The sequence below is a fragment of the Actinomycetospora sp. 2LY8.5 genome, from assembly GCF_057180585.1.
This window is the reverse complement of record NZ_JBXUHE010000001.1, coordinates 113,089-226,468: the sequence shown is the minus strand read 5'-3', so window position 1 is coordinate 226,468 and position 113,380 is coordinate 113,089. Positions and strand designations below refer to the sequence as shown.

The following is a 113,380-nucleotide window of genomic DNA, read 5'->3' as shown; positions in this document are numbered from 1 at the left end:
GGTCGCGCGATGAGCCTCGACGCCGCAACCGTCGGTCTGTTGCGCGAGACGTTGCACGAGGCGCTCGCGGGCGACACCACCGGCGATCTGCTCACCGTTCTCGACCGACTCGGGTGGGACGAGGTCCTCGCCGTCGACGAACCGACAGCCACCTCGATGCTCTTCACCGAACAGGGCACCACGCTCACGGCATCGGCGGCGCTCGACTCCGTGCTCCTGCGTGCCGCCGGCTTGCCCCACCCGCGGCGGACCGCGTACTCCGATCGCCCTGGCCCGTGGATCATCGCGGATCGGTCCGATCACTGGGGCGGGGCGATCCTGCTCAGCCGCCCTCGGCCGTCCGAAGCGGTGCTCGCTCCACTCATGCTCCCGACGGGGCCGGCACTGGTCGTGGCGGAAGTCGGAGAGAGCTGGAGCCCGCTCGAGGGGATCGATTCCGACGCCGGGTGGGTACGGGTCCACGGTCCCGTCGACGTCAGCGAGGTGCTGGTCGAGGGAGACCGAGCCGAACGGCTCCTCACGCGAGGGATCAGCGCGGCACGTCGCGCCCTCGCCGTCGAGATCACCGCGGTCTCCCGCCTCGCCATCGACACGGCCATCCGGCACGTCGGCGAGCGCGAGCAGTTCGGTAGGCCCATCGGTGCCTTCCCGGCGGTGCGGCATCGCCTCGCCGAGTCGTACGCCTGCCTCTGCGCGACCGAGGCCCTGATCGCCGAGACCTGGATGTCTGACCTCCCGGACCGGGACACCGTCGCCGCCACGGCCAAGGCGTCGGCCGGTCGCACCCATCGCACCGTCGTCGGCCACGCCATGCAGGTCTGCGGTGCTATGGGCCTGACCTGGGAGTACGTCCTGCACCGATGCGCACGGCACGGCTTCGCCCTGGACGCGCTGCTCGGTAGCACCGACGAGCTCGTCACGGCCGGCGGTCGCGATCTGCTGGCAGGTCACGAACCACCCCGCGCGCCCCTGCGCCGGGATCGACACGGAGGGAGCGGGGATCGATGAGGATGTCCCGGCGCGGAGTCGGACGCACGGCGGCGATCGCCGTCGCGGCCTTGCTCTGCCTCACGGCGTGCAGCGGGCGGGAGGACGCCCCGGCGGCGGCGCCGGCCGACCCCGCCACGGACGGTCTCTATGCGGCGGCCCAGGGGGAACCACCGCTGACCCTCTACAGCTCGCAGAACCCTGAGCTGGTTCAGGCCACCGTCGACGCCTTCACCGCGACGTATCCGGAGGCGGAGGTCGAACCCGTTCGTCTCGCGTCGGGCGCGCTGGCGACTCGGTACGCGGCCGAGCGGTCCGCGGGCGTGTGTACCGCGGGCGCGCTGATCGTGGCCGACGCGGACCTCCTGGCCGAGGGCACGGGCCGCGGCTGGTTCACGCGCCTCGACCCGGCACAGCTCCCCGAGCTCGCCCGCTGGCCCGCCCAGCACATCGCCCAGGGCACCGCAGCGCGGATCAGCATCATCCCGGCCGCCATCGCCACCAACACGAACGTGCTCTCCGGAACGCCCGCGCCCGCGGACCCGCAGGCCTTGCTCGACCCTGCTCTGCGGGACCGGATCGTGCTCACCGATCCCCGGAGCACCCCCGGCTGGATGGCCCTCATGAACCTCCTCCGCCAGCAGTACGGCGACGGCTACCTCAGCGCCCTCGCGGCGCAACGTCCGCGGATCGCAGACAGCTCGGTGCCTGCGACACAACAGGCCGCCGCTGGCGAGCGCGCGGTCGCCTTCCCGACGATCAGCTCGGTCGTCGACCCGCTGGTGGAGCAGGGCGCCCCGCTCACGACCCAGGTGGTCACCCAGGGACCGACGACGGGCGTCGAGCAGTTCGTCGCCGTCTCCGAGTGCGGCGAGAGCCGACGCACCGCCGCGCTGTTCGCGAACTTCCTGCTGACCCAGGCTGGACAGACCGCGGTCAACGGCCGCGTGGCGGCTTCCCCTCGGCCCGATGTGACCGGCACCGTTCCCCTGCCGGCGGGTTATCGCGACCCGGCCCAGGAAGCACCGGACCCGGCCACCGAACGACGCATCCTCGACCTGCTGGGGCTCTCGTGACCGGCCGGCTCGCCCCGGCACCGGCCGCATCGGCCCGAGTGGTCGCCGACCGTCACGCCGGGGACGGGGCGGGCGTCGTCGTGCGGGGTCTGCGCAAGACGTTCACCAGGAGAGGCGGCGGCGCCGTGCCTGCCGTCGACGGGCTGGATCTCGAGGTGCGTCGGGGCGAGTTCCTCGTGCTGCTCGGGCCGAGTGGCTGCGGGAAGACCACCCTGCTGAGGTGCATCGCGGGACTCGAGACCCCGTCGGCTGGCGAGATCACCATCGCAGGCCGCACCGTCTATGCGGCGGGCGACGCCGGACGAACGGTGGATATGCCGCCGGAAGCACGTCCGATCAGCATGATGTTCCAGTCCTACGCCCTCTGGCCGCACATGACCGGGCGCGGCAACGTCGGCTATCCGCTGGAGAACCGGCGTCGGTCGAAGGCCGAGGTCCGCGACGTCGTCGACGAGGTCATGGCGCTCGTCGGGGTCGGCGAGCTCACCGAGCAGTACCCGGGGCAGATGAGCGGCGGACAGCAGCAGCGCGTCGCCCTCGCGAGAGCTCTCGCCGCGGGCGAAGGCGTGGTGCTGTTCGACGAGCCGCTCTCCAACGTGGACGCGAAGGTCCGGGACGCGCTGCGCTTCGAGCTGCTGGCCATGCAGCGACGACTCGGCTTCACCGCCGTGTACGTGACTCACGACCAGCACGAGGCGATGAGCCTCGCCACCCGCATCGCTGTGCTGCGCGAGGGCCGCATCGAGCAGCTCGGCACGCCGGAAGAGATCTACGCTCGGCCGAGCACCGCCTATGTCGCGCGATTCGTCGGCGCCTCCGACGAGCTGGCGGGGCACGCGATCGACGAGACGAGGGTGCGTACCGCGCTGGGCGACCTCGACGCGACCGTGCCCGCGGGGCTCGTCGGTGCCGACGTCCTCGTCTCGATCCGTCCTGAGCGCTGGCACTTCGGCCCGGCCGGCGACTCCGCGTCGAGCCGCAACGCTTTCGCCGCGGAGGTCGAGCTCGCTCTGTACGTGGGTCCGCGTCACGAGTACGTCGTCCGCGTCGGCGACGAGCGGCTGACCGTCTGGGACTCGGCCCCCGGTCGCCACGACGTCGGGGCCCGTCTCAGCATCACGGTGGACGCCGCCGACGTCCGCGTCCTGGCCCGCGAGGACAGGCAGGGATCGCCATGAGCGTGGTGCTGACGCGGCCCGATCCCGGGGACGGATCTGCGCGGCCGACCTCCGACACGTCGACGCGGGCTGTCCGGTCCGGCCGGGACCGGCTGCTCGCCCTCGGATCGGGTCTGCTCGTGACGACCGTCGTCCTGCTGGTCGTCTACCCCCCGGCCGCGATGCTGCTCGGTTTGTGGACCGACGAGGACGCCGCCGGTTGGGGAGCGGTCGCCGAGGCGCTGGCCCTCCCCGGTCTGGGCGGCATCCTGGCGACCACGGCGATCGCGCTGAGCGTGAGCACCGCTCTCGCCGTGATCGTCGGGTCGACGTTCGCGTGGCTCGACGAGCGCACCGACGCCCGGATGGGATGGGTCAGCGGCGTGATGCCGATCGTGCCGCTGCTCGTGCCCCCGATCGCGGGCGCCATCGGGTGGGCCCTGCTGGCTTCGCCCAACGCGGGGTTTCTCAACGGCGCGATCCGGGCGGTGCTCGGGGCGGTGGGCCTCGAACTCGAGACCGGCCCGGTGGACGTGTTCAGCTGGCCCGGGCTGGTGTTCGTCTACACGCTGTATCTCGTTCCGCACGTCTACCTCACCGTGGCGGCGGCCCTGCGCAACGTCGACCCGGCCCTCGAGGAGGCGGCCCGCACGGCCGGGGCGCGCCCGATGCGGGTGCTGTGGACGGTCACGCTTCCCGCCGTCCGTCCCGCCATCATCGGTGGAGCACTGCTCGCGGCGGTCTTCGGGCTCGCGCTCTACTCGGTACCGGTGATCCTGGGGACGCAGGCTCGTCTCGAGGTCCTCGCCGTCACCGTCGTCCGTCTCCTGACCGCCGAGTTCCCGCCGCGCACCGAGGTCGCGGTCGTCCTCGGCCTCGTCCTGTTCGTCGTCGTCCTGGTGCTCTATCTGCTCCAGATCGCCGTTCTGCGACGTGCGCGGTTCGCCACGATCTCCGGGCGGGCCGCGGGGGGCGTCCGCCTGCCGCTCGGCCGGTGGCGCGGCCCGTGGCGAGCGGTGATGATCGGCTACCTGCTCCTGGCCGGCGTGTTGCCGTTCCTGGGCCTCCTGATCGTCTCACTGCAGAGCTTCTGGTCGGCGGCGATCGACGTGACGACCTTCGACCTCGACGCCTACCTCGATGTGCTCGTCGAGCGTCGCCTGACGCAGAGCGCGCTGGTCAACAGCCTGTTGCTCGGCGTCGCCGGTGCGACCATCGGCCTTCTCGCCGCCGCGGTCGTCGCCCACACGGCCCGTGACCGCCTCCGCGGGTGGTCACGCTCGCTGGTCGGCGGGATCACGAAGCTCCCCGGGACGATGTCGCACATCGTGGTGGGCCTCGCGTTCGTCGCCGCCTTGGCCGGGCCACCGTTCGAGCTGTCGGGGACCGTGCTGATCCTCTTCCTCGCCTACCTCGTGCTCTACCTGCCCCAGGCATCGGTGTCGGCGGAGTCCGCGCTGGCCCAGGTCGGCGACCCGCTCGTCGAGGCGTCCCGGGTCCTCGGCGCCTCGGCAAGCCGCACCTTGCGCCGGATCGTGCTCCCGCTGATGACGCCAGGGCTCGCGGCGGGGTGGGCGCTCGTCTTCGTGCTCGTCTCCGGTGACATCACCGCCTCGGTGATGCTCGCCGGTACCGACAACCCGGTGGTCGGCTCCGTGACCCTCGACCTCTGGACGAACGGCACCTACCCGCAGCTGGCCGCTCTGGCGGTCGTCGTCACGGTCGTGTCGAGCGCCGTGGTCCTCACATCGATGCGGCTCTCCCGGAGGGCCGTCCAGCACTTCGGAGCGCGTAGATGATCACACCCCTCGACGGCGTCCGCGTGGTCGACCTGACCCGCGTGCTCGCCGGACCGCTCTGTACCCAGGTCCTGGGCGACCTGGGTGCCGACGTGATCAAAGTGGAGGAACCCGGGCAGGGCGACGAGGTGCGAACGTTCGCGCCGTTCTACCCCGGCGAGCAGAGCCACTACTTCCTCTCCCTCAACCGGAACAAGCGCAGCATCGCGATCGATCTGAAGTCCGACGCCGGACGCCGGATCGTCCTCGATCTCGTGGCGAGTGCCGACGTTGTGATCGAGAATTTCCGCCCCGGCGTGCTCGATCGCCTGGGGCTCGGTTTCGACGCACTCAGGATGGCGAAGCCCGATGTGATCCTGTGCTCGATCAGCGGATTCGGCACGTCGGGGCCACTGCGCGACGCACCGGCGTTCGATCTGGTCGCGCAGGCCCGCAGCGGTGTCATGAGCGTGACCGGCGAGCCGGGCGATCCCCCCTCGAAGACGAGCCTGCCGCTCGGGGATCTCGGTGGCGGACTCTGGGCGGTCATCGCGGTCCAGGCGGCGCTCCGTCGTCGCGACACCGCGACGGCGTCTCCCGCCGAGCCCCAGCACGTGGAGGTCGGCCTGCTCGACGGTCTCGTCGCTCTCCAGGGCTACCTCAACCAGCTCGCTCTGCTGACGGGTCAGGCTCCACCGCAGATCGGCAGCGACCACCACCACGTCGTGCCTTACGGCCGTTTCGAGGCGAAGGACGGTCACCTCGTCCTGGCTGTTCTCGTCGAGGGCTTCTGGGCTCGACTCTGCACGGCCATCGGGCGCGACGAGCTCGTCGACGACCCGCGCTTCGCGACGAACGCGCGGCGCCGTGAGCATCGCGCCGAGCTCACGGCGATCCTCACCCGGGTCCTGAGGGAGCGGACGCGAGCGGAGTGGGAGCAGATCCTGACCGAAGCGGGTGTGCCGCACGGGCCCGTGCTCGACATCGCCGAGGCCCTCGACCACGAGCAGATCGCGGGTGGCGACCTCCTCGGGCACTACGACCATCCCGCGGCGGGACGGGTGACCGTCGTCGGATCCCCGCTGCGCTTCGACGGGACCCGCCCGACCGCGGTCATGCGAGCCGCGCCCGTGCTCGGCGAGCACACCCGTGAGGTCCTGACCGACGTCCTCGGCCGCGACGCGACGGAGGTCGACGCCCTTCTGGCCCAGGGCGCGGTGGCCTCGGACGGGCGTGCCCGGTGACCGGCCGGCGGGGGACGATCGCGTCCATGTCTCCCGACGCGCACATCACCGCGGACGACGCGACGAACGACGAGGGAGGCGAGCGGCGAGCGACCGGTATCGGACGAGTTCGCGTGCGTCGCGGTTCGGACATCCTCGCCGACGAGCTCCGCGACCGGATCCTGACGGGGACGATCCCACCAGGCTCGCTCCTTCCCGCCGAACGTGAGCTCGCCGACGACTCCGGGCTGTCACGGGCGTCCGTCCGTGACGCCCTCGGCGTCCTGGCGGTCGAAGGCCTCGTCCACGCCAAACTCGGCCGCGGCGGCGGTTACGTCGTCCAGGAGCCACCCCGCGAGGCGGTGGTGCGCTTCATGGACGTCTTCATCCGGGGCCGCCGTCTCCATCCGACATCCCTGCTCGAGGTCCGCGACCTGATGGAGCCACACTGTGCGGTCCTGGCGGCCGATCGACGGACCGACGAGCAGATCGACGACCTGCGAGCCCTCACCACCGAGATGAGCGGGATGGTCGACGACGTCCCCGCCTTCCTCGATCGCAACGTCGCATGGCACGTGGCGATCGCCGAGGCCAGCGGCAACGAGATCCTCGCCGCGATGATGAGCGCTATCGCGCCGAACATCCGTGCCGCCATCGGCGTCGAGGCCTACAGCTCCGCCGAATCGCTGCGCGCAGCCCACCGTCTCCACGAACGCATCGTCCGCGCGATCACCGACCGTGACCCCGACGAGGCGGGCCGGCTCATGCAACGCCACATTCACGCGGCCACTTCGGCCCTCCACCGCACGGAACCACCGGACGCCGGGTGGTCCCCTTGAGCCGCACGAGGAGCGCACCGGTGCACACCGACGAGGACAAGGACCTCTACACCCTCCCCGAAGACCTCCGCATGCTGCGCGACACCGTGCGCGACTTCGTCGACCGCGAGGTCCTCCCAGCGGAGTACGGCCTCGACCCCGACTCCTACGCGCTGCCCCCGGAGCGTCTCGCTCCGCTGCAGGAACGCGCCCGGCGAGCCGGGCTCTGGTGCCTCGGGTCTCCCGAGGCGCATGGCGGCGCCGGGATGTCCCTCCTCGCCCAGTGCGTCGTCGCCGAGGAGGCCTCCCGGTGCCGCATGGGGCTGGAGAACCCCGCCGCCGGAGCGTTCGGCCACGACCCGCCCTCGGTCGTTTTCGCAGGGACCGACGACCAGATCCGTCGATTCGCCCGTCCTGCGATCGAACACGGCCAGAACACCTTCGTGGCACTCAGCGAGCCCGGTGGCGGCTCCGACCCGGCGCGCAGCATCACCACGACCGCGGTGCGCGATGGCGACGACTGGATCGTCAACGGCACCAAGATGTGGATCTCGGGTCCCGACACCGCCGACTGGGGCATCGTGTTCGCGCGGACCGACCCCTCCCGTGGTCGCGACGGGATCAGCTGCTTCCTGGTCGACACTCGACGCCCGGGGCTTCGGACCAGCCCGATCCCCGTCATCCGCTCGTGGGCGCCCTGCGAGCTGACCTTCACCGACTACCGTGTTCCGGCTGCGGACCTCCTGGGCGAGGAAGGCAAGGGATTCGCGCTGGCTCAGCGCTGGCTGGGACATGGGCGCGTCCGGTACGCCGCCATCGTGCTGGGTGTCGCGCGGGAGGCCATCGCCCTGGCCACCCGCTACGCCAAGCAACGGGAGACCTTCGGCAGCCCGCTCGCGGAGAAGCAGGCTGTGCTCTGGCCGCTCGCCGATTCCGAGATCGAGCTACGCGCCGCACGGCTGCTCGTGCACCAGGCTGCCGCCATGGGCGATCGCGGAGAGCCCTTCACCGTCGAGGCGTCCACCGCGAAGGTCTACGCCACAGAGGCTGCCGGCCGGATCGTCGATCGCTGTATCCAGATCTTCGGAGCCATGGGCGTCGCCCGAGAGCTCCCCCTCGAGCGGTGGTATCGCGAGCTACGGGTCAAGCGCATCGGCGAGGGTCCAAGCGAGGTCCATCGGATGATCGTGGCCCGCCACCTTCTTCGCGCCACGAAGGGCTGACCGGTGAGCATCGATACGGCCCTCGACGACGAGGGAATCCTGCTGCTCACCCTGAACCGACCGGAGCGGCTGAACGCTCTCGACCACACGGCCTACGAGGCACTCTCGGCAGCATGGTCCCGCGTCCGCGACGACGACGCCGTGCGCGGCGTCGTCGTCACCGGTGCCGGCGATCGTGCGTTCTGCGCCGGCGCGGACATCAAGAGCTACCTGACCGCACCGGACGACCTCTCAGCGTTGTCGAACAGCCAGTCCGGGCAGCTGCTCAACAGTGGACTCGAAGTCTGGAAACCCGTGGTCGCCGCGGTGAACGGGCACTGCCTGGGCGGCGGGATGACGCTGCTCCTGGCCACGGACGTGCGGGTCGCCGCCGAGCACGCGACCTTCGCGGTCACCGAGGTCAAGCGTGGCCTCGTCCCGGGCAACGGTGGGACCCAGCGGATGCTGCACCAGCTGCCCTACCCGGTCGCCATGCAGATGCTGCTCTCCGGAGACGCGATTGACGCACCGACCGCGCTGCGGCACGGCCTCCTCAACGAGGTCGTGCCAGCCGGTGACCTTCTCGACCGGGCCTACGACCACCTGCGCCGCATCCTCGCCAACGCCCCGCTCGCGGTCGCCGCCGCCAAGGAGCTCGCCGTCCGGTCCCAGCACATGGATCTGCCCACCGGACTGCGGATGGAGAAGGTGATGAACAGGCTCCTGCAGTTCTCGAACGACGCCACTGAGGGCCCTGCCGCGTTCGCCGAAGGCCGCCTCCCGAGCTTCGAGGGGCGGTGAGCCCGGTGCCTGATCACCCGCCCGCCGACGGCCGAGACGTCGGCGCCGCGCTCCGCGCCCGCGCTCAAGGCCGCCGTAGCGACGACCTTCAAGAGAGCCTGCGGTCCCTCGACCCCGGCGTGGCGCAGTGGGCCGACACTTTCGTGTTCGGCGAGGTCTGGGCTCGACCCGGTCTCGCGTTCGACCAGCGGATGCTCGTCGCCATCACCGCACTGGCCGTCGGCGGGCACCACGGGCAGCTCCGGAACTATCTCTTCGGCGCGGTGCAGGACGGCATCCCCGCACGCGCCGTGCAGGAGGCTCTGTCGATGCTCGTCGTCTATTCCGGCTTCCCTACGGCGCTGCAGGCCCTCGACGTGTGGCGCGGGGTCCGCGACGCCTGTGCCCGAGCCGGGATCGGGATCGAGACTTCCGACGAGGACGGTGAGTCGTGAGCCCGTCAGTGGACGACCGGCCACAACGGCCGGAGCTCCTCACCGATGACGGTCACGGTCCGAGACGCGCTGCGCGATGCCGGCGTCTGGTCCGAGGTCGGAGCGCTGTACTGCGGGCACGTGTACGCAGGAACCGGCGCCGGACATCGCGTTGCCGAGCGTCGTGGGCGCACCGGGCTCACTGTGATCAACGTCGAGAACGCGTGCTCCTCAGGCGGTCGAACAGCGCCCGGCCGTCGTCGGTGGCCTCGTCGTCCACGTCCTTGCCACAGCCGGTCACCGAACGACTCTGGGCGACGCGAGCTGATCCGGGCGGCCCGTCCCCGGAGGTCGTGGGGCGTCGGTCAGGCGCGTGACGGTCCCCGCGAGGCCGTCGACGCGGACGCGGTCGCCGGTGGCGAGGGTTGAGGTGGCTCGGCCGCAGCCGACCACGGCGGGGATCCCGAGCTCGCGGGCGACGATGGCGGCGTGGGAGAGCGCGGCGCCCACGTCGGTGACCACGGCGGCGGCGCGGGGGAACAGCGGTGTCCAGCCGATGTTCGTCACCGTGGTCACGAGGATCTCTCCCGGTCGGAGGACGGCCCCCTCCTCGACGGACGTGAGCAGGCGGACGGAGCCTTCGACCACCCCGGCGGCGCCGGGGGACCCGGTGATGACGCGGTCGTCCGCGCTGTCGGCGGTGCTGGGCCGGTGCGCCGCGTGACCGTCGTACCGGTCGGTGCGCCGGTTCGGGTCGTCGGCCCACCGAACCGGGTCGAACGCGCCGCGGATCAGCACCGGGTAGGGCCCGAGCGCCCGGTAGTGCTCGAGGGTCCGGCGGCGCACGCCGACGTGGTCGAGCGCGGTGGGGTCGCCGGCGAGCACGGCGAGGATCTCGGCGGCGGTCAGGAAGAACAGGTCATCGCCATGACCGGTGAGCTCGCCGGCGCGCAGCACGAACGCCCGGAGCACGCCGAACGCGCGGACGACCTCCGAGCGTGCCTGTTCGCGTGCCCGGGACGCGCCCGCGGCCCGGCCGAGCGCTCGGCGGACACCGCGGACCCGGCGGGGGTGCCGCGCGGTCAACCGACGCCAGGCGGCGTCGCGGGTCTCGGTCTGGCGCTGCAGGAGCTCCTGGGGGTCGCGGTCGGCGGGCAGGGGCGCGGCGAGCAGGGCGTCCAACCACCCCGGGTCCTCCGCTGGGCGGGGAACGGAGATCTCGAACTCGTCCGGACAGCGGTGCCCCCAGGTGCGCGCGTAGGTGTCGCGGTCCATCTCGCCGCGTCGGACGGCGGCGAGGCCGAGCAGGGGACCGAGGCTGGCCAGCCCGTCGCCGTCCGCGTGGAGCCCGCTCATCAACGCGGTGACGTCGGCGTCGTGACCCGGCCCGAGCAGTCGCTCGAGCCGAGGCCGAATGCGGACCAGGCCGGCGCCGTCGGCGCGGGCTCCGGCGGCGAGCATCCGGCTGGTGTCCCGCAGCAGCGGGTCGACCTCGGGCTCCCAGAGGGCTCGTAACGCGGCGGGGGTGTCGGCGGCGGCGACACCGGTACGTAGCGCGTCGGCCCGCCGCCGCGCCTCGTCGAGCCGCGCGGGGAGATTCCGCTGGTACCGCACGACCCGGCGCAGGAACGGCAGCGCCGACCGGAGCGCCTCCCGGACGACCGACATCCGCGTCAGCGGCAGGGGCGGGACGTCGAGGTCGTCGGGCAGCCGGCCGAACGCCTGCTCGATGCCGGAGCGGGCCAGGCGCCCCATCCCGAGCGCGGAGGCCACGCCGGTGGCGATGCTGAGGTTCAGGTAGAAGCGTCCGCCGATGTTCCCGCAGAGCCGGTAGCCCCCGATCCCGGGCAGCGGCATCGCCTCGGAGATGAAGGTGCGTACCAGTGACCACGTCACCGGGGTCATCACGCTCGGGATCGCCTCTCCGAGGTTGGCGCAGGTCCAGAGGAAGTCGCCGGCGAGGCTGTCGTTCCAGGTCTCCGTGTCGGGCTCGCGCAGGTGGGTGATCGGGCGGGCCTGCAGGACGTGGCACGCCCCGTCGTGCACGGCCCATTCGACGTCGGTCGGGGCGCCCTGGAGGCGCTCGATCGTCTCGCCGAGGGCGGCGAGCTCGAGGACCTGGGCGTCGGTGAGCGCGGGCGTGTCGCGCTGTGCGGCGGGCACCTGGTCCTGGTGGGTGCCTCCCGCCGTGCGGACGGTCATGACCGTCTTGTCCGCGATCTCGCGACGGACGATCCGCCGGTAGGAGCGGGCGACCACGAACGTGTCGGGGCTGACCTGGCCGCCGACGACGGCCTCGCCGAGGCCCCACGCGGCGTTCACCAGTATCTCGTCGCGGGCCCCGGTGGTGGGGTTGGCGGTGAACAGGACGCCGGCGGCGTCGGCGGGCACGAGCCGCTGGACGACGACGGCGAGCGCGACGTCGTCGCGCCCGATGCCGACGCGTCTCCGGTAGTCGATCGCGCGTGCGTTCCACAGTGACGCCCAGCAGTGCCGAACGGCCTCGATGACCGCGTCGGCGCCGACGCGGTTCAGGAAACTCTCCTGTTGGCCGGCGAACGACGAGTCGGGCAGGTCCTCGGCGGTCGCGGACGACCGGACGGCCACCGCCACGTGCGGGCCGAGGTCGGCGTAGGCGGTGCGCACGGCGGCGTCGAGGCCCTCCGGGACCGCCGCGCCGAGGATCAGCGGCTGGATCGTCCGAGCCGCCTGCTCCGGGTCGCCGTCGGCGAGCGCCGCGGCGATCGGGCCGGCGAGGCCGTTCGCGGAGACCAGAGCGCGGTAGGCCGCGGTGGTGACGTGGAAGCCGGGCGGTACCGGCAGCCGGGCCGCGGCCAGCCGCGAGAGCGAGGCGCCTTTGCCCCCCACCGTGGCAAGGTCCGCGGCCGGGTCGTCGAACGTCATCACCAGGCGGGTCATGGTGCCTCCGTGCGTCGGATCGGTAACGACCGAACCCTGAGCCCCACCGGTCGGCGAAGACATCCGCGAGGTGGCCGATGTCCGTCACCGGCGTCGGGTGGTTGCGTGGCCGCATGGAAGTGTCGATCGTCTTCGATCAGGTCTCGCCGCCGGCCGGGACGGTGCTCCCGTGCTCGGGCGACGACCTCGACCGGGGATCTGCGGTGCCGGTGCCGTTCGCGGGCTGGCTCGGCCTGCTCGCCGCGCTCGAGGAATTGATCATCCCCGAGGAGCGATGAGCTGGTCGTGAGCCATCGGTACCGTACGACCATGTCGGGAGGCGGGAGGTTGGGGCCGCGGTTGCGGGGCCGCGACGACGAGCTCCGGATCCTGCGGGCCGCGCTCGATCGGGTCGTGGGCGGGGCCATGGCGACGGTGGTCGTCGAGGGCGAGGCGGGGATCGGGAAGAGCGCCCTGCTCGCCGCGGTGCTCGGAGAGGCCCGTGACCGCGGGGTCAGGGTCTGGTCCGGGCAGGCCCAGGAGCTGGAGGGCGCCCGGCCGTTCGGGCCCTGGAGCGCGGCCCTGCAGTGCGCGCCGACCTCCGACGACCCGGCTCGATCCCGTATCGCCGCGCTCCTGGCTCCGCCGGCGCGGCCCGGTCCGGGGCTCACCGTGACCAGCGACCCCGGCCTGCGGTTCCAGGTGGTCGACGCCGTGGTCGATCTTGTCGAGGACCTCGCGCACGAGCGACCGGTCGCGATCGGCCTGGACGATCTGCAGTGGGCCGACCCGTCGAGCCTGCTGACCCTCACCTCCCTCGTCCGCCGCCTCGCGCACACGCCGGTGCTGGTGGTGGTCGCGGCGCGGCCGCCGCCCCCGGACGGGGATCTGGCACGGGTGATCGCGACCGTCGAGCGGGCCGGCGGCCGGGTCGTGCACCTCGGGCCGCTCGCCGACCAACCGGTGGCGGCCCTGGTCGCCGATGTTCTGGGGGCCGAGCCCGGCCCGGGGCTGCTGGACAGGGTGCGCGGCGCGGGTGGGAACCCGCTCTACATCACGGAGCTGCTCTCCGCGGTCCGCCGTGAAGGTGGCCTGTGCACGGCCGAGGGCAGCGCGGAGCTGGCGGACGGCGCCCGGCCTCCGAGCCTCGCGCTCACGATCGTGGGGCACCTCAGCTTCCTGTCCGAGCAGGCCCTGGACGTCCTGCGCCCGGCCTCTGTGCTGGGTTCGGGCTTCGCGGTGTCCCAGCTGGCGACCGTGACGGGCCGGGCTGTCGGCGACCTGGCTACGGGGTTGGCGGAGGCCGTCACCGCGGGCGTGCTCGCCGAGGACGGCGACCGGTTGCGGTTCCGTCACGACCTCATCCGCGACGCGGTCTACGACGACCTGCCGCGCAGCGTGCGGCAGGCGTGGCACCAGGAGGCCGGCCGGCGGTTGGCCGCGGCCGGCGCCTCCGCGCTGACGGTGGCCGAGCACCTGCTGCGCGGGCCTGCAGTCGATGGCGCGGCACTGGGGTGGGTGCGCGAGGCCGCTCGCGACATCGCGCCCGGGTCGCCCGCCACGGCCGCGGCCTTGCTCGGTCGGGGCGTCTCGGCACTGGAGCCCGGCGACCCCCGCCGGACCGACCTGCAGGCCGAGCAGGCGGGCGACCTCCTGTGGGCCGGCCGCATCCGGGACGCCGAGACCCTCTTCCGGCAGCTGCTGGAGCGCGGCATCCCGCGCGAGATCGACGGCGCGCTGCGTCGAGGGCTGGCCCGGGCCCTGCTCGTCGAGGGGCGAGTGGCCGAGGGGTTGGAGGAGTTCGCGCGGATCGAGGGTGCGCTGCCGGCCTCATCCGACGACGCCGAGGTACGCGCCTGGCTGAGCATGGCCCGCGCCACCGTGGGTGATCTCGACGGCGCCTCGGCGACCGCCACGACGGTCCTGTCATCCCTGACGGCCGCCGAGGACGACTTCGCCGCCGCCATGGCGCTGGGGGCGCTCGCTCTCACCGCGGAGATGCGCGGCGCGCTGCACGACGCGCTGGACCTGATCGACCGTGCGGTGCTGCGTGCCGCCGGCGCCGACGCGACCCACCGCTATCCGGCACAGGTGACCCGAGCCCACATCCTCATCGAGCTCGACCGCGTCGAGGAGGCGCGCGTCGCGCTGAGCGGTCAGATCGGGGACGGCCCCACGGCCGCGGGCCCGGAGTCCCGCGATGCCGGCGGCCATCCGGATTGGCACGCAGCACGGATCATCGCGGGTTTCGGACAGTTCGTGATCGGCGACTGGGACGAGGCCGCGACCACCCTCGAGACGGCGTTGGCCTTGATCGAGGACACCGGGCAGGCCAGCAGCGCGATCTTCGGTCGGAGCGTGCTGACCCTCCTGGCCCTGCACCGCGGCGACCGGGACGCCGCGACCCGACTGTCCGACCGCGCGGCCGAACAGGTACGGGCGGACGGACCGTGCTTCCGCAGCGAGTGGGCCGCATGGGCTCGCGCCCGGGTCCTCGAGGTCGCCGGTAGGCCGGAGCAGGCCCTCGCCGTGCTCGCGGACAGCTGGGACCGCTGCGCCCGGCAGGGTTCCCGCGTCGAGTTCCCCGTGCTCGGCCCCGACGTGCTGCGCCTCGCCCTGGCCGCGGGCGACCGCGACCGCGCCGGCGACGTGGCCGACGCGCTCGACGACCTCGCCGCGACCCACTCCGTCCCGTCCTTCACCGCGGCCGCCTTGCGGTGTCGCGGCCGCCTCGACGACGACCCGGAGCCGCTGCTCGCCGCGGTGGAGGCCGCCGCGGCCGCGGGTCGTCCGCTGGCGCTCGCGCTGACCGCCGAAGACGCAGCCGAGGTGCTCACGCACCGCGGGGCCGACGCCGAGGCGCGGACCCAGCTCGGGCGTGCGGTGACCGTGCTCGAGCAGCTCGACGCCGCCCACGACGTCGCCCGGGTGGAGGCCCGGCTCCGGGCGCTCGGGGTTCACCGGGGCCGGCGCGGATCCCGGGCGCGCCCGCGCACCGGGTGGGCGAGCCTGACCCCGACCGAGCAGCGGGTCGTCGATCTCGTGGCCGACGGCCTGTCCAACCCGCAGGTGGGGGAGCGGCTGTACCTGTCGCGGCGCACCGTGCAGACCCACCTCACGCACGTCTTCGCCAAGCTCGATATCACCTCACGGGCCCAGCTCGCCGCCGAGGCCGCCCGGCGAGCGCGCACCTGAACGCGGGTCCTGCCGCCGCAGCCGGCGGAGCCGAGCCAACAGCCCGAGGGCCGCCACCAGCGACACCAGCCCGAGGGCGTAGGAGTCGGCCGACCGGCCGCCGAGCGGCAGGTCGATGAGGTGGTTCACCGTATGCAGGGTGTTGGTGACCGTGAAACCGGCCAGCACCACGGCGATCACGTCCCGCCACCACAGGCTGCTCAGCAGGGTCAGCCCGATGCCGATCTGGAAGGCGCCCGCGTCGTGCAGGAAGTGCCGGTGCGGCGCCCAGTTCGTGGCCGCGGCGAACGATGGCGGGTCGACCCACGCCCACACCCCGGGTCCCAGCATGGCCAGGCTCGCCACGACGGTGGCCACGACGACCAGAAGGTGCCCGGCACCGTCCGGCGGTGCGGGCCGGTCCGCGAGCTTCGTGGGCGGTGACGTGCGCCCGGTGCTGCGCGCCATGGTGTGCCTCCGGACCTCGGGACCGGCGTCGGCCGGTCTCGCTCTCGAGCGGTCGGAGCGGCGTCGTGTCGCTCCCCGACCCACCGTCGGGCGAGGCGGCCGGCCGAGACATCGGCGAGCTGGCCGATGTTCGGGTCGCGGGGCCTCGGGAGCTCGGGGCGCCCCAGGAGGGCTTCCCGGCAACGGAAGGACACCGGTGATCGACATGGGCGACACCGTTCAGCGCGCCGTCGCGGCGCAGCTCTCGGAAGCGGAGCGTCACTCGGACGTGGAGGTGATCCGCGCGATCGTGGCCGACATCGAGCGGGGGTTGAACACCACGATCCGGTACCTCGAGATCGACGATGCGGGCGCCCTCCCGCGGAGGGTCGTGTCGGGTTCGTCGAGGACCTCGACCCCGGCCTGCAGGCCACCCGACGGCAGGCCCAACGGGGCGCTCGACGTCGTCGGTGCGGTGATCTGCGCGCCGGACCCGGCATCCGTCCGCGCCCGCCACACGAGCAACCTCGGTGATCCCCGCGGCGCGGGCGTGGTCGTCGTCGGCCCCTCCGAGCTGGGCCGGCTGCTCCCGGGCGAGCGCGTACCGTTCTCACCGACAGCGCCGAGTGACGCACCCCGACCGCCGAGCCGGAGCCGCGCCGGCGCCGGTACGGCCGTGGCGTGCGGCGGTCCGTTCACCGACGGTGCGGCTCCTCCCTGCGGGCGGCGTAGCGCTCGGCGAGGAAGTCCTCCCACGTGCGGGTGCCTCGCTGCGCCTCGTCGCCGGCCAGGTTCTCCCCGGCGCGGTAGACGCGCGCGGCCGAGCCCGGCATGCGGATCGGGATCGTCGGCCGGCGCCGGTCCCGGACCCGGAGGTAGGCCCGGCTGAGGTCCTCGAAGGTGCGGACCTCCGGCCCCGCGAGGTCCGGCACGAACCCGGCCGGCTCACCGAGTGTCAGCTCCACGAGCCGCGGCGCCACATCCCGGACGTCGACGGGCTCGGCCCGCACCCCGCTCATGACCGGGACCGCCGGCGACCGGGCCAGGGTCCCCACCACGGCGAGGACCAGATCGTGGAACTGGGCGGCCCGCAGCGTCGTCCACGGCACTCCCGAGTCGCTCACGGCCTGCTCAGCGGCGAGCTTCGTGCGGAAGTAGTTCAGCGGGACACGGTCGGCCGCGACCACGGAGATGAACACCAGGTGCTCCACCCCGGCGTTCGCCGCCGCTCGCGTCAGGTGCCGGGCCGCAACCTCGTCGCCCTTGGGCCCACCGGCCAGATGCAGGACGGTGCGGGCCCCGTCGACGGCGGCGGCGACTCCGTCGTCGGTGCGCAGGTCGCCGGTGACGTACCGGACGCCGTCGCGGGGTTCGTGCGGCTTCCGGCTGAGCACTCGCAGCGAGGCGCCCGTCTCGCGCAGCAGTGGGACGACGTGGCGCCCGAGAGTGCCGGTGCCACCGGTGATCAGGATGGTCGAGGTCATCGCTTCTCCGAGTCGGGTCGTGCCGGCGACGGTTCGCCGACACGACCACCCTCGACTCACCGCGCCGCGGGGACATCCGCCGACCCGCGCACAGTGCGCGCGACGGTCGGCGTCACGGGGTGGGGGTGACCGTGTCTCTTCTCGCCCTCGCCACGTCTGGGCCCGCCGGGCTTCCAGGACACGACGTACGCGCTCTGGAACGGTCCATACGGTGGACGAACGTCCCTCGCGGAGGCTCGGCGCGGGCGTCGAGCCGTTCCGGACCGGAGACGGCGAGCGGCCCCAGCGAGGCGGGGACGGCCGCCGCGGTGCCCGCCGGCACGGGTCGGCGCGCGCAGATGGTCGACGCCGTGTGGGGCCAGCTGCACGGCCTGGTCGCGCTCGAAGTCCAGGGTCACCTCGGCTGGACGGGCACCGACCGGCGGATGTCGTCGAGGCGCCGCCGACCGGCTCGCCGACCGTGTCGAGGAGGAGGTTCGCCCCGGGCTCGGCGGAGTCGGGTAGCTGGGATTCTGGTCGCGTGATCCTGAGGGTGGGTCCGTGGGCAGGCGTGGTTGTCCGCCGGAGTTCCGGCGCGAGGTCATGGACTTGGTCGAGTCGGGTCGGCCCGTTGTCGACGTCGCACGGCCCTCCCGCGCCGGTCACGATCGGTGGGGCGCTGCTCGACTGGTCGTGATGCCGGGGATGCCGCGTAGTTCGGCGGTCAGGGCGGCGGTGACGCGGACGAAATGGCGGTCGAGGGCCCAGTGGCTGATCGAGCCCTGGTGGCCCAGTAGCTCGAGCCGGACTGGGGTGGGGCCGGGGTGGGCCTCGAGTGTTCGGCCGAGCTCGGTGATCGTGTCGCGGTTGAGACGGGTGGCGTCGGCGCGGAGGTGGAGCGGTTCGTCGTCGGTGGTGAGCTCGATGGCCGTGATCGCTCCCGCGACGATGGACATGCGCTCTTCTCGCCGGTTCACGCGGCCTGCGACGACGACGCCGATGTCGTCGGTGAGCTCGGCGTGGACCCCGGCGTAGGTGCGGGGGAATACGAGGACCTCGGTCGCTGCGTCGAGGTCCTCGACGGCGAGGATCGCCCAGGGCTCGCCCTTCTTGTTCACGCGACGCTCGATACCGGTGATCAGGCCGGCGAGGGTGATCTCGACGCCTTGTCGGGGGTTCGAGGCGAGGAGGGAGCCGATGGTGGTGGGTGCGTGGCGGCGCAGGCTGGCCTCGGTCCCGTCGAGCGGATGGCCCGAGACATAGAGGCCGAGCATCTCGCGTTCGCAGGCGAGTAGGTCAAGGCGGGGGTACTCGTCGCCGCTGATGGTCAGGTGTGCCAAGAGTGAGACTCCGGGTCGGGTGGGATCGTCTCCGTCATGGACATCCGGGTGGTTGCCGTCGTCGTCACGATGATCGTCGAATAGGTCGTACTGGCCGCGGTCGCGTTGACGTCGAAGGGTGGCTACGGCGTCGACGGCCGCTTCGTGGATGTCGTGGAGTCCGCGGCGGGTGTGGCCCATGGCGTCGAAGGCGCCGGCATGGATCAGTGAGGCGATCACGCGGCGCTGGCACACAACGGGCTCGGACTTCTCGAGGAACTCGGGGAACGAGGTGGCTTTCCCGAGCCGGGAGCGGGTGTCCAGGATGGAGTCGACGACGGGCCCGCCGATGTTGCGGATCGCGCCGAGCCCGAACCGGATGTCGTCACCGACCGCGGCGAAGCGCGCGGCGGACTCGTTGACGTCGGGCGGGAGCACGGTAACCCCACGACGGCGGCACTCGGCGAGGTAGATGGTCGACTTGTCCTGTTTGTCCCCGACCGAGGTGAGCAGGGCGGCCATGTACTCGGCGGGGTAGTTGGCCTTGAGGTGCGCGGTCCAGTAGGAAACGAGGCCGTAGGCGGCGGCGTGGCTCTTGTTGTAGGCGTAGCCGGCGAACGGCAGCACGGTGTCCCACAGGGCACGGACGGCATGGTCGGAATATCCGTTCGCGGTCATCCCGGCGTGAAAGCCTTCGTACTCCTTCTCGAGGACCGATTTCTTCTTCTTGCCCATGGCGCGACGCAGGACGTCGGCGCGGCCCATCGAGTATCCCGCGACGGCGCGAGCGATGTGCATGATGTGTTCCTGGTAGACGATCAGCCCGTAGGTGTCGGCGAGGATCTCGGCCAGCGGTGCAGCGAGCTCGGGGTGGATCGGCACGACGTCCTGGCGACCGTTCTTGCGGTCGGCGTAGTCGTTGTGCGCGTTCATCGCCATCGGACCGGGCCGATAGAGGGCGCTGACGGCGACGATGTCGTCGAAGCAGGTCGGGCGCATGCGCCGCAGCAGGTCGCGCATCGCACCGCCGTCGAGCTGGAAGACGCCGAGCGTGTCGCCGCGGGCGAGCAGCTCGTAGGTGGCCGGATCGTCCATCGTCAGGGTGTCGAGGTCGACGTGGTGGCCGCGGTTGGTGTGGATGTTGTCGATGGCGTCGCCGATGACGGTGAGGTTGCGAAGCCCGAGGAAGTCCATCTTGAGCAGCCCGACCGACTCGCAGGAGGGGTAGTCCCAGCCGGTGATGAGCGCGCCGTCGTCGCGGGCCCACAGCGGGACGGTGTCGATGAGGGGGTCCTTGGACATGATGACCGCGCAGGCGTGGACGCCGGCGTTGCGTACCAGACCCTCGAGTCCGCGCGCGGTGTCGAACACGGTCCGAGCCTGCGGGTCGGCGGCGAGCCGAGCGCGGACCTCCGCGGCCTCGGGGTAGCGCTCGTGGGTGGGGTCGACGATCCCGGCCAACGGGATGTCGACCGCAGCGACCGGCGCGGGCAGGGCCTTGGTGATCTCATCGGCGAGGGCGAAGCCGGATTGGCCGAAGTGCACGCGGGCGGCGTCCTTGAGCGCGGCCTTCGTCTTGATCGTGCCGAAAGTGATGACCTGGGCGACGCGGTCGGCGCCGTAGGCCTCGGTGGCGTAGCGGATCATCTCCCCGCGACGGCGGTCGTCGAAGTCGATGTCGATATCGGGCATCGAGGCGCGCTCGGGGTTGAGGAACCGCTCGAAGAGCAGCTTCTGCGGGATCGGGTCGATGTTGGTGATGCCCAGTGCGTAGGCCACCAGCGAACCGGCGGCCGAGCCCCGCCCTGGCCCGACGCGGATGCCGACCTCGCGGGCGTGGTCGATGAGGTCGGCGACGATGAGGAAGTAGGCGGGGAAGCCCTTGTCGATGATGACAGCGAGCTCGGTCTCGAGGCGTTCGCGGTACCCGGCGGGGGTGGCGTCGCGGAAGCGCCACATCAGGCCTTGCTCGACCCGGTGGCGCAGCCAGCTGGCCTCGTCGTAGCCCTCGGGCACCCCGAAGACCGGCATCCGGTCGCGGTGGGCGAACACCTCGGCGTAGGCGTCGGCGCCGACCCGCTCGGCGACCAACAGGGTGCTGTCCGCGGCGCCGGGGACCTCGCGGTCCCAGTAGTCGCGCATCTCGGCCGCCGAGCGCAGGTGATAGCCCGAGCCGTCGAACCGGAACCGGGACGGATCGGAGAGAGTCTTGCCCGACTGCACGCACAGCAGGGCGGCGTGGGCGTCGGCCTGCTCGGCGGTGACGTAGTGCGCGTCGTTGGTAGCCAGCGGGGCCAACCCCAGGTCGCGCCCGATCTCCAGGAGACCGTCGCGCACGCTGCGCTCGATGGGCAACCCGTGGTCCATCAGCTCGAGGAACACATTCGCCCGCCCGAACACCTCGACCAGCGCCCCGGCCGCGGCGCGGGCCTCGCGCTGGTGGCCCAGCCGCAGGCGGGTCTGCACCTCACCCGACGGGCAACCGGTGGTGACCACGATCCCCTCGTGGTGCTCGGACAGGAGCTCGTGGTCCATCCGCGGCTTGCGATAGAACCCCTCGAGGCTGGCCACGGACGAGAGCCGGAACAGGTTGCGCAGCCCGGTCGCGTCGACGGCGAGCATCGTGAGGTGGGTGTAGGCGCCGGCACCGGAGACATCGTCGCCGCGCTGCTCGGGGCGCCCCCAGAACATCGGCTTCTTCACGTGCCGGGACTCGGGCGCCACGTAGGCCTCGATCCCCAGGATCGGGGCCACCCCGCCGGCCACCGAGGCGCGGTAGAACGCGTCCGCCCCGTAGAGGTTGCCGTGATCGGTCATCGCCACTGCAGGCATCTCGTGGCGCGCAGCCTCCGCCACCAGCGCGTCGACCTTCGCCGCCCCGTCGAGCATCGAGAACTCGGTGTGGACATGCAGATGGACGAACGACTCCACTCGCACTCCCCGTCAACGACCCACAGCTCGACCGACGTCGCGAGCATCGCGTTCCTGGGATCGCGACGTCCAACAGCCGACACGACTCCGAGAACAACCATCGGTTGTGGAATAATCTTGTCTCGTGGACCTCGATATCGGTGCCGTCCGGGCCTTCGTTGCCGTCGTCGATCGTGCACATTTCGGTGACGCGGCATTCGACCTCGGTATCACTCAACAGGCCATCTCGAAGCGGATCGGGAAGCTGGAGTCGCTCCTCGGTGCGCGACTGCTCGAGCGCGGGGCCGGTGGTGCGGTGCCCACCGCCGCGGGACGAATCTTCTTGAGCGAGGCCCGGATCGTCCTGACCGCTGTGGATCGGGCCTCGTCCTGTCTGCGGTCGCGCCGACCGCTGCGTGTCGACGTACTCCGCACTCGCCTGGCCCCGTCCGGCATGCTTCAGGAGTTCCACCAGCAGAACCCCGACGTAGATATCGAGGTCGTCACCTCCGACGGACTGCGCAGCGCCGTTCCGGCCCTCCGCGAGAACCGGATCGACGCCGCCTTCGCCCGCCCCGGCGCCTCCCTCCCCGACACCGTCCGGGTGATTCCCGCCTACCTCGACCGACTCACCCTCGCGGTGGGCGAACACCACGAACTCGCCCACCGCGCTCAGATCACCCCAGCTGAACTCTCCGGGCGCACAGCATGGATGCCGGGTAACGCATACGGCAGTGAATGGGCCGGCTTCTACGACGCTCTCGCGCAGCAATTCGACCTCACCATCGATACACGAGGCCCAAACTTCGGCATCGAGTACCTGCTCGGCGAACTAGCTCGTAGTCGCGAGCGAATGAGTTTCCTCGGGCCGAGCATCAAGGTCCCGACTCGTGGAGATGTCATACAGGTGCCGATTTCTGACCCTGCCCTCGTCTACCCGTTCGCATTACTGTGGGACGAGATGTTCGAGCATCGATCGCTTCCCCGACTCCGCACCTGGGCTAGCGAGATGTTTGTCGCGAGCAAGCCCGAGAACTTCTGGGTTCCGGCGTGGGACCGTCGTTGGCTGGCGACGACGCGGTCGAGGGCGAGCTCCAGGTAGGCGGTGTTCCTGCAGATGATCGCGTCGACCACCAGCGACAGGCACATCGCCTGACCGGTCTGGGCCTCGCGGTGAACGTGGCGTCCTCCTCGCGCAGTCTCCCACCGCCCGGTGTCGATCACGTGGGTGGCCGGCTCCCACCGGGTGGTGTCGCTGGTGGGTCACGGTGGCCACCGACACCGCGTCGATCGGGTCGGACTTCCGGGCGTGACCGGTGTTGAGCAGCCGCGCTCGAGCGGCGAGCTTGGCCGGCACGTCGAGCACCGGCTCGCCGGCGGCGGCCACGCCCTGGGCGACGCCCCGCCCGCCGAGGTTGTGCCCTACCTGCTGCCGGCCGGTACGGAAGCGAAGCACTTCTCGCGCCTGGGCATCGAGTGCTTCGAGTCCGCGCCACTCCGCCTCCCGCGCGGCTTCGACTCCCCGGCGGTTCCACGGCGTGGACGAGCGCGTGCCCGTCGACGCCGTGCGGTTCGGCACCGACGTGCGCGACACCTTCTTCGACCTGTGCTGATCCCCGCCGCCGTCGCCGACCGTCTCGACCACGAGGTGTTCCATGCTGCGAACGTCGCCTGCCGATGGAGGACACACGAGCCGGGGCGGCCTCGGAATCCCGCGACGTCGCCGGCGCGAGGTCGATGGAAAGCCCGGCGCGACGACAACTCGGTGCGGCTGGTGCTCGCCGACCACAACATCCGGCTCCGCGAGGGCATCGCCCGGATGTGCCGGCAGGAGCCGGACCTGCAGGTGGACGGTCAGGTCGACCCCGGCGAGCTCGGGGGCACCAAACCGGTGCCGGACCGCCGCGGCGACGGCGGCAGCCCTGCCAGCCGGGGCCGCTGATCCTGCTCGACGCTCACACCCGGAACGCCAGAACTCACCCGGGACAACGCCGGCCGGGAAACCCCAGTTCAGGCCCCCACACCACAGGTCACAGAGCGGTAACGATCCCGACCGCGGGCTGATCGCCTCTGCGGCGAGCGCGTGGCGTTACGGACACTGAACGTCTGCGACGCCACGCCGCTGACACTCGCCGACCCCGGAGCCGGCGAGCGCGTGACATGACGGACGCCCACCGTCGGCGCCCGCCCACCGCGGACAGCGCGGACGACGCGCCCGTCACGCCTCCGTCGGGGTGATCGCGACGGCGAGCGCGAGGTCGTCGGAGCGGGCCGCGGAGTCACCGTTCACGGCGCCCTCGGTCATCGACACCGCCAGGACCTCCTCGGCGATCGTGCCGGCGTGCGCCCGCACCGCGTCGGCGACGTCGGCGCGCTCGGCGGCCCAGGTCAGGGCGATGCGGTCGGACACCTCGAGGCCCCGGGTCTTGCGGGCCTCCTGCACCACGCGCACCACGTCGCGGGCGAGCCCGGCGGCGCGCAGCTCGTCGGTGAGCTCGGTGTCGAGGCCGACCGACAGGCCGCCCTCGCTGCGCACCGCCCAGCCCTCGCGCGGGGTCTCCTCGACGAGGATCTCGTCACCGGAGAGCGTGATCTCCTCGCCGTCCACGACCACCGTCAGCGTCCCGTCGACCGGCGCCGCGGTGGACGCCTTCACCGCCTCCGCGACCACCGGGGTCTGCTTGGCGAAGCGCTTGCCCAGCGCGCGGAAGTTCGGCTTCACGGTGACCTCGACGAGATCGGAGCCGGCGGCCTCGACCCGGCCGACGTTGAGTTCCTCGGCGATCTCGGCGAGCAGGCTCGCGTCCAGCTCGGCGAACCCCGGCGCGGCGACGACCGCGCGGGACAGCGGCTGGCGCGTGCGCACCCCGCTGGCCGCCCGCGTCGAGCGGCCCAGCTCGACGATGCGCTGGACGAGCGCCATCCGCTCCGCGAGCCCCGGGTCGACGGCGGCCTCGTCGGGCACCGGCCAGTCGGCGAGATGCACCGAGTCCGGCGTGTCGTCGACGGCTCCCTCGGCGACAGGGCCCTGGAGCAGGGTCCACAGGTAGTCGGTGGCGAACGGCGTGAACGGCGCCATGAGCCGCGAGAGCGTCTCGACGCAGTGGTGCAGCGTCGCCAGGGCCGCCGGCTCGCCCGCCCAGAAGCGGCGACGCGAGCGGCGCACGTACCAGTTCGACAGCTCGTCGACGAACGCCGAGATCGCGCGCCCGGCGCTCGAGGAGTCGAAGTCGTCGAGCGCGCGGGTGACCTCCCCGACGCAGGTGGCCAGCTCCCCGAGGACCCAGCGGTCCATGGGGTGGTCACGGGGGACCGGCTCGCCCGAGGGCTTCCAGCCCGACGCGTTCGCGTACGTGACGAGGAACGACGCGGTGTTCCAGTAGGTCAGCAGGATCTTGCGGACGATCTCGCGCAGCGCCTCGTGGCCGACGCGCCGGTCGACCCACGGCGAGCCCTGGGCGAGCATCAGCCAGCGCACCGCGTCGGCGCCGTGGGAGTCGAACAGCTCGAACGGGTCGAGCACGTTGCCCAGGTGCTTCGACATCTTGCGGCCCTGCTCGTCGAGCAGCAGACCCAGGCAGACGACGTTCTCGTAGGACGACCGGTCGAACACGAGCGTGCCGACGGCCATCAGCGAGTAGAACCAGCCGCGGGTCTGATCGATCGCCTCGCAGATGTACTGCGCGGGGTAGGCCGCCTCGAAGTCGGCCTCGTGGTGGTGCGGCGCGCCCCACTGGGCGAACGGCATCGCGCCCGAGTCGTACCAGACGTCGATGACGTCGGTGACGCGGCGCATCGTGCCGGTCCCCGACGGCGCGGGGAACGTGATGTCGTCGACGAACGGGCGGTGCGGGTCGAGCTCGCCGAGGTCCTCGCCGGCCCAGCTCGAGAGCTCCGCCAGCGACCCGACGCACACCATCTCCGACGGATCGGCGTCGTTGCGCCAGATCGGCAGCGGCGTGCCCCAGTACCGGTTGCGCGAGAGCGCCCAGTCGACGTTGTTCTCGAGCCACCCGCCGTAGCGGCCGTGCTTGATGTGCGGCGGGTACCAGTTCGTCCGCTCGTTCTCCTCGACCAGCCGGTCGCGGATCGCGGTGGTGCGGATGAACCACGAGGGCAGCGCGTAGTAGATCAGCGGCGTGTGGCAGCGCCAGCAGTGCGGATACGAGTGCTCGTAGGACTCGGAGCGCCACAGCACGCCCCGGCTGCGCAGTTCCTCGACCAGGGTCGGGTCGGCGGCCTTGAAGAACATCCCCCCGATGAGCGGGACGTCGGCGTGGAAATGCCCGTCCGGCCCGATCGGATTGACCATCTCGAGGCCCTCGGCCTTGGCCACGAGGTGGTCCTCGGCGCCGAAGGCCGGCGCCATGTGCACCAGACCGGTGCCGGCGTCGGTGGTGACGTGGTCGCCGTGGACGACGCGATGCGCCCTGCCGTCGGAGCCGAAGCGCTCGCCGGAGATCAGGTCCAGCGGACGGCGGTAGTGGCTGCCCAGGAGGTTCGCGCCGGTGGTGCGGTCGGTGACCTGCGTGCCCTCGCCGAGCACCGGGAGCAGCTCCTCGGCGACGACGAGGTCGTCACCGTCGGCGGTGGTCGCGCGCACGTAGGCGATGTCGCGGGCCACGGCGACGGCGGTGTTCGAGGGCAACGTCCACGGCGTCGTCGTCCAGATCAGCAGGTCGGCGCCCGCCCACGGGCCGTCGGTCAGCGGGAAGCGGACGTACACCGAGGGGTCGACGTCGTCCTCGTAGCCGAGCGCGACCTCGTGGTCGGACAGCGGCGTCTCGTCGCGCGGGCAGTAGGGGGTGACGCGATGGTCCTCGACGAGCAGACCGTCGTCGAAGATCTTCTTGAGCGACCACCACACGCTCTCGACGTAACGCGGGGCCATGGTCAGGTAGGCCTCGTCGAGGTCGACCCAGTAGCCCATGCGCTCGGTCATGGCGGCGAACGCCGACACGTTGCGCAGCGCCGACTCCTTGCACGCCGCGTTGAACTCGGCGATGCCGTAGGTCTCGATGTCGGCCTTGCCGGTGAAGCCGAGCTCCTTCTCGACGGCGAGCTCGACGGGCAGGCCGTGGCAGTCCCAGCCGGCGCGGCGCGGCACGTGGTAGCCGCGCATCGTCTTGAACCGGGGGAAGAGGTCCTTGAACGCGCGGGCCTCGACGTGATGGGTGCCGGGTTGGCCGTTGGCCGTCGGCGGACCCTCGTAGAAGATCCACGGCTCGCCGTCGGCGGTGCGCTCGAGGGTGCGACGGAACACGTCGCGGTCGGCCCAGCGGGCCAGGACCTCGCGCTCGATCGCGGGCAGGTCCACGCTCGCGGGCAGGGGTGCGAACGCGGGCTTGCCCGCGGATCCGGGGGACGGCTGAGAGCTCACGTCTCGATCTTCCTGGTCGTGCGGTAGCCCAACTCAGCCAGGCTACCGGGGACCACATCGCGGTTCTGAGCAGCGGGCCCGGGGCCGCTCCGGGGGGTGTCGAACCGGGGCGCGGGCATGTCCTAGACTGGTGGCGTCATCGGGCAGGACGCGCCGCGTCACGCTCGGTGATCGTCTTGGGGTATGGTGTAATTGGCAACACGGCTGATTCTGGTTCAGTTGTTCTAGGTTCGAGTCCTGGTACCCCAGCTGCGATCGGTGGCGGGCAGCGATCTAGAGTCTCCACCGTTCTCCTAGGGCCCCGTCGTCTAGCGGCCTAGGACGCCGCCCTCTCAAGGCGGTAGCGGGGGTTCGAATCCCCTCGGGGCTACATCACGAACGCGGCGTACCGGTCTGGCGGTGCGCCGCGTTCGTCGTTTCGGGAACCTCCTCGACGTGGCGCGCAGCCAGCCCGTACGGTCCGCCCGTGATCTGAGCACTCCTCGCCCGACGCCGGCCCGTCCACGAAGGAGTGCTCCCTTGCCCTCGATCACCTACGTCCTCGTCCACGGCGCGTTCGCCAACGCCTCGCACTGGGGCCCGGTCGCCCGTGGTCTCGTACTGCGGGGCCACCGGGCGGTCGCGGTCGACCTGCCCGGTCACGGGCTGGACGCGCGCCCCACCGGCATGGCCGGCATCTCCACCGCCGACGACGTCGCGGCCGTGGTGGCCATCGTGCGCGCGGCGCGGGAGCACGGGCCGGTGGTGCTCGTCGGCCACAGCCGGGGCGGGATGACGGTCACCGCGGTCGCGAACGCCGTGCCCGAGCTGCTCGAGCACGTCGTCTACGTCTCGGCGTGGTGCTGCGTCGACGCGGGGCCGTCGACGTACCTCGCGGAGACCGGGCCGTCGGCGCTGGACCTGCTCGCGCCGAGCCTGATCACGGCCGACCCCGCCGAGGTCGGCGAGCTCCGGGTCGACCTCCACACGACCGACCCGGCGGCGCTCGACGCCCTCCAGGACGCCCTGCTCGCCGACGGCTCGCGCGCCGAACTGCTGGCGGTGCTCGCGGCGATGGACGTGCGTGAGGCGCTCGCGATCGACGAGGACGCCGTGCGCGTGGACCCGGCGGCGTGGGGCCTGCTGCCGCACACCTACGTGCGGCTCTCGGCGGACCGGGCGATGCTGCCGGCGCTGCAGGACCGGTTCGTCGCCGAGGCCGACGTCGCCGTGGCGCAGCCGTTCACGGTGGTCGACGTGCCGACCTCACACGTCGGGATCCAGCTGTGGCCGTCGCGGTTGGTGGAGGTGCTGGCGGGCCTGTGATCAGCCGGCCGGCGGCTCGGCCCACCGGATCAGCGCGATCGCCGCGACGACGAGCACGCCGCCCGCGACCTGCGTCGCGGTCGGCTCCTGGGACACCAGCCACCAGGCGCCGAGCACCGCGAAGAGCACTTCGCTCAGGCCCACGAACGACGCCAGCCGCGACCCGAGGCGCCCGACGGCCGCGATCCCCGTGAGGTAGGCCAGCGCCGTCGACAGCGTCGCGACGAGGACCACGCCGACCCACCAGGGCGCGGTCCACCCGGCGAGGTCGACCGGGGTCGTGTTCGCGTTCAGGGGCAGCAGGCCGACGAGGCCGACGAGCAGGACGACGGCGGTGCCGACCAGGGCGCCGCCGGCGGTGAGCACCAGCGCCGGGGGACCGTCGTCCCCGCCGGCGTCGGCCGAGAGGCGGAAGTACGCCGCCAGGCACACCGCGGCGCCCAGGCCCCACAGCACGCCGACGACGTCGACGTCCGCCCCGCGTCCGACGTCGAGCACGAGCCCGAGGCCGACGATCGCGAGGGCCGCGCCCACCAGCGTCGCCGGACGGGGCGTCGCGGCGGTGCGTGCCCACGTCCAGGCGAGCAGCAGGACCGGGGCGGTGTACTCGATGAGCAGCGCGACCCCGACCGAGAGGTGGCCGACGGCGCTGAAGTAGCAGACCTGCGCCCCGGCCAGCGGGACCACGCCGTACACGACGACCGGACGCACGTGGCGTCGTCGCAGGTAACGGCCCCGCGCCGTCATGACCGCGAGCGGCACCACGAGCAGGAGCGCGGCCCCGCCGAGGCGCCCGACCACGACCGCGAGCGGCGACCACCCGGTGGTCAGCAGCGCCGCGGCGAACGGGCCGGCGAGCCCGAAGGAGAAGCCCGACAGCAGCGCGACCGCGAGACCGGGCGCGGTGCGGGCGCGTCGCTGCTCGACGCCGGGGTGGCCCACGGTCGGTGATCAGAGCAGGCGCCGGCCGCGCCCGGCAAGGGTTCCGCAGGGCATCGGGAGCACCGTCGTCCATCACGATTCTCTGATGGATTCCTCGGGTTTCCGGTACTTGTTCGCAGGGATCGGGCGCTCCCAGCGTGGGCTCCTCGCTGCGAACGAGGAGCCACCGCACGACCGCGACGTCGAACCTCGACGATCCCGCCTTCCTCACCGGCGACCGCCACACCGAGTACCGGGCGATCCGCGAGCAGGGCGCCGTGCTCCCCGTCGGCGATCCCGACCGTCCGACGCACGTGCTCACGCGCTACGCCGACACCCACGCGGTGCGGCGGGACACCGCGGCCCGGGCACAGCTTCGACGGCCACGCTGACGACCGTTCTGACCTTCGTAGAGCCGCGAGGAGGCCACGCTCGCCGAGCCGGTCGGCCTCCGACCGGCTTTCTGGGTCGATCACGACAGTCTCGGACTGCAGCCTGCCAGGAGGGCGGCCGTGGGTGTGGCCCAGCTCAGGGGTTCGCGGTCCGCAGGCGAGCGACCAGGTCGATCAAAGCGTGGGCGTGCAGCTCGAACAGCGCCGCGAGGTCGACCCGGTCGCCGTCGATCTCGTGGGCGATGAACAGTCCGTCCGCCGCGGCCAGGGCATAGGTGACCAGCAGGTCGACCGCCCCGACCGTCAGGTCCGGGGCGAGCTGACCGACCGCTGCGACGAGGCGTTCCCGGGCGACCCGGCGAACCTGCAGGAACACCGTGCGGGCCCGGGGTTCCTCGGGGCGGCGCTCCAGGGCGAGCATCAGGCCCAGACGTAGGAAGTCCGGCGTGTCGAGCAGCGCCTTGCCGACCTGGGCGGCCATGTCCACCGCGAGGGCTCGGGCTCGCTCCCGGTCTCCCTCGCCGGCCTCGCCCGCCAGCGCCTCCGGCGGCAGGGTCATCGCCGCGAGCCAGGATTCGAAGCTGCGCTCGATGACCGCGGCGATGAGGTCGTCCTTGCTCCGGAAGTGCCAGTAGATCGAACTGGCCGGCAGGCCCGCCCGCTCACTGACCAGCTTGATGGTGGTGCCTTCGTAGCCGCGCTCGCCGGCGATCTCCACCGTCGCGTCGAGGATCCGCCGCCACGACTCCTCACCGTTGGCCCGCCGCTGACGGCTGCTGCGCTCGCTGACCACCACGTTGCCTCTTTCCGGCCCGGCACGACGGCGGTCGAGCCTACGTCGACCCGCGTACGTCATCGCCCTCACACGTCCTTCCTGGAACGAAAACTACAGGATAGATGTAGTGTTCGTTCCAGCAAGGACGACGCGGTCAGCTTCGCTGGAGGCAGGACGAGATGAGCGAGGACGCAGACCCCACGACCCCGGGTGCAGCGGCGGGACCCGCCGAACCGTCTCCAGGCAGTGATGTGGCCGGGCCCGAGGGGGCCGAGGTCGACGTGGCGATCGTGGGCTACGGGCCGGTCGGGGCCACGGCCGCGAACCTGCTCGGCGGCATGGGGGTGTCGGCCGTGGTCGTGGAGCGCGAGCCGTCGATCTACGTGCGGGCCCGGGCGATCTCCACCGACGAGGAGGTGCTGCGCGCCTGGCAGCGCACTGGGCTGGCCGACGCCCTCGAGGCCGACATGCTGCCCGAGAAGCCGATCGACTTCGTCGACGCCCAGGGCGAGTCGTTCCTGAAGTTCACCCCGCGTACCCGCGGCAACGGCTACCCGCCGCAGCTGTTCATCTATCAGCCTGCGCTCGAGGAGACCCTGCGCGGCGGGGTGAAGCGCTACCCCCACGTGCAGGTGTGGCTCTCCCACGAGTGCTTCCGCATCACCCAGCACCCCGACGGGGTCGAGCTGGCGATCGCCGATCTGGAGAACGACCGCGTCCGGCGGCTGCGGGCTCGCTACGTCATCGCCGCCGACGGCGGCTCCAGCCCCATCCGCGCCCAGCTCGGGGTCGGGTTCGAGGGCCGCACCTACGAGGATCGCTGGCTGGTCATCGACACCAAGGTCCGCCGCGAGTGGCCCGAGATCGACCGGCTGCGCTTCCACTGCGACCCCGCCCGACCGGCGGTGGACTGTCCCACCCCGCTGGGGCATCACCGCTGGGAGTTCCCCGTCCTGCCCGGCGAGGACGAGCGCGAGCTGGCCAGCGACTCCTCGGTGCGACGGTTGCTGGCCGGCCACGGCATCACCGAGGAACACGTCGAGGTGCTGCGCGCGGTGATCTACAGCCATCACGTCCGCTTCGCCACCCGTTGGCGGGTCGGACGGGTGTTCCTGGCCGGCGACGCCGCCCACGTCATGCCGCCCTGGATCGGCGAAGGCATGGCCTCCGGCGTGCGCGACGCGGCGAACCTGTGCTGGAAGCTGGCTGCGGTGCTGCGCGGCGAGCTGCCCGAGGCCGCACTCGACAGCTACGAGACCGAACGCCAGCCCCACGTCCGCGAGACGACCCGCTGGGCCGTGCGCGCCGGAGCGGTGATCACCCAGCGGCGCCGTCCGGTCGCCTGGGTACGCAACCACCTGCTGCGCCTGGTCATGCGGCTACCGACGCTCGGGGCCTATCTGCGCGAGGGCGGCTGGTTCCCCGACGCGCACTACCGAGCAGGTCTGCTCGGCGACACCGGCCAGCCCGCCGTGGGCTGGCTGCCCCCCCAGCCCTGGGTCCTCGACGCCGAGGAACGACGGGTCCGTCTCGACGACGCGCTCGGCGCCGGATGGATCGTGCTCCACCTCGCCTCCGAGCAGCACCAGCCCGGCCACGATCAGCCGGCCTGGCGCGCACTCGGTGCGATGACGGTGACCCTCGCCGACCCCGGTAGCCCACCCGCCCCCGGTGTCCTGGTCGACACCACCGGCGAGCTCACCGGCTGGCTGCGTGAGCACCGCGCCGCCTCCGTCGCGCTTCGCCCCGACGGCTTCGTCCACACCGCCGCGCCGGCCGGTTCGCCACTGCCCGCCCCTCCACCAACCCTGCGCGGCCCCTGAACCCCGTCCCGCCGCCCTCTCGGTCGAAAGGCTCTGTCATGACCCAGCCCAGCATCCCGCTCTCGGAGAAGACCCTGCACTTCGCGGTCCGCGGCCCCACCGGTGGCCGCGGCGAGACCGACCTGTTCGTCGCCGAGTCCGGCGACGGCCCGCCGATACTGCTGCTGCACGGCGGCGGCCCCGGCGCCTCCGGTGTCTCCAACTACACGCGCAACATCGACGCCCTCGCCGCGGCCGGACACCGCGTGATCGTGCCCGACCTGCCCGGCTACGGACGCTCCGCCAAGCACCTCGACCACTCCGACCCGTTCGGCTACCTCGCCGACACGCTGCGCGGGCTGCTCGACGGGCTCGGCATCGAACGCGCCCATCTGGTCGGCAACTCCTATGGCGGCTCCGCCGCGCTGCGCCTGGCCCTCGACAGCCCCGGCCGGGTCGACCGGCTGGTGCTGATGGGCCCCGGCGGCATCGGCACCACGCGCGCGCTGCCCACCGCAGGGCTGACGGCCCTCCTGAACTACTACACCGGCGACGGGCCCTCCCGAGCGAAGCTGGAAACCTTCATCCGCCGCTACCTCGTCGTCGACGACTCCACGATCCCCGACGAGGCCATCGAGGCCCGCTACCAGGCCAGCATCGACCCCGAGGTCGTGGCCAACCCGCCGCTGCGCCGCCCGTCCGGGCCGCTGGCACTGCGCACCGTGTGGCGCATGGACCTCACCCGCGACAGCCGGCTGGCCGGGCTGCATAACCCGACGCTCGTCGTCTGGGGCGCCCAGGACCGGGTCAACCGCCCCAGCGGCGGTCACACCCTCGCCGCCACCATGCCCGACGCCACCCTGCTCCAGCTCGCCCGCACCGGGCACTGGGTCCAGTTCGAACAGGCCGAGCTGTTCAACACCACCGTCGCCGCCTTCCTCGCCGAAGGAGACCACCGATGACCACCACCGACCCGCAGTACCCCGGAACCGGCCCGGACCCGAGCCTGTTCGGCAAGGTCCATCTCGGCTACCTGGTCGTCGAGACCCAGCGCATCAGCGACTGGCGCCGTTTCGGCATCGATGCCATCGGCATGCACGGCGACGACCTCGACCACGACTCGCTGCGCTTCCGCCTCGACGACCACCAGTGCCGATTCCTGCTCGAACGCGGCCCCGCCGAGGACGTCACCACCATCGGCTGGCAACTCGACGACCACGCCGCCTTCGATCGGGTCATCGACCGCGTCCGCGGCGCCGGCGTCCCCGTCGCAGAAGGCACCGCCGAGCAGGCCGCCCGCCGCGGGGTCGAGCGGCTGCTGCGCTTCCCCGGCCCCAAGGGCCTCACCCAGGAGATCTTCACCCGGGCGCTGCTCGACGAGCGCCCACTGCAGATGCGCGCCCGCCGCTTCGTCACCGGCGAAGGCGGCATGGGCCACGTCGCGCTGACCTCCACGAAACCCGCCGGGCTGCGCGGCTACTTCGACACCGTCTTCGATGCCCGCCTCTCGGACTACATCGACGAAACCATCAGCGGCGTCATGCTCAAGATCCGGTTCCTGCGGGTCAACGAGCGCCACCACTCCATCGCCGTCGCCTCCACCGAGGGCGTGCGGCTGGACCCGATCCGCACCCGCGTCCAGCACCTCAACATCCAGGTCGCCGAGCTCGACGACATGGTCGGCGCCTACCAGCGGGTCAAGGAGCTCGGCTTCGGCATGGCGCTCGCCGTCGGCCAGCACACCAACGACCGCGAACTGTCGTTCTACGCCCAGACCCCGTCGGGGTTCGAATGGGAAGTCGGCTGGAATCCCGTGGTCGTCGACGAGAAGACCTGGGAGCCGGTCACCCACCAGGGCATCAGCGTGTGGGGACACACCCCTGTGGGGCAGACAGTGATCGACAAGCTCGACCGGTTCCGCCGCGGCGGGGCCTCCCTGCTGGCCACCGAGGACGTCGTGCCCGCCCTGGCCGGAGCCGGCGTCGAGGACTACACCCGCGAATCCGCACCCCCCGCCGCCCGCAACCCAGCCAGCCGCACCCTGGCCACCGGCCTCGGCTGACCCGGCGTCCCCCAGCAGTCACCCTCACCACAGGACGAGGACGTCCCATGACCAGCACCGGACGCATCGACGTCCATCAGCACCTGCTCCCACGCGACTACCTCGCCGCCCTGGAACGCCACGGCATCGCCGGAGCCGGCGGCCGGGCCCTGCCGGACTGGAACCCCGACGCCGCGGTGTCGATGATGGACGAGCACCGCATCGCCACCGGCATCCTGTCGCTGTCCACCCCCGGCACCCACCTCGGCGATCCGGTCGAGGCTCCCGAGCTCACCGTCCGGCTCAACGACGCCCACGCCGAACTGGTGAAGGACCGACCCGACCGGTTCGGGATGTTCGCCTCGGTGCCGCTGCCCGACGTCGACGCCGCCCTCGACGCGATCGCCCACGCCGACGACGACCTGCACGCCGACGGGGTGGTGCTGCTGGCCAACCACCGGGGCACCTACCTCGGTGAGCCGGCCTTCGACCCGGTCATGGCCGAGCTCGACCGCCGCAACCTCGTGGTCTTCATCCACCCCGCCGAGCTGCCCGCCGCGCCGGTGGAGGGCATCCCGCCCTTCGCCGCGGACTTCCTGCTCGACACCACCCGCGCGGCCTACCTGCTGGTCCGCAACGGCGTCGTCGCCCGCCACCCCGACCTGCGGATGATCCTCTCCCACGCCGGCGGGTTCGTGCCCTACGCCGCCCACCGCATGGCCGTCGGCATGGCCGGCGACGCCGGCCGCAGCCCTCGCGACACTCTCGAGGAGCTCCGCGGCTTCTACTACGACACGGCCCTGTCCGGCAGTCCCTCGGCACTGCCCTCACTGCTCGCCTTCGCTCGCCCCGACCACATCCTCTACGGCAGCGACTGGCCTTTCGCCCCTGACAGCGCGGTCAGCTACTTCACCGGCGGCCTCGACGAGCACCTCACCCACACCCCATTCGGCCAGTCGATCGGTGCCGCCATCGACCACGACAACGCCGCCGCCCTGTTCCCCCGTCTCAACCGGGTAGCCCGGGTCACCGCGAACCGCAGTCGCGTCGGCGAGCTCAAGGACGCGCTACGCAGCCGGATCGTGCGAACCGCGGTCGGACTCGTCGACCCAACCCGCCAGTAGCGCCACGACCACGAACCCATGACCGCCAGCAGCACGACCGCGATCGCCGTAGCGGCTGGCGCCGCCGCGTGCGACGTCGCCGTCGCGGTCATGCGCCGTTGCCACCGCGTCAGCGTGACCGTCGACGCCCCGCTGCCCGCCGCGCCCAGCATCATCGTGAGCAACCACGGGTTCGGCGGCATTTTCGGTCTCAACGTGCTGGCCGGGTGGCCGTGGCGGGCAGCCCAGTCGCGGATGGCCTGGTTCTGCTCGCTCCGTGACCGCTGCGCCGTCATCCCGGACGGCGCGGTCGGTCGATGTGCCCGTCGCCGGGCGGCTGAAGTGATCTCGATCCACGAGCTGATCCATGAACCGCTGCGACGCCGTACGGCACACGGCGATCAGGCCAGGCGTGCGGCGACCGTGGCGCGCCCGGGCCCATCGAGCGCGTCGAGCCCGGCGGAGCGCCCTGTCGCGACCAGGCAGAGGTCGAGGTCCGGGCCGAGAAGCTCTGCCCCGTCGCCGTGGGTCCACCCGGTGTCGGTGGATACCAGCCGCAACCCGGCGAGCCGCCGCGGCGCACCGAGGAAGGCATTGTCCGCGACGTAGGCCAGGCAGGCCGCAACGACCTCCGGCGGCGAGACGTAGCTACGCCCGAGCGGTCGAGCGATGTCCTGGGCGTGGATCACGAGGTCCATCAGCGGGTCCATCGGCCCGCTGCCCGGCATGCGCCGGGTCGAGTCCGCGCTGGCCCGCAGCTGCTCGACCAGCTCGGCGCTGCTGTGGGCGGTGGCGCGGCGCCGAGCCAGCTGGACGGTCATGCGATCGAAGCTCCCCCCGGCGCGCAGCATCGCGCACACCACCTGCAGCGCCGACGTCCGTGTCGTCACCGTGAGGTGGGCGGCCACGTCGCGCACTGTCCAGGCGCAGCACAGCGAGGGGGTGGCCCACTGCGCGTCGACGAGATCGGCGAGGTGATCGGCGAGGTGACTGCGCTCGACGCGCACCGCTTCGTTGATGGCGGCGGGAGACAGGGCCGGGAACGAGGTGTTCATGCGCTGTGGACTCCCGCCGCCCAGCCGACTCATCGCTCGGACCGGAAATCGGCCCCTGCGGCTCGACGGGGGAGTCCTCGGCGCAGACGGTCGCCGAGCACATCGCCGCGCTCCGCGCGGTCGCCGCGGAGGTCGACGACGCCGTGCCGTTCCTGCCGGGCACGGGGTCGGCGAAGCTCGACGACACGCTGGAGATCAGCGGAGCGTGCGACGTGCTCGTGCGCCGTGTCAGCCCACCGGGGTGAGGTGACGGTGCCCGGTCGCTGTCCCTGGCCGCACCCCGCGAGCAGGGCAGTCAGGGCCCACGACCAGCAGCGCCCAGGTCGGACCGGTCACGGCACGCCTCACGCGGCATGCGCCCGGGTCACCGGTTCGGCGCGCGCGCCGGGGTGTTCGGGAGGTGCGGGTCGCAGCACGAGCAGCCGGGCGACGCGTCGGGTCGGACCGCAGGTGCGGGCACACAGCACGGGTCGTCGGGGGTAGGCGCCGCCTCGACGGTGACGTGATGCCGTGCCGAGCTCGCGGGCGCGGCGGTGAGGCCTGGCAGCGTGGCGGCCCGGGCCGCGCGGACGGCGTTCAGGATGACCAGGACCTCGGCGGCCTCGTGGACCACGACGACCGTGGCCAGGCCGAGCATGCCGAGCACGGCGAGCGGGATGAGCACGCCGATGATCAGCAGTGAGACGCCGATGTTCTGGAGCATGATCCGTCGCGCTCGGCGGGCGTGGGCGAGCGTCCGGGGGAGGTGCCGCAGGTCCTCGCCCATGAGGGCGACGTCGGCGGTCTCGATGGCCACGTCGGTGCCCATGGCGCCCATGGCGATGCCGACGTCGGCGGTGGCGAGCGCCGGAGCGTCGTTGACCCCGTCGCCCACCATGGCCACACGGCGCCCGGCGGCGATGCGCGGCAGCAGCCCGGCCTTGTCCTCGGGCCGGAGCTCCGCGTGGACGACGTCGATGCCGGCCCGGCGGGCCAGGGCGCGGCCGGTGCGCCGGTTGTCCCCGGTGAGCACGGCGACCTCGACGCCGAGCTCACGGAGGCGCCGCACCGCGTCGGGCGCCTCGGGGCGGAGCTCGTCGCGCACCGCGATCGCGCCGAGCAGTACGCCGTCCCGCTCGACCAGCACGACCGTGGCGCCCTCGCCCTGAAGTCGTTCGACGTCGCCGCTCAGCGGTCCCGCCGGGATCCAGCCGGGCTTGCCGAGCCGGAGCTCGGCGCCGCCGTGCGAGCCGGTCAGGCCGTGCCCGGCCACCGCGGTGACGTCGTCGGCCGCGGCGACCTCGAGCTCGCCGGCAGCGGCGAGGACGGCCCGGGCGAGGGGGTGCTCGCTGCGGGCCTCGAGGGCGGCGGCGGTCTCGAGGACCTCGCGGCGCCGGTGGCCGGGCGAGGCGAGCAGCTCGGTGACCTCGGGCCGGTGGCGGGTCAGGGTGCCGGTCTTGTCCAGCGCGACGGCGCCGATCCGGCCGAGCTCCTCGAGCGCGGCCCCGCCCTTGATGAGTGCGCCATGGCGGGTCGACGCGCCGATGGCCGCGACGACGGTCAGGGGCACCGAGATCGCCAGCGCGCACGGCGAGGCCGCCACCAGCACCACCAGGGCGCGCTCGAGCCAGAGCAGGGGGTCGCCGAGCAGCGCGCCGATCCCGCCGACCAGCACGGCGAGGGCCATGATCGCTGGGACGAGGGGGCGCGCGATCCGGTCGGCGAGGCGTTGGCCGGCGCCCTTGCGCTCCTGGGCCTCCTCGACGATGTGCACGATCCGCGCCAGGGAGCTGTCCGACGCGGCGGCGGTGACCTCGACCTCGATCGCGCCGTCACCGTTGATGCTGCCGGCGTGGAGGTCGTCGCCGGGACCGGCTTCGACGGGCACGGACTCGCCGGTGATCGCGGAGGTGTCGAGGCTGGTGCGCCCGGCGCGAATGCGGCCGTCGGTGGCCGCGCGCTCCCCGGGGCGCAGGACGAGGACGTCGCCGACGACCAGGTCGTCGGGGGCGACGGTGACCTCTCGGCCCTCGCGCAGCACCGAAGCGGTCGGCGGGACCAGCCCGAGCAGGGCACGCAGCCCGCCGCGGGTGCGGTCGACGGCGTGGCGCTCGAGGCCCTCGGCGATCGAGAACAGGATCCCGAGCAGCGCGGCCTCGGCGATCTGCCCCAGGGCGATCGCGCCGACCGCGGCGATGGTCATCAGGGTGCCGACCCCGATACGCCCGTGCCGCAGGGCGCGCAGCGCACCGGGCGCGAACGTGGCGGCGGCGACGACGGCGGCGAGGAGCTCGAGCCCGGCCACGAGCGTCCCGGCGGCGCCCGCGCGGCCGAGGACCCAGGCGACGCCGAGCAGGACCGCGGCCGTGAGGGACAGCTGCAGCTCGCGGACGTGCCACAGGCGGGCGGGACCGTCGTCGCGGCCGGGACCGTCGGTGACTCCGGGCGCGTCGGTGGAGCCGCAGCAGGCGTCGGACACGCCGCTCCTCTCGTCGAGGAGAGTCAATCTAACGTACGTTGATGTGTCGAGGCGAGCATGTACCAACGGACGTTAGAGTGACGAGGTGGCCGAGCGCTCGACCCCCGATGTCGACCAGTGCGACCTCCTCTGCCTGGACCTCCCGTACGCCGAGGACATCCGGACGTCGCTGCCCGGGCTCGAGACGCTCGCCGCGGCGGCGACCCTCGGCAAGGCGCTCGCCGACCCCACGCGCCTCGCGGTGGCCGCGGCCCTGTCGGCCGGCGACGAGCTCTGCGTGTGCGACATGGCCTGGGTCGTCGGGCAGGCGCAGAACCTCGCGTCCCACCACCTGCGGGTCCTCAAGACGGCCGGGCTGGTGACCTCCCGGCGCGACGGGAAGCTCGTCATGTACCGGCTGACGCCGACCGGTCACGCCCTCGTCGGGGCCGTGCTCGGGGCGACGGCTCCCGCGGCGTCGTCCGTCGTGGACGCCTAGCGCGATCGCTCACGCGACGCCGTCTCCGGTTCACCCGGTCGGCGGCTGCAGTGATCGGCGCGGCCCGTCGAAGCAAGGGTGACGGGTCGGCGCCCGTCGCGGAGGGAGGACGCCCATGAGCACGAACCCGGCAGGACGCGGCCGTCACCGGCTCGTCGTCGCGGGCGGCGTGGTCCGACGCCACCCGGGCCGGGCGGCCGCAGCCTTGGGCGCCGTGGCCGTCGCGGCCGTGACCGCGCTGGCCGTGCCCGCGACGGCGGCGCCGGCCGCCCACAACGTCGAGCAGAGCCCGGCGGCGCAGGCCGCGCACGCGGAGGCGCAGGTCCCCGGGACGCCCTGTTCGGTGTCGGCCCGCGCGTGCGTGGACCTCGAGTCCCAGCGGGCGTGGCTGATCCGCGACGGCACGGTCACTCGGGGTCCGATGACCATCGCGTCGGGCGGCGAGGGCCGCGCCACACCGGTGGGCCACTCGCTGCGGGTCTATCGCAAGGAGCTCGACCACGTCTCCGGGGAGTCGAAGACCCGCGACGGCCGGCCCGCGCCGATGCCCTACTCGGTGTTCTTCGCCGACGGCGGGATCGCCTTCCACAGCGGCGACCCCTCCCGCTCGTCGGCCGGCTGCATCCGCATGGAGACCGGCGACGCCCGCGCCACGTTCGACCACCTCCAGGTCGGCGACAAGGTGCAGGTCGTCAACGCGTCGCAGGAGCAGGCCGCGCGCGGGGGCGCCCGGCAGTAGGGACACGCGTGCCCGGCGGGGGAGTCCCCGCCGGGCACGGTGTGGGAGACGTGTCGGTCAGCCCTCGCGCGGGATGTTCGCGCACTGCTGGCCGGCGTTGATGCACTCCGCGCCCCGCTCCGACTGCGCCTCGGTGGCGAGGTTCTCGTAGTCCGAGTGGTCGGTGCGGGGGTCGTGCTGCTCGTTCGGGAAGCTGTCGATCGAGAACGAGCGGCCGTCGGGCTGGTCGTAGGTCAGCGTGATCCGCAGGGCGGGCACGGGGACCTCGTCGCTCTCGCAGTTGCCCTGCGCGTCCGGGAACGTCATGTGCGAGCGCAGGTCCTCGGTCTCGAGGTTCTCGCCGTCCCAGCAGCTCGGGTAGTCGAGGAAGCGCACGAGCTGCGAGCCCGGGCCGCAGATCGGGTACCGGTCGGTGACCCGGTCCTCCTGCCCGGTGCACGTGTACTTCGCATTGACGTTCTTCTGGTCCTGGGCGCCGGCCTTCGCGTTGCCCATGATGATCATCAGGTGCGCCGGCATCGGCTCGATCTCGCGGTCGCCGTGCCCGCGGAACGACAGCTGCGCCGAGCGGGGCTTCATGATCGCGCCGACGTTGCCGTCCCGGCCGCCGCCGTCCTCGTCGACGTCCGGGCCGGTGCCGTTCAGGTCACGGACGACCGGCCAGAAGAACGTCGACTGGTCACCGTTGACGCAGCTCGTGGCGCCTTCCTCCAGCGAGCGCTCGTCGGAGTTCGCGTCGGTGGTCCGGTTGCCGACGTAGTCGTGGACGTGCTGGGCGCCGTTCCGCTTGCCGGGTGCGGCCATGTAGTTGTCGGAGTTGTTGTGGTCGCTCACGCCGCAGTCGACGGTGTAGGACCCGCGGCTGAAGACGCCGCCTTCGCCGATGTTGCCGTTCGGCTCGACGTCGTTGATGTCGACGTAGTCCTCCGGGCCCGCCGGGGCGGCCTCGTCGCGGCCGGGGAACGGGTCGGCGGCGGCGTTGGGGGCGCTCTGGACCTCGCCGACGTCCTGGGCCGGGCGCTGCCGGTTCACGCGGTCACTCTGCCCGTCGTCCGGCCGGTTCTCCTGGCGGGCCCGGTCGTCGGGATTCTCGGCGTCGTTGTCTCCCTGGTCCTGCTCGCGCTGGTCCTGCTCGCGCTGGTCCTGCTCGCGCTGGTCGTCCCGGCCGTCGTCCTGGCGGCCGTTCTCGTCGCTCGAGCCGGCCGCACCGAAACCGTCCTCGGAGCCCCGGCCGCCGGTGCTCTCGTCGCCGGTGCTCTCGTCGCCGGTGCTCTCGTCCTCGTCGGAGCCCCGGTCCGAGCTCTCGCCGTCGTCGCCGTCGTCGCCGTCGCCGCCGTCGTCGCCGTCGTCGCCGTCGTCGCCGCCGCCGGAGCTGCCGCTGTCGTCGTCCCCGGAGTCGCCGTCCTCACCCGACCCGCCGTCCTGGGACCCGCCGGTGAGGGAGCTGAGGATGCCGCCACCCCCGTCTCCGGAGTCGTCGGCGGCGGCGGCGTTGCCGGCCACCATGACCACGCCGAGCGTGACGAGCAGGGCCGCCACGGCCGCGATCAGGCGGGTCGGCAGGCTGGAGCGATGTCGGCCGCGTCGGGGCACGGGAAACCTCCTGACGGTGCCCGCGGCGCCGGGGACGGGGGAGCTCGTCCGCGGGTCGACGCCGGGGCAGGGGAGTCCTGCGGGGGTGTCGGCGGAGCGCAAGCGGCGGAATGCCAGGGGGAGCGTCGCCGCCCGGCTCCGACGGAGAGCACGGTAGGGACACGAGGGCCCGGTGATCGCCTATCTGAGAGCCGGCGGACCGGGACGCCGCCCACCGGCACGCCAGCCGCGCCGAACAACGCACCGTCTGCGCCGGATGTCGCAATCGGGCGCCCGAGTGCCCCTCAGGTCTCTCAGGTCCGTGTCGTCGGGGTTCTCAGTACCCGGACGGTGCCCGCGGCGAGCACCGCCAGGACGAGGAAGCCGGCCAGCGACGACGGCGAGCGCAGCCATCGGCGCCGTGGTGGCCCGGCGGTTCGCCGAGCGCATGGGCCTGTGGCTCGCGGCCGCGGGGCTCGCGGCCGTCACGCTGACGAGCCACTGATCCTCTCGGGGTCGAGTCGCAGCGTGGTCGCGGCCGCCTCGTCGCCCACCATGCGGTCCACGGAGCCGGCGCCGTACCGGCGGCCGTACTTGGCGCGGTAGGCGTCGTCGACGATCTCCCGGGACGCGGTGCCGAGGTCATCGACGCGGACGTCGGCGTCGAGGCCCGGGACGTGGATGCGCGCCCGGCCCGCGTCGAGGACGCGGCCGAACCAGCCGGTGTCGCGCCGGTACCAGGTCCGCACGTAGACCCCGTCGTCTGCGGTCACGACCCAGATCGGCGTCGGGCGCCGCAGGGTGCCGTCGGACCGTCGAACCGCGATCTCCAGTTCGTCGGCCGCGGCGAGGTGTTCCAGCTCCTCCGGCGACCAGGTGGTGCTCATGACGCCGACGGTAGGACCTCGATCGCACTCGAGGTCCAGCCGTCGGCGAGCGCGTGGCGCTACGGACACTCAACGTCTGCGGCGCCACGCCGCTGACACTCCGGGTCAGTCGAGGCGGCGGCCACCGAGGTGCTCCGCGAAGTGCGCCTCGATCGCGCGGTAGAGCCGGAACTGGTTCTCCGGGTTGGCGAAGCCGTGGCCCTCGTCCTCGGCCACCAGGTACTGCACCGGCACGCCGCGCCGGCGCAGGGAGCCGACGATGTTGTCGGACTCGGCCTGGACGACGCGGACGTCGTTGGCGCCCTGGGCGACGAGCAGCGGGGTGCGGACCCGGTCGACCATCGTGATCGGCGAGCGGGCCAGCATGTCCGCCTCCTGCTCGGGGATCGCCGGGTCGCCGACGTAGCCGTACCAGCTGTTGACCTGGTAGGGCCGGACGAACTCGGGCAGCGTGCGCATGAAGTTCGCCAGGTTCGAGACGCCGACGTAGTCGACGGCCGCGGCGAAGAAGTCGGGGGTGACGGTGACGCCGACCAGCGCCGCGTAGCCGCCGTACGAGCCCCCGTAGATGCCGATGCGGTCGGGGTCGGCGAAGCCCTCGGCCACGGCCCACCGCGCGGCGTCGATCAGGTCGTCGTGCATGGCGCCGGCGAGCTCGCCGATCGCGGCGGTGAGGTGGCGCTTGCCGTACCCGGTCGAGCCGCGGAAGTTGACGTGCAGCACCGCGTAGCCCCGGTTCGCCAGGAACTGCGCCTCCGGGTCGTAGCCCCACGAGTCGTGGGCCCACGGCCCGCCGTGCACGACCAGCACCAGCGGCAGCTTCTCGAGCGGCTCGCCCACCGGCAGCGTCAGGAACGCGTGCAGCGGCAGCCCGTCCCGCGCGGCGAACCGGACCGGGGTCACGGGCGCCAGCTCGGCGGGGTCGAGGTGCGTGTACGCGCGGAACAGCAGCCGGCTCTCGCCGGTCGCGCGGTCGAGGAACCAGGTGACGCCCGGCTCGCGGTCGTGGACGAAGCTCGCGATCCAGTACCGCTCCGCCTCGTCCGAGGACAGCTCGTGCAACACACCCTCGGACAGCCGGGCGACCGCGTCGAACACGTCGGCGTAGGCCGGGTCGACGACCTCGATCCGCGGCCGGTCGCCGACGAAGCGGGCCGCGATGACCTCCCGGGTGCGGGCGCTGGTGAACACCGTCGCCGGCAGGAGCGGGGAGATCAGGCCCATCGTGTCGATGTCCTGCCCCTCGACCGCGGCGACGACGCTCTCCTGCCCGGTCTCCCGGTCGATGCGCACCAGCCGCAGGTCGTCGGAGTCCTGGTAGAGCCCGAGCAGCAGCCCCGACCCGTCCGGGGTCGCCATCTGCGGGTGCACGCCGAGCGGGTGCTCCGGCCCGCCGACCCGGCGCAGGAGGCGCGCCTCGAGGGTGTCGGGGTCGACCGCGGAGAACTCGTACGTGCCGTCCTGGGTCAGCCGCGTCAGGAACGCGGGCCGGCCCTCGGCGTCGACGAGGTAGCTCGCGCCCAACTCGGGCTGCTCGTGGTGCAGGGTCGTCTCGCCGGTCGCGAGCTCGACCCGGAACGCGTCGAAGTGCATCGGGCGCCGGTTCATCCACACGAGGAGGTGTGCCGGGTCCGACGGCAACGTCTGCGTCCCGGCCACGCGGGACCCGGGCGGCAGCGGCGTCAGGTCGACGGCCGGCTCCGGGTCGTCCCCACCCGCCCGGGTCAGGTCGACGCGGAACAGGTGCCAGTCCTCGTTGCCGTCGGTGTCCTGCTCGTAGAGCAGCCAGCGCGGGTCCTGGGTCCAGGAGTAGTTCCTGATTCCGCGCCGCGCGTCGTGGGTGACGCAGACGGCCTGCTCGTGGTCCTCGTCGATCCCGCGGACCCACACCTGCGTCCGGCCGTACCGCGGGGCCAGGTAGGCGATGGCCGTCCCGTCGGGGGAGATCGTCGCGTGGGCGAACTCCGGGTCGGCGAAGAACTCCTCGACCTCGCGGAGTCGCGGGCGGGCGCTGGTCGGGTCTGCCGTCTGCGTCATGAGGCCATGCCACGGTGTGCCGTCACGGCACGCTCAAGGATCTGTGAGCGCCGTCTCAGCCCTGGGCGTCCCGCAGCGTCAGGACCACGCGCATGACCCGCTCGACGGCCGCGTCGAACAGCGACCCGCGCAGCTCACCGCGGTCGGCCAGGTTCTGTGCGGCGAAGTCGACGGTCCGCTCCGGCCCCAGGCGGCGCACGAGCAGGGTGGCGACCTCGTCGAGGTCGAGACCCGGGTGGTCCAACCGCGCCAGGGCGAACTCGACGATCAGCTCCTCGTCGGACACGGCGACCTCCCTCCCCGGACCTCCATGATGCGCACGGCGGCGACACCGAGGAACCCCGAGGGGCCGCCGGAGAAGCGGGGCGCACGGCGCCGGGCCGACGTCGACGAGGTGACCGCGCAGCTCCACGCCATCGAGGACACCTGCGCGGCACTCGCGGAGTACCGGAGCTCCCCGGGCACGGGGTGACCCCGGCCACACCGGATTGAGCGTGCCGCAACGTCACACCTTCTCCTGGGCGCAGCACACCGCCAGCGCCCCAGGGAGGGACGACATGATCACCGGGAAGCCTCGCCACCGGCGGGAGGACCCCGATCCCGTCACCGCGCCGGTGCCGGTCGCCGGGGCGGAGCCGCCCGTGTCGCCGGGCCGGGCGATCCTCGCCCAGATGGGCGGCTGGCCCGGGGTCGTCTACACCAACGTGCCCGCGATCGTCTTCTCGATCGCCAACGCGTCGGTCCCCCTGCTGACGAGCCTCGCCATCGCGATGGCCGCCGCGGTCGCCCTGGCCGTGTTCCGGCTGGCCGTGCGCAAGGAGACGCCGGTGTCCGCCTCCGGCGGCATCATCGGCGTCGCGGTCGCCGGCGCGATCACGGTCTGGACCGGCTCGGCGCGCGACTTCTTCCTCGTCGGCATCTGGATGGCCTTCGCCGCCACCCTCGTCCTGGTGGCCTCGCTGGTGATCCGTCGGCCCCTGACCGGCATGGCCTGGGGCTGGCTGTACGGCAAGCAGTTCGACTGGCGCAGCGACCGCGTGTCCCGGCGCGCCCATCTCGTCGCCACCGCGTTCGCCGCGGTCGTGTTCGCCGGGCGCTTCGCGGTCAACCAGACGCTCTACGTCGCCGACTCCACGGGCGGCCTCGCGACGGCCAAGGTCGTCCTGGGGTTCCCCCTCACCGCCCTGATGGGTGTGGTCGTGATCTGGGCCTTCCGCCGCACCACCAGGCGCCTGATCAAAGGCGCTCAGCCCGTGAGCCGCCAGCCCTTCGCCGCGATCCGCGACGCCCAGAACTCGGCGTAGCGGCCGCCCGCCGAGAGGAGCTCGCTGTGGGTGCCCGACTCGGCCACGCGCCCCTGGTCGAGGACGACGATCCGGTCGGCGGCCACGACGGTGGGGAGCCGGTGCGCGATCACCAGCACCGTGCTGCGCTCGGCCAGCGTCCGCAGCGCCTCGGTGAGGTAGCGCTCGTTCTCCGGGTCGAGCGCGGCCGTGGCCTCGTCGAGCAGCACGATCGGCGACTGCTTGAGCAGGGCGCGCGCCACCGAGACCCGCTGGCGCTCCCCGCCGGACAGCGCGGTCCCGCCCTCGCCGACACGGGTGTCCCAGCCCGCGGGGAGCCGGTCGACGATCTCCGCGACGCCCGCGAGCCGGGCGGCCTCGTGCACCTCGGCGTCCGTCGCGTCCGGCCGGCCGATGCGGATCGTCTCGACGAGGGTGTCGTCGAACAGGTAGACGTCCTGGAAGACCAGGGCCAGCTGCGCCATCAGCTGCTCGGTCGGCTGGTCGCGGACGTCGGTGCCGCCGACCCGCACGGTGCCGGCGTCGACGTCCCAGAAGCGCGCGAGCAGCCGCGTGACGGTGGTCTTGCCGGAGCCCGAGGCGCCGACGAGGGCGGTCATCGTGCGGGGCGGGATGCGCAGGTCGACCCCGCGCAGGACGGGCCGGTCGGGGACGTAGGCGAAGTCGACCCCGTCGAGCTCGAGCGCCCCCGGCTCGGGGAGCGCCGAGGCGCCGTCGGCCTCGGGCAGCGCCGGTTCGTCGAGGATCGAGGTCAGCCGGTGCAGGTCGTTGCGGGCCATCTTCAGCACGCCCGCGTAGTCGCCGATCTCCGCGAGCGGCCCGGTGAAACGGGCGGCGAGCGCGATGAGCGCGATCGCGGTGCCCACCGCGACCTGCCCGGCCACGGCCAGCGCGACCCCGACGACGAGCAGCACGGTGAACGTGAACTGCACCGTGATCCCGCCCAGCACGATCCCGACGACGCCGTTCCACATCACCCGCCGGCCGGTGACCCGCTGGTGCTCCAGGGCGTCGTCGAGCGGCGCGTAGCCGTCGACGCCGCGCCCGAACGCCCGCAGCACCCGCTGGGTCCGGGCGAACTCGACCACGCGGTTGCCCGCCGCGACGGCTGCGGCGTCGTTGAGCTCGTCGCCCCGGCCCACGAGGCGGGCGCCGGCACGGAACGCGAAGTACAGCACCGGGGTGCAGGCGAGCACGACCAGCGCGAGTCGCCAGTCGAAGAACAGCATCCCGACGACGATCGTCGCCGGCGTGGCGATGCCGACCACGATGGGCGTGAGCAGGTGCGCGAACAGCCCGGCGACCATGGTCGTACCGCTGGTCGCGGTGCGGGAGAGCCGGCCGACCTTCTCCCCGGTGAACCAGCCCAGGGGCAGCGTGGCGACGTGGTCGCCCATGCGCTCGTGCATGGTCGTCAGCACGATGATCGCGACCGCGAAGCCGCGCATCGCCTGTAGGTAGTGCGCCAGACACGTGGCGACGACGGCGACCGCGACGACCGCGAGCCCCCGGAGCACCGCCGCGCCGTCCCCGGCGAGGATCGCCTCGAAGACGGGCACGAGCAGCACGGTCGCGACGCCCTGGAGCACACCGTAGGCCGCGACCCAGGCGAAGTAGGTGTACAGGCGCTTCGTGTGTGCGGGCCCGAGCAGCGCGAGCAGGTCCCTGATCATCGGGCCGTCCCCTCGAGAGCCGCCCACTGCCGGGCGTAGGTGCCGTGGCGGGCGATCAGCTCCGCGTGGGTGCCGGACTCGACGACGCGGCCGCCGTCGAGCACGACGATCCGGTGGACCCCGGTGATCGTGGCCAGCCGATGGGCGATGACCAGCACGGTCCGCCCGGCGGCGAGCACCGACAGCGCGTCCTGGATGGCGGCCTCGGACTCGGGGTCCGCGAACGCGGTGGCCTCGTCCAGCACGAGCACGGGGGTGTCGGCGAGCAGCGCGCGGGCGATCGAGACGCGCTGCTCCTCGCCGCCCGACAGCCGCGCGTCCTCGCCCACCACCGCGTCGTAGCCCCGCGGGAGCTCGGTGATCCGCTCGTGGATGTTGGCGGCCTCGCAGGCGCGCCGGACCTCGTCGTCGGAGGCGTCGGGGCGCCCGAGCCGGACGTTGTCGGCCACCGTGCCGTGCACGAGCTGCACGTCCTGCAGCACGAAACCGACGTGGCGGTAGAGCACCTCCGGGGCGATCTCCCGGACGTCGACGCCGCCGAGGCGCACGGCGCCGTCGCTCACGTCGTGGAAGCGGGGGAGCAGCGTCGCCAGCGTCGACTTGCCCGACCCGGAGGGCCCGACGAGCGCGGTCACCGTGCCGGGCGCGCACGTCAGCGACACCCCGAGCAGCACCTCGGAAGTGCCGTCGTAGGAGAAGCGGACGGCGTCGAACTCGACGGCGTTGCCCGTCGGCTCCCGCGGGCTCTCCGTGACGGGCAGGACCGGCGTCTCCAGCAGCTCGTGGATGCGCAGGGCGGCGGCCGCGGCGGTGCGGCGGTTCTGGCCGCCGAATCCGAGCGCCATCACGGTGGTCGGGATGATCAGTGCGACGAGGACCCCGGTGATCGCCTCGATCGGCGTCACCCAGCCCTCGGCCGCGAACCAGGCCGCCCCGGCGGTGGCGACGAGCCCGACCACCGGCGCGCCGATCGCCATCGTGCTCAGCGCCTCGAGCCGCAGCATCGGGCGGACCCACTCGGCGTAGGAGTGGCCGAAGTCGGCGGCCGCGCGGCGGAAGTTCTCGTGGGCCCGGCGGCCCTGCCCGTAGGTCTTGACCACCGAGATGCCGCTGACGAACTCGACGACGGCCGTGCTGATGCGGCCGAACGTCTCGTTCATCGCCTGCATCTTCTCGGTGTAGCCGCGCATCATCCACGCGTACGCGGCGGCGTAGACGGGCAGCGTGACCAGGGCGAGCAGCGCGAGGCGCCAGTCGAGCCAGAGCAGGTAGGCCAGCCCGCCGACCGGCAGCGTCATGGCCGCGGTGAACTCCACCGAGTGGTGCGCGATCAGCTGGTGCAGGTCGTGCACGTCCTCCTGCGCGGACTTGCGCACCAGGCCCGACGAGCCCTGGGTGAACCAGCCCAGGGGGACGCGCCCGAGGTGGTCGACCATCCGGCGGCGCAGGATGCCCTGGAGCTTGACGTCCGCGAGGTGCGTCATCGTCAGCGCCCCGCCGATCAGCAGCCCGCGGGCGCCGAGGCCGGCCGCGACCAGCCACGCGATGAGCACGACGCGCCCGGTGTCGACCGGGCCCGGCGCCAGCAGCAGGGCACCCAGCTCGGCGAGGCCCGCGAACGGCACCAGCGCACAGAGCGCGCCGATCGCCCCGAGCACACAGGCGGCGCGGATCGTCGTCGCGACGGGGGCGCGGACGGCCTTGAGCGCCACGTCCTCGCGGCGGCTGCGGTCGCGGGCGGACCCGGCGGGCGCCTCGGCGTCCGGCGGGGCGTCCGGCTCTGCCACGACAGCGGTCACGGTGGTCCTCCGGTATCTGGGCGTGTGCGGGGCCCGAGCAGGCCGTCGAGCACGGTCTGCAGGTGGGGGTCGAACTGGTCGGGGAATCCGGCGGGACCGCTCGTCGCGGCCTCCTCCTCCTTCTCCGCCCCCACGGCGTTCATCAGCGCGTGCAGCGCCGGGAACGCCGCCGGGTCCGAGTCGCGCGCCATGGCGTGGTTCCAGGCGTCGGGGCGGTCGTGGTGGGAGGTGAGGAGCTCGCCGTACGCGAACTCCCAGAGCAGGTTGTTGGCCGAGAGCCCGGCGGTGCCGTGCAGGCCCGCGCGGTCCAGGGCGGCGAAGAGCCGGTCGAGGACCGGGAGGATCCGCGGGCTCGCCAGCCCCTCCTGGACCAGCGCGGTGACGACCCACGGCTCGCCCTGCACCGCGTGGTGGACCGCGTGCATGAGGCCGGTGATCTCGTCGCGGGGATCGTCGACCGGCGCGGGCAGCACGATGCGCGCGGCGACGGCGTCGAGCATGGCGAGCACGAGCGCCTGGCGGTCGGCGACGTGGCGGTAGAGCGCCATGGGCGAGCGCCCGAGCTCGTCGGCGATGCGGCGCATGGACAGGGCCGCCATCCCCTCGGTGCGGGCGATCGCGAGGGCGACGTCGACGATCGAGGGCAGGTCGAGCAGACCGGCGCCGCGCCGGCCGGGTGTGGTGGGTGACGACATGGCCTGCATCCCACCCCTTCCCCTGCGTTTACGCTGTACGCAACACCTTAGCCTCGGGTTGGTAAGGTGTCGACGTCGGCTCGGAGCCGGGTGGCGAGGAGGTTCGCGGCGCCGGCGTCGGGCAGCACGTCCGCTCGCGGGCCGTCCTCGGTGATCCGGCCCCCGGCCAGCACCGCGACACGGTCGGCGGCCAGCGCCACCTCGATGTCGTGGGTGACGACGAGCAGGCCGGTGCCGTCCCGGACCAGGTCGCGCAGCAGCGTGAGGATCCGCGCGCGGGTCACCGTGTCGAGCGCCGAGGTGACCTCGTCGCACAGCAGCGCCCGCGGCCGGGCGGCCAGCGCGCGGGCGAGCGCCACCCGCTGGCGCTGGCCTCCGGAGAGCTCGCCGGGCTGGCGCGCGGCGAGCTCGGCGGGCAGGCCGACCGCGGTGAGCAGCCGGGTGGTCTCGGCCGCCGCGTCGGACCCGGTCAGGCCGCGCAGCAGTCGCAGCGGCCGGGCCAGCGCCGTGCGCACCGTCTGGCGCGGGTGCAGTGCCTCGGCGGGGTTCTGGGCGACGAGCTGCACGCCGGCGCGCTCCTGCGGCGAGCGTCGTCGCACGTCCGCGGGCACGGGTCGCCCGGCGATCTCGACCGTGCCCTGCGACGCCGGGTGCAGGCCCGCGAGGACGCGGGCGAGCGTGGTCTTGCCCGCGCCGGAGGCGCCGAGCACGGCGACGATCTCGCCCTCCCGCACCTCCAGGTCGAGGCCGTCGAGGACGGTCGTGCCCGGGTGTCCGGCGACCAACCCGCGGCCGCGGAGCACCTCGGGGCCGGGTGCGTCGGGCTCGGGCCGGTGGCCGGAGGCGGCCGACGCCGCCACCAGCGCCCGCCCGGTCGCCGACGCGGGTGCGGCCAGGACCTCGGTGCACGGGCCCTGCTCGGTCACCCGCCCGGCGTCCAGCACGACGAGGCGGTCGACCCGACCGGCGAGGGTCACGAGGTCGTGGGCGACCCAGAGCAGGGCCACGCCCTCGCGGCGGAGCCGGTCGAGCTCCTCGGTGACCTCGGCCCGGGCGACCAGGTCGAGCCCGGTGGTCGGCTCGTCGAGCACCAGCAGGCGCGGTCCGCCCGCCAGCGCCGTCGCGATCGCGACCCGTTGCTGCTGGCCGCCGGAGAGCTGGTGGGGGTAGCGCCGGGCCAGCCCGGCGGGCAGGGCCACCCGGTCCATCAGCCGGGCGACGGCCCGCGCGTCGGCCTCCGCGCCGGCGCGCGTCAGGGCCTCCCGTAGCGCCGCCCGCACGCTCCGGAACGGGTTGAGGGTCTCGCCGGGGTCCTGCCCGACGTACCCGGCGAGCCGCCCGCGCAGCCCCGGACCCGGCCGCGGGAACGCGGGGACGCCCGCCACGGTCACCTCGCCCCCGGCCCGCGCGACGCCCTCGCGCAGGTGGCCGAGCACCGCGAGCGCGGTCGTCGTCTTGCCCGAGCCGGACGGGCCGACGAGCCCGACGGCCTCGCCGGGGGCCACGGCCAGGTCCAGGCCGTCGACGACCGGCCGACCCCCGGCGACGAGGGTCAGCCCGGTGACCTGCAGCAGCACCTCGGTCATCCGAGCACCGCCCGGCTGTGGCGGACGAGGTCGTCGGCGACCAGGTTGACCAGCATTGTCAGCAGGGCGACGCCGAGCACGGGCGCGGCGAGGGCGGTGGGCGCCAGGGCGGCGCCGGGGAGCGCCTCGACGATCAGGGTGCCCCAGTCGGTGCCGGACGCGCCGACGGCGAGGAACCCGGCCGCCGTCGCCAGGTAGACCGCGGACACCAGGCGCAGACCGGTGTCGGCCACGAGGGTGCCCGCGACCAGGGGAAGCACCTCGCGCCCGAGGATCCAGGCGGTGGACTCCCCGCGCGCCACTGCGGCCTCGACGTGGGCCCGGGTGACGACGGGGGCCGCGGCCGCGCGCAGCACACGGGCCGACAGCGGGGCGCTGGTCAGCGCCACCGCCAGCACGATTCCGAGCCGGTCGGGCAGCGAGGTGAGCACCAGCAGGAGCACGAGCATCGGCGGGAGCGCGGCGAGGGCGTCGAACGGGCGCAGCACGGCTGTCTCCGCCCGTCGGCCGCGCCGCCCGCTGCGGGCCCCGAGCAACGCCGCGACCATCCCGATCACCGCGCCGACGAGGGAGCCGAGGAGGGCACCCGCGAGGCTGGTCAGGAGCATCGGCCTGCCCCCGTCGAGCAGGCGCGAGAGCACGTCGCGTCCGAGGTCGTCGGCGCCGAGCAGCGGCCACTCGGCCGGCGGAGCGTACGGCGGTGCGACCGGGGCCGTCGGCGAGTACGGGGCCACCTCGGGGCCGACCAGGATCACCAGCACGAGGACCGCGAGGGCAACGACGGGGCCGCGGCGGACCCGGCCGGTGGTCGCGAGCGTCGCCGTCATGCCGGGACCGCCGTCCCGGACGTCCGCAACGTCGGCGTGAGCACCCGCACCGCGACGTCGGCGAGCACGAGCGCGATGAGCATCGCGGCTCCGAGCGCCATCGCCAGCGCCTGGACGACCGGCAGATCCCCGCCGCGCACCGACGTCACCAGCAGCGTCCCGATCCCGGGGTAGCCGAACACGGACTCGACGAGGACCGCCCCGCCCAGCAGTGCCGTCCCCGTCACGAGCCAGACCTGCACGGCGACCGGCAGGACGGCCGGAACCAGGTGCCCCCGCACGATCGCCCGCTCGGAGGCGCCGCCCAGTCGTGCCGCCTCGACGTGCGGGGCGCGGGCGGCCGTCGCCGTCGCGGCCCGGATCACGCGGATGGCGTAGGCGGAGCCGAGCAGCAGCAGGCTCAGCACCGGCAGGACCAGGACCTCCGGCACCGACAGGGGCGAATCGCCCGGGGGCACCAGCGAGACCGCGGGCAGCACGCCCAGCCCGACCGCGAACAGCAGCACGAGCCCGCCCGCCGTGACGAACTCGGGGACCGCGACCAGCAGCAGGACCACCGTGGACACGGTCCGGTCGGTGCGCGTGCCCGCCCGCACGCCCGTCGCGAGCCCGACGGCGAGCGAGAGCGGCACGAGCAGGACCGCGGTGATCGCGGCGAGCAGCACGGAGTTCCCGAGCCGGCCCTCGAGCATCGTGGCGACCCGCTCCCCGGTGACCGACGTGCCGAGGTCGCCGCGCAGGAGCCCGCCCGCCCAGCCGAGGTACCGCTCGCTCAGCGGCCGGTCGAGGCCGAGCCGTGCCCGGGCCTCGGCGAGGCGCTCGGGGGTGGCGGTCAGGCCGAGGCGGGTGCTCGCCGCGTCGCCGGGCAGCAGGTCGACCCCGACGTACACGAGCAGGGAGAGCAGGACGAGCAGGCCGGCGGTGCCGGCCAGGCGCCCGGCGACCAGGCGGATCACACCAGGCCGGCCTTGCCGAGATAGGGGTACTTCGCCGAGTCGCGGACCTCGATGCCGGTGACGGTCGACCGGGAGAGCGACAACGTGTCCGCGAGCCCCCACACGAGGGTGTTGCCGCGGTCGGCCATGACGTTCTGCGCCTGGGCCCACGCCTGCGCGCGGGTGGCCTCGTCGGTCGTGGCGAAGGCGGTGGCGACGGACTGCTGCAGCTCGGGGTCAGGCAGCGCGAGCGACGGGTACGCCGCGATCCGCGAGTAGGTCACCGTCAGCGGGAACGGCCCCAGCGGGAAAGACACGGCCGGGACCGACGCGATCGCGGCGACGTCGAAGAACTCCTGCAGCCCGACCACCTGCGAGCGCGCGTCGAGCCCGAGCTCGCGGAGCTGCTCGACGAACAGCTCGGTCGAGGCGTTGAGACCGGTCTCGTACTCGGCGGTCCGGATGGTGATCGGGACACCGGTCGCGCCGGACTCCGCGAGCAGCCGCCGGGCGGTGTCGACGTCGCGGGGCAGCGGGGCGATCCCGTCGGCGAAGTACTGGGCGCCCTTGCCGTAGATGTCGCTGCCGACCACGCCGTACCCCAGCAGCACCCGGTCGACCAGCGCCTGCCGGTCGACGCCGAGGCGCACGGCGCGCCGCGCGCGGGGGTCGCCGAACGGCGGCACCGTGGTGTTGAGCACGAACCCGAGGCCCGTCCGGTTGCCGTCGCCCGCGCTGCGGATCTCCAGCCCGTCCCCGCCCGCGCCGGTGCGGGCGAGCGCGTAGGGGATGTCCGAGGCCCAGTCCGCCTGGCCCGCGCGCACGGCGTTCACCCGGGCCGTCGGGTCGTCGAGGCTGAGGATCACCAGCTCGTCGGCGTACGGCGGACCGTCCCAGTACTGGTCGTAGCGCACGAGACGGGCCTGCTGGCCGGCCGCGAAGTCGGCGACGCGGTAGGGCCCGGTCCCCAGGGCGTTCGCGACCGTGAAGTCCCGAGCGCCGTTCTTGATCACGCGCATGGCGGCGCCGGCGAAGAGCGTCGCCGGGTCGCCGACCGGCTGCAGCGTCGGCACCTCGAGCGTGCGCCCGTCGCGCACGCGCACGGCGGGGACGTCGAAGAACATCGGCAGCTCGGACGGGTAGGGCCGCTCCGGCGACGCGAGGTAGGACAGCGTGTAGGCGACGTCGGCGGCGCCGAACGGCGAGCCGTCGTGCCAGGTGACGCCCGGGCGCAGGCGCACGACGAACGACCGCCCGTCGGGCGCGCTCTCGACGGACTCGGCGAGGCGGGGTGTCGCGGCCCCGCCGACCAGCGCGAACAGCTCGTCGTAGATGACGGCGTTGCGGGTGTAGTCGGCTGGCGTGCCGCCCAGGAACGGGTCGAGGGACTCCGCGGGTCCGCCCCCGGCGAACGCGAAGCGGACGGTGCCCCCGCGGTTCGGTGTCGCGGTCCCGGCGCCGACGACGGGCGGCGCGCTCGGGGTGGCGCCCCCGCAGGCGGCGAGGAGCGCGATGCCCGCTCCGGCGCCGGCCGCGCGCAGGAGAGTGCGGCGGCACAGAGGGGCGGACGAGGGTCCGGACATGCTAGGCACGGCTCTCCCGATGCGTACGACGTCAACGCAAACAAAGGGTGACCTAAGTGTCCGGATCGTCGGGTGTCAAGGATGTGGCGGCGGGTTCCGGGGGATGCTTCGACACCCGAAGCGATTCCCCGAGAGCTCGGCCGTCCTCAAGCCTGGGTCGCCGTGGTCGCCAGGGCGCCGTCGAGCACAGTGTCGATCATGGCCGCGATCTCCGCGGCGAGGTCGAACGGCTCCGGGTCGACCGCCACCCACCGGGTCACGGCCGAGAAGTAGCCGAGCGCGAGGAGGCGGCCGACCTGCGTGGGCGTCGCGGACGGTGCGAGCACGGCACCGGCGTCCGACAGGAGCTCCGCGAGGTCCCGGGAGAGCGGGTGGTCGAGCAGGATGTCGGTCTGGCGGACGCCGGGCGGCATGATCGCCGACGTCTCCACCCGGGTCTCGACGTTGACCGCGGCGAGCGCGCGGAAGTAGTTCCCCAGCAGTGACCGCGCGGACTGGCGCGTGCGGTCGGAGTCCTTGAACGACAGCGCGGCCCGCTGGCGGCGGCGCAGGGTCCACTCCTCGAGGAGCGCCACCTTGCGGGGGAAGTGGTTGAACACCGTGGTCCGGGCGAGGCCGGCGCGCTCGGCGATGTCGTCCATCGAGGTCTCGTCGAAGCCCTTCTCGACGAAGAGCTCGACCGCGGCCTCGAACATGCGGTCGCGGCGCTCGTGACGCCCACGGGTGCGGCGGGAGGGCGGTGGCCCGGGCACGGCGTCCGACTCCGCCACCAGCTCGCGGATCGTCGGCGCTTCGTCGAGGTTCATCGCCCCCAGTACACCACGAGCACACACGAATCTGTACTCGGGTCTTGTTTCGTGGATGTCAACGCCCTAGCGTCCGTGACATCGAATGTGTACTCGGGTACGGATTCTTGTCACCGGAGACCTCATGCCCTTCACCCCGCCCGCCCCGTCGCCGGGTCCCGTCGGCGAGCTGCGCCGCCACTGGGCCGCGCTGACCGCGGCCACCGTCGGCATCGGCACCGGCGTCGCCGTGATGCCCTTCTACACGAACGGACTGTTCATCCCGGCTCTCGAGGCCGAGTTCGGATGGTCTCGCTCCCAGCTGTCGTCGCTGGCCCTGGTCGGCGCCGTGATCACCATCCTCACCTCGCCACTCGTGGGCGTGATCGTCGACCGCTTCGGCGTCCGGCTCCCCGGCGTGGTGTCGCTCGTGGTGCTCGGCGGCGCCTACTTCCTGCTGTCCGCGAGCGGCGGGTCGTTCGCCGGCTACCTCGCGATCTGGATCGGCATGTACGTGCTGGCCGCGGCCTCCACGGCCGTGTCGTTCACGCGCACGGTCAACGAGCGCTTCGACCGCGCCCGGGGCCTCGCCCTCGGCATCGCGCTCGGCGGCGCCGGGCTCGTCGCGTTCGCCGTCCCCCAGATCCTCGGCGGGCAGATCGCCGAGGACTGGCGCGGCGGCTACCGGATCCTCGGCATCGCGATCCTCGTCGGCGCCCTGGTGGTCCTGGTGCTCATGCCCCGCCACCGGCCGGTCGCGGCCGGACCGGCCGACGTGACGGCACCGACGTTCCGCGTCGCACCCCTGCTGCGCACGCCGCTCTTCGCCCGCCTCGCGGTCGCCTTCCTCGCGATCTCGCTGGCGGTCGGCGGCCTGACCGTCCACCTCGTCCCGCTGCTGCGCGACGCCGGCGTGGCGCCCGCGTCGGCGGCGGCCACCGCCGGCCTCGTGGGCATCGCGGTGATCGTCGGACGGGTCGTCAGCGGCCTGCTGGTCGACCGCTTCTTCGCCCCGCGCGTGATGGTCGGCGTCCTGCTGGTGGCCGCGCTCGGCTACGTCGCGCTCGTCGTCGGGGGCCCGACGTTCGCCAGCGCCGCGGCCGTCGGCGTCGGGTTGGCCCTGGGCGCGGAGGTCGACGTCGTCGGCTACCTCGTCGCCCGCTACTACGGCATGGCCGCCTACAGCCGCATGTTCGGTGTCTTCTACGCCGTGTTCACCCTCGGCGTCGGCGCGAGCCCCCTGCTCATGGCCGCCGTGCGGGCGTCGACCGGGAGCTACACCGCCCCGCTGCTCGGCGCGATCGTCCTGCTCGGGGTCGCGGGGGTGCTGCTGTTCACCGCGCCGCGCTTCCCCGCCACGACCCCGGCGTCGGACACTCCCGTCGCCGCCACGACCACGGGAGGAACGTCGTCATGAAATGGGTGACCTACGACGCGGGTGACGGGCCGCGCACCGGCCTGCTCGACGGCGACCCCGAGGGAGCGAAGGTCCACGGCCTGGCCGCGGGCACCACGCTGATCTCCCTGCTCGGCGACGACGGCGAGCGCCTCGCCGCGGCCGGGGAGACCGCGCGCAACGACCCCGCCGAGGTCCGGCCGCTCGACGCGGTGCGGCTGCTCGCGCCGGTCCCGCGTCCGCCGGCCGTGCGCGACGCGCTGTGCTTCCTCGACCACCTGCGCGGCTGCTACCGCGCCCTGGGCCGCCCGCCGGAGCTCCCCGAGGTGTGGGCGCAGACCCCCGCCTTCTACTTCGGCAACCCGTCGGCGGTCGTCGGCCCGCACGACGACGTGGCGATCTCACCGGCGTGCGAGCTCTTCGACTTCGAGCTCGAGATCGGCGCCGTCATCGGGCGCGGCGGCCGCGACCTGCACCCCGACGACGCCGCGAGCCACATCGTCGGGCTCACCTTCTTCAACGACTGGTCCGCCCGCGACCTGCAGATCCGCGACATGGCCCACGGCATCGGGATGGGCAAGGCGAAGGACGGCGCGATCACGCTGGGCCCGGCCCTGGTCACCGTCGACGAGCTCGGCCCGGCGTCGGACGGGCGCTTCCCGGTCGAGGTGTCGGCGGCGGTGAACGACACCGAGGTCGCCCGCGGCTCGCTCGCGGACGCCGACTGGTCGTTCGGCGAGATCCTCGCCTACGTCTCGCGCGGCACCGACCTCGTGCCCGGCGACGTCGTCGGCTCCGGGACCGTGCCGGGCGGCTGCCTGCTCGAGCACGTCGACACCCCCGACATCGCCGCCTTCTCCGGCTGGCTCGAGCCCGGCGACGTCGTCTCCCTGCGCTCGCCGGTGCTGGGGGAGACCGCCCAGACGATCCTGCCCGCGCCTCCCGTCACCCGGCTGCGGTCGGGCTTCTGAGAGGACACCCGTGCCCACCCTGGTCGACCTCACCCGCACGACGGGCCCGGAGCGCGCGCCCAGTCCACGAATGACCGGGTTCACCGTCGGTTCCTTCCCGATCACGCTGCCGGGCACCGGCGCGGCGCCGGCCCGGGCGGCGGCGCTCGTGGACTGATCCGCCGCGCCGACCCCGACGCCCTGCGGTGAGCGTCAGGTCCCCGGGCCGCGGAAGCCGGTGAGCTCGAGCCCGAGCGGGGCGCCGGCGTCGAGGAGGGCGTCGGCGAGGTACTGGCCGGACGAGCGTTCGACGTGCAGGAGGTAGGACCTCGTCCCCTGCCGGTCGTCGCGGACGATGTCGGTGACGACGCCGGCGAGGGAGGTGCGCAGGGCGGTGCCGTCGGGGGTGACGGTGTCGGAGAAGTCGATCGCGCAGACACCGGCGAGGACGGTCGCGGCCTCGCGTCCCTCGAGGCGCAGGAGCGCGCGGCCGTGGGTGAGGTCGAGGACGGTGGTGAACTCACCGGTGCCGGCGAGCCGCCGCTCGATCGCCGCCCGCAGCGCGCCCGCCGTGTTCGGTGTCCCGAGCACGAGCCACTCGCCGGGCCCGGAGCCGACGACGAGCACGTCACCGGTGCCCAGATCGGCGCGGGCGGTCCGGCCGAAGCCGACACCCAGGGCCACGCGGCTCGCCCCGTCGAAGGGCGCGCGGAGGTGCACCTTGGCCAGCGGCGACTCGTCGGAGAGCGTCAGGGGGCCGGTGGCGACCCGGGCGTCGACCTCCCAGCCGTCGCGCACGACGGCCGGGTCGACGGCGACCGGCCCGCGGGCCAGGGGCGGGGTGCGGTCAGACACGCTGGCGCTCTCCTCGGGGGTCGACGTGGACGGCGTCGGTGATCTCGGCGGTGATGTCGCGGCCGTCGGGGAGGCGGACCGTGACGTGGGTGCCGACGGCGGCGAGGTCGCGGTCGATCTGGGCCAGCCCGATGGCGCGGCCCAGCGTCGGCGACATGCGGCTGGACGTCACGCGGCCGGCGATGCCGCCGTCGGGGCGCAGGATCTGGCTCGCCTCGGCCGGCACCACCGAGCCGTCGCGCGGCTGGATCCCGACCAGGCGGGGGTGGTCGTCGTGTTCGTGCTGCCAGCGCAGTTCGGGCAGGCCGACGAAGTCGGTCTTGTCGAGCTTGATCAGCCCGTCGAGGCCGGCGGTGAAGCCCTGGGTCAGGCCGTCGGTGTCCTGCCCGATGATGGCGTGGCCCTTCTCCAGACGCAGGATGCGCTGGGCCTCCACCCCGAACGGCGTCACCGCGAGGTCCTGGCCGTGGTGCATGAGCCGGTCCCACACGTGCTGCCCGTAGCTCGCGGGGACATGGATCTCGTAGGACAGCTCGCCGGTGAACCCGATCCGCCACAACACACAGTCCTCGACCCCGGCCACGGTGCCTCGGCGGACGTTCATGTAGCCGAACGCCCCACCGTCGAGGTCGACGTCGTTCGGGTCGGTGAGCCGGGCGAGCAGCTCGCGGGAGCGCGGGCCGGCGATGTTGATGCTGGCGTAGGCGGTCGTGACGGGGGTGACGTGGACCTGCCAGTCGGGGTGGGCGGTCTGCAGCCAGTTCTCCACCCACTCCCACACCGTGGCCGCCCCCGAGCTGGTGGTGGACATCAGGTAGTGGTTCTCGGCGAGGCGGCCGGTGACACCGTCGTCGAGCACGACGCCGTCCTCGGCGCACATCACCCCGTAGCGGACCCGCCCGACAGCCAGCGTGGACCACTTGTTCACGTACAGGAGGTTCAGCAGGTGGGGGACGTCGGGGCCCTGGAGGTCGAGCTTGCCGATCGGGGTGACGTCGATGATCCCCACCCCGGTCCGGACCGCGCCGACTTCGGCGGCGGGGTCGCCGTAGTGCTCGGGGCGGATCCACTGCCCCGCCACCAGCGGGGTCGCGCCGTGGCGGTCGTGCCAGGTCTGCATCGGGGAGTACCGGACCGGTTCGTGCGGGCGCCCGGCCAGCGCGCCCAGGGTGACCGGGGCGTGGACCGGGCGCCAGGTGGTGGTGCCGGTGTCGGCGATGCTCTTGCCGGTCGCGGCCGCCACGAGGGCGACCGCGTTGACGGTCTCCAGTTTCCCTTGGGTGGGGCCCATGGTGACCGTGGTGTAGCGCTTGACCAGCTCCACCGAGTCGTACCCCTCGGCCACCGCGGTGGTGATGTCCTTAGCCGACACGTCCTCGCAGAAGTCCACGAACCCACCGGTGCCCGCACTGAACAGCTCCGGGTGCCCCGCGGCACGCAGCTCGGGGATCGACACCGAGGTCGATCCGGACGTCGCCCGACGGGCGGCCTCGCGGCCGACGGCGTCGGCGTGCTCGACGAGCTGGGCGGTGGGGCCGTCGCCGACGATCCCGCCCGTGGCCAGCACGTTGTCGGGCATCCGCGCCGGGTCCGGACGGAACCGCGCGGCGTTCGGGTCGTAGATCGGCCGGTCGCCGGACTGGTTGAGCAGCGAGGTCGGCGCCGTCCACCCGGTCGCGGTGACCAGCAGGTCGGCGTCGATCCGCTGCCCGGTGCCGGTCTCGACGGCGCGCAGTCCGCCGTGCCCGTGGGCGGCGCGGACGCCGTCGCCGCGGCGGGGGTCGAGCACGGCGGCGATCTCCACGCCGGCGCGGGCGAGGTCGGTGACGGCGGCGTCGCCGTCGGGGTTGGCGCTCAGGACCACGGCGCGCTCGCCGGGCCGCACGGCGTGCAGGTTGATCAGCCGGCGGGCGGCGGTGGAGAGCATGACCCCGGGCAGGTCGTTGCCGGCGAACACGTACGGGCGCTCGATGAGCCCGGGCGCGACGATCAGCGTCCTGGCGCGGGCCTTGATCAGCCGTTCGGTGACGCCGGGCAGGCCGCGCTGGACCACGGGGATCCAGTTGTCGTCGAAGCGGCCGGTGACCACGGAGTCGAGCAGCACCTCGATGCCGGGTTCGCCGGCGACCTGGGCGCGCAACTCGCCGAGCGCGGCGAGATCGGCGGTGTCACCGAAGCGCAGGTGCCCGCCGAGGTGGTGGTTCTCCTCGACCAGCATCACCGACGCCCCCGCCCGCGCGGCGGCCACCGCGGCGGCCATGCCGGCCGGTCCGCCGCCGGCGACGACGACGTCGGGGTGAGCGTGGCGGTGGTCGTAGAACGCCGCCCCCGGGTTCGGGCTGATGGCCCCGGCGTGCACGAAGCGGCGCAGCACCTTCTCGTACAGCGGCCAGAGCGGTTCGGGCTTGATGAAGGTCTTGTAGTAGAACCCGGTGGCCAGGAACCGCCCGGCGAGCTGGTTGACCGCCTTGACGTCGAACCGCAACGAGGGCCAGGTGTTCTGCGACGACACCGCCATACCCGCCTCGACCAGCCGGTGCGCGCCGCGCACGTTGGGCTCGTCACCGACCTGCACGAACACACCCGGGTCGAGGTAGTCCGCGGTCAGCAACCCCCGCGCGCGGTGGTACTTGTAGCTGCGCGAGAACACCCGCACCCCGGCGGCGGCCAGCGCCGAGGCGATCGTGTCGCCCGGATGCGCGGTCACCGGTCGGCCGTTCCAGGTGAACGGGACGCTGCGGCGGCGGTCGATCACCTCGCCGGGCTGCGGGCCCAGCCGCGCCGAGCCCGGGATCCGGCGCGTGCCGCGGGACGGGGGCAGCAGGCTCATCGCGCGCCCCCTGCAGAACCGGTGGCGGCGTCGACGGCGGAGAAGATCTCGTTGGTGGCCGTGTCGCGCTGGACGGCGAGATAGCGCCGGCAGCCGGCGCGGTGGTACCACGTCTCGCGGACCGGCCCGCACGGGTTGGCGTGGACGTAGAGGTACCGCCGCCACTGCTCGGGCGAGGTCGAGGCCGGATCGGGCCGCGGGCCGGCCTCCCCGACATAGCGGAACTCTGCTGCGTTCCGCGGCCCGCACCACGGGCACGGCAACACCATCACGAACGATCACCCCACGGCAGGAACGAGAAGCTGGGACACGAGCGGGTTAGTGGCCGACCGCGGCGGCGCCTTTCTCCCCGACCAACCGCCCGTCGGCGAACCGATCCAGCCCGAACGCGGAGATGATCTCCGGGGGTTTCCCGGTGGCGAGGGTGGCCGCCATCGCCTCGCCGGACACGGGGCCGGCCTTGAAGCCGTAGGTCCCCCACCCCACATCCACGTAGAACCCCTCCACCGGGGTCGGGCCCATGATCGGGGAGTAGTCCGGGGTCATGTCACACAACCCCGCCCACTGACGCAGCAACCGCATCCGGTGCAACGCCGGCATCAACTCCAGCACATGCCCCGCGATCCCCTCGGTGAACTCCAACGACCCGCGCATCGAGTACGACGCGAACGGGTCCACACTCGCCCCGAACACCAACTCGCCCCGGTCGGTCTGCGACACGTACACGTGCAACGTGCCCGACACGACCACGGTGTCCAGGAACGGGCGCACCGGCTCGGTCACCGCGGCCTGCAACGGGAAGGTCTGCACCGGCATCGCCACCCCCGCCATGTCGCTGACGAGCGTGGCCCACCCGGCGGTCGCGTTCAGCACCACCGGCGTGGCGATGTCGCCCCGATTCGTGCGGACCCCGGTCACCCGACCGGCGGTGACCTCGATCCCGGTCACCTCGGTCTGCTGGTGGATGTGCACCCCGTGCGCATCCGCCCCCCGCGCATACCCCCACACCACCGCGTCGTGGCGCACGATCCCGCCCGGCGGGTGGTACAACGCCCCCAGAATCGGATACCGCGCCCCCGGAGAGGTATCCAGATACGGCACCAGCTTCTGGATCTCGCCGGGGTCGATCACCGACGAGTCCACCCCCTGCAGCTTGTTGACCTCGCTGCGCCAGGCCATCGTGCGCAGCGAGGCGTCGTTGTGGGCCAGGGTGAGATGCCCCCGCTGGGAGAACATCACGTTGTAGTTCAACTCCGCGGCCAGGTGCTCGTAGAGCTTCACCGACCGGTCGTAGAACCGCACCCCCTCCGGGGTCAGGTAGTTCGACCGCAGGATCGCGGTGTTGCGCCCCGACCCCCCGCTGCCGATGTAGGCCCTGTCCAGCACCGCCACCTGGCGCATCCCGTGCTCCCGGGCCAGGTAGTACGCCGTCGCCAGACCATGCACCCCACCACCGACGATCACCGCGTCATACGACGACCGCAGCTCGTGCTCCCGCCACGCCCGCGGCCACGACGTCGACATCAACCCGTGCCGCACCAGGCTCCACGCCGAGTAGCGGCCGTTTCCGTTGTTCGAGGTGGTCACCCAGGGGTCCTCTCGGGAAGTAGGCGGTCGGCTCAGGCCTGCGTCAGGTAGCGCCGGACCTCCCAGTCCGAGACCGCGGCGTGGTACTCGTCGAACTCCTGCTGCTTGACCGCGGCGTAGTAGTCGATGAAGTCGCCGCCCGAGGTCTTGCCGAGGGCGGCGCGCAGGACGTCGTCGGCGACGAGCTCCTCGACGGCGCGGTCCAGCGTCTTGGGGAGGTGCTTGATCCCGCGGGCGCGGACCTCGTCGGAGTGCAGCGCGAAGAGATCGTCGTCGGTGCACGCGCCCGGGTCGATCTCGCGGTCGATGCCGTCGAGCCCGGCCGCGAGCAGCGCGGTGGCGGCGAGGTAGGGGTTGGCCGAACCGTCGACGCCGCGGTGCTCGATGCGCCCGCCCTCGGGCACGCGCAGCATCACCGTGCGGTTGTTGCCGCCGTAGGCGACGTAGGCCGGGGCCCAGGTGGAGCCCGACGTGGGCGCGCCGACGCCGATGCGCTTGTACGAGTTGACGGTCGGGCAGATGACGCCGGCGACCGCGCGGCCGTGCTCGATGAGCCCGCCCAGATAGTGGCGCGCGGTGGGTGAGAGCCCCAGCGCGTCCGAGTCGTCCTCGAACAGCGGCGTGCCGTCCTGGGTCCAGAGGCTCTGGTGGATGTGCAGGCCGTTGCCGGTGACGGTGCTGAACGGCTTGGGCATGAACGTGGCGACCATGCCGGCGTCGTGGGCCAGCATGTGGACCATGTAGCGGAAGAAGATCGTGCGGTCGGCCGTGGTCAGCGCGTCCGAGTATTCCCAGTTGTTCTCGAACTGGCCGGTGCCGTCCTCGTGGTCGTTCGCGTAGTTGCCCCAGCCGAGCGTGTTGAGGTGGCGCGACACCGTCGAGAGGTGGTCCCACATCCGCGTCAGGCCCTTGACCTCGTAGCAGGGCTTGGCGGCGGTGTCGTGGGGGTCGGCGAACTCGAGCGTCCCGTCCTCGCGGCGGCGCAGCAGGTTGTACTCGAGCTCGGTGCCGGTCTTGAACACCCAGCCGCGCTTGTCCGCGAGCTCGGCGAGCTGCCGGCGCAGGATCACGCGCGGGGCGTAGGGCCAGGGCTTGCCCTCGACGTGCGGGTCGCAGTGCAGCACCGCGACGCCCGGCTTCCAGGGCAAGGGCGTGTACGACGCCGGGTCCGGGACGACGAGCACGTCCGGGTCGGCCGGCGACTGGCCCAGGTCACCCGCGGCGTAGCCGGCGAACCCCGCCCCGCCGTCCATGAGCAGGCCGAAGGACGAGAACGGGATCGCCTTCGCGCACGGCTTGCCGTGCAGATCGACGAACATCGCCAGGAAGAACTCGATGCCGTCGGCCTCGGCACGTTCTCGCAGCTCGTTCCGTGCACTGTCATCACGGCTGGCCATGCCGGGCCTCCCTCTGCCGCGCCGAGCGCGGATCAAGGTGTGGAGTTAGAACCTTTGTCAGAGGCAACCGTGACCGGAGGAGAGTGTCAACCCCGTCACGGTGGGGCAAGGGCCGTCCGGGGCCCCGATCGCGGGCCGATACACAGGGTGACCAGGCGCGCTAGTCTCGGGCCATGGCCCGGCAGGTCAACTCCACGTCGCTGTCGCAGGCGGTGGCCGACCACCTGCGGATGCGCATCCACCGTGGGGACGTCAGCCCGGGGGAGCGCCTGCCCGCCGAACGGGAGCTCGCCGAACAGCTCGGGGTCGCGCGGATCAGCCTGCGCGAGGCGATCCGCCAGCTCCGCGAGGACGGCTACGTCGAGGTCCGGCGCGGGTCCACCGGGGGCACGTACGTCACCGAGCTGCGCCGGCCCGCCGAGGCGTGGCGGGCCCGGATGCGCGAGCAGGCCGGCGAGATCGACGACATCGTCGACTTCCGGATCGCGCTGGAGACCCAGACCGCGACCCTGGCCGCGCACCGCCACACCGAGGTCACGCTCGCCCCGGTGCAGGAGTCGCTCGTGGCGCTGCGCGACGTCATCGGGCGCACCGCGTTCCGCCAGGCCGACTCGCGCTTCCACGTCGCGCTCGCCAGGGCCGCGCGCAACGACCGGCTCACCGACGCCGTCGAGATCGCCCGCGGCGAGCTGTTCAGCCCGCGCGACCTGCTGCCGTTCCGTGAGCCGGTCGAGGAGACGCTCCGCGACCACCTGGCGATCTTCGAGGCGGTTCGCGACGGCGACGCCGACCGTGCCGGCGAGGCGATGCGGGCCCACCTCGAACGGGCGAGACGCCAGCTCCGGGCGATCGTCTTCGGCGCGGACGACGACCCAGCGTGGTCCTCCGCCTGACCCGAACCGGGCCCGTCCGTTTCACCCGGGGTTGACACGACGTGGCGTGGGCCGCCTACTCTCCCTTCGGCCCATGGTCTTCACTCCAGACCAATGCACAGACCAGCGCCCGCACGACGTCGGGCAGGCGTCACCCGTCGACGTCTCCTCCGAGGCAGAACTGGTTTCCTGTTGGTACGTCGACCTGGTCCCTCCCGACGCAGGAAGGCTGAGTCCCATGTGCGGCATCATCGGTCTGCACCTCCGCGATCCCGAGCTCCATCCGATGCTCGGCTCGCTCCTCGACGACATGCTCGGCGGTGTCTCCGAGCGCGGGCCCGACTCGGTGGGGGTCGCGGTCTACGGCGACGAGCAGCGCAATCCGCCCGGCCACAGCGCGGTGTCGGTGCTGCGGGCACCGGGCGATCTCGACGCCGCCGTCGCCGGCCTCGTGCCGGCAGGTCCGGCCGTCACGGCGACCCGCACCGGCGACACCACCGTGCTCACGGCACCGGTGGCCGCCGAGGCCCTGGCCGCCGCGGTCACCGCGGCCGCGCCCGACGCGCTGGTCGTCGGGCGCGGCGACGACCTCGTCGTCTACAAGGGCGTCGGGCAGCCGTCGGACCTCGCGGTGACCTACGGCCTGCGCGCGGTCACCGGCTGGCAGGGGCTCGCGCACACGCGCATGGCCACCGAGTCCGCGATCGTCCCCGAGGGCTGCCACCCCTACTCGGTGGGCCCGAACCAGTGCCTGGTGCACAACGGGTCGTTCTCGAACCACGCCACCGTGCGCCGCGACCTCGTGCGCCGGGGTGTCAGCTTCGACTCGGAGAACGACTCCGAGGTCGGCGCCCGGTTCGTGGCGGCCTGCCTGGCCGAGGGTGACGACCTCGAGAAGGCGCTGCTGCGCCTCGGAGAGACCTTCGACGGCTTCTACACGCTGCTCGTCACCTCCGACGAGGGGTTCGCGGTGGTCCGCGACGAGATCGCCTGCAAGCCGGCGGTGATCGCCGAGCACCCGCGGTGGGTGGCGATGGCCTCGGAGTTCCGGGCGCTCGCCGACCTCCCCGGCATCGGTGCGGCCCGCGTCTGGGAGCCCGACCCCGGCACGGTCTACACATGGCGGCGCTGAGCCGGTCGGAGGCGGAGGAGCGGTCGGCCCGCCCCGTCTCCGTCGACCTGCGCGAGACCGGTGTCCGCGCCCTCAACGCCGAGCTGCACGGGGTGGGTGGGCGTGTCCCGGCGTCGTCCTACGAGGTGCTCCACCCGGCGGGTGCGCACTCCATCGGCGCGGGCATCGATCGCGAGATCGACCTGCACGTGCGCGGGAACGCGGGCTACTTCTGCGCCGGGATGAACCAGCGCGGCCGGGTCGTCGTCGACGGCTCGGCGGGCAACGGCGTCGCCGAGAACATGATGTCGGGGACCGTGCGCGTCCGCGGCGACGCGTCGCAGTCGGCCGGCGCGACCGGACGCGGCGGCCTGCTGGTGATCGAGGGTCGGGCCTCGATGCGCTGCGGCATCTCGATGAAGGGGATCGACATCGTCGTCGGCGGCGACATCGGCGCGATGGGCGCGTTCATGGCCCAGGCCGGGCGCCTGGTCGTGTGCGGCGACGCGGGCGACGGGCTCGGTGACTCGATCTACGAGGCGCGGCTCTACGTCCGGGGCGGCGTCGGGACGCTCGGGGCGGACTGCGTCGAGAAGCCGCTGCGCGACGAGCACCGCGCCGAGCTGGCGGAGCTGCTCGCGGCGGCCGGGTTCGATCACCCCGTCGACGAGTTCCGCCGCTACGGGTCGGGCCGGACGCTGTACCACTTCACCAGCGAGCACTCGGGGAGCTACTGATGGGGCAGGAGGCCCAGCGCGGCCTGCGCGAGTCGGCGACGTTCGACCGTGCGAGCATCGCCGCGATCCAGCACGCGGCGCGGACCGGCGTCTACGACATCCGCGGGTGGGGCGCCAAGCGCGCCGTGCCGCACTTCGACGACCTGCTCTTCCTCGGGGCCTCGATGTCGCGCTACCCGCTGGAGGGCTACCGCGAGCGTTGCGACACCGACGTGGTGCTGGGCGATCGGCACGCCACGCGGCCGCTGCACCTCGACATCCCGGTGACGATCGCGGGGATGAGCTTCGGTGCGCTGTCGGCGCAGGCGAAGGAGGCGCTCGGGCGGGGGGCAGGCGAGGTCGGGACGTCGACGACGACCGGTGACGGCGGCATGACCGACGAGGAGCGGGGCCAGTCGAAGACGCTGGTCTATCAGCTGCTGCCGAGCCGCTACGGGATGAACCCCGATCACCTGCGGGCCGCCGACGCGATCGAGGTGGTGCTGGGACAGGGCGCCAAGCCCGGTGGGGGCGGGATGCTGCTCGGGCAGAAGATCTCCGAGCGGGTCGCCGAGATGCGCACCCTGCCGGCCGGCATCGACCAGCGCTCCGCCTGCCGCCACCCCGACTGGACCGGCCCCGACGACCTCGCCATCAAGATCGGCGAGCTGCGCGAGATCACCGACTGGGAGAAACCGGTCTACGTCAAGGTCGGCGCCACCCGGACCTACTACGACGTCAAGCTCGCCGTGGCCGCCGGCGCCGACGTCGTCGTGGTCGACGGCATGCAGGGCGGCACCGCGGCCACCCAGGAAGTCTTCATCGAGCACGTCGGCATCCCCACCCTGGCCGCGATCCCGCAGGCGGTGCAGGCGCTGCAGGAGCTCGGGCTGCATCGCAGGATCCAGCTCATCGTCTCCGGCGGCATCCGCACCGGCGCCGACGTCGCCAAGGCCATGGCCCTGGGCGCCGACGCGGTCGCGATCGGCACCGCCGCGCTGATCGCGCTCGGGGACAACGACCCCCGCTACGCCGCCGAGTACGAAGCGATCGGGTCCGCGGCCGGGTTCTACGACGACTACCAGGACGGCCGCGACCCGGCCGGGATCACCACCCAGGACCCCGAGCTCTCCGCCCGCCTCGACCCCGTCGAGGGCGGCCGACGGGTGGCGAACTACCTGCGCGTGCTGACCATGGAGGCCCAGACGCTGGCGCGCGCGTGCGGGAAGTCCCACGTGCTGCACCTCGAACCCGAAGACCTCGTCGCCCTGACCATCGAAGCCGCCGCCATGGCCCGCGTCCCCCTCGCCGGCACGAACTGGATCCCGGGCCAGGGGATCTGAGCCTCTACGGTGCGGGGCGTGACCGACGATCCCGTGATGACCCACATCGGCGCGGCGAGTGAGCTGTTCCGCTCCGGGGACGTGGAGGGGGCGCGGTCGGCGTTCGCGGAGCTGTGGCGCGCCGCCGTGGCCGAGGGCGACGCGTTCCACCGCTGCGTCGTGGCCCACTTCGCCGCCGACACCGAGCCCGACGTCGAGCAGGAGCTGGCGTGGGACCGCCGCGCGCTCGAGGCCGCCGACGAGGTCACCGACGAGCGCGCGCAGGAGTATCACGCGTCGCTCGGCGTCGCCGGGTTCTACCCGTCGCTGCACCTCGGCCTGGCCGACGACCACCGCCGGGTCGGCGACGACGAGCAGGCGCGCCACCACCTCGCCCGCGCTCAGGAGGTGCTCGGTGTGCTCGGCGACGAGCCGTACGGAGAAACGGTCCGCGGGGTCGCCGGGCGCCTCGCCGCCCTGTACGACGCGCCGCGCGTCGTCACGGCCGCCCGCGTGATCGCGGCGCCCGCGGCCCCGGTGTTCGAGCTGATCGCCGACCCGGCGCGCCAGCCCGCGTGGGACGGCAACGACAACCTCGCCGAGTCCGCCGGCGGGCAACGGGTCCGGGCCGTGGGCGACGTCTTCCTCACGCGGCTGACCATGGGCGAGGTGCGCGAGAACCACGTCGTCGAGTTCACCGAGGGTCGCCTGCTCGCGTGGACGCCGTCGGACCCCGGGCGCCTGCCACCGCCCGGGCACCTCTGGCGCTGGGAGCTCCAGCCCCTCGCGGGGGACCGCACCGCGGTCCGGCACACCTACGACTGGACGCACCTGGTCGACGAGCACCGGTTCGCGCGCGCCCGCGCCACGACCCCCGAGCGGCTGCGGGCCTCGCTCGACCGCCTCGCCGGTGTGGCCGAGGGCTGACCGAGGAGGCACCGCCATGGACGTCGACTGGCACCGCGAGCTGTTGGCGCAGATGGAGTTCCACTGGGAGGCGAGCCTGCGCCCACGCCTCGACGGGCTGACCGACGAGGAGTACCTCTGGGAGCCCGCGCAGCCCGCCTGGTCCGTGCGCCCGGGTCCCGGCGGCACCGGGCTGATCGACTGGGCGCTCGAGCCGCCGGAGCCACCGCCGGTGACGACGCTCGCCTGGCGCATCTGCCACGTCGCCGGGCCGTGCTTCGCCCTGCGCGCGAACCACCATTTCGGCGACGGCACCTGGAGCCCGGTCCGCGACGACTGGCCCACCACCGCGGCCGGCGGCCTGGCGTTCCTCGACGCGAGCTACGCGGCGTGGCACGACGCGATCGCGGCGCACCCCGAGCGCCTCACCGAGCCGAGCGGGCCGGCCGAGGGCCCGTACGCCGACGCCCCGTTCGCGACGCTCGTCCTGCACCTCACCCGCGAGATGTGCCACCACGGCGGCGAGATGGGCGTGCTGCGGGACCTCTACCGCGCGCAGGTCGGTGGCCGCGCGCGTCGTGGGTGACGCAGCGTCGGTGCGTCGCGACATGCGCGACCTGGGGTGTCCACGAGCGGTGGTGGCCGCCGCACTCGTGCACGAAGGGTGATCACGGCCGCTACTTCACACCGCCCCGGCGCTTCGGGTCCCACGCGATCTCCAGGTTGCGGATGATCGCCGGGGAGTACATGCAGCGCGCCTGCCCGAGGGCGAGGTTGGCCATGTAGTGCCGGAAGGTCTCGAGCGGTTCGACGCCCACGCGCATCTGGGTGCGGTTGGCGTTGACCCCGACCGATCCGGTCGCGGTCAGGGCGTCGACGGCGTCGTCGACCGCGGCCTGCATGCCGGCCTCGTCGACGGCGAGGTCGTCGACGATGAGGCGGCCCTCGGGGGAGCCGACGTCGATGTCGCGGTTGAAGAAGATCCCCTGGCGGGCGACCTTCTCCCCGACGAAGCGGGGCAGGCGCATGTTCCCGCAGCCGGGCAGGAAGCCCTCGCGCCGCGCCGGGAGGTTGACGTAGGCCCCGGACCGGGCGACGACACGGTCCATCACCAGCAGGAACTGGCAGCCCCCGCCGATGGCGAACGTGTCGACGGCGGCGATCCACGGCTTCTCCTGGCGCCGCTCGACGGTGCTGACCCCGCCGGCGCCCAGGCTGTGGCCGCGGTACCACTTGGTGATCAGTCCGAGCTCACGCTCGACGAAGAACTCGATCAGCGAGACCTCGCCGTGGTAGAGCCGGGTGAGGTTGACGCCGGTGTCGAAGACGCGGCGCCCGGCGTAGCGGGGGTGCTGTGCCTCGTCGCCGCGCAGGACCCCGACCTCGATCCGGTCGTCGAGCAGGACGAGGTCGGTGGCGGTCTCCATCGCCGCGGTCGACTCGTCGTCCTCGGCGTTGAGGTACCGGTGGTGCGCGATCGTCAGGTGCCCGACGGTGCCGTCCCGCTCGAGCCGGCACGTGCCGAGGTCGACCCGACCGGTCTCCCGGAACCGGTCGAGCAGGTCGAGCGCCTCGCGGCGCGGCTGGGCCATGGCGTGCATCAGGTGGTAGCCGGTCCGCGCGTCGTCGAGGACCCGGGACAGGAAGATCCCCTGGTCGACCTCCCAGCCTTCCTTGTCCTTCTGCGGGTGCCGGCGCTCGGCGGCGATGCGCTCGCGGGTCGGGGTCAGGCCGGGCACCAGCTCGGCGGCCCCGTAGGCGAGCTCCGCGGCGCGCAGCGTCCGGGTGGCGCCGTCGGTGACGGCGTCGTAGACGGCGTCGAGGTGGTGGTCGAGGAAGCGCTCGCGGGCCCCACGGCCCCGCTCGAGCAGTGCCGTGGCCTCCTGCTGCTGGGTGTCGGACCGCTCGGGCCGGGCCGGGAGCGCCGCCAGGTCGGCGTCGATCCCGTCGAGGTGCTCGGAGAGCAGGACGGAGTCCCGTTCGAAGGTCATGGCGTCTCCTCCGACCGGGCGTGAGCGAGCCGGGCGGCGTCCTGGACGGCGTCGACGATGCCCATGTAGCCGGTGCAGCGGCAGATGTTGCCGGCCATCTCGGCGCGGATGCGGTCGCGACCGGGGTCGGGATCGGTGTCGAGGAGGTGGGCGGCGGTCATCAGCATCCCGGGGGTGCAGGCGCCGCACTGCAGCCCGTGGCACCGCGAGAACGCCTCCTGCAGGGGGTGCAGCGTGCCGTCCTCGTCGGCCAGGCCCTCGACGGTGGCGACCTCGGCGGCGTCCGCCTGCACCGCGAACATGAGGCATGCGCGGGCCGGCAGCCCGTCGACGAGGACCGTGCACGCCCCGCAGACCCCGTGCTCGCAGCCGACGTGGGTACCGGTCAGGCCCAGGTCCTCGCGCAGCGCGTCGGACAGGGTGCGGCGGGGCTCGACGTCGACCCGGTGGCGCTCGCCGTTGACCGTCAGCGTGATCTTCATGCCGGCTCCCGGACGGGCTGGGGACGCCCGGCGAGGTCCGCGAGCGCCCGGAGGGCCATCTGCTCGGTGAGCGCCCGCCGGTAGCCGGCGCTGCCGTGGAGATCCGACGGCGGGTCGACGTCGTCGGCGGCGGCCGCGGCGAGGAGGGCGACGTGGTCGTCGCAGCTCTCCTCGCCGATGCGGTCGAGATCGCCGGCGTCGACGAGGTGGGGCACGCCGCCGACGCCGCCGACGACCACGCGCACCCGGTCGCCGAACCGCGCGGCCGCCACCGCGACGACGGCGAAGTCGCCGTGGCGCCGGGCGACCTCCGCGAAGCCCCAGGCGTCGGGCACCGGCAGCTCGACGTCGGTGATCATCTCGGTGTCGGCCAGGTCGCTCTGCAGCGCGCCGACGAACAGCTCCCCGGCACCGAGCCGGCGCGCCCCGGTGGGCCCGGCGACGTGGACGGCGCCGTCGCAGGCCCGCAGCACGACGGGCAGCTCGGCGGACGGGTCGGCATGCGCGAGGCTCCCACCCAGCGTCCCGCGGCTGCGGATCGCGGCGTGCCCGATCCGGCGGGCGGCCTCGGCGGCGAGAGGATGGAGCCGCTGGTCGGCCAGGGCGAGGTGACGCACCAGCGCGCCGGCGTGCAGCACGCGGTCGCGGACCTCGAGGCGGTCCAGGCCGGGAACGCGGTTGACGTCGACGAGCACCGACGGCCGCGCCAGGCGCAGCGCGAGGACCGGCACCAGGCTCTGGCCCCCGGCGAGGATCTTGCCCTCGTCGTCGGCGCCCTGGAGGGCGGCCACGGCGTCGGCGACGTCGGCGGCGCGGTGGTAGGAGAACGGCGGGCACTTCATCGCTGCACCAGCTCCCAGACCCGGGCGGGCGTGACGGGCAGATCGTCGATCTCGACCCCGAGGGCGTCGGCGACCGCCCCGGCGATCACGGCGTTCGGCGCGAGCGTGCCGCCCTCGCCGACCCCGCGGACGCCCGTCGGGTTCGCGGCCGGGGTGCTGACGTGCCCGATCCGCAGCTCGGGGATCTCGCCGGCGGTCGGCATGAGGTAGTCGAGCAGGGTGCCGGTGGAGAGGTTGCCGGCGTCGTCGTAGACCAGGTGCTCGTACATCGCGCCGCCGATGCCCTGGGCGATCGAGCCGGCGATCTGCCCGTCGACGATCACGGGGTGGACGATCCGGCCGGCGTCCTCGACGCAGACCCAGTCCAGGATGCGGATCTCACCCGTGGTCGGGTCGACCTCGAGGGCGGCGATCTGCGCGCCGGCGGCGAACGCGCCGCGGATCGGGTCGTAGAACTTCGTCCCCTCCAGCCCGGGCTCGAAGCCCGCGGGCAGGCGGTCGGACTGCAGGTAGGCGACTCGGGCGACCTCGGCCAGCGAGATGATCGGCTTCTCCTGCCCCGCCATGTGGATCTGCCCGCCGCGCAGGTCGAGCTCCTCGACCGGCGCCTCCTTCAGCGCGGCGGCCAGCGCGAGGGCCTTGCCCCGGACGTCCTCGCCCGCAAGGTGGGCGGCGCCGCCGCTGATCACGGCCTGGCGGGAGGAGAAGGCGCCGAAGCCCCAGAGCGACTCGTCGGTGTCGCCGTAGCGGACCTCGACGTCGTCGTAGTCGACGCCGAGGGCGTCGGCGACCACCTGCGCCATCGTCGTCTCGAGACCCTGTCCCTGGGAGGTGACGCCGGAGAACACGGTGACCGCGCCGTCGGGGTTGATGCGCACGGTGCAGGCGTCGTGGCCGGTGCGGAACGCCATGCGGGGGCCGGCGGACGCGGCCCGGCCCAGGCCGGTGAGCTCGTTGTAGACACCGACGCCGATGCCGAGCGGCAGCCCGCCCTCGACCCGGCGACGGGTCTGCTCGGCGCGCCACCGCTCGAGGTCGAAGGTCGCGACGGCCTTGTCCAGGCAGGCCTCGTAGGCACCGGAGTCGTCGACCAGCCGCGAGGGCATCGTGTAGGGCACGTCGGCGGGGAGGATGAGGTTACGGCGCCGCAGCGCGATCGGGTCGATCCCGAGCGCGCGGGCGCCGGAGTCCATCAGCGCCTCCATCGCGAACACCGTCGACGGCCGCGCGACGCCCCGATACGGGCCGGACGGGCTGGTGTTGGTGGCGACGCCGCGGACGGTGCACGCGTAGTGCGCGAGCTTGTAGGGCCCGGTGAGCAGGCCGCCGGCCATGAGCGGCTCGATGCCCGCGGTCCACGGGTAGACGGAGTAGGCGCCGGTGTTGCACCAGACGTCGGCGCTCACCGCGAGCAGCTCCCCGTCGGGGGCGAACCCCGCGTGCAGCACGTAGCGGTGGTCGCGGGCGTGGGTGGCCGCGAGCAGGTGCTCGACGCGGTCCTCGACCCACTTCAGCGCCGTGCCGGGCATCGCCATCGCCATGAGGCAGAGCGCGACGTCCTCGGGGTAGAGCACCGCCTTGACGCCGAACCCGCCGCCGACGTCGGGGGCGATGACGCGGATGTTGCCCTCGGGCAGGTCGAGCAGCTCGGCGAGCTGGGTCCGCACGATGTAGGGCACCTGGGTGCCCGACCAGAACGTCAGCCTCCGGTCCACGGCCTCGTACCGCGCGACGCCGGCGCGGCACTCGATGGGGTTGCCGCCGTGGCGGTTGGTGGTCAGCTCGCGGTCGACGACGACGGCCGCGTCCGCGAGGGCGGCGTCGACGTCGCCGGCGCGGAAGGTCCGGGAGAGCAGCACGTTGTCGGGCGCCTCGTCATGAACGGGGTCGCGCACCGGGTGCTCCGGTTCCGCCCAGGCGCTGATCGTCGGCGGCAGCGGGTCGTAGTCCACGACGACCGCCTCGGCCCCGTCCTCGGCGAGGTAGCGGTCCGCCGCGACGACGGCGGCGACGGCCTCGCCGGCGAAGCGGACCTTGCCGCGCGCCAGCGGCGGCTGGTCGGTCTCGACGTACCCGGGCAGGGCGGACTGCGCGCGCAGCGCGACCGGCGCGATCGCCGGGTGCTCGCCGGTGAACACCGCGGTCACGCCGTCGACCTCGAGCGCCTCGGCCACGTCGACCCCGGTGATCCGGCCGTGGGCGACCGGGCTGCGCACGAACGCGACGTGGCGCATGCGGGGCAGCGCGAGGTCGGAGACGTAGCGGCCGCGCCCGGTGAGCAGGCGCGCGTCCTCCTTGCGGCGCACGGGGGCGCCGCTGGCGGGGATGTGCTCGTCGGCAGAAGTCATGGCTGGGCTCAGGGCATCGCGAAGCCGCCGTTGACGGACACGACCTGCCCGGTGGTCCAGGACGAGCACGGCGAGGCGAGCAGCAGGATCGTCGGGGTCACGTCCTCGGGGCGCCCGAGGCGGCGCAGCGGGTAGAGCGCGGTGATCTTCTTCAGACGCTCGTCGTCGGTGCCGCCCGCGTGGTCGGAGAACCGGTCGGTCTGCACCAGGCCGATCGAGACGGCGTTCGCGCGGATGCCGTGGCGGGCGAGCTCCTTGGCCAGTGACTTGGTCAGCCCGAGCGTCGACGAGCGCGCGGTCGCGGTGACCGTGAGCCCGGACTCGCCGACCCGTCCGGAATCGCCCATGAGCGACACGATCGCGCCACCGCCGTGCTCGGCCATGCGGCGGGCGACGGCGTGCGAGATGCGCACGGTGCCGGTGACGGTCACGTCGATCTCGGCGGCGAACTCGTCGGCCGAGCGCTCGAGGAAGCGCCCGCGGCTCGTGACCGCGGCGTTGTTGACGAGCACCCCGATCGGCCCGAGATCGGCCTCCACGGTCGTGATGGCGTGGGCCACCGCGGCCTCGTCCCGGGTGTCGACGGCCACCGCGATCGCCTTCACGCCGGTGGCGCGCGCCGCCTCGGCGGCCTCCTCGGCGCCGGCGCTTGAGGTGTTGTAGCCGAAGGCGACCTGGGCGCCCTCGGCGACGAAGGCCTCGCCGATCGCGCGGCCGAGGCCCTGGCCGGCCCCCGTGACCAGCACGGTGGTGCCGGCGAGCTGCAGATCCATCCAGTACTCCTCGGGCGACGACTCAGACGGTGACGAAGCGGCGCCGCTCGCCGAAGGTGACGATCCGGCCGACGGCGAGTCCGGGCAGGTGGGCGGGGACGACGAGATCGTCGGTGTCGGCGACCTCGTCGACGACGCGGTTCCGCATCGCCTGCGCGGCGGCGGGGTCGACGTCGAAGGTGGCCTCCCAGTCGGGCTCCTCGAGCTCGACGATCGAGTGCGCGACGTCCCCGATCAGCAGGGCGCGCTCCCCGCGGCTGGAGACGACGTAGCTGGTCGAGCCCGGGGTGTGGCCCGGCGTGGGACGGGCGTCGAGCCCGGGGGCGACGGTGTGCTCGGCGTCGAAGGTCTCGAGGCGTTCGCGCAGCGGGGCGAGCTTGCGCACCGCGCCGGGGTCGGCGTCGGCGGCGTCGACGAAGTGCGCCCAGTCCGCGGCGTGCGCGCGGTAGGTGGCGCGGTCGAAGACGACCCGCCCCCTGCTCGTCGCCCAGCCGACGTGGTCGAAGTGCAGGTGGGTGAAGACGACGTCGGTGACCTGGCCGGGCGCGACGCCGTGTGCGGCGAGCGCGTCGAGGAAGCCGCCGCCCGCGTAGTGGTCGTTGTGGATGCGGCCGACACCCGCGTCGACGAGGACGACGCGATCGCCGGTGCGCAGCAGGAAGCCGCCGAGGGTCAGCTCGAGGTTCCCGTGGGCGTCGAGGCGCTCGGGATGGCAGGCCCACCGGTCGCCGCCGGGCGCGGAGAGCACCTCGCGGGCCTGCTCCCGTCCTGTCCCGTCGACCACCGGGAGGATCTCGAGATCGCCGACCTTCACGCCGGGGCCTTCTCGGTGAGCAGCTTCGCGAGCTCGAAGCGCTTGATCTTCCCGGAGCCGGTGCGCGGGATGACGTCGACGACGCGGAAGGCGGCGGGGACCTTGAACCCCGTGAGGTGCTCCCGGCAGTGCGCCGCCACCACGTCCAGGTCCGCCGCACCGACCAGGAAGGCCACCGGCTCCTCGCCGAGGTCGGGGTGCGCGCGCCCGACGACGGCGGCGTCGCCGACGCCGGGCGCTCGCAGGAGCACGTTCTCGATCTCGGCGGGGTAGATGTTCTCGCCGCCCCGGATGATCATCTCCTTGGTGCGGCCGGAGATCGTGAGGTAGCCGTTCGCGTCGGCGCGGGCGAGGTCGCCGGTGCGGTACCAGCCGTCGGCCAGGACGTCCGCGGTCTGCTCGGGGCGGTTCCAGTAGCCGCGCATGACGCTCGGGCCGCGCACCCACAGCTCGCCCTCACCGCCGGGCGGCGCGTCGGTGCCGGTGACGGGATCGACCAGCCGCACCGCGAGCCCGGGCAGCGGCAGCCCGCACGAGCCGGACGGCCGCGCCCCGTGCGGCCAGTTCATCGCGACCATCGTCGAGGTCTCGGTGATCCCGTAGCCGTCGAGCAGCGGGACGCCGAACGCGCGCTCGAAGGTCTCGCCGACCGAGGCGGGCAGGATCGCGCCGGCGGAGACGGCGAGCCGCAGCCGGTGGCGGGGTGGCCGTTCGCCGCCCGCCCGGAGCAGGTAGGAGAAGTGGGTGGGGACCCCGGGCAGGACGGTGTAGCCGTCGCCGAGCATGTCGAGGACCCGCGTGGGGGAGAAGCGCGGCAGGATGCGCTCGCTCGCCCCTGTCGCGACGATCCCGAGCACGCAGAGGTCGAGCGCGTAGGAGTGGAACAGCGGCAGACCCGACAGGACGGACTCGCCCGGTCCGAGGCCGACGATCGGTGCCCAGCACGCCGCGACCACCCAGAGGCAGCTGTGCAGGCTCAGCTCGACGCCCTTGGGACGCCCGGTGGTGCCGGACGTGTAGAGCATGAACGCCGTGGCGTCGAGGTCGGTGGGATCGGGCGCCGGCACCGCGGGGTCGCTGGTGACGAGGTCCTCGTAGCCCTCGCCGACGACGATCGTCGTGACGTCTCGGCCGACGAGGCCGCCCACCAGTCCGGCGCGCGCCACGTCCGTGACCACGACGCGCGCGCCGCAGTCGGTGAGCATGTAGTCGATCTCCGCGGGGGCGGCGTCCGGGTTGAGGCACACCGCGACCGCGCCGGCGCGGGGGATCGCCAGGTAGGTCTCCGCGGTCTCGGTGGCGTTGGCCATCACCATCGCGACCCGGTCGCCGGGCCGGACGCCGAGGGCGACGAGGTGGCCGGCGAGCCGGCGGGTGGTGGTCGCGAGCTGCCGCCACGACACGTCGCGGGCGTCGTCGGCGAAGGCGATGTCGTCGGGGCGGGCGGCTGCATGGCCGTCGAGCAGCGCGTGGACGGGTCGGATCACCTCGGTACGCAGCATCGCGCCTCCCAAGCTGATGAACGCTCGTTAGTTTGACCGTAGCGAGGGACACAGCGGTCGGACAAGCTCACGAGCGCTCGTTCGTCGTGGCACCATGAGCCGGTGGTGACCCGGGCCGGTCTGAACCCCGACGTCGTGCTCGACGCCGCGCTGACGCTGTTCGCGCGCCGCGGCTACCACGGCACCGCGCTCAGCGAGATCGCCGAGTCGCTGCAGGTCCGGACGCCCAGCCTCTACAACCACATGGGCTCGAAGCACGATCTGTTGCGCAGCATCGTCGACCGCACCACGGCCGGCGTGCTCGACGACTTCCACCGCGTCCTCGACCCGGACGACCCGCCCGCCGAGCAGCTGCGTCGGGCGACCCGGGTCTACGCCCACCGCCACGCGACGCACCGCCGCGAGGCCCTCGTCGTCAACCGCGACACCAGCAGCCTCTCCGAGCCCGCCTTCGGCGAGATGCAGGCCCGCCGGCGCGAGCACGAGCACGCCCTGCGCGCGGTGATCGCCCGGGGCGTCGAGTCCGGCGACTTCCACGTCGAGTCACCCGCGCTCGCCTCGTTCGCGATCCGCGAGCTGTGCGTGAGCATCGCGCGCTGGTTCTCCGACGACGGCCCCCTCACCGCCGAGCAGGTCGCGGACCAGTACAGCGCGTTCGCGCTCAGGATCGTGGGCGCGTCCTAGACCTCCTCGTCAGGAGCTCCCACGCCCCGGTGCACCACAGCGCCCAGGCCACGAGCACCGGCTGGAACAGCAGCCGCACGCCCCGCACCGCGTCGGTGTCGAGGCCGAAGGCGGACCGCCCCTCGACGAACTGGGCGATGTTGCCCGGGAAGATCGCGACGAAGAAGGCCGCGACGACGAGGCCGACCGCGGCGCGGTGGCGCACGAGGGCGACGAGGGCGAGCCCGAGGACGATCTCGACGACCCCGGAGACGACGACCACCGCGTCGGCGTCGGCGGGGAACCACGACGGCACCTGCGCGCGGAACGCCTCGCGCGCCACGGTGAGGTGCGCCGTGCCGGCGGCGAGCAGGAAGAGCCCGAGCAGGATGCGGGCGGCGCCCCGGATCACCCGACCTCCCCGCGGAACAGCTCGAACAGCGCGTGTGTGAGCACCCGGTGGCTCTCGTCGTCGAGCCGGTCGCGCAGGCGGGCGTCCACTTCGGTGATGATCGCCGTCCCGGTGCGTTGCAGGCGTGTGCCCTCGGGCGTGACGTGCAGTTCGGCGGTGCGCCCGCGGCCCGGGTCGGTGTCGAGGGCGACGGCGCCGCGCGCCTCGAGGGCGGCGAGCGTCGCCTGCATGCTCTGCGGCGTGACCCCGGCCCGGCGGGCGAGCTCGCTGTAGGACAGGCCCGGGTCCGGGGCGAGGTGGCCGAGGGCGGACAGGTGGCGCAGGGCGATCCCGTCGGCCTTCAGGGCGCCCTCGACCCGGGGTGCCCGCGGTCGGGGCTGGGCGGCGGCCGTGGCGCTGGAGAGGTCGGCGACAGCCGCCGACTGACGCGGATCTCACCGCCGGACGTATCGCCCGACCGGGCGGGTCGTTATCTCTCCGTGACCAGACGAGCGCACACGGCGTCCGGCGGCCCCGCCCGCTACGTCGCCACCGCCGTGGGCATCTTCCTGTTCGCGCTGCTGCTCGTGACCGGCGCGGAGCTCGTCATCGGCCACCCGCTCTCCGGCGGGAGCGCCGGCGAGACCTCGATGGGCGCGCTGTTCGTGACGCCGGACGACTGACGTCGAACGACCCGTGTCCTGAGGACACGGATCGGCGGTCACGACTCCGGTGAGAACACCGCCCAGACGCGCCCCGGCTCCTCGACCGGGCGCAGGTCCAGCCCGTACCCGTGCCGCCGCGCGATCGCGGCGGCCTGCTCGCCGTTGATGCTCCGGATCGTCAGGCCGACCCTCCGGTCGCGCAGGATCAGCGCCGCGAGCTGCTGATCGAGCCTGCTCATCTCGAAGCCGGCCGTCCACTGATCGGTTCCCTCGGGCATCCCGCGACCTCCTCCTGTCTCCGCCGACGAGACAAGTGTTGACCCTGCTCGACGTCCCTGTCTACAGTCATCGCCATCAGATATATCAATTGGCTACGATGAGGAACGCGGATGTCGCTCACAGTCGCTCCTGAGGGTCGCACCGTCCCCGTGCTCGACCGGTCGCTCGCCGCGGCGGACCCCGAGGTGGCCGCCGCGGTCGACGCCGAGCCGCGCCGCCAGCACGGCACGCTCGAGATGATCGCGAGCGAGAACTTCGCGCCGGTCGCGGTCATGGAGGCGCAGGGGTCGGTCCTCACCAACAAGTACGCGGAGGGCTACCCCGGCCGGCGCTACTACGGCGGCTGCGAGCACGTCGACGTCGTCGAGCAGCTCGCGATCGACCGGCTGAAGGCCCTCTTCGGCGCCGAGTTCGCCAACGTGCAGCCGCACTCGGGCGCGCAGGCGAACGCCGCGGTGATGGCCGCGCTCCTCGCGCCCGGCGACACGATCCTCGGGCTCGCGCTGGCGCACGGGGGCCACCTCACCCACGGCATGCACCTGAACTTCTCGGGGCGCCTCTACGACGTCGCCGCCTACCACGTGCGCGCCGACGACCACCGCGTCGACATGGCCGAGGTCGAGGCGCTGGCCCACGAGCGCCGCCCCAAGCTGATCATCGCGGGCTGGTCGGCGTACCCGCGCCAGCAGGACTTCGCGGAGTTCCGCCGCATCGCCGACGCGGTCGGCGCCTGGTTCATGGTCGACATGGCGCACTTCGCCGGGCTCGTCGCGGCGGGACTGCACCCCTCGCCGGTGCCGCTCGCGCACGTCGTCACCTCGACCACGCACAAGACGCTCGGCGGCCCGCGGGGCGGGGTGATCCTCTCCGCGGACGGGGAGCTCGCGAAGAAGCTGAACTCCAGCGTCTTCCCCGGCCAGCAGGGCGGCCCGCTCGAGCACGTGATCGCCGCCAAGGCCGTCGCGTTCAAGCTCGCGGGCGAGCCCGAGTTCCGCGACCGCCAGGTCCGCACCGTCGCCGGAGCCCGCATCCTGGCCGACCGGCTGCTCGCCGAGACCGGCGTCGGCGTCGTCTCCGGCGGCACCGACGTGCACCTCGTCCTCGTCGACCTGCGCGACTCCGAGCTCGACGGCAAGCAGGCCGAGGACCGCCTGCACCGCGTCGGGATCACGGTCAACCGCAACGCGGTCCCGTTCGACCCCCGCCCGCCGATGGTCAGCTCCGGGGTCCGCATCGGCACCGCCGCGCTCGCCGCGCGCGGCTTCGACGCCGACGACTTCCGCACCGTCGCCGACGTCATCGCCCTGGCCCTGCGTCCGCAGGTCACCGACACCGAGCTGGACGCGCTCGCGCAGCGCGTCGCCGCCCTCGCCGACCGCCACCCTCTCTACCGGGAGCTGCAGGCATGACGACTCCGGGCACCACCGCACCGACCCCGCCGGGCGCCCACCTGCCCGAGCACCCCGACCACCTCTGGGACGACGCCGAGCCGAAGAAGGCCTACGACGTCGTCATCGTGGGCGGCGGTGGCCACGGCCTCGCGACGGCGCACTACCTCGCGAAGAACCACGGCATCACCAACGTCGCGGTGCTCGAGAAGGGCTGGCTCGCGGGCGGCAACATGGCCCGCAACACCACCCTGATCCGCTCGAACTACCTCTGGGACGAGTCGGCGGGCATCTACGAGCACGCCCTCAAGCTCTGGGAGGGGCTCGAGGACGACCTCGGCTACCCGATCCTGTTCAGCCAGCGCGGCGTGCTCAACCTCGCGCACACCGAGCAGGACGTCCGCGACTCGGTGCGCCGCGTCGAGGCGAACAGGCTCAACGGGATCGACGCCGAGTGGCTCGGCCCCGACGAGGTCGCGAAGGTCTGCCCGATCGTCAACGTCTCGGCGGACATCCGCTACCCGGTCCAGGGGGCGACGTTCCAGCCGCGCGCCGGCATCGCCAAGCACGACTACGTGGCCTGGGGCTTCGCCCGCCGCGCGAGCGAGGCCGGTATCGACATCATCCAGAACTGCGAGGTCACGGGCTTCGTCACCGACGGAGACCGCGTCACGGGCGTGCGCACGAGCCGCGGGAACGTCGCCGCCGGCACGGTCGCCCTCTGCGCGGCCGGGCACACCTCGACGCTGCTCGACATGCTGGGCGTCCCCGCGCCGCTGCAGTCGCACCCGCTGCAGGCCCTGGTCTCGGAGCTCCTCGAGCCCGTGCACCCGACGATCGTCATGTCGAACGCGGTGCACGTGTACGTCTCGCAGGCCCACAAGGGCGAGCTCGTGATGGGCGCGGGCGTGGACTCGCCCATCGGCTACGGCCAGCGCGGTGCGTTCCACGTCATCGAGCGCCAGATGGCCGCGGCCGTCGAGCTCTTCCCGGTCTTCGCCCGCGCCCACCTGCTGCGCAGCTGGGCCGGCGTCGTCGACGTCACCCCGGACGCGAGCCCGATCGTCGGCGCCACGCCCTACGAGAACGTCTTCCTCAACTGCGGCTGGGGGACCGGCGGCTTCAAGGCGACCCCCGGCCTGGGCTGGGCGTTCGCCGACACCGTCGCCCACGGCCGCCCCCACCCCCTCGTCGCGCCGTTCGGCCTCGACCGCTTCGTCACCGGAGCCCTCGTCGACGAGCACGGCGCCGCCGCGGTCGCGCACTAAGGAGCCTGTAGATGCAACTCATCGCCTGCCCCTGGTGCGGCCCCCGCGAGGAGACGGAGTTCTCCTACGGCGGCCAGGCCCACGTGCCCTACCCCGAGCACCCCGCCTCGCTGACCGACGAGCAGTGGGCGCACTTCGTGTTCTTCCGCGCCAACCCGAAGGGCCCCCTCGCCGAGCGCTGGGTGCACGCCTCGGGCTGCCGGCGCTGGTTCACCGCCGTCCGCGACACCCGCACCTACCGTTTCCACGGCCCCTCGGAGCTGACCTCATGAGCCGCGTCGCCGGGTACGGCCGCGTCGACCGCAGCCGCACGATCACCGTCACCGTCGACGGCACGCCCTACACCGGGTACCCGGGCGACACCGTCGCGTCGGTGCTGCTCGCCCACGGCGCCCGCCCGCAGACCACCAGCGTCACGTACGGGCGCCCGCGGGGGATCGGCGCGGCCTGGACCGAGGACCCGACCGGCCTGGTCCAGGTCGAGGAGCCGTTCGGAGAGCCGATGCTGCTGGCCGCGACCGTCGAGGCCGCCGACGGGCTCGTCGTGCGCGGGGTCAACGGTCAGGGCCGCCTCGCCGAGGTCCCCGACACCGCCCGCTACGACCGGCAGCACCACCACTGCGACGTGCTGGTCGTCGGCGCGGGCCCGGCGGGCCTCGTCGCCGCCCGCAGCGCCGCCCGCGCGGGGCAGAGCGTCGTGCTCGTCGACGACCGCCCGGAGGCAGGCGGCACGCTGACCGGCACCGAGACGATCGACGGCGAGCCCGCGCTCGCGTTCGTCGCCGGCGTCGTCGCCGAGCTGGCCGCGCTGCCGACGGTCACCCACCGGCAGCGCACCACCGCGTTCGGGCACTACGACGACGGCTTCGTGCTCGCCCTCGAGCGCCGGGGCGACGCCGCGCGCACCCGCCAGCGCGTGCACCGCATCCGCGCCGGGCGCGTCGTGGTCGCGGCCGGCGCGATCGAGCGCCCGATCGTCTTCGAGGACAACGACCGCCCCGGCATCATGCTGGCCTCGGCGGCGCGGGACCTCCTGCACCGCCACGGCGTCCTCGCCGGCCGCGAGGTCGTCGTCTTCACCAGCGACGACGCCGCCTACGCCGCCGCGGTCGACCTCGCCGACGCCGGCGCGGTCGTGCGCGTCCTCGACGCCCGCGAGCGCGCGCCGCAGGCCTGGCGGCGGCGTTGCGACGAGCGTGGCGTCCCGGTCGAGACCGGCGCGCTCGTGCACGGTACCCGCGGCGAGGAGCACCTGACCGCGGCCGTGGTCGGCACGGTCACCGGCCTCGAGCGCCGCGAGGTCCCCTGCGACCTGCTGCTGGTCAGCGGCGGCTGGAACCCGACCGCGCACCTGGTCGGCCACGTCGGCGGCACCCTGACCTACGACGCCGTGATCGGCGCCTTCCGGCCGGACTCGCCCACCGACGGCGTCACCGCGGTCGGCGCCGCCAACGGCACCTTCGCCCTCGCCGACATCCTGCGCGAGGCCGGCGGCACCGACGCCCCCGTCGCGCCGGCCGAGGAGTGGCCGGAGCCGACGCTCGTGCTCTGGCACACACCCGGCGAGCCGAGCCGGCAGTTCGTCGACGTCGCGCGGGACGCCACCGTCGCCGACGTGGCCCGGGCCGTGGGCGCCGGCATGACCCACCCCGAGCACGTCAAGCGCTACACGACCATCGGCACCGCCCACGACCAGGGCAAGACCTCCGGGATCCTCGCCCTCGGCATCCTCGCCGAGTTCACGGGCCGCCCGATCCAGGAGGTCGGCACCACCACGTTCCGCCCGCCGTACACCCCGGTCGCGTTCGCGGCGCTGGCCGGGCGCGAGCGCGGCGACCTGTTCGACCCGGTGCGGACGACACCGCTGCACGCCTGGCACGTCGACGCCGGCGCCGAGTTCTCCGACGTCGGGCAGTGGAAGCGCGCCCGGCACTACCCCCACGCCGGCGAGGACATGACCGCCGCCGTGCTGCGCGAGTGCGCCGCGGTGCGCACGTCGGTCGGGATCATGGACGCGTCGACGCTCGGCAAGATCGACGTCCGCGGGCCGGACGCGCCGGTCCTGCTCGACCGGCTCTACACGAACATGATGTCGAGCCTGAAGGTCGGGCGCGTCCGCTACGGCGTGATGTGCGGCCACGACGGCATGGTCGTCGACGACGGCACCGTGCTGCGTCTCGCCGAGGACCGTTACCTCGTCACGACCACGACCGGCAACGCAGCGCACGTCCTCGACCGGATGGAGGAATGGGTCCAGACCGAGTGGCCCGACCTGCGGGTGCGCCTGACCTCGGTCACCGAGCAGTGGTTCATCGCCGCCGTCGCGGGCCCGCGCTCGCGGGACGTGATCGGCGCGGTCTTCGGCGGCCCCGACGGCATCGACGTCCGCAACGACGCGTTCGGGTTCATGACCTGGCAGGACACGACGCTCGACGGCGTGCCGGTGCGCCTCGCGCGGATCTCGTTCTCCGGTGAGCTCGCGTACGAGGTGACGGTCAGCTCCTGGTACGCGCCGGCGGTGTGGGCGCGGCTGATCGAGGCCGGGGCGCCGTACGGCATCACGCCCTACGGCACCGAGACCATGCACGTCCTGCGCGCCGAGAAGGGCTACCCGATCATCGGCCAGGACACCGACGGCACCGTCTCCCCGCACGACCTCGGCATGAGCTGGGCGGTGTCGACGACGAAGGACGACTTCGTCGGCAAGCGGTCCCACGCCCGCCCGGAGAACGGCAACCCGCTGCGCAAGCAGCTGGTCTCGCTCCTGCCGACCGACGCCGCCACCAAGCTGCCCGAGGGCTCGCAGATCGTGCGCTTCTGCGACGACGGCGCCCTGCCCCCGGCGCCCGTGCCGATGCTCGGGCACGTCACCTCCAGCTACCACAGCGCCGAGCTCGCCCGACCCTTCGCGCTCGCCCTGGTCAAGGGCGGCCGGGAGCGCCTGGGCGAGGTCGTCCACGTGCCCGTCGGCGACGAGCTCGTGGCCGCGCGCATCGGCGAGCCCGTACTCGTCGACCCGGAAGGAGCCCGCAGAGATGGCTGATCGGATGGCTGACCGTACGCTCGCCGCCGTCCACCCGCTGGAGGACCGCCGGGCCGCGCTGGCGTCCGTGGGGACCCCGGCCCTGCGCCTCGAGCTCGAGGCCCCCGTCGCGGCCGTCGACCTCCGCGTCGACCCTTGCGGGAGCGGGCCCGCGGCGGTCGCCGCCGCCGTCGGCGCCGCACTGCCCTCGGCGCCCGACACCTGGACCGCGCTCCCGACGGGGCTCGCCCTGCGCCTCGGGCCTGACGAGTGGCTGCTCACCAGCACCACCGCCGACCCCGAGGACTGGGAGTTCCACGTCGACGAGACGGCCGTCGCCCACGGCGGCATGGCCGTCGACGTGTCCGCGCAGCGCACGAGCCTGCGCGTGCGGGGCACCGCCGCGCGGGAGCTGCTCTCGTTCGGCTGCTCGCTCGACCTGCGGCCCGCGGCGTTCCCGCGGGGCCGCTGCGCCCAGACCCTGCTCGGCCAGGCCGCCGTCCTGCTCGTCGCGCACGGACCCGTCTCCGGGGTCGACGACCTCGCCCTGATCGTCCGCACCTCCTTCGCCGGTTACGTCGCCGACTGGCTCGTCGACGCCGCCCCCGAGATCCACCCAGCGTTCGTCCCGTAACCGTCTCGTCCCGCATCTCTGGGAGACGCCATGAGCACCATCCCCCGCGTCGTCGTCATCGGAGCCGGGATCGTCGGCGCCAACCTGGCCGACGAGCTCACCGGCCGCGGCTGGACCGACGTCACCGTCCTGGACCAGGGACCGCTCCCGCTCACCGGCGGGTCGACCTCGCACGCGCCCGGTCTGGTGTTCCAGACCAACGCGTCGAAGACGATGAGCGAGTTCGCCTCCTACACGGTGGAGAAGTTCCTCTCCCTCGGCGGTGTCCTCGGCGGTGGGGACGGGGCGTGGTGCTTCAACCAGGTCGGCGGCCTCGAGGTCGCCACGACCCCGGAACGGCTCGCCGACCTGCACCGCAAGCAGGGTTGGGCGACCGCCCGGGGGATTCCGGCACAGGTCGTCGACGTCGACGAGTGCGCGCGGCTGCACCCGCTGATGGACCCCGCGCGGATCCTCGGCGGTCTGCACACCCCCACCGACGGGCTCGCGAAGGCCGCCCGCGCCGTCGCCGCGCTGATCCGGCGGACGGAGGCTCGGGGCGCGGTGTTCCGGGGCGCGACGCGCGTGACCGGCGTGGCGCAGCGGCGTGGGCGTGTCACCGGCGTCGAGACCGACCAGGGGCTGGTGCCGGCCGACATCGTCGTGTCGTGCGCCGGGTTCTGGGGCCGGGCGATCGGCGACATGGTCGGGATGCGTGTGCCGCTGCTGCCGCTGGCGCACCAGTACGCCTTCACCGGCCAGGTGCCCGACCTCGTCGGCCTGGGCGACGAGGGGATCGAGGCCCGGCTGCCGATCCTGCGCCACCAGGACCAGGACCTGTACTACCGCGAGCACAACGACCGCATCGGGATCGGCTCCTACGCGCACCGCCCGATGCCGGTGTCGCCGGGCGAGCTGCCCGAGGTCGACGACGTCAGCGAGGCCCGCCAGCCCTCGATGCTGCCGTTCACCGAGGAGGACTTCGCCCCGCAGTGGGAGGAGAGCCGCCTGCTGCTGCCGTCGCTGAACGAGACCAAGATCGACACCGGTTTCAACGGCATCTTCTCGTTCACCCCCGACGGCGGTCCGCTGATCGGGGAGTCGTCCGACGTCGCCGGCTTCTGGATCGCCGAGGCGGTGTGGGTGACCCACTCGGCCGGCGTCGCGCGCAGCGTCGCGCAGCTGCTGATCGACGGCCGCAGCGAGATCGACCTGCACGGCTGCTCGGTGCACCGTTTCGAGGAGTTCCAGCTCGCCGACGACTACGTCGCCGAGACCTCGCAGCAGAACTTCGTCGAGATCTACGACGTCGTGCACCCGCTGCAGCCGCGCCTGTCGCCCCGCGAGGTGCGGACGAGCCCGTTCCACGCGCGACAGACCGACCTGGGCGCGGTGTTCGGAGAGGCCCGCGGCTGGGAGCGCCCGCAGTGGTACGAGGCCAACGCGCCGCTGGTCGCGGAGCTGCCGACCGAGTGGCTGCCGCCGACGCGCGACCCGTGGTCGGCGCGGTTCCACTCGCCGATCGCCGCGGTGGAGGCGTGGAGGACCCGCACGGCGGTCGCGATGTACGACATGACCTCGCTGACCCGGATCGAGGTCTCCGGGCCGGGCGCGGTGGCGATGCTCGACCGCCTGGTGACCGGGACGATCGACAAGTCGGTCGGCTCCGTGACCTACACGCTGGCGCTCGACGAAGCCGGCGGCATCCGCAGCGACCTCACCGTCGCCCGCCTCGGCCCGGAGCTCTTCCAGGTCGGCGCGAACGGGCCGCTCGACCTCGAACTGCTGCGCCGCGAGGCCGCCCTCGCGGGGGATGTCACCGTGCGCGACGTGTCGGGCGGCACCTGCTGCATCGGGGTCTGGGGGCCGCTCGCCCGCGACCTCGTGCAGCCGCTGACCTCGGCGGACCTCTCGCACGAGGGCCTGAAGTTCTTCCGCTGCGTGCAGACCGAGATCGGCGGTGTGCCGGTCACCGCGATGCGCCTGTCCTACGTCGGCGAGCTCGGGTGGGAGATCTACACGACCGCCGAGTACGGACAGCGCCTGTGGGACGTCCTCTGGCGATCCGGCGCTCCTCTGGGCGTCGTGGCCGCGGGGCGCGCCGCGTTCAACAGCCTGCGCCTGGAGAAGGGCTACCGCAGCTGGGGCACCGACATGACCACCGAGCACTCGCCGTACGAGGCGGGTCTGGGCTTCGCGGTGCGGCCGTCGTCCAAGGGCGACTTCGTCGGCCGCGACGCCGTCACCGCACCCGGCGCGCAGGAGGTGTCGCGGTCGTTGACCTGCCTGACGGTCGACGACGGGCGCAGCGTGGTGCTCGGGCACGAGCCGGTGCTCGTCGACGGGGAGCCCTCGGGCTACGTGACCTCGGCGGCCTACGGGCACACGATCGGCCGGCCCGTCGCCTACGCGTGGCTGCCCGCCGGGCTGGAGCCCGGGACACCCGTGGAGATTCAGTACTTCGGGCACCCCGTGCGCGCGACGGTCGCGAGCGAGCCGCTCGTCGATCCCGAGATGAGCCGGATCCGGCGCTGAAGACATCGGCGCACGGAGAGGTGACGGCGGACGACCCCGTGGGAGGCGTTGTGCGCAGCGAAACGGTCGACCAGGTCCTGGAGTCGGTGGCGTCGTCGGGCTCCGGTCCCGGCGCCGCCGCCCTGCACACCGCGCTGGGGGCCGCGTTCGTCGCCCGGGCCGTGGGCCCGCACGGCGGGCGCACGGCGGAGATCGCCGACGACCTGCGAGGTGCCGCGCTGCGCCTCGCCGCCGAGGCCTCGGGCCGCGGCTCGGGCCGGGGGGCCGGAGGGCATGCCGTGGCCGGCGCCCGGGCCGCGGTGCGGATCCTCGAGGTGGCCGAGCGGGCCCTGGGGCTCGCGGAGACCCTGCGTCCGGGCGACCGTGGGGTGGGGGCGGCCGACGTCGCCGCGGCCGCCGAGGCGCTGCGTGCGGCGGTGGGGACGGCGCGCGTCCAGGTCGAGGTCCACCTCGCCGGGATCACCGACCCCGCCGTGCGCGAGGAGCTGCTGCTCGCGATCGACCCCGTCGACGACGTCGTCCTGCGCGCCGCGAAGGTCACCGCGGTCGTCCGCGAGCAGCTGCTGCGCTGACCGCCCGTGTGTGCCGACGTCAGATGACCGCGCGGATCGCCTTCTCGAAGCCGAGCACGTGCTGGCGGGCCTTGCGGGCGGCGACGTCGGCCTCGCCGTCGGCGATGGTGCGCAGCAGGCCGGCGTGCTCCTCGACGTGCGACACGAAGTCGTGCATGCGGTCGAGGAACAGGCAGAAGATCCGCGTCGCCAGGTTGTCGTAGCGCACGAGGGTGTCCTCGAGGTGCGGGTTGCTCGCCGCGTGGTAGATCGCGCGGTGGACCCGCATGTCCCAGCGCATCAGCTCGTCGCGCGACAGCTCGGGCACGTCGAGGCGCTCGGTGGCGTCGGCGAGCTCGGCCAGATCCGCGCGCACCGCCGCCGAGGCGCCCTCGGCGGCACGGCGCGCGGCGAGAGGCTCGAGCTGCACGCGGATGTCGGAGATGTAGGCGAGGTCGGTGATGTCCACGGCCGTCGCGAACGTGCCGCGCCGGGCGTACGAGACGACCAGCCGGTCGACCTCGAGCCGCTTGAGCGCCTCGCGGACCGGCGTCCGTCCCACCCCCAGCGACTCCACCAGCGCAACCTCGTCGATCGGCGCCATCGGCGGGATCTCCAGCATGATCAGCTTGTCCTGAATGGCCTGGTAGGCGCGCTCGGACAGCGACACCGGGGGGCTCGACTCCTGCTCGTCCGGGAGAACAGTCACGTCCGGACCCTACAACAGACGGACCAAGACTTCTCTCATCCGTCGACTATTGATATACTAATCCAACATCAAACGCCCGGCACGGTCCCCTGGGGGTGTCCCATCGCCATCTCGGTGTTCGACCTCTTCACGGTCGGGATCGGTCCGTCCAGCTCGCACACGGTGGGCCCGATGCGCGCCGCCTTCCTCTTCGTCTCGCGCCTGCACGACACCGACCGCCTGCACGACGTCGCGTCCGTGCGCTGCGAGCTGTTCGGCTCGCTGGGCGCGACGGGCCACGGCCACGGGAGCGTCACCGCGGTCGTCCTCGGCCTGTGCGGCGAGCAGCCCCATCTGGTCGATCCGGTGGAGGCCGGCCCGCTCGTCGCGGCGGCTCGGGCCGAGCGCCGCATCGCCCTCGCCGGCACGCACCCGATGGCCTTCTCCGTCGACGACGACGTCGTGCTCCACCGGACCGAGCGCCTGCCCTTCCACAGCAACGGGATGGTGTTCACCGCGCGCGACGCCGACGGTGGCGAGGTCGTGCGCCGCGAGTACTACTCCGTGGGCGGCGGGTTCGTGCTCGACGAGGACGAGACGGGCGAGCCCGTGCTGCGCGAGGACGCGACGCCGGAGCGCCATCCCTTCGGCACCGGCGACCAGCTCGTCGCGATCGCGCGCACGCACGGCCTGCGGATCAGCGACGTCGTCCTCGCCAACGAGCGGGCCTGGCGCCCCGAGGCGGAGACGCGCGCCGGTCTGTGGCACCTCTGGTCGGTGATGCGCGAGTGCGTCGAGCGCGGCTGCGCCGCCGAGGGCGTGCTGCCGGGCGGCCTGAAGGTCCGCCGGCGGGCGCCCGACCTCCGGCGCCGGCTGGACGCCGGGGTCGGGTGCACCGACATGGACCGCGTGACGCTCGACGCCCTGGCCGTCAACGAGGAGAACGCCGCGGGCGGGCGGGTCGTCACCGCCCCCACCAACGGCGCGGCCGGGATCGTGCCCGCCGTCCTGCACCACGCGGCCCGGTCGCTGCCGGCGTTCGACGACGACGCCGTCGTGCGCTTCCTGCTCACCGCCGGCGCGGTGGGGCTGCTCTTCAAGCGCAACGCCTCGATCTCGGGTGCCGAGGTCGGGTGTCAGGGCGAGGTCGGCTCGGCGTGCTCGATGGCCGCCGCCGGTTTCGCGGAGCTGCTCGGGGGCTCGCCCGAGCAGGTCGAGAACGCCGCCGAGATCGGCATCGAGCACAACCTCGGCCTGACCTGTGACCCCGTGGGCGGGCTCGTGCAGATCCCCTGCATCGAGCGCAACGCCGTGGCGTCGGTCACGGCGATCACCGCCGCGCGGATGGCGGTGCGTGGGGACGGCGTCCACCACGTCTCGCTGGACAAGGCGATCAAGACGATGCGCGAGACGGGCGCCGACATGAAGGTCAAGTACAAGGAGACCGCCCGTGGCGGGCTCGCTCTCAACATCGTCGAGTGCTGACGGGATCTCACTCCCCGCGGAAACCGAGCTTCGCCGACAGCTCCGCGGCGCCGTCGCGCAGGTCGCCGACGACGGCGCGGGCGCGGCGGCGGGGGAGGCGGTAGGCGGGTCCGGTGGCGGACAGGGCGGAGCCCACGGTGCCGTCGGCGGAGAACACCGGGACGGCGACGGCGTGCATGCCGACCTCGAGCTCCTCGAACGACCGGGCGTGGCCCTCGTCGAGCACGCGTGCGAGCTCGGTGCGCAGCGCGGCGGTCTCGACGATGGTGTCGTCGGTGTAGCGGGTGAGGCGGCGCCGCAGCACCGGCCGGCGGTCGCACTCGGGCATCCACGCGAGCAGGACCTTGCCCGCCCCGGTGGCGTGCAGGGGACTGCGGCGGCCCACCCAGTTCTGCGAGGTGATCGCCGCCGTGCCGTACTCCTGGGCGACCGTGATACCGGCCTCACCGTCGGTGACGGCGATGTTGACGGTCTCACCGAGGCTCTCGGCCAGCTGCTGGCAGACGGGCTGACCCAGGCGCGCGACGTCGAGGCGGGCCGTCGTGGCGGCCGCGAGTCGCACGACGCCGAAGCTCAGCGCGTACTTGCCGCGCTCGCCGAGCTGCTCGAGCAGGTGGCGCTGCTGCAGCGCCGCCACGAGCCGGGACGCGGTCGACTTGTGCACGTCGAGCTCCTCGGCGATCTCGGTGATCCCGAGCTCGCCGCGTGCCGCGACGATCTCCAGGATCGTGATCGCGCGGTCGACGGACTGGACCGCGGGAACCCGCTCCGGAGAATCCGTCGAACCGTCCCTGGTTCCCGACATGCGCTCACGCTACCTGACAGTAAGGGGGCTCCCGTGCCCCGTCGTCAGACGTCGGGAGCACGATCTCCCGGAGTGCGGAGAATGGTTCGAGTGGTCAGTCCGTCGCATCCTTCCGAATGGCGTGGGCGAGCTCGGTGAGCAGACCGGGAAGGCGGGCGGCGCAGGTCGGGCACACGCAGTCGCTGCCGTGGACCGACAGCTCGTCGGCCAGGAGGAAGGCGTCGCGGTAGCGCGTGGTGGCGATCCCGCCGGACGAGTCGCGATTCTCGGGGGTGATGGACATCGTTCTCCTGGCTCTCGGGAAGGTCTTCGGGGAATGGTCAGCCGACGCGCTGCGCGACCCAGTCGTGGAACTCGCCGATGTGGTGCTCACTGGGGACGAGGACGCCGCCGCGGGCGTAGGAGCGTGAGTCCATGGAGACCTGGCAGCGTTCGCAGGCGTCGAAGTCCTGCTGGTTGACGCGGTGGAAGAGCTCGACGGAGCGGTCGATGTCCGTGCCGGAGTCGACGACCTCGGGCAGGTAGAGCCAGTCGCAGAGCACGAGCGTGCGCTCCGCGGTGAGCGGGAACATGCGGTGGAACACCACGTGGTCGGGCACGAGGTTGATGAACACCTGCGGGCGTACGGTGATGGCGTAGTAGCGCCGGTCCTGGTCGTCGCCGACACCGGGAATGCGCTCGAGTCCTGGGGACCCGTCGACGGTGAATCCCGCGACGTCCTCGCCGAACTCCGCGCCGTGCCCGACGAAGTACTGCGCCGCGAGACCGTTGGCGAATTCCGGCAGCACCTCGGTGAGCTCGGGGTGGATCGTGCCGCAGTGGTAGCACTCCATGAAGTTCTCGACGATCTGCTTCCAGTTCGCCTTCACGTCGTAGGAGATGCGACGGCCCAGCTCGAGATCGGCCACCTGGTAGCCGACGATCGCGTCCGGCGAGCCGAGTCGGGCCGTCACGTCCCCGATCACGGTGTCCTCGAACGACGGCGGCTCCTCGGCCAGGCACAGCCACACGTACCCCAGCCATTCGCGCACGTGCACGCGGTGCAGGCCGTACTCGACGCGGTCGACGTCGGGCATCTCGCCGATGTTCGGCGCGGAGATCAGCGTCCCGTCGAGGCCGTAGGTCCACGCGTGGTACGGGCACTGGAACGAGCGCCGGACGCTGCCCTTGTCCTCGGTGCAGATCCGGGCGCCCCGGTGGCGGCAGACGTTCAGGTAGGCGTTGACGCCGCCGTCGCGGCCGCGGGCCACGATCACGCTCTCGCGCCCGATCTGCACCGTCTCGAAGTCGCCGGCCCTCGCCAGGTCGGCGGCGAGGACCGCGCAGAACCAGCCGGTCTCGAAGATGAGGGCCTGCTCGGCGCCGAAGATCGTGGGGTCGGTGTAGTACCGGCCCGGCAGCGTGCCGCGCAGGCTCGCCGGCAGGGCCGGCGCCGCGATCTCCGGTGCGATCTCCGGTGCGATCTCTCCGGTGGTCATGGAATCCGTGCTCCTCGAAGTGCGCCAGCGGGGGAGGGGCGTCGTCCGAACGGCGGTACGGCCGCGACCTGATGTGGGAGCGGGCCGGCGGCCTGACGCCAACTCGCCGATGAGTTGCGCTATGAGGAACACGATCCGTCATGCGCAACACCACGGTCGACGATCGCCAGGTCGCCTGTCAAGGGAGCGCGCGAGCGAGTTCGCGCGGGGACGCGCCACGGCTCCACGTCGGACCCCTCTTGACAAGCAGGTCCCGTCCACCCCACGGTTCGAAGTTGCGTAAAGCGCATCGCGTCTCCTATTGCGCAACTGAACACTCCAGATCGTGGGGTGTCGCCGTCGCCGGTCCCTCCCCCCTGTCGAGGCCCTCGAGGAGCCCGCCATGCACACCATCACGATCGTCGGCGGATCCGTCGCCGGCATCCGCTCGGCCGAGGCCCTGCGCGCGGCCGGGTACGACGGCCGTCTGGTCCTGGTCGGTGACGACGTCCACCGGCCCTACGACCGCCCCCCGTTGTCGAAGGCGGTCCTCGCCGCGAGCCTCGACGTCGACGGGATCGGCCTGCTCGACACCGCGGAGGAGGCCGAGCTCGCCCTCGACCTGCGGCTCGGGGCCGGCGCGGCTCGGCTCGACCCCACCGGCGGCCGGGTCGTGCTCGCGGACGGCACCGATGTGGTCACCGACGGTGTCGTGATCGCCACCGGCGGGAGCGCGCGCCGGCTGCCCGGCACCGAGGGTGTCGAGGGCGTACACACGCTTCGCACGCTCGACGACGCCCTCGCGCTGCGACGGGCGCTGCGGGACGGCTCACCGCGCGTGGCGATCGTCGGCGGCGGCTTCATCGGCGCCGAGGTCGCGTCCACCTGCCGCGCGATGGGCCTCGAGGTGACGGTCCTCGACGGCCTGCCGCTGCCGCTGGCGCCGGTCCTCGGGCCGCGCATCGCCCGCAGCTGCGTCGACCTGCACGCCGAGCACGGCACCGATTTGCGTCCGAGTGCCGCCGTCGCCGGCCTCGCGACCGTGCCCACCGGCCGGAACGCCCGCCGCGTGGCCGGTGTCGAGCTCGGCGACGGCGGCACCGTCACGGCGGACGTCGTGGTCGTCGGCATCGGCATCACGCCGAACACCGGCTGGCTCGACGGCTCCGGCGTGCGTCTCGACGACGGGGTGTGCACCGACACGGGCATGGTCACCGACCTGCCGAACGTGGTCGCGGTGGGCGACGTGGCGCGGTGCGGCGGTCGTCGTCACGAGCACTGGACCAGCGCGGGGGAGCAGGCGACGGTCGCGGCCGCCAACCTGCTGTCCGGCCGCACGGGTCATCCACGGGCGACCTTCCGGCCCAGCGGCTACGTGTGGTCGGAGCAGTACGGACGCATCCTCCAGCTCGCCGGCCACCCATCCGCCCACGACCGCGTCGACGTCGTCGACGGCGAGCCCGCCGACGGGCGCTTCGTCGCGCGCTACGTCGACTCCCGCGGCGTCACGACCGGGGTGTTCGCGATGGCGAACCCGCGCCGGTTCGGGCGCGTGCGGCGCAGCGAACTGGGTCGCCCGCAGGCGGCCTGAGGCACTCGTCAGCCCCGCGGTGGCTCGAGGGGCACCCCGTCGTCCGAGAGCGTGGGGGGCGCCAGCTCGGCGCTGGACGCCAGCGGCGCGGCGCCGGGCAGCGGGCGCCCCGCCGACTCCGTCAGGAACACGACGCTGATCACGCCGGTGACGCCCGCGGCGACGAGGTAGTAGCCGGGCCAGTCGAGGTTCCCGGTGGCCGTCGTCGCCGCGGCGATGACGGTCGGTGCCGTGCCCGCGAACAGCGAGACGGCCACGTTGAAGGTCAGCGCGAGGCCCCCGTAGCGGACCAGCGTCGGGAACAGCGCGGGCAGGGTGGACGGCGCGACCGCCGCGAAGCAGACCAGGCACGCGCCGATCAGGGCGAGCCCGCCGAGCTGGCCGAGCAGGCCCTGGCGCAGGAGCCACACCGCGGGCAGGCCGCCGACGACGAGCGCGAGGCTGCCGGCCAGCAGGACGGGGCGGCGCCCGACGCGGTCGGAGAGCCGTCCGAGCGAGGTGATGACCGACAGCATCGCGACCATGACGACGACCTGCAGCGCCGTGGACGTCGCCTTCTCGGTACCGGTCTCGCCGTGCTCGCCGAGCGTGCTCGTGAGGTAGACCGGGATGTAGTTGGTGAGCACGTAGTTGGTGATGTTCCAGGCGACGACGAGGCCGCCCGCGACCACGAGCGCGCGCCGGTAGCGCACCCACAGGATCTGCAGGGCGCGCCGCAACGGCATGGTCGCCAGGGCGGGGGAGCGCTCCATGAGCTGCCGGAACGCGGGCGTGTCCTCGAGCCGCAGCCGGAGGTAGATGCCGACGACGCCCAGGGGCAGGGCGAGCATGAACGGCAGTCGCCACCCCCAGGTCAGCAGGTCCTCGTCGGGCAGCAGGGCGATCAGCGCGGCGCTGATGCCGGCGCCGAGCGTGTAGCCCGTGATCGTCCCGAACTCGAGCCGGCTCCCGAAGAAGCCGCGACGCCGGTCCGGGGCGTACTCGGCGATCACCGTCAGCGCTCCGGTGTACTCGCCGCCCGCCGAGAAGCCCTGCAGCATGCGCATGACGAGCACGAGGACCGGCGCGGCGGCGCCGATCGCCCCGTGGCTCGGGACCAGGCCGAGCAGCAGGGTGGCCACCGCCATGAGCACGACGGTCACCGAGAGCACCCTGGTGCGCCCGATGCGGTCGCCCAGCGGGCCGAAGAACAGCCCGCCGAGGGGGCGTACGAGGAACGCCGCGGCGAAGGCGCCGAGCGTGTACACGGCGGCCCACGCGCCCGCATCGGGGAAGAACACCCGGGACAGCACCGCGCCGGCCAGGTAGGAGTAGAGGCCGAAGTCGTACCACTCGGCGACGTTGCCGACCGCCGCCGCGGCGGTGGCCCGGCGCACGGTGTGCTCACCCTCGATCGCCCGGGGCACGCCGCCGCGTCGCCGCGGCCGCGCGTGCTCGGCCATGTCACCACTCCTCGGGCCGACGACGGTGGACGGGCCGGACCCGCTGCGGAGTGTGACACCCCGATCACGGCGTCAGTCCTGCGTACTGACATATGAGACACGTATCAGTCATCTGGTATTGCCGCAACGTAAAACCTGGCAGACGTCGGCTAGTGCCCTTGACGTGGCGATGCCTGGCCCTCAGGCTCCGTGTTGCGGATGACAGGACTCGATGTGCATAGCGCAACAGGAGCCGAAATGATCTACGTGGGCGAGCTGTCCGACATCCCCGTCGGGGAGTCGGTCCGGGTGCAGGGCTCGGTGGCCATCGCGGTCTTCAACGCGGACGGCGAGCTCTATGCGATCGACGACACCTGCACGCACCAGGATGCGTCGCTGTCCGACGGCTGGCTGGAGGGGTGCGCGGTCGAGTGCCCGCTGCACGCCGCGTGCTTCGACCTGCGTACCGGGCAGCCCAGCGGCCCTCCGGCGAAGAAGCCGGTGCGGACCCACGGCGTGTCCGTCGAGGGCGGCTCGGTCTACGTCGAGGAGACCGTGCGCGTCGAGGCGAGGGAGCTCGCCCGAGCGAGGTAGGGCCGACCGGGTGCCGTGACGCCGGCGACCGCGGAGGTGGCGGACGGGATCGAGCCCGGGGACCGCGCGGCGGTCTCCGAGCACAACACGCGCCGCGTCCACCCGCGGCTCGACCGGCGGTCGCGGACCCGGGGGCGCTGACGGGGGGTCGTGCCAGGCTGACCGATGTGACCGTTCTCGGCCGGCGTGCGCTCAACCGGGCGGCGTTGGCGCGCCAGCACCTGCTCGAGCGCGCGACGCTGCCGGCGCTGGACGCCGTCGCCCACCTCGGCGGCCTGCAGGCCCAGGAGCCGCAGGAGCCCTACGTCGGGCTGTGGTCACGCCTGGCCGGGTTCGACCCCGCCGAGCTCTCCGACCATCTCCGGGCGCGCCGGGTCGTGCGCACCCACCTCATGCGGCGCACCGTCCACCTCGTCACGGCCGACGACGCGCTCGCCTGGCGGTCGCGCCACGACGCGATGCTGCGCCAGCGGCTGCTCGGCGTGTACCGCCAGGACCTCGCCACGGTGGACCTCGACGAGCTCGCCGAGATCGGCGGCAGGCTCATCGCCGACGAGGCCCGCACGCTGCCCGAGATCGGCCGCGAGCTGGCGCCGCGCTGGCCGGACGTCGCGCCGCGCGTGCTCGGTGAGGCGCTCGGCACGCTGGTGCCGGTGGTGCAGGTGCCGCCCCGCGGGCTCTGGGGCGAGGCGGGGCCGGCGCGGTGCCTGCTCGTCGCCTCGTGGCTGGGCCGCCCGGTCGACCCGCCCGCGCCGGACGGCGCCGACCCGGTGGGCGAGTCGCTGGTGCTGCGCTACCTCGCCGCGTACGGCCCGGCGGCGTCGGCGGACCTGCGCGCGTGGTCGGGCCTCGCGGGTCTGCCGGGAGCGGTCGCCGCGGTGCGCGACCGGCTGGTGAGCTTTCGCGACGAGCGGGGCCGCGAGCTGCTCGACCTCCCCGACGCGCCCCGCCCCGATCCCGACACCCCGGCGCCGGTGCGCTTCCTGCCCGCGTTCGACAACGCGATCCTCGGCTACGACGACCGCAGCCGGATCGTCGACGACGCCGACCGCGGGCTCTCCGTCGCGGGGGAGCGCGCGGTGCTCGTCGACGGCCGCGTCGCCGCGACCTGGACGGACGCCGGGGGCGCGGTCACCGTGACACCGCGGCGCCGCTTCACCCGCGCCGACCGGGCCGCGGTCGCGGAGGAGGGACGTGCGCTCGCCGGCTTCCTCTCGGGCGGTGCGCACCACCGCGTGACGGTGGCGGCGTCACCCCGCTGATCCCGCGCCCGTCACCGGGCCGAGATCACGGGCATCGCCACGCACCTCGGCCGGCGGGCGTCGTGCGTGACGACGTTCCTGATCACCCCGCGCGGCGCCCGGCGCCCCACCACGCGAGCAGCGCCGCCAGGGCGTCCTCGGCGATCGCGCCGGGGAGATCGGAGCCGAAGCGCTCGTGCGCGCGGACGCGCAGGGCCACCCCGCCGACGGCCGCGCCGGCCGCCGCGGCGGTCGCGACGAGGACACCGGGCCCGCCCTCGTACCCGTCACGGCGGGCGAGCACGTCCGCCCCGCCGGCCGCGAGCGTGAGGCGGGGGAGCAGCCCGGGCGGCGCCGTGCGTCGTGGGACCGCGGAGTGCTTGTCGCCGGCGGCCTCGCCGAGCGCCGCGACCGTCGCCGCGGATCGACCGAACCGGCCGGCCAGCAGACGACCCGGGCCGGGGTCGCCGGAGCGGGCGCGCCACGCGATCGCCGCCGCGCCGAAGGTGCTGCGGGACCCGGCCGCGGCGCCCAGGGCGGCGGCCCGGGCGAGCGTCCCCGTGGTCGGCGAGGAGGGGAAGCGCTCCGGGTGCTCGGCGCGCTCGCGGTCCGCGGCGCGGAAGGTCGAGGCGAGGGTGGCGTGGGTGGCGGCGCCGTAGGCGAGGTGCGGGACGACGTCGGCCGCCCAGTCCAGCGAGCTCCAGCGCCGGGGGTCGACGAGGCCGAGGCGCGCGCTCGGCACGTCCGATGCCAGCATCGCCGCGGCACCGAGCGCGGGGACGCCGAGCACGGCCGGCAGTCGCACCCCGGCGCTGCGCAGGGCACCGGCGAGCCCGCCGACCGCCACCCCCGTCGCGGCGCCCGCGAGCCCGCCGAGGCCCTCGAGCCGGTGCCGGCGCTCCGCGCGGCGGCCGGGAACCGCGAGATCGGCGCGCTCGGCGAGCGCGGACACGGTCTCGACGGGGGTGTCGCTCGCCGGGCGGGCGCGCCACACCATGTCGGCCTGGGTGGCGACGTTCAGCGCGGTCGTGCCCGCGGCGCCGGCGGCGGTGCCGCGGAGCAGTCCGGTCAGCAGGGAAGTCACGTCCCGGGGACTACCCGGCGGCCGGCCCTGAGAGTCCGAACGGCAAAAGGGCGCCGAACGTCGTCCGTTCGACGTAATAGCGGGGCGGCCCACCGGCGCTCGCCGTGCCCGGGCGGCCGCCCGTCTCCCGAGTTGATCTGTCGCTCTCAGGAGCGGACGATCAACCGCCGGACCGCCTCTAGCGTCCGGGGCCGTGTCGAAGCGCGCGAAGCGGACAGCCTGGTCGTCGGCCTTCGTCCTCCTGCTGCTGGGACCACCGGCGGTGTACCTGGGCCGGGAGGGCATCGAGCCCGGCCATCTCATGGGCCTGGGGATCGTGGTCACGGGGCTCGTGGCGACGGTCGCGATGGTCCTCACGACCGTCGGTGCCTCGCGGATCAAGGCGCTGACCACATCCCTCGGGATCGACCGCGTCATGGGCGCGCACAAGTGGCTCGGCGTCGCCGCCCTGGTGCTCGTCGCCGGGCACACCGTGCTCGCCGTGGCCCGGAGCCCGAAGCTGATCAACCCGTTCGCCGCCTCGCCGGGCATCCAGTTCGGGTACGCGTCGTTCGCCGGGATGATCCTGCTCTCCGGTGCGGCGGCGTGGGGCCGGCGGCGCGGGACCCGCTACGAGTGGTGGGCGCGCCTGCACGTCGCCGCGGCCGCTCTGGCGCTCCTGCTCGCCGGGCTGCACGTCTTCTGGATGGGCGACCTGATCGAGGACCCGGTGATGCGGGTCGTCGTCGCCGGACTCGCCCTGCTGCTGCTCGTCGTGCTCGCGCGGCGGTGGGTCTGGCAGCCGCTGTTCTCGCAGCGCGGCGCCTACGTCGTCTACGGCGTGCGCCACGAGGGACCGGAGGTCGCGACGCTCGCCCTCACGCCCGTGTTCCGGCGGCGCGGACTGCGCCGCTTCGCCCCCGGGCAGTTCGTGTGGCTGCGCCTGCACCGCCGTGTCGTCGGTGTGCAGGAGCACCCGTTCACGATCGCCTCGAGCGCCGAGCTGACCGACCGCCTCGAGCTCACCGTGCGCGCGAACGGCGACTTCACCCGCGCGCTGGCCCGCATGGGACCGGGCAGCAAGGTGTGGCTCGACGGCCCCCACGGCAGCTTCACCCCGGAGGCGCCGGACCGGGTCGACGGCCTCGTGCTGATCGCCGGCGGGGTGGGCATCACGCCCATGATGAGCATGCTGCGCACGCTCGCCGAGCGCGGCGACCGCCGTCTGCACCGCCTCGTGCTCGCCGAGCGCGCCGACCAGCCGCTGTTCGGCCCCGAGCTCGAGGTGCTGGCGCGCCGGCTCGACCTCGAGGTCCTGCGCACCGCGGGCCGGCGGATCGACGCCGACCTGATCTCCGAGATCCTCCCGCGCGCCCGCGGGCGCCTCGAGTACTACGTGTGCGGGCCACCGTCGCTGCTCTCGGGTGCCCTCGTCGCGCTCGACGCGCTCGGCGTCCCGCCGGCGCGCATCCACAGCGAGCAGTTCGGGTGGACGGGACCGCTGAAGGCGCTGACCACCCCCGACGCCCCGCCGTCCCCGACGACACGGACCGCGGAGCCCGCCGACCAGCCCGCCGACCAGCCCGCCGACCAGCCCGTCGGCTCCCCGGCCGACCGGCTCCCCACCCACCCCTCGCTCCCGATCCCGCGCGTCGACGCCGGCCGGAGCACGAGGAAGCACTAGGACCGGCTCAGCGCCCGCTCCACGAACCCGGCCCACGCGTCGCGGGTCCAGCCGCGCCGGGTCACGAAGAGCTCGTAGCACTCGACGCCGAGCAGGGCGTAGAGCTCGTCGGCGAGACGGTCCGGGTCAGTCGCCCCGACCCGCGCGGCGACCCCGCGGCACGTCCTGACGCGCTGCTCGTGCAGGGTCTCGAGCAGCGCGCCGACCGCCGGGTCGGCGGCGGCCGCGGTGAGGATCCGCTGCACCGGGGCGACCCGTTCGGTGGCCGCGGCGAAACGTACGACCACCTCGTGCAGGGTCGGGCCCGCCGCCCACTCCTGGTCGAGCAGGGGGCCGCCGTCCCCATCCGCGACGGCCCGGTCCTGGATCGCGGCGAGGACGCCGACCTTCGACCCGTAGCCGGAGTAGATCGTGTTGAGCGCGACGCCGGCCTCGCGCGCGATCGCCCCGATCGTCGTGTCGACGTACCCGTGCTCGCGGAAGAGCGCCTCGGCGGCGCCGAGCACACGCTCCCGCGGGGCGGATCGGGTCACGGCCTCTCCTTGCGTCGTGGGAGAACGTCGTTCTAGCTTCAGTGGCTAGAGCGGTATTCTACGTGGGAGGAGGCGGACGTGCGGACGACCGTGGTGGTGGAAGGGCGGGACGATCTCGAGCTCGACGTGGGCGGGGTGCGGTTCGTGGGAGCGGCGGAGGGCGCCACGGTCGCGGTGGCGCGAGGGGCGGTCGACCACGGCGCGGACCGGATCGAGCTGTGCGGCGGGTACGGACCGGTCGCGCAGGCCGCGGTGCAGGCCGCCGTTCCGGCCGCGCGTGTCGGCGCCGTGATGTTCGGGTTCGAGTCGCTCGAGGCCACCGTCGGCCACAAGCGCCGGTTCGAGCGTGGCGAGGCGGTGCGCGAGGCCTTCCTCTACGCGGGGGAGGGCGGCCGCGTGGACCGGGTCGGCGGCACCGTCGTCGCCGCCGTGGCCGGTCCCGACGACGCCGCCCGGAGCGCTGCGGCCCTGGTCGACGAGGGTGTCACGCTCCTCGAGCTGTACGGCGGCCTGGGGCCGGAGGTCGCGGCCGCGGTCGCGACGGCGGTGGACGGACGCGCGTCGGTGGGCCTCGCGCTCTATCCGGGCGGCGCCTGACCGCGCCGGCGGCCCGGCACACCGCAGGCTCACGCCCGCCACCTCTCGTCGGGGGCCTCGCTCAGCCGTCGCAGAGGTCTCACTCGGACGGATCAGCCCGACGGTGCGACATGGGCGCGCAGTCCCCGAGCGGGTCGCCCGTCCGGTCGCCGCCTGTGCCGCGTCCTCGGCCGGTGGTCGGCCGACGGGGACGAGCGGGGGGCCTCGGCCGCGGCGTGTAGGCGGCGTGGCCCATCCCGGTCGCCGCCGCGTGCCGTCGCTTCGTCGTGACGTGGGCGTCGTCGGCGTTTTGCCTGCTCGACGGGGGGAATTCGGTGCGTGATTCGGCGACTGCGGCCCGCGACCCTGCTCGGTGCTCCCGTCGTCGGCAGCACGACGCCGAGGGAGACTCCTGGTGCTCGACGAACGTGAGCAGCGCATCCTGGCCGACATCGAGCGCGAGATCGAGGGCAGCGATCCCGCGCTGGCCCGCCTCGCCAAACCGAAGGACGACCGGCGCAGCTACTGGTGGTCGGTGACGGCACTCGTCGCCGGCGTCCTGCTGGGCGTCGGCCTGGCCGCCATCGGGCCGGTCGGCCACGGCCTCCTGCTGATCGTCATGTCGGCGGTCCCGATGGTCGTGTGGCACTGGCGACGGCCGGGATCGGCGCACCCGTGGCCCGCCGTCTTCGGCGGACGCCAGCAACAGGACTAATCGAGGGCGAGGTGGAGCGGCGGCCCACCTCCGATCCAGCTCTCGGCTAGCCCGCCTCTGCGACCCGGCCCTCCAGCCGGCGCGCGGCGGTGAGCAGGGCGTCCGCCCAGCGCGCGCCCGGGCGCCTGCCGATCCGGTCCACCGGGCCGGACACCGAGACGGCGGCCACGACGACGCCGGCGGGGTCGCACACGGGCGCGGACACGCTGGCCACGCCGGCCTCGCGCTCGGCGACGCTCTGGGCCCAGCCCCGCCGGCGGACCTCCTCGAGCACCGGCTCGGGGAAGGCCGACGGGTCGCGGGACCACGCTGCCAGCACCTTGGCGCCCGACCCGGCGGTCATGGACACGCGTACGCCGACGGGCACGGTGTCGCGCAGCCCGCTCGCCGGTTCGGCCGCGGCCACGCACACCCGCAGGGACGGATCCGACCCGTCGCGGCGGTAGAGCTGGACGCTCTCGCCGGTGAGGTCGCGGAGCTCGGGGAGCACCTCCTCGGCCGCCGCGAGCAGCGGATCGCCGTGACCGTGGGCGAGCTCGCCGAGTGCGGGCCCCGGGCGCCAGCGGCCGTCGGCGTCGCGCGCGAGGAGCCGGTGCGCCTCGAGGCCGACGGCGAGCCGGTGCGCGGTCGCGCGCGGCAGGCCGGTGCGTTCGCACAGCTCGCCCAGCGCACACGGCGTGGCGGCGGCCGCGCGCAGCACGACCACCGCCTTGTCGAGCACACCGATACCGCTACTCTGTCCCACAGGACGACATCGTAGTCCCAGGATGTGAGAAAGAGAGCGCAGGCGCGGGAACGGCGAGGCAGTGCGACGGGGAGCGCTGTCGGGCCGTCTCCTCGTCGCCGGGAAGAGGCGGAGAAGTGGGACGCACGCTCGCGGAGAAGGTCTGGGACCAGCACGTGGTCCGCCACGGAGAGGGCCAGGAGCCCGACCTGCTCTACATCGACCTCCACCTCGTGCACGAGGTGACGAGCCCGCAGGCCTTCGACGGGCTGCGCCTCGCCGGACGCCCTGTGCGCCGCACCGACCTCACCGTCGCCACCGAGGATCACAACGTGCCGACCCGCGACCTCCATCTGCCCATCGCCGACGAGACGTCGGCGACCCAGGTGTCGACGCTGCGCAGGAACTGCGAGGAGTTCGGCGTCCGCCTGTTCCCCATGGGCACCGAGAACCAGGGGATCGTGCACATGATCGGCCCGGAGCAGGGGCTGACCCAGCCGGGCACGACCGTGGTCTGCGGCGACTCGCACACCTCCACCCACGGGGCCTTCGGCGCGCTCGCGTTCGGCATCGGGACCTCCGAGGTCGAGCACGTGCTGGCCACGCAGACGCTGCCGTTGCGGCCGTTCAAGACGATGGCCATCGAGATCTCCGGATCGCTGCGCCCGGGCGTGACCAGCAAGGACGTCATCCTGGCGGTCATCGCCCAGATCGGGACCGGCGGCGGGGCGGGCTACGTGCTCGAGTACCGCGGCAAGGCCGTCCGGGAGATGTCGATGGAAGCCCGCATGACGATGTGCAACATGTCGATCGAGGCCGGCGGACGCGCGGGCATGATCGCCCCCGACGAGACGACCTTCGAGTACCTGATGGGCCGCCCGCACGCGCCGCAGGGCGAGCGATGGGACGAGGCCGTCGCCGCGTGGCGTGAGCTGCGCACCGACGACGACGCCGAGTTCGATGAGGTCGTCCACATCGATGGGGAGTCGCTGACTCCTTATGTCACCTGGGGCACCAACCCCGGCCAGGGTCTGCCGCTCGGCGAGACCGTGCCGGACCCAGAGACGATGAACGACGACGACGCGGCCGCGACCCGCAAGGCGCTGCAGTACATGGCCCTGGAGCCGGGGACGAAGCTGCGCGACATCACGGTGGACGTCGTGTTCCTCGGGTCGTGCACCAACGCGCGCATCGAGGACCTGCGCGCGGCCGCCGACGTGCTGCGCGGCCACCACGTCGCCGACGACGTGCAGATGCTGGTCGTGCCCGGTTCGATGCACGTCAAGGCGCAGGCCGAGGCCGAGGGCCTCGACTCCGTGTTCACCGAGGCCGGCGCCGAGTGGCGCTCGGCGGGCTGCTCGATGTGCCTGGGCATGAACCCCGACCAGCTCGCCCCGGGCCAGCGGTGCGCCTCGACGTCGAACCGCAACTTCGAGGGCCGTCAGGGCAAGGGCGGGCGCACACACCTCGTCTCGCCGCTCGTCGCCGCCGCCACGGCCGTGCGCGGCACGCTCTCGTCGCCCGAGGACCTGACCCCCAGCACACTGCAGCCCGCCTGAGGAGTCGAGACGCAGCCGGAGGAAGTCATGCACGCCTTCACCACCCACACCGGCATCGGCACGCCGCTGCGCGTGTCGAACGTCGACACCGACCAGATCATCCCGGCCGTCTACCTCAAGCGCGTCACGCGCACCGGCTTCGAGGACGGCCTGTTCGCCTCCTGGCGCGCCGACCCGAACTTCGTCCTCAACGTCGAGCCGTTCTCGCGCGGCAGCGTGCTGGTCGCGGGTTCCGACTTCGGCACCGGCTCGTCCCGCGAGCACGCCGTCTGGGCGCTGATGGACTACGGGTTCCGCGTGGTCATCTCCTCGCGCTTCGGCGAGATCTTCAAGGGCAATTCGTCGAAGGCGGGTCTGCTCGCGGCCACCGTCGAGCAGTCCGACGTCGAGCTGCTCTGGAAGAAGATCGAGGAGCGTCCGGGCCTCGAGCTGACCGTCGACCTCGAGGCGAGGACGGTCACCGCCGACGACCTCACGGTGCGCTTCACCGTCGACGACTACACCCGCTGGCGGCTCATGGAGGGTCTCGACGACATCGGGCTGACCCTGCGACACGCCGACGACATCGACAGCTACGAGGCGACCCGCCCGGCGCACAAGCCGGTGACGACCGGCTGAGCTTAGGCTCGCCTAATCTCGAGGCGTAGGGTCGGGATCATGGCTGCTCCGGAGACCTCGACCCGCGCCCCGCGCTCCCGGAAGGGCGGGTCGGGCCACCGGTTGCGCGTGCTGCGCATCGAGCGGCTCACCCCGCACCTGGTGCGCGTCGTGCTCGGCGGCCCGGGTCTCGACGGCATCGTCGACAACGGCTTCACCGACAAGTACGTCAAGCTCGCCTTTCCCTGCCCCGGCGTGGAGTACCCGACGCCCTTCGACGTGGCGGCCATCCGCGAGGCGATGCCCCGTGAGGACTGGCCGGTCGTGCGGACCTACACCGTCCGCTCGCTCGACCACCGCGCCGGCGAGATGGTGATCGACTTCGTGGTGCACGGGGACACCGGCGTCGCCGGCCCCTGGGCGCTCGCCGCGGCGCCCGGCGATGAGATCACGCTGATGGGACCGGGCGGGGCCTACGCGCCGTCGCCCGACGCCGACGCGCACGTGCTCGTCGGCGACGAGGCGGCGCTCCCCGCGATCGCGGCGGCGCTCGAGCACGTGCCGGCGGGGGCGCCGGTGCACGCGTGGGTGCAGGTCGACGGCCCCGACGACGAGCTGCCGCTGGTCACCTCCGGCGCGCTGTCCCTGCGCTGGCTGCACCGCGACGCCGGCGAGGACCTCGTCGAGACCGTCCGGGCCGCCGACTGGCCCGCGGGCACCGTCCACGCCTTCGTGCACGGCGAGACGGGCGACGTGAAGGCGCTGCGCAGCCACGTGCTCGAGGAGCGCGGCGTGCCCCGCGAGCTGCTCTCGATCTCCGGCTACTGGCGCCGCGGCGCCGACGAGGACACGTTCCAGGCCGAGAAGCGGGCCGAGAAGGCCTGAGGCGCGCCCTCCTAGTCCTGGAGTGCCCGGCCGCCCGGGCCGACGGTGACCATCTTCGCCACCGACGGCACGCCGCGGTCGTCGACGAGGAAGAGCATGTACGGGCCGGGCGGGGTCAGCGCCGGGTTCGGCGGCACATGCACCGAGACCCCGCCCGGCGCCGGGCCGACGTCGAGCGCGACCGAGCGCATGTCGGTGGTCGTGACGTGCGTGGCGGTCGACGCCTTGATCAGGCGGGCGCCGCGGACGTGGCTCGCGTCGGGTGTCGGGATCGTCGCGGTCTGGTCGAGCGCCAGGGTCGGCGGCGCGTTGCCGATCGAGGGCCGCGCGCCACCCTGGTACAGGTACGGCGGGCTGTAGATCTCGATCCGTTGCTCGAAGGTGCCCGGGACGAGGTTCTGCTCGTCGTCGAAGAGCGGGTCCGAGCCGGCCGTGAGCACGCGGCCGTCGGGCAGCAGGATCGCCTCGGTGTGGTAGTCGCGGCCGACGGCCGGGTCGGCGGCCGGGGTGAGCTGACCGGTGTCGGGGTGCAGCAGTTGGGCGATGTGGTTGTTGGTGCCGCCCTTGCCGCGGTAGTCGCGGGAACCGTTCGAGATCAACATCGAGTCGTCGGGCAGGTTGACGAGGTTCGGGTAGCGCACGCCTTCGGGCATCGACGGGCCCGGCGTGAAGTGCGGGGCCGGGTCGCGCAGGTCGAGGTAGTCGATGCGGCCGGTCGACCGGGGGCTCTCGCCGACGCCGCCGCCGCCGACGACGGCCATGCGCTGGTCGTTCGCCGGGCCGACGAACGCCGAGCCCGCGGTCTCGAGCAGGTCGGGGTCGCGCATGCCGGGGATCGCCGTGAACGCCCCGGTGTCGGTGTCCCAGAAGCCGGGCTCGCGGCCCCGCTCGGCCGGCCCGTAGCCCGCGTTCGCACCGGTGTAGACCATCTGCCCGGGCACGTCGGTCTCGAAGATCGCCGGGTAGGTCGGGAAGTAGTGCGTGAGGTCCTTGCGCGAGGTCCAGGTGTTCGCCACCGGGTCGAAGATCTCGGTCTGGCCGTTGAGGACCTCGCCGACACCGTCGAGCCCGGCGGTGGTCAGCACGCGGCCGTCCGACATCGGCGTGAGCGTCGCGTACCAGCGGTGGAACTCCATGTCGGGGACGCGCGACCAGGACTCCGTGACCGGATCGAACGTGTACGCCTGGTTCGTGCCCTGGTAGTCCTGCTTGCGCAGGGTCATCTCCTTGCCCTGCCCGTACACGTTGCGTGCGACGGCGGCCGGGAGTCCCTCCACCTGGTACTGGGCGGGGGCGGGGGTCACCGCGGCGGGCCCGGGGTCGACGGCCTCGACGAAGACCTGTTCCTCCGACGCCGTCACCTGCGTGCGCCTGCCCTGCCCGGCCTTCGCCGCGGGCGGGAGCCGCGTCTCCACCTCGGCCCGGTAGCGCACGCCGTTGGGGGAGACGAAGATCGTGCCCTCCGGTAGGACCGCGGGGACGTTCGGGTCCTCGTTCTTGACCGTCATCGTGCCGGCGGCGTTGGTGACCGCGCCGTCGAGGCGCTCGTAGCGCTGGGTGCCGCCCGCGACGAGCAGGCGCCCGTCGGGCAGCGTGGTCTGGCCCCCGCAGAACATGTCGTCGGGGACCGGGATCATCCGCGTCTGCCCGGTGGCCGGGTCGTAGAGCAGGCTCTTGAGCGCCCGCGTCGCGAACATGTCCTCCTTGTTGCCCGACCCGGCGATCAGCAGGACCTTGCCCGACGACAGCAACGCCGCGTGGATCGCGTTGACCCGGCTCTCCTCGGGGACGTCGATGGTGTCCCAGTGCCCGAACTGCCGCGTGTAGTCCGGGCTGTTGATCAGTTCCTCGTGGCGCCACTCGCTGATGTACGACCACGCCGGGGGGACGTTGACGCCCAGCAGGACGGCCGCGGCGACGACGACGAGGACGACCTGACGGACGCGTCGGCTGTTCGACGGACGCACCGGGGGGAGCTCCTGGCGGGTGGGCGACAGGCGGCCGGGGAAGGGGAGGGGGCGGGGGGCGAACCGACGCTAGCCCAGCCGGGGCCGCCTCCTGCGCGCGCCCCGATACATCCCGTTCTGTCCGAGTCAAGGGCCGTTCGGGCGATTCGTGGCGGCGTGCGGAGCTAGAAGACGGCGTCGCGGTGGTAGTCCGCGGCCACGAGCGCCCCGTCGGGGCCGAACGAGAGGACCCACACGCTGCCCTTGCGGCACGGCGGGTCGTCGAGATCACGGTCGGAGTCGGGGGGCGCGGGGGCCGCCGCGGCGAGCGCCGCCACGAGCTCGGGGATGCCGACGCCCTGCGCGCACACCGCCGGGACCACCCCGCCGTCGGCCGCCGCGTCGGCGAGCCGGGCCAGTGTCGCGAGTGCCGGGGCGGTGTCGGTCCCCACCGCCTCGTCGGACAGCTCCGGGGCGTCGTGCACGGGCAGGCCGGTGAGCGCCGCGGCGGGCTCGAGGGTCTGGCGGCAGCGCGCGATCGGGGCCGCGTACAGGGCGCCGACCCCGAACCCCGCGAGCAGCCCGGCGAGCTGCTGGGCCTGGAGGCGTCCCTCCTCGTCGAGGGGCCGCTCGGCGTCGGGCCGGGTCCACTCCGAACGTCTGCCCGCGAGCGCGTGGCGCACGATCAGCACGGTGCGCAGGCCTGCGGGGTGCGCGGCGAAGACGTCCAGCACGTCGCGGTCGGAAGCGTAGGTGAGCAGCGGCGCGGCGTCCTCGGGGACCAGCCAGCGCAGCTCGTCGGTCTCGTCGCCCGGGACGAACTCGCCCGCGCCCGCTCGCGCGGCCCAGTACTCGACGACCTTCTCCTCGTCGTTCACCGGATAGCGCACGGTCTGCAGGTGCCGGCCCAGCACGGACGCGAACCCGGTTTCCTCGGCGATCTCGCGCACCGCGGCGCCGACGCGCGTCTCGCCCGGGTCGATCTTGCCCTTGGGCAGGCTCCAGTCGCCGTGGTGCGGCCGGTGCACGACGGCGACCTCGACCTTCTCGTCGGTGCCGTCGATCCCGGCCGGACGCCACAGCACCGCACCGGCGGCATACACGGTCATCTGGTCGAGCTCCCCCTGTCGGCGTGCTCGTCCCGACGCTCCGTGTTCCGGACGGTCACTTCGCCCCCTGCCGCAGCAGCTGCACCTGGTGGTCGTCGACGGCCAGGCCCTCGTGGTCCTCGCCCGCCGCGACGGGCCAGGGGTCCCACGACCCGTCGGGCTGCAGCATCCAGCATCGCGTCGACGGCGACACGGCCGAGTCCATGATCTCGTCGAGCTGCGCGGTCAGGCGCGGGTCGGTCACCGGCACGAGCGCCTCGACCCGGCGGTCCAGGTTGCGGTGCATCATGTCCGCGCTGCCGATCCAGCGCTCCTGCGCGCCGACGAAGTGGAAGATCCGGGAGTGCTCCAGGAAGCGTCCGAGGATCGAGCGCACGCGGATGTTCTCCGAGAGTCCCGGCACCCCCGCCCGCAGCGAGCAGAGCCCGCGCACCACGAGGTCGATCGGGACGCCGGCCGCCGAGGCGCGGTAGAGCGCGTCGATGATCTGCTCGTCGACCAGCCCGTTGACCTTGATCCGGATGCCCGCGGTCTCGCCGCGCTCGGCCCGCTCGCGCTCGCCGTCGATCCGGGCGAGGATGCCGCGTCGCAGCCCGTACGGGGCGACCAGCAGCTTGCGGTACGAGGTGCGTCGCGCGTAGCCGGTGAGCACGTTGAACAGGTCGGTGAGGTCCGCGGCGATCGTCTCGTCGGCGGTGAACAGGCCGATGTCCTCGTAGAGCCGCGCGGTCTTCGGGTTGTAGTTGCCGGTGCCCAGGTGGCAGTACCGCTTGATCGCCGTGCCCTCCTGGCGCACGACGAGCACGGCCTTGCAGTGCGTCTTGAGCCCGACGAGCCCGTAGACGACGTGCACGCCTGCGCGCTCCAGCGCCCGGGCCCAGCCGATGTTGGCGCGCTCGTCGAAGCGAGCCTTGATCTCCACCACGGCCACGACCTGCTTGCCGGCCTCGGCCGCGTCGATCAGTGACTCGACGATCGGTGAGTCGCCGGACGTCCGGTAGAGCGTCTGCTTGATCGCCAGCACCGTGGGGTCCGCCGCGGCCTGCTCGATGAAGCGGTGCACGCTCGTGGAGAACGAGTCGTACGGGTGGTGGACGAGCACGTCGCCCTCGCGCAGCGTCGCGAACACGCTCCTCGGCGTCTCGCCCTCGCTGAACGCGGGGTGGGTGGCCGGCACGAACACCGGGTCCTTGAGCTCGGGGCGGTTGAGGCTCATGAGCTCCATGAGCGCCGACAGGTCGAGCAGGCCGGGGACCTGGACGACGTCGTGCGGGTCGACGTCGAGCTCGCGCAGCAGGAGCTCGAGCATGTGCTCGCTCATCGACTCGGTGATCTCGAGGCGCACCGGCGGGCCGAAGCGCCGCCGCGCGAGCTCGCGCTCGAGGGCCTGCAGCAGGTCCTCGTCGCGGTCCTCCTCGACCTCGAGGTCGGCGTTGCGCGTCACCCGGAACACGTGGTGTTCGACCACGTTCATGCCCTCGAAGAGCTGGTCGAGGTTCTCGGCGATGAGGTCCTCGATCGGCAGGAACCACGCCTGCCGGTCGTCGCCCGCCGCGCCGTCGTCGTCCGGGTCGGGGTGGACGCGCACGAGGCGCGGCACGTTGTTGGGCACCTTGACGCGGGCGAAGTGCTCGGTCCCGGCCTGCGGGTCGTGCACGGTGACCGCGAGGTTGAGCGACTGGTTCGAGATGTAGGGGAACGGGTGCGCCGGATCGACGGCGAGCGGCGTGAGCACGGGGAACACCTGGCGCGCGAACCAGTCCGAGAGCCGGGGGCGCGCCGACGCGGCGACCTGCGACCAGTCGATGATGTGGACGCCGGCCTCGTCGAGCGCCGGGCGGACCTCGTCGAGGAACACCCGGGCGTGCTTGTGGGAGAGCTCCTGGGTGCGGGCGGCGATGCGGACGAGCTGCTCGCGGGGCGTCAGTCCGTCGGCGCCGCGCACCGCGAGCCCGGCCTCGTCGCGGCGCTTCAGGCCGGCCACGCGGACCATGTAGAACTCGTCGAGGTTCGACGCGAAGATCGACAGGAACTTGGCCCGCTCGAGGAGCGGTTGGCTCGTGTCCTCGGCCAGCGCGAGCACCCGCGCGTTGAACTCCAGCCACGACAGCTCGCGGCTGTCGTAGCGGTCCGTCGGGAGGTCGGCGGCGGTGGCGGGGCCCGTGGTCGGCGCCGCCGGCACGGTGGGGGTGCGGCGGACCGCCCGGCCGTTCTCGTCGGGCGGGGCCGGGGGACGGGGACCGGCGAGCTCGTCGGGCGCCTCGTGGGCGCGGTGGGTCGTCCCGCGCGCCGGCTCGGAGACCGTCTCGGGGGCCGCCGCCGACGTCTCGGCGGACGCAGGGGACGCGGAGGACGACACGGAACCGCTCACGGCCTCCGATCGTGCCCGAGGCGGCCGGGTGTCGCGAGCGTCCGCGACCCGTCACACCCCCGGAGGGCGGCAGGACGCCCGGTGTCGGTGGTCAGGCGGGGCCGGAGGGGACCCCCACCGGGCCCGGGGCGTGGTCGTGCGACCAGGCCGTCCACGCCGCCGTGGCCGGGCCCGTGCCGAGCGCGCGGGCGCGGGACAGGTCGGCGACGGTGTCGACGTCGCCGCGCAGGCCGGGCCAGTCGCCGTCGAGGGCGACCGCGCCGTCACGGGTGTGGGCGCGCGCGGAGCCCGGGCCGAACCGGGGACGCAGCGCCCGGCCGGGGGCGGCGACCAGGAGCGTCGTACCGGTACCGGCGTGGTCGGCGACGACGGCCGCGCCCGCCCCCGTCGCGAACAGCGCCGCCGCCCGGGCGAGCGCGTCGTCGAGCTCCTCGGGACGCAGCGCCGGCAGGTCGGCCTGGAGGGCGGC

General features: G+C 73.4%; 102 protein-coding genes and 2 tRNA genes (2 of these 104 running past the window's edge). 55 read left to right on the top strand and 49 right to left on the bottom strand.

Annotated features, from left to right (window positions below):
- The 10 genes in view from AC2A1K_RS01070 to AC2A1K_RS01025 are tightly spaced (at most 38 nt apart) and all read left to right on the top strand, a layout consistent with a single transcriptional unit that may run on beyond the window.
- A protein-coding gene (locus tag AC2A1K_RS01070; RefSeq protein WP_483894453.1) for an acyl-CoA dehydrogenase family protein crosses the window boundary here: on the top strand, positions 1–13 show its final stretch. It extends 1,190 nt beyond the left edge of the window; the window shows 13 of its 1,203 coding nt (coding positions 1,191–1,203); the start codon falls outside the window, past its left edge; its stop codon occupies positions 11–13.
- Entirely contained in the window at positions 10–1,008 is a 999-nt protein-coding gene (locus AC2A1K_RS01065) for an acyl-CoA dehydrogenase family protein (RefSeq protein WP_483894452.1), read from the top strand. Before AC2A1K_RS01070 ends, AC2A1K_RS01065 begins: the two co-directional genes overlap by 4 nt.
- A gap of 2 nt (positions 1,009–1,010) precedes the next feature.
- Complete coding sequence (locus AC2A1K_RS01060) at positions 1,011–2,063, top strand: ABC transporter substrate-binding protein (RefSeq protein ID WP_483894451.1); 1,053 nt, start codon at positions 1,011–1,013, stop codon at positions 2,061–2,063.
- A gap of 38 nt (positions 2,064–2,101) precedes the next feature.
- Complete coding sequence (locus AC2A1K_RS01055; RefSeq protein ID WP_483894450.1) at positions 2,102–3,241, top strand: ABC transporter ATP-binding protein; 1,140 nt, start codon at positions 2,102–2,104, stop codon at positions 3,239–3,241.
- Complete coding sequence (locus AC2A1K_RS01050) at positions 3,238–5,019, top strand: ABC transporter permease (protein ID WP_483894449.1); 1,782 nt, start codon at positions 3,238–3,240, stop codon at positions 5,017–5,019. Before AC2A1K_RS01055 ends, AC2A1K_RS01050 begins: the two co-directional genes overlap by 4 nt.
- On the top strand, positions 5,016–6,242 hold the full coding sequence (locus AC2A1K_RS01045) for a CaiB/BaiF CoA transferase family protein (protein ID WP_483894448.1): 1,227 nt from the start codon (positions 5,016–5,018) through the stop codon (positions 6,240–6,242). The genes AC2A1K_RS01050 and AC2A1K_RS01045 overlap by 4 nt, the downstream gene beginning before the upstream one ends.
- A gap of 26 nt (positions 6,243–6,268) precedes the next feature.
- Entirely contained in the window at positions 6,269–7,060 is a 792-nt protein-coding gene (locus AC2A1K_RS01040) for a FadR/GntR family transcriptional regulator (protein ID WP_483894447.1), read from the top strand.
- 20 nt (positions 7,061–7,080) lie between these two features.
- Positions 7,081–8,262 carry an acyl-CoA dehydrogenase family protein gene (locus AC2A1K_RS01035; RefSeq protein WP_483894446.1) on the top strand — a complete coding sequence of 394 codons (1,182 nt, stop codon included), beginning with the start codon at positions 7,081–7,083 and terminating at the stop codon, positions 8,260–8,262.
- Positions 8,263–8,265: 3 nt separating this feature from the next.
- The gene (locus AC2A1K_RS01030) at positions 8,266–9,042 is read left to right on the top strand and encodes an enoyl-CoA hydratase/isomerase family protein (protein WP_483894445.1); all 777 of its coding nucleotides are present in this window, start codon (positions 8,266–8,268) and stop codon (positions 9,040–9,042) included.
- Between the two features lie 5 nt (positions 9,043–9,047).
- Entirely contained in the window at positions 9,048–9,476 is a 429-nt protein-coding gene (locus AC2A1K_RS01025; protein WP_483894444.1) for a carboxymuconolactone decarboxylase family protein, read from the top strand.
- Between the two features lie 276 nt (positions 9,477–9,752).
- On the opposite strand, the gene AC2A1K_RS01020 is transcribed toward AC2A1K_RS01025, so the two are convergent.
- Positions 9,753–12,374, bottom strand: coding sequence for a PEP/pyruvate-binding domain-containing protein (locus AC2A1K_RS01020; RefSeq protein WP_483894443.1), 2,622 nt, complete (start codon positions 12,372–12,374; stop codon positions 9,753–9,755).
- Between the two features lie 77 nt (positions 12,375–12,451).
- On the opposite strand from AC2A1K_RS01020, the gene AC2A1K_RS01015 reads away from it, so the two are divergent.
- Together AC2A1K_RS01015 and AC2A1K_RS01010 are read left to right on the top strand one after the other, a co-directional pair.
- Positions 12,452–12,652: a hypothetical protein gene (locus AC2A1K_RS01015; protein ID WP_483894442.1), complete on the top strand. Its 201-nt coding sequence runs from the start codon at positions 12,452–12,454 to the stop codon at positions 12,650–12,652.
- A gap of 31 nt (positions 12,653–12,683) precedes the next feature.
- Entirely contained in the window at positions 12,684–15,548 is a 2,865-nt protein-coding gene (locus AC2A1K_RS01010; RefSeq protein WP_483894441.1) for an ATP-binding protein, read from the top strand.
- Here the strand turns inward: AC2A1K_RS01010 and AC2A1K_RS01005 are convergent.
- The 4 genes from AC2A1K_RS01005 to dnaE form a co-directional block, all read right to left on the bottom strand.
- Positions 15,501–15,995 carry a hypothetical protein gene (locus AC2A1K_RS01005; protein ID WP_483894440.1) on the bottom strand — a complete coding sequence of 165 codons (495 nt, stop codon included), beginning with the start codon at positions 15,993–15,995 and terminating at the stop codon, positions 15,501–15,503. The genes AC2A1K_RS01010 and AC2A1K_RS01005 overlap by 48 nt on opposite strands.
- Before the next feature lie 258 nt (positions 15,996–16,253).
- Complete coding sequence (locus AC2A1K_RS01000) at positions 16,254–16,499, bottom strand: hypothetical protein (RefSeq protein ID WP_483894439.1); 246 nt, start codon at positions 16,497–16,499, stop codon at positions 16,254–16,256.
- 170 nt (positions 16,500–16,669) lie between these two features.
- The gene (locus AC2A1K_RS00995) at positions 16,670–17,458 is read right to left on the bottom strand and encodes an SDR family oxidoreductase (RefSeq protein ID WP_483894438.1); all 789 of its coding nucleotides are present in this window, start codon (positions 17,456–17,458) and stop codon (positions 16,670–16,672) included.
- Between the two features lie 641 nt (positions 17,459–18,099).
- Positions 18,100–21,693 carry a DNA polymerase III subunit alpha gene (gene dnaE / locus AC2A1K_RS00990; RefSeq protein ID WP_483894437.1) on the bottom strand — a complete coding sequence of 1,198 codons (3,594 nt, stop codon included), beginning with the start codon at positions 21,691–21,693 and terminating at the stop codon, positions 18,100–18,102.
- Between the two features lie 118 nt (positions 21,694–21,811).
- On the opposite strand from dnaE, the gene AC2A1K_RS00985 reads away from it, so the two are divergent.
- Both AC2A1K_RS00985 and AC2A1K_RS00980 read left to right on the top strand, forming a co-directional pair.
- Entirely contained in the window at positions 21,812–22,768 is a 957-nt protein-coding gene (locus AC2A1K_RS00985; protein ID WP_483894436.1) for a LysR family transcriptional regulator, read from the top strand.
- 663 nt (positions 22,769–23,431) lie between these two features.
- Positions 23,432–23,608: a hypothetical protein gene (locus tag AC2A1K_RS00980; RefSeq protein ID WP_483894435.1), complete on the top strand. Its 177-nt coding sequence runs from the start codon at positions 23,432–23,434 to the stop codon at positions 23,606–23,608.
- Between the two features lie 276 nt (positions 23,609–23,884).
- Here the strand turns inward: AC2A1K_RS00980 and ileS are convergent, their stop codons facing one another.
- Positions 23,885–27,046 (bottom strand): isoleucine--tRNA ligase, encoded by a 3,162-nt coding sequence (gene ileS / locus AC2A1K_RS00975; protein ID WP_483894434.1) that lies wholly within the window; start codon positions 27,044–27,046, stop codon positions 23,885–23,887.
- 177 nt (positions 27,047–27,223) lie between these two features.
- Between ileS and AC2A1K_RS00970 the strand changes: the two genes are divergently transcribed.
- From AC2A1K_RS00970 to AC2A1K_RS00960, 3 genes are all read left to right on the top strand, one after another.
- Positions 27,224–27,295: transfer RNA gene (locus tag AC2A1K_RS00970), tRNA-Gln, on the top strand.
- A gap of 48 nt (positions 27,296–27,343) precedes the next feature.
- A tRNA-Glu gene (locus AC2A1K_RS00965) sits at positions 27,344–27,416 on the top strand.
- 149 nt (positions 27,417–27,565) lie between these two features.
- Entirely contained in the window at positions 27,566–28,351 is a 786-nt protein-coding gene (locus AC2A1K_RS00960; protein ID WP_483894433.1) for an alpha/beta hydrolase, read from the top strand.
- Here the strand turns inward: AC2A1K_RS00960 and AC2A1K_RS00955 are convergent, their stop codons facing one another.
- On the bottom strand, positions 28,352–29,293 hold the full coding sequence (locus tag AC2A1K_RS00955) for an EamA family transporter (protein ID WP_483894432.1): 942 nt from the start codon (positions 29,291–29,293) through the stop codon (positions 28,352–28,354).
- 137 nt (positions 29,294–29,430) lie between these two features.
- On the opposite strand from AC2A1K_RS00955, the gene AC2A1K_RS00950 reads away from it, so the two are divergent.
- On the top strand, positions 29,431–29,664 hold the full coding sequence (locus AC2A1K_RS00950) for a hypothetical protein (protein WP_483894431.1): 234 nt from the start codon (positions 29,431–29,433) through the stop codon (positions 29,662–29,664).
- A 136-nt stretch (positions 29,665–29,800) separates the two neighbouring features.
- On the opposite strand, the gene AC2A1K_RS00945 is transcribed toward AC2A1K_RS00950, so the two are convergent.
- The gene (locus tag AC2A1K_RS00945) at positions 29,801–30,520 is read right to left on the bottom strand and encodes a TetR family transcriptional regulator (RefSeq protein WP_483894430.1); all 720 of its coding nucleotides are present in this window, start codon (positions 30,518–30,520) and stop codon (positions 29,801–29,803) included.
- Between the two features lie 170 nt (positions 30,521–30,690).
- Between AC2A1K_RS00945 and mhpA the strand changes: the two genes are divergently transcribed.
- From mhpA to AC2A1K_RS00925, 4 genes are read left to right on the top strand one after another with little or no spacing between them, the layout of a single operon-like run.
- Positions 30,691–32,262 (top strand): bifunctional 3-(3-hydroxy-phenyl)propionate/3-hydroxycinnamic acid hydroxylase MhpA, encoded by a 1,572-nt coding sequence (mhpA, locus tag AC2A1K_RS00940; RefSeq protein WP_483894429.1) that lies wholly within the window; start codon positions 30,691–30,693, stop codon positions 32,260–32,262.
- 38 nt (positions 32,263–32,300) lie between these two features.
- Positions 32,301–33,203: an alpha/beta fold hydrolase gene (locus AC2A1K_RS00935; RefSeq protein ID WP_483894428.1), complete on the top strand. Its 903-nt coding sequence runs from the start codon at positions 32,301–32,303 to the stop codon at positions 33,201–33,203.
- On the top strand, positions 33,200–34,303 hold the full coding sequence (locus AC2A1K_RS00930) for a VOC family protein (RefSeq protein ID WP_483894427.1): 1,104 nt from the start codon (positions 33,200–33,202) through the stop codon (positions 34,301–34,303). The genes AC2A1K_RS00935 and AC2A1K_RS00930 overlap by 4 nt, the downstream gene beginning before the upstream one ends.
- A 47-nt stretch (positions 34,304–34,350) precedes the next feature.
- Positions 34,351–35,406, top strand: a complete 1,056-nt coding sequence (locus AC2A1K_RS00925; RefSeq protein ID WP_483894426.1) for an amidohydrolase family protein — start codon at positions 34,351–34,353, stop codon at positions 35,404–35,406.
- Between the two features lie 380 nt (positions 35,407–35,786).
- Here AC2A1K_RS00925 and AC2A1K_RS00920 read toward each other — a convergent pair whose 3' ends face one another.
- Entirely contained in the window at positions 35,787–36,440 is a 654-nt protein-coding gene (locus AC2A1K_RS00920) for a maleylpyruvate isomerase family mycothiol-dependent enzyme (protein ID WP_483894425.1), read from the bottom strand.
- Positions 36,441–36,445: 5 nt separating this feature from the next.
- On the opposite strand from AC2A1K_RS00920, the gene AC2A1K_RS00915 reads away from it, so the two are divergent.
- Positions 36,446–36,685, top strand: coding sequence for a dihydrodipicolinate synthase family protein (locus AC2A1K_RS00915; RefSeq protein ID WP_483894424.1), 240 nt, complete (start codon positions 36,446–36,448; stop codon positions 36,683–36,685).
- 119 nt (positions 36,686–36,804) lie between these two features.
- On the opposite strand, the gene AC2A1K_RS00910 is transcribed toward AC2A1K_RS00915, so the two are convergent.
- On the bottom strand, positions 36,805–38,898 hold the full coding sequence (locus tag AC2A1K_RS00910; protein WP_483894423.1) for a heavy metal translocating P-type ATPase: 2,094 nt from the start codon (positions 38,896–38,898) through the stop codon (positions 36,805–36,807).
- A gap of 85 nt (positions 38,899–38,983) precedes the next feature.
- Here AC2A1K_RS00910 and AC2A1K_RS00905 point away from each other — a divergent pair, with 85 nt between their 5' ends.
- Both AC2A1K_RS00905 and AC2A1K_RS00900 read left to right on the top strand, forming a co-directional pair.
- Positions 38,984–39,376 (top strand): ArsR/SmtB family transcription factor, encoded by a 393-nt coding sequence (locus tag AC2A1K_RS00905; protein WP_483894422.1) that lies wholly within the window; start codon positions 38,984–38,986, stop codon positions 39,374–39,376.
- 115 nt (positions 39,377–39,491) lie between these two features.
- The gene (locus AC2A1K_RS00900; protein ID WP_483894421.1) at positions 39,492–40,115 is read left to right on the top strand and encodes a L,D-transpeptidase; all 624 of its coding nucleotides are present in this window, start codon (positions 39,492–39,494) and stop codon (positions 40,113–40,115) included.
- A 57-nt stretch (positions 40,116–40,172) separates the two neighbouring features.
- On the opposite strand, the gene AC2A1K_RS00895 is transcribed toward AC2A1K_RS00900, so the two are convergent.
- From AC2A1K_RS00895 to AC2A1K_RS00880, 4 genes are all read right to left on the bottom strand, one after another.
- The gene (locus AC2A1K_RS00895) at positions 40,173–41,708 is read right to left on the bottom strand and encodes a DUF1996 domain-containing protein (protein WP_483894420.1); all 1,536 of its coding nucleotides are present in this window, start codon (positions 41,706–41,708) and stop codon (positions 40,173–40,175) included.
- Positions 41,709–42,172: 464 nt separating this feature from the next.
- Entirely contained in the window at positions 42,173–42,574 is a 402-nt protein-coding gene (locus AC2A1K_RS00890) for a DUF2255 family protein (RefSeq protein WP_483894419.1), read from the bottom strand.
- A gap of 105 nt (positions 42,575–42,679) precedes the next feature.
- On the bottom strand, positions 42,680–44,611 hold the full coding sequence (locus AC2A1K_RS00885) for a S9 family peptidase (protein ID WP_483894418.1): 1,932 nt from the start codon (positions 44,609–44,611) through the stop codon (positions 42,680–42,682).
- A gap of 55 nt (positions 44,612–44,666) precedes the next feature.
- Positions 44,667–44,897, bottom strand: coding sequence for a hypothetical protein (locus AC2A1K_RS00880; protein ID WP_483894417.1), 231 nt, complete (start codon positions 44,895–44,897; stop codon positions 44,667–44,669).
- A 24-nt stretch (positions 44,898–44,921) separates the two neighbouring features.
- Here AC2A1K_RS00880 and AC2A1K_RS00875 point away from each other — a divergent pair, with 24 nt between their 5' ends.
- Both AC2A1K_RS00875 and AC2A1K_RS00870 read left to right on the top strand, forming a co-directional pair.
- The gene (locus AC2A1K_RS00875; RefSeq protein WP_483894416.1) at positions 44,922–45,083 is read left to right on the top strand and encodes a hypothetical protein; all 162 of its coding nucleotides are present in this window, start codon (positions 44,922–44,924) and stop codon (positions 45,081–45,083) included.
- A gap of 85 nt (positions 45,084–45,168) precedes the next feature.
- Positions 45,169–45,915 carry a DUF3159 domain-containing protein gene (locus AC2A1K_RS00870; protein ID WP_483894415.1) on the top strand — a complete coding sequence of 249 codons (747 nt, stop codon included), beginning with the start codon at positions 45,169–45,171 and terminating at the stop codon, positions 45,913–45,915.
- Here the strand turns inward: AC2A1K_RS00870 and AC2A1K_RS00865 are convergent.
- From AC2A1K_RS00865 to AC2A1K_RS00830, 8 genes are all read right to left on the bottom strand, one after another.
- The gene (locus AC2A1K_RS00865; RefSeq protein WP_483894414.1) at positions 45,858–47,588 is read right to left on the bottom strand and encodes an ABC transporter ATP-binding protein; all 1,731 of its coding nucleotides are present in this window, start codon (positions 47,586–47,588) and stop codon (positions 45,858–45,860) included. The genes AC2A1K_RS00870 and AC2A1K_RS00865 overlap by 58 nt on opposite strands.
- On the bottom strand, positions 47,585–49,387 hold the full coding sequence (locus AC2A1K_RS00860) for an ABC transporter ATP-binding protein (protein ID WP_483894413.1): 1,803 nt from the start codon (positions 49,385–49,387) through the stop codon (positions 47,585–47,587). The genes AC2A1K_RS00865 and AC2A1K_RS00860 overlap by 4 nt, the downstream gene beginning before the upstream one ends.
- Positions 49,384–50,082: a TetR/AcrR family transcriptional regulator gene (locus tag AC2A1K_RS00855; protein ID WP_483894412.1), complete on the bottom strand. Its 699-nt coding sequence runs from the start codon at positions 50,080–50,082 to the stop codon at positions 49,384–49,386. Before AC2A1K_RS00855 ends, AC2A1K_RS00860 begins: the two co-directional genes overlap by 4 nt.
- 47 nt (positions 50,083–50,129) lie before the next feature.
- Positions 50,130–51,668 carry an ABC transporter ATP-binding protein gene (locus AC2A1K_RS00850; protein WP_483894411.1) on the bottom strand — a complete coding sequence of 513 codons (1,539 nt, stop codon included), beginning with the start codon at positions 51,666–51,668 and terminating at the stop codon, positions 50,130–50,132.
- Complete coding sequence (locus AC2A1K_RS00845) at positions 51,665–52,495, bottom strand: ABC transporter permease subunit (RefSeq protein ID WP_483894410.1); 831 nt, start codon at positions 52,493–52,495, stop codon at positions 51,665–51,667. The genes AC2A1K_RS00850 and AC2A1K_RS00845 overlap by 4 nt, the downstream gene beginning before the upstream one ends.
- Positions 52,492–53,451 (bottom strand): ABC transporter permease, encoded by a 960-nt coding sequence (locus tag AC2A1K_RS00840; protein ID WP_483894409.1) that lies wholly within the window; start codon positions 53,449–53,451, stop codon positions 52,492–52,494. Before AC2A1K_RS00840 ends, AC2A1K_RS00845 begins: the two co-directional genes overlap by 4 nt.
- On the bottom strand, positions 53,448–55,013 hold the full coding sequence (locus AC2A1K_RS00835; protein ID WP_483894408.1) for an ABC transporter substrate-binding protein: 1,566 nt from the start codon (positions 55,011–55,013) through the stop codon (positions 53,448–53,450). Before AC2A1K_RS00835 ends, AC2A1K_RS00840 begins: the two co-directional genes overlap by 4 nt.
- Before the next feature lie 146 nt (positions 55,014–55,159).
- Positions 55,160–55,819, bottom strand: a complete 660-nt coding sequence (locus AC2A1K_RS00830; protein ID WP_483894407.1) for a TetR/AcrR family transcriptional regulator — start codon at positions 55,817–55,819, stop codon at positions 55,160–55,162.
- 124 nt (positions 55,820–55,943) lie between these two features.
- Between AC2A1K_RS00830 and AC2A1K_RS00825 the strand changes: the two genes are divergently transcribed.
- From AC2A1K_RS00825 to AC2A1K_RS00815, 3 genes are read left to right on the top strand one after another with little or no spacing between them, the layout of a single operon-like run.
- Positions 55,944–57,215, top strand: a complete 1,272-nt coding sequence (locus AC2A1K_RS00825) for an MFS transporter (RefSeq protein ID WP_483894406.1) — start codon at positions 55,944–55,946, stop codon at positions 57,213–57,215.
- A complete protein-coding gene (locus tag AC2A1K_RS00820; protein WP_483894405.1) occupies positions 57,212–58,165 on the top strand; it encodes a fumarylacetoacetate hydrolase family protein in 954 nt (317 codons plus the stop codon). Before AC2A1K_RS00825 ends, AC2A1K_RS00820 begins: the two co-directional genes overlap by 4 nt.
- A gap of 10 nt (positions 58,166–58,175) precedes the next feature.
- Positions 58,176–58,322 (top strand): hypothetical protein, encoded by a 147-nt coding sequence (locus AC2A1K_RS00815; protein WP_483894404.1) that lies wholly within the window; start codon positions 58,176–58,178, stop codon positions 58,320–58,322.
- Between the two features lie 35 nt (positions 58,323–58,357).
- Here the strand turns inward: AC2A1K_RS00815 and AC2A1K_RS00810 are convergent, their stop codons facing one another.
- From AC2A1K_RS00810 to glnT, 5 genes are read right to left on the bottom strand one after another with little or no spacing between them, the layout of a single operon-like run.
- The gene (locus tag AC2A1K_RS00810; protein ID WP_483894403.1) at positions 58,358–58,999 is read right to left on the bottom strand and encodes a sarcosine oxidase subunit gamma; all 642 of its coding nucleotides are present in this window, start codon (positions 58,997–58,999) and stop codon (positions 58,358–58,360) included.
- Complete coding sequence (locus AC2A1K_RS00805) at positions 58,992–61,829, bottom strand: 2Fe-2S iron-sulfur cluster-binding protein (RefSeq protein WP_483894402.1); 2,838 nt, start codon at positions 61,827–61,829, stop codon at positions 58,992–58,994. Before AC2A1K_RS00805 ends, AC2A1K_RS00810 begins: the two co-directional genes overlap by 8 nt.
- Entirely contained in the window at positions 61,826–62,098 is a 273-nt protein-coding gene (locus AC2A1K_RS00800; protein ID WP_483894683.1) for a sarcosine oxidase subunit delta, read from the bottom strand. Before AC2A1K_RS00800 ends, AC2A1K_RS00805 begins: the two co-directional genes overlap by 4 nt.
- A gap of 49 nt (positions 62,099–62,147) precedes the next feature.
- A complete protein-coding gene (locus AC2A1K_RS00795; RefSeq protein WP_483894401.1) occupies positions 62,148–63,416 on the bottom strand; it encodes an FAD-dependent oxidoreductase in 1,269 nt (422 codons plus the stop codon).
- 32 nt (positions 63,417–63,448) lie between these two features.
- A complete protein-coding gene (gene glnT / locus AC2A1K_RS00790) occupies positions 63,449–64,813 on the bottom strand; it encodes a type III glutamate--ammonia ligase (protein ID WP_483894400.1) in 1,365 nt (454 codons plus the stop codon).
- A gap of 173 nt (positions 64,814–64,986) precedes the next feature.
- On the opposite strand from glnT, the gene AC2A1K_RS00785 reads away from it, so the two are divergent.
- The 6 genes from AC2A1K_RS00785 to AC2A1K_RS00760 all read left to right on the top strand — a co-directional run bounded on the left by AC2A1K_RS00785 (position 64,987) and on the right by AC2A1K_RS00760 (position 70,326).
- Positions 64,987–65,706 carry a FadR/GntR family transcriptional regulator gene (locus AC2A1K_RS00785; protein ID WP_483894399.1) on the top strand — a complete coding sequence of 240 codons (720 nt, stop codon included), beginning with the start codon at positions 64,987–64,989 and terminating at the stop codon, positions 65,704–65,706.
- Positions 65,707–65,923: 217 nt separating this feature from the next.
- A complete protein-coding gene (locus AC2A1K_RS00780; RefSeq protein ID WP_483894398.1) occupies positions 65,924–66,817 on the top strand; it encodes a class II glutamine amidotransferase domain-containing protein in 894 nt (297 codons plus the stop codon).
- A complete protein-coding gene (locus AC2A1K_RS00775) occupies positions 66,805–67,533 on the top strand; it encodes a glutamate synthase (protein WP_483894397.1) in 729 nt (242 codons plus the stop codon). Before AC2A1K_RS00780 ends, AC2A1K_RS00775 begins: the two co-directional genes overlap by 13 nt.
- Complete coding sequence (locus AC2A1K_RS00770) at positions 67,533–68,855, top strand: FMN-binding glutamate synthase family protein (RefSeq protein WP_483894396.1); 1,323 nt, start codon at positions 67,533–67,535, stop codon at positions 68,853–68,855. The genes AC2A1K_RS00775 and AC2A1K_RS00770 overlap by 1 nt, the downstream gene beginning before the upstream one ends.
- An 18-nt stretch (positions 68,856–68,873) precedes the next feature.
- The gene (locus AC2A1K_RS00765) at positions 68,874–69,761 is read left to right on the top strand and encodes an SRPBCC family protein (protein ID WP_483894395.1); all 888 of its coding nucleotides are present in this window, start codon (positions 68,874–68,876) and stop codon (positions 69,759–69,761) included.
- 16 nt (positions 69,762–69,777) lie between these two features.
- Entirely contained in the window at positions 69,778–70,326 is a 549-nt protein-coding gene (locus tag AC2A1K_RS00760) for a DinB family protein (RefSeq protein WP_483894394.1), read from the top strand.
- A 91-nt stretch (positions 70,327–70,417) separates the two neighbouring features.
- Here AC2A1K_RS00760 and AC2A1K_RS00755 read toward each other — a convergent pair whose 3' ends face one another.
- Genes AC2A1K_RS00755 through AC2A1K_RS00725 form a run of 7 tightly spaced genes read right to left on the bottom strand, consistent with a single transcriptional unit; the run spans position 70,418 to position 78,492 of the window.
- Complete coding sequence (locus AC2A1K_RS00755) at positions 70,418–71,731, bottom strand: enoyl-CoA hydratase/isomerase family protein (protein ID WP_483894393.1); 1,314 nt, start codon at positions 71,729–71,731, stop codon at positions 70,418–70,420.
- Positions 71,728–72,213 carry a (2Fe-2S)-binding protein gene (locus tag AC2A1K_RS00750; protein ID WP_483894392.1) on the bottom strand — a complete coding sequence of 162 codons (486 nt, stop codon included), beginning with the start codon at positions 72,211–72,213 and terminating at the stop codon, positions 71,728–71,730. Before AC2A1K_RS00750 ends, AC2A1K_RS00755 begins: the two co-directional genes overlap by 4 nt.
- On the bottom strand, positions 72,210–73,055 hold the full coding sequence (locus AC2A1K_RS00745; protein ID WP_483894391.1) for an FAD binding domain-containing protein: 846 nt from the start codon (positions 73,053–73,055) through the stop codon (positions 72,210–72,212). Before AC2A1K_RS00745 ends, AC2A1K_RS00750 begins: the two co-directional genes overlap by 4 nt.
- The gene (locus tag AC2A1K_RS00740; RefSeq protein WP_483894390.1) at positions 73,052–75,403 is read right to left on the bottom strand and encodes a xanthine dehydrogenase family protein molybdopterin-binding subunit; all 2,352 of its coding nucleotides are present in this window, start codon (positions 75,401–75,403) and stop codon (positions 73,052–73,054) included. Before AC2A1K_RS00740 ends, AC2A1K_RS00745 begins: the two co-directional genes overlap by 4 nt.
- 8 nt (positions 75,404–75,411) lie before the next feature.
- The gene (locus AC2A1K_RS00735; RefSeq protein ID WP_483894389.1) at positions 75,412–76,176 is read right to left on the bottom strand and encodes an SDR family NAD(P)-dependent oxidoreductase; all 765 of its coding nucleotides are present in this window, start codon (positions 76,174–76,176) and stop codon (positions 75,412–75,414) included.
- 22 nt (positions 76,177–76,198) lie between these two features.
- On the bottom strand, positions 76,199–76,990 hold the full coding sequence (locus AC2A1K_RS00730) for an MBL fold metallo-hydrolase (RefSeq protein WP_483894388.1): 792 nt from the start codon (positions 76,988–76,990) through the stop codon (positions 76,199–76,201).
- A complete protein-coding gene (locus AC2A1K_RS00725; RefSeq protein ID WP_483894387.1) occupies positions 76,987–78,492 on the bottom strand; it encodes a class I adenylate-forming enzyme family protein in 1,506 nt (501 codons plus the stop codon). Before AC2A1K_RS00725 ends, AC2A1K_RS00730 begins: the two co-directional genes overlap by 4 nt.
- A gap of 102 nt (positions 78,493–78,594) precedes the next feature.
- Between AC2A1K_RS00725 and AC2A1K_RS00720 the strand changes: the two genes are divergently transcribed.
- On the top strand, positions 78,595–79,176 hold the full coding sequence (locus tag AC2A1K_RS00720; RefSeq protein WP_483894386.1) for a TetR/AcrR family transcriptional regulator: 582 nt from the start codon (positions 78,595–78,597) through the stop codon (positions 79,174–79,176).
- Here the strand turns inward: AC2A1K_RS00720 and AC2A1K_RS00715 are convergent.
- Both AC2A1K_RS00715 and AC2A1K_RS00710 read right to left on the bottom strand, forming a co-directional pair.
- Entirely contained in the window at positions 79,154–79,567 is a 414-nt protein-coding gene (locus AC2A1K_RS00715) for a DoxX family protein (protein ID WP_483894385.1), read from the bottom strand. The two genes, AC2A1K_RS00720 and AC2A1K_RS00715, sit on opposite strands and share 23 nt — an antisense overlap.
- Entirely contained in the window at positions 79,564–79,845 is a 282-nt protein-coding gene (locus AC2A1K_RS00710; protein WP_483894682.1) for a MarR family winged helix-turn-helix transcriptional regulator, read from the bottom strand. The genes AC2A1K_RS00715 and AC2A1K_RS00710 overlap by 4 nt, the downstream gene beginning before the upstream one ends.
- Positions 79,846–80,046: 201 nt before the next feature.
- Here AC2A1K_RS00710 and AC2A1K_RS00705 point away from each other — a divergent pair, with 201 nt between their 5' ends.
- Positions 80,047–80,229 carry a hypothetical protein gene (locus tag AC2A1K_RS00705; RefSeq protein ID WP_483894384.1) on the top strand — a complete coding sequence of 61 codons (183 nt, stop codon included), beginning with the start codon at positions 80,047–80,049 and terminating at the stop codon, positions 80,227–80,229.
- Between the two features lie 38 nt (positions 80,230–80,267).
- Here AC2A1K_RS00705 and AC2A1K_RS00700 read toward each other — a convergent pair whose 3' ends face one another.
- Positions 80,268–80,489 (bottom strand): hypothetical protein, encoded by a 222-nt coding sequence (locus tag AC2A1K_RS00700; RefSeq protein WP_483894383.1) that lies wholly within the window; start codon positions 80,487–80,489, stop codon positions 80,268–80,270.
- Between the two features lie 111 nt (positions 80,490–80,600).
- Here AC2A1K_RS00700 and glyA point away from each other — a divergent pair, with 111 nt between their 5' ends.
- From glyA to AC2A1K_RS00665, 7 genes are read left to right on the top strand one after another with little or no spacing between them, the layout of a single operon-like run.
- Positions 80,601–81,899, top strand: coding sequence for a serine hydroxymethyltransferase (gene glyA, locus AC2A1K_RS00695; protein ID WP_483894382.1), 1,299 nt, complete (start codon positions 80,601–80,603; stop codon positions 81,897–81,899).
- Positions 81,896–83,146 carry a sarcosine oxidase subunit beta family protein gene (locus AC2A1K_RS00690; RefSeq protein WP_483894381.1) on the top strand — a complete coding sequence of 417 codons (1,251 nt, stop codon included), beginning with the start codon at positions 81,896–81,898 and terminating at the stop codon, positions 83,144–83,146. The genes glyA and AC2A1K_RS00690 overlap by 4 nt, the downstream gene beginning before the upstream one ends.
- A gap of 11 nt (positions 83,147–83,157) precedes the next feature.
- Positions 83,158–83,418: a sarcosine oxidase subunit delta gene (locus tag AC2A1K_RS00685; protein ID WP_483894380.1), complete on the top strand. Its 261-nt coding sequence runs from the start codon at positions 83,158–83,160 to the stop codon at positions 83,416–83,418.
- Positions 83,415–86,189 carry a 2Fe-2S iron-sulfur cluster-binding protein gene (locus AC2A1K_RS00680; protein ID WP_483894379.1) on the top strand — a complete coding sequence of 925 codons (2,775 nt, stop codon included), beginning with the start codon at positions 83,415–83,417 and terminating at the stop codon, positions 86,187–86,189. The genes AC2A1K_RS00685 and AC2A1K_RS00680 overlap by 4 nt, the downstream gene beginning before the upstream one ends.
- A gap of 4 nt (positions 86,190–86,193) precedes the next feature.
- Complete coding sequence (locus AC2A1K_RS00675; RefSeq protein WP_483894378.1) at positions 86,194–86,802, top strand: sarcosine oxidase subunit gamma; 609 nt, start codon at positions 86,194–86,196, stop codon at positions 86,800–86,802.
- A 30-nt stretch (positions 86,803–86,832) separates the two neighbouring features.
- A complete protein-coding gene (locus AC2A1K_RS00670) occupies positions 86,833–89,316 on the top strand; it encodes a GcvT family protein (protein ID WP_483894377.1) in 2,484 nt (827 codons plus the stop codon).
- 50 nt (positions 89,317–89,366) lie between these two features.
- Positions 89,367–89,888 (top strand): hypothetical protein, encoded by a 522-nt coding sequence (locus AC2A1K_RS00665; protein WP_483894376.1) that lies wholly within the window; start codon positions 89,367–89,369, stop codon positions 89,886–89,888.
- Between the two features lie 19 nt (positions 89,889–89,907).
- On the opposite strand, the gene AC2A1K_RS00660 is transcribed toward AC2A1K_RS00665, so the two are convergent.
- Complete coding sequence (locus AC2A1K_RS00660) at positions 89,908–90,576, bottom strand: GntR family transcriptional regulator (protein WP_483894681.1); 669 nt, start codon at positions 90,574–90,576, stop codon at positions 89,908–89,910.
- A 102-nt stretch (positions 90,577–90,678) separates the two neighbouring features.
- Between AC2A1K_RS00660 and AC2A1K_RS00655 the strand changes: the two genes are divergently transcribed.
- Complete coding sequence (locus AC2A1K_RS00655; RefSeq protein ID WP_483894680.1) at positions 90,679–92,040, top strand: L-serine ammonia-lyase; 1,362 nt, start codon at positions 90,679–90,681, stop codon at positions 92,038–92,040.
- A 7-nt stretch (positions 92,041–92,047) separates the two neighbouring features.
- On the opposite strand, the gene AC2A1K_RS00650 is transcribed toward AC2A1K_RS00655, so the two are convergent.
- The 3 genes from AC2A1K_RS00650 to AC2A1K_RS00640 form a co-directional block, all read right to left on the bottom strand.
- Positions 92,048–92,845, bottom strand: coding sequence for an IclR family transcriptional regulator (locus AC2A1K_RS00650; protein WP_483894375.1), 798 nt, complete (start codon positions 92,843–92,845; stop codon positions 92,048–92,050).
- Between the two features lie 94 nt (positions 92,846–92,939).
- Positions 92,940–93,128 (bottom strand): hypothetical protein, encoded by a 189-nt coding sequence (locus AC2A1K_RS00645; RefSeq protein WP_483894374.1) that lies wholly within the window; start codon positions 93,126–93,128, stop codon positions 92,940–92,942.
- 37 nt (positions 93,129–93,165) lie between these two features.
- Complete coding sequence (locus AC2A1K_RS00640) at positions 93,166–94,323, bottom strand: aromatic ring-hydroxylating oxygenase subunit alpha (RefSeq protein WP_483894373.1); 1,158 nt, start codon at positions 94,321–94,323, stop codon at positions 93,166–93,168.
- Positions 94,324–94,705: 382 nt separating this feature from the next.
- Here AC2A1K_RS00640 and AC2A1K_RS00635 point away from each other — a divergent pair, with 382 nt between their 5' ends.
- The gene (locus AC2A1K_RS00635) at positions 94,706–95,893 is read left to right on the top strand and encodes an NAD(P)/FAD-dependent oxidoreductase (RefSeq protein WP_483894372.1); all 1,188 of its coding nucleotides are present in this window, start codon (positions 94,706–94,708) and stop codon (positions 95,891–95,893) included.
- Positions 95,894–95,901: 8 nt separating this feature from the next.
- Here AC2A1K_RS00635 and AC2A1K_RS00630 read toward each other — a convergent pair whose 3' ends face one another.
- Positions 95,902–97,335: an MFS transporter gene (locus AC2A1K_RS00630; protein ID WP_483894371.1), complete on the bottom strand. Its 1,434-nt coding sequence runs from the start codon at positions 97,333–97,335 to the stop codon at positions 95,902–95,904.
- A 237-nt stretch (positions 97,336–97,572) separates the two neighbouring features.
- Here AC2A1K_RS00630 and AC2A1K_RS00625 point away from each other — a divergent pair, with 237 nt between their 5' ends.
- Positions 97,573–97,908: a bifunctional 3-phenylpropionate/cinnamic acid dioxygenase ferredoxin subunit gene (locus AC2A1K_RS00625; RefSeq protein WP_483894370.1), complete on the top strand. Its 336-nt coding sequence runs from the start codon at positions 97,573–97,575 to the stop codon at positions 97,906–97,908.
- 167 nt (positions 97,909–98,075) lie between these two features.
- The gene (locus AC2A1K_RS00620; RefSeq protein WP_483894369.1) at positions 98,076–99,170 is read left to right on the top strand and encodes a winged helix DNA-binding domain-containing protein; all 1,095 of its coding nucleotides are present in this window, start codon (positions 98,076–98,078) and stop codon (positions 99,168–99,170) included.
- A gap of 82 nt (positions 99,171–99,252) precedes the next feature.
- Here AC2A1K_RS00620 and AC2A1K_RS00615 read toward each other — a convergent pair whose 3' ends face one another.
- Positions 99,253–100,233, bottom strand: a complete 981-nt coding sequence (locus AC2A1K_RS00615; protein ID WP_483894368.1) for a hypothetical protein — start codon at positions 100,231–100,233, stop codon at positions 99,253–99,255.
- A gap of 193 nt (positions 100,234–100,426) precedes the next feature.
- Here AC2A1K_RS00615 and AC2A1K_RS00610 point away from each other — a divergent pair, with 193 nt between their 5' ends.
- Positions 100,427–101,896, top strand: coding sequence for a ferric reductase-like transmembrane domain-containing protein (locus AC2A1K_RS00610; RefSeq protein WP_483894367.1), 1,470 nt, complete (start codon positions 100,427–100,429; stop codon positions 101,894–101,896).
- On the opposite strand, the gene AC2A1K_RS00605 is transcribed toward AC2A1K_RS00610, so the two are convergent.
- A complete protein-coding gene (locus AC2A1K_RS00605) occupies positions 101,893–102,429 on the bottom strand; it encodes a TetR/AcrR family transcriptional regulator (RefSeq protein ID WP_483894366.1) in 537 nt (178 codons plus the stop codon). The genes AC2A1K_RS00610 and AC2A1K_RS00605 overlap by 4 nt on opposite strands.
- 78 nt (positions 102,430–102,507) lie before the next feature.
- Between AC2A1K_RS00605 and AC2A1K_RS00600 the strand changes: the two genes are divergently transcribed.
- Together AC2A1K_RS00600 and AC2A1K_RS00595 are read left to right on the top strand one after the other, a co-directional pair.
- The gene (locus AC2A1K_RS00600; RefSeq protein ID WP_483894365.1) at positions 102,508–103,026 is read left to right on the top strand and encodes a DUF6506 family protein; all 519 of its coding nucleotides are present in this window, start codon (positions 102,508–102,510) and stop codon (positions 103,024–103,026) included.
- 394 nt (positions 103,027–103,420) lie between these two features.
- Positions 103,421–103,720, top strand: coding sequence for a DUF3040 domain-containing protein (locus AC2A1K_RS00595; RefSeq protein WP_483894364.1), 300 nt, complete (start codon positions 103,421–103,423; stop codon positions 103,718–103,720).
- 46 nt (positions 103,721–103,766) lie between these two features.
- On the opposite strand, the gene AC2A1K_RS00590 is transcribed toward AC2A1K_RS00595, so the two are convergent.
- Positions 103,767–104,465, bottom strand: a complete 699-nt coding sequence (locus AC2A1K_RS00590) for an IclR family transcriptional regulator (RefSeq protein WP_483894363.1) — start codon at positions 104,463–104,465, stop codon at positions 103,767–103,769.
- Between the two features lie 116 nt (positions 104,466–104,581).
- Between AC2A1K_RS00590 and leuC the strand changes: the two genes are divergently transcribed.
- From leuC to AC2A1K_RS00575, 3 genes are read left to right on the top strand one after another with little or no spacing between them, the layout of a single operon-like run.
- Positions 104,582–106,003 (top strand): 3-isopropylmalate dehydratase large subunit, encoded by a 1,422-nt coding sequence (leuC, locus tag AC2A1K_RS00585; protein WP_483894362.1) that lies wholly within the window; start codon positions 104,582–104,584, stop codon positions 106,001–106,003.
- 27 nt (positions 106,004–106,030) lie between these two features.
- Positions 106,031–106,621: a 3-isopropylmalate dehydratase small subunit gene (leuD, locus tag AC2A1K_RS00580; protein ID WP_483894361.1), complete on the top strand. Its 591-nt coding sequence runs from the start codon at positions 106,031–106,033 to the stop codon at positions 106,619–106,621.
- A gap of 39 nt (positions 106,622–106,660) precedes the next feature.
- The gene (locus AC2A1K_RS00575) at positions 106,661–107,485 is read left to right on the top strand and encodes a siderophore-interacting protein (protein WP_483894360.1); all 825 of its coding nucleotides are present in this window, start codon (positions 106,661–106,663) and stop codon (positions 107,483–107,485) included.
- An 11-nt stretch (positions 107,486–107,496) separates the two neighbouring features.
- Here the strand turns inward: AC2A1K_RS00575 and glxA are convergent, their stop codons facing one another.
- The 4 genes from glxA to cofC form a co-directional block, all read right to left on the bottom strand.
- Positions 107,497–109,452 carry a radical copper oxidase GlxA gene (gene glxA, locus AC2A1K_RS00570; protein ID WP_483894359.1) on the bottom strand — a complete coding sequence of 652 codons (1,956 nt, stop codon included), beginning with the start codon at positions 109,450–109,452 and terminating at the stop codon, positions 107,497–107,499.
- Between the two features lie 164 nt (positions 109,453–109,616).
- Positions 109,617–110,540 (bottom strand): NUDIX hydrolase, encoded by a 924-nt coding sequence (locus AC2A1K_RS00565; RefSeq protein WP_483894358.1) that lies wholly within the window; start codon positions 110,538–110,540, stop codon positions 109,617–109,619.
- A 55-nt stretch (positions 110,541–110,595) separates the two neighbouring features.
- The gene (locus AC2A1K_RS00560) at positions 110,596–112,911 is read right to left on the bottom strand and encodes an RNA degradosome polyphosphate kinase (RefSeq protein ID WP_483894357.1); all 2,316 of its coding nucleotides are present in this window, start codon (positions 112,909–112,911) and stop codon (positions 110,596–110,598) included.
- Between the two features lie 91 nt (positions 112,912–113,002).
- Positions 113,003–113,380: the 3' portion of a 2-phospho-L-lactate guanylyltransferase gene (gene cofC / locus AC2A1K_RS00555; protein WP_483894356.1), read on the bottom strand. The gene runs 330 nt beyond the window's last position; the window shows 378 of its 708 coding nt (coding positions 331–708); its start codon lies beyond the right edge, outside the window — the gene reads right to left on this strand; the stop codon is at positions 113,003–113,005.

What these genes read in the sequence shown, in the direction of transcription:
- AC2A1K_RS01065 (WP_483894452.1), top strand. Translation starts at nt 10, where the DNA reads ATGAGCCTCGACGCCGCAACCGTCGGTCTGTTGCGCGAGACGTTGCAC.
- AC2A1K_RS01060 (WP_483894451.1), top strand. Translation starts at nt 1,011, where the DNA reads ATGTCCCGGCGCGGAGTCGGACGCACGGCGGCGATCGCCGTCGCGGCC.
- AC2A1K_RS01050 (WP_483894449.1), top strand. Translation starts at nt 3,238, where the DNA reads ATGAGCGTGGTGCTGACGCGGCCCGATCCCGGGGACGGATCTGCGCGG.
- AC2A1K_RS01045 (WP_483894448.1), top strand. Translation starts at nt 5,016, where the DNA reads ATGATCACACCCCTCGACGGCGTCCGCGTGGTCGACCTGACCCGCGTG.
- AC2A1K_RS01040 (WP_483894447.1), top strand. Translation starts at nt 6,269, where the DNA reads ATGTCTCCCGACGCGCACATCACCGCGGACGACGCGACGAACGACGAG.
- AC2A1K_RS01020 (WP_483894443.1), bottom strand. Translation starts at nt 12,374, where the DNA reads ATGACCCGCCTGGTGATGACGTTCGACGACCCGGCCGCGGACCTTGCC.
- AC2A1K_RS01015 (WP_483894442.1), top strand. Translation starts at nt 12,452, where the DNA reads ATGTCCGTCACCGGCGTCGGGTGGTTGCGTGGCCGCATGGAAGTGTCG.
- AC2A1K_RS01010 (WP_483894441.1), top strand. Translation starts at nt 12,684, where the DNA reads ATGTCGGGAGGCGGGAGGTTGGGGCCGCGGTTGCGGGGCCGCGACGAC.
- AC2A1K_RS01005 (WP_483894440.1), bottom strand. Translation starts at nt 15,995, where the DNA reads ATGGCGCGCAGCACCGGGCGCACGTCACCGCCCACGAAGCTCGCGGAC.
- AC2A1K_RS00995 (WP_483894438.1), bottom strand. Translation starts at nt 17,458, where the DNA reads ATGACCTCGACCATCCTGATCACCGGTGGCACCGGCACTCTCGGGCGC.
- AC2A1K_RS00945 (WP_483894430.1), bottom strand. Translation starts at nt 30,520, where the DNA reads ATGACGTACGCGGGTCGACGTAGGCTCGACCGCCGTCGTGCCGGGCCG.
- AC2A1K_RS00935 (WP_483894428.1), top strand. Translation starts at nt 32,301, where the DNA reads ATGACCCAGCCCAGCATCCCGCTCTCGGAGAAGACCCTGCACTTCGCG.
- AC2A1K_RS00930 (WP_483894427.1), top strand. Translation starts at nt 33,200, where the DNA reads ATGACCACCACCGACCCGCAGTACCCCGGAACCGGCCCGGACCCGAGC.
- AC2A1K_RS00925 (WP_483894426.1), top strand. Translation starts at nt 34,351, where the DNA reads ATGACCAGCACCGGACGCATCGACGTCCATCAGCACCTGCTCCCACGC.
- AC2A1K_RS00920 (WP_483894425.1), bottom strand. Translation starts at nt 36,440, where the DNA reads ATGAACACCTCGTTCCCGGCCCTGTCTCCCGCCGCCATCAACGAAGCG.
- AC2A1K_RS00900 (WP_483894421.1), top strand. Translation starts at nt 39,492, where the DNA reads ATGAGCACGAACCCGGCAGGACGCGGCCGTCACCGGCTCGTCGTCGCG.
- AC2A1K_RS00890 (WP_483894419.1), bottom strand. Translation starts at nt 42,574, where the DNA reads ATGAGCACCACCTGGTCGCCGGAGGAGCTGGAACACCTCGCCGCGGCC.
- AC2A1K_RS00885 (WP_483894418.1), bottom strand. Translation starts at nt 44,611, where the DNA reads ATGACGCAGACGGCAGACCCGACCAGCGCCCGCCCGCGACTCCGCGAG.
- AC2A1K_RS00875 (WP_483894416.1), top strand. Translation starts at nt 44,922, where the DNA reads ATGATGCGCACGGCGGCGACACCGAGGAACCCCGAGGGGCCGCCGGAG.
- AC2A1K_RS00870 (WP_483894415.1), top strand. Translation starts at nt 45,169, where the DNA reads ATGATCACCGGGAAGCCTCGCCACCGGCGGGAGGACCCCGATCCCGTC.
- AC2A1K_RS00865 (WP_483894414.1), bottom strand. Translation starts at nt 47,588, where the DNA reads ATGATCAGGGACCTGCTCGCGCTGCTCGGGCCCGCACACACGAAGCGC.
- AC2A1K_RS00855 (WP_483894412.1), bottom strand. Translation starts at nt 50,082, where the DNA reads ATGTCGTCACCCACCACACCCGGCCGGCGCGGCGCCGGTCTGCTCGAC.
- AC2A1K_RS00850 (WP_483894411.1), bottom strand. Translation starts at nt 51,668, where the DNA reads ATGACCGAGGTGCTGCTGCAGGTCACCGGGCTGACCCTCGTCGCCGGG.
- AC2A1K_RS00845 (WP_483894410.1), bottom strand. Translation starts at nt 52,495, where the DNA reads ATGACGGCGACGCTCGCGACCACCGGCCGGGTCCGCCGCGGCCCCGTC.
- AC2A1K_RS00835 (WP_483894408.1), bottom strand. Translation starts at nt 55,013, where the DNA reads ATGTCCGGACCCTCGTCCGCCCCTCTGTGCCGCCGCACTCTCCTGCGC.
- AC2A1K_RS00830 (WP_483894407.1), bottom strand. Translation starts at nt 55,819, where the DNA reads ATGAACCTCGACGAAGCGCCGACGATCCGCGAGCTGGTGGCGGAGTCG.
- AC2A1K_RS00825 (WP_483894406.1), top strand. Translation starts at nt 55,944, where the DNA reads ATGCCCTTCACCCCGCCCGCCCCGTCGCCGGGTCCCGTCGGCGAGCTG.
- AC2A1K_RS00820 (WP_483894405.1), top strand. Translation starts at nt 57,212, where the DNA reads ATGAAATGGGTGACCTACGACGCGGGTGACGGGCCGCGCACCGGCCTG.
- AC2A1K_RS00805 (WP_483894402.1), bottom strand. Translation starts at nt 61,829, where the DNA reads ATGAGCCTGCTGCCCCCGTCCCGCGGCACGCGCCGGATCCCGGGCTCG.
- AC2A1K_RS00800 (WP_483894683.1), bottom strand. Translation starts at nt 62,098, where the DNA reads ATGGTGTTGCCGTGCCCGTGGTGCGGGCCGCGGAACGCAGCAGAGTTC.
- glnT (WP_483894400.1), bottom strand. Translation starts at nt 64,813, where the DNA reads ATGGCCAGCCGTGATGACAGTGCACGGAACGAGCTGCGAGAACGTGCC.
- AC2A1K_RS00785 (WP_483894399.1), top strand. Translation starts at nt 64,987, where the DNA reads ATGGCCCGGCAGGTCAACTCCACGTCGCTGTCGCAGGCGGTGGCCGAC.
- AC2A1K_RS00780 (WP_483894398.1), top strand. Translation starts at nt 65,924, where the DNA reads ATGTGCGGCATCATCGGTCTGCACCTCCGCGATCCCGAGCTCCATCCG.
- AC2A1K_RS00775 (WP_483894397.1), top strand. Translation starts at nt 66,805, where the DNA reads ATGGCGGCGCTGAGCCGGTCGGAGGCGGAGGAGCGGTCGGCCCGCCCC.
- AC2A1K_RS00770 (WP_483894396.1), top strand. Translation starts at nt 67,533, where the DNA reads ATGGGGCAGGAGGCCCAGCGCGGCCTGCGCGAGTCGGCGACGTTCGAC.
- AC2A1K_RS00760 (WP_483894394.1), top strand. Translation starts at nt 69,778, where the DNA reads ATGGACGTCGACTGGCACCGCGAGCTGTTGGCGCAGATGGAGTTCCAC.
- AC2A1K_RS00755 (WP_483894393.1), bottom strand. Translation starts at nt 71,731, where the DNA reads ATGACCTTCGAACGGGACTCCGTCCTGCTCTCCGAGCACCTCGACGGG.
- AC2A1K_RS00750 (WP_483894392.1), bottom strand. Translation starts at nt 72,213, where the DNA reads ATGAAGATCACGCTGACGGTCAACGGCGAGCGCCACCGGGTCGACGTC.
- AC2A1K_RS00745 (WP_483894391.1), bottom strand. Translation starts at nt 73,055, where the DNA reads ATGAAGTGCCCGCCGTTCTCCTACCACCGCGCCGCCGACGTCGCCGAC.
- AC2A1K_RS00740 (WP_483894390.1), bottom strand. Translation starts at nt 75,403, where the DNA reads ATGACTTCTGCCGACGAGCACATCCCCGCCAGCGGCGCCCCCGTGCGC.
- AC2A1K_RS00735 (WP_483894389.1), bottom strand. Translation starts at nt 76,176, where the DNA reads ATGGATCTGCAGCTCGCCGGCACCACCGTGCTGGTCACGGGGGCCGGC.
- AC2A1K_RS00725 (WP_483894387.1), bottom strand. Translation starts at nt 78,492, where the DNA reads ATGCTGCGTACCGAGGTGATCCGACCCGTCCACGCGCTGCTCGACGGC.
- AC2A1K_RS00700 (WP_483894383.1), bottom strand. Translation starts at nt 80,489, where the DNA reads ATGCCCGAGGGAACCGATCAGTGGACGGCCGGCTTCGAGATGAGCAGG.
- glyA (WP_483894382.1), top strand. Translation starts at nt 80,601, where the DNA reads ATGTCGCTCACAGTCGCTCCTGAGGGTCGCACCGTCCCCGTGCTCGAC.
- AC2A1K_RS00690 (WP_483894381.1), top strand. Translation starts at nt 81,896, where the DNA reads ATGACGACTCCGGGCACCACCGCACCGACCCCGCCGGGCGCCCACCTG.
- AC2A1K_RS00685 (WP_483894380.1), top strand. Translation starts at nt 83,158, where the DNA reads ATGCAACTCATCGCCTGCCCCTGGTGCGGCCCCCGCGAGGAGACGGAG.
- AC2A1K_RS00680 (WP_483894379.1), top strand. Translation starts at nt 83,415, where the DNA reads ATGAGCCGCGTCGCCGGGTACGGCCGCGTCGACCGCAGCCGCACGATC.
- AC2A1K_RS00675 (WP_483894378.1), top strand. Translation starts at nt 86,194, where the DNA reads ATGGCTGACCGTACGCTCGCCGCCGTCCACCCGCTGGAGGACCGCCGG.
- AC2A1K_RS00670 (WP_483894377.1), top strand. Translation starts at nt 86,833, where the DNA reads ATGAGCACCATCCCCCGCGTCGTCGTCATCGGAGCCGGGATCGTCGGC.
- AC2A1K_RS00650 (WP_483894375.1), bottom strand. Translation starts at nt 92,845, where the DNA reads ATGTCGGGAACCAGGGACGGTTCGACGGATTCTCCGGAGCGGGTTCCC.
- AC2A1K_RS00645 (WP_483894374.1), bottom strand. Translation starts at nt 93,128, where the DNA reads ATGTCCATCACCCCCGAGAATCGCGACTCGTCCGGCGGGATCGCCACC.
- AC2A1K_RS00640 (WP_483894373.1), bottom strand. Translation starts at nt 94,323, where the DNA reads ATGACCACCGGAGAGATCGCACCGGAGATCGCACCGGAGATCGCGGCG.
- AC2A1K_RS00635 (WP_483894372.1), top strand. Translation starts at nt 94,706, where the DNA reads ATGCACACCATCACGATCGTCGGCGGATCCGTCGCCGGCATCCGCTCG.
- AC2A1K_RS00630 (WP_483894371.1), bottom strand. Translation starts at nt 97,335, where the DNA reads ATGGCCGAGCACGCGCGGCCGCGGCGACGCGGCGGCGTGCCCCGGGCG.
- AC2A1K_RS00625 (WP_483894370.1), top strand. Translation starts at nt 97,573, where the DNA reads ATGATCTACGTGGGCGAGCTGTCCGACATCCCCGTCGGGGAGTCGGTC.
- leuD (WP_483894361.1), top strand. Translation starts at nt 106,031, where the DNA reads ATGCACGCCTTCACCACCCACACCGGCATCGGCACGCCGCTGCGCGTG.
- AC2A1K_RS00575 (WP_483894360.1), top strand. Translation starts at nt 106,661, where the DNA reads ATGGCTGCTCCGGAGACCTCGACCCGCGCCCCGCGCTCCCGGAAGGGC.
- AC2A1K_RS00565 (WP_483894358.1), bottom strand. Translation starts at nt 110,540, where the DNA reads ATGACCGTGTATGCCGCCGGTGCGGTGCTGTGGCGTCCGGCCGGGATC.